This window comes from Cryptosporangium aurantiacum (assembly GCF_900143005.1).
Taxonomy (GTDB): Bacteria; Actinomycetota; Actinomycetes; order Mycobacteriales; family Cryptosporangiaceae; genus Cryptosporangium; species Cryptosporangium aurantiacum.
Genome location: NZ_FRCS01000001.1, coordinates 345,578 through 460,920 on the forward strand (window position 1 = coordinate 345,578; position 115,343 = coordinate 460,920).

Consider the following 115,343-nt stretch of genomic DNA (forward strand, 5'->3'; position numbering starts at 1 on the left):
GAGCGTTCCACCAGCACGGGCGCTGTCCGTTCCGCCTTCGGTGGCCTCGCGCTCGGCGTCCGAAGCGGTACGTTTTGGCTGTTGGTGGGCGGGTTCGCGATCTGCGGAGCGTCGTCCAACGGGTTGATCGGAACCCACCTCGTGCCGGCGGCGCACGACCACGGCCTGCCCACGACGGCGGCGGCGAGCCTGCTCGCGATGATCGGGATCTTCGACATCGTCGGGACGATCGCGTCCGGCTGGCTTACCGACCGCTACGACCCGCGGCTGCTGCTGCTCGTGTACTACGGGCTGCGTGGTGCGTCGCTGCTGTTGCTCCCGGCGCTGATGCCGTCGCTGGGGCACGGCGTGGGGCCGACGATGCTGCTGTTCATCGTGTTCTACGGGTTGGACTGGGTGGCCACCGTGCCGCCGACGGTGGCGCTCTGCCGGCAGGCGTTCGGCGATCGCGCGCCGGTCGTTTTCGGGTGGGTGTTCGCGTCCCACCAGCTCGGCGCGGCGCTGATGGCGACCGGTGCCGGGTGGATTCGGGACACGTTCGGCACGTACACGCCCGCCTGGTACGCCGCCGGTGCGCTGTGCCTTCTCGCCGCCACTCTCTCGGTCGGCGTCGGCCGGGGTCGAGGGGCGGCTACGCTCAAGGGGAAGGATTTGAGCCCAGTAGTGGCCACAGCCAGCTGACCCCGTGAGGACCGATGTTCGACACGCTCTCCGACCGGCTCTCCGCCGTCTTCACTTCGCTCCGTGCGAAGGGTCGCCTGACCGACGCCGACATCGACAAGTCCACGCGGGAGATCCGGGTGGCGTTGCTCGAGGCTGACGTCGCGCTGCCGGTCGTCAAGGCGTTCGTCCAGTCGGTCAAGCACCGGGCGCGCGGCGCGGAGGTCCACCAGGCCCTCAACCCGGCGCAGCAGGTCGTCAAGATCGTCAACGAGGAGCTGATCGGCATCCTCGGCGGCGAGACCCGTCGGCTGCAGTACGCGAAGAACCCGCCGACCGTGATCCTGCTGGCCGGTCTGCAGGGTGCCGGTAAGACGACGCTCGCCGGCAAGCTGGCGCTCTGGCTGCGCAAGCAGGGGCACGCGCCGCTGCTGGTCGCGGCCGACCTCCAGCGTCCGAACGCGGTGCAGCAGCTGCAGGTCGTCGGTGGCCGGGCCGAGGTCGAGGTGTTCGCGCCCGAGCCCGGTAGCGGCGTCGGCGACCCGGTGGACGTCGCCCGGCGCTCGATCGACTTCGCCCAGCGTCAGCAGCACGACATCGTGATCGTCGACACCGCGGGTCGCCTCGGTATCGACGCCGACATGATGGCGCAGGCCGCGGCGATCCGGGACGCGGTCAACCCGGACGAGATCCTGTTCGTGGTCGACGCGATGATCGGTCAGGACGCGGTGACCACCGCCCAGGCGTTCAAGGACGGCGTCGGCTTCAGCGGCGTCGTGCTGACCAAGCTGGACGGTGACGCCCGCGGTGGTGCCGCGCTGTCGGTGCGGCACGTCACCGGCGAGCCGATCATGTTCGCGTCCTCCGGCGAGAAGCTGGACGACTTCGACGTCTTCCACCCCGACCGGATGGCCTCGCGCATCCTCGGGATGGGCGACATGCTGACGCTGATCGAGCAGGCCGAGCAGGTCTTCGACGCCGAGCAGCAGCAACGCATGAGCGAGAAGATGCTCGGCGAGGGTGACTTCACGCTCGACGACTTCCTCGAGCAGATGGTCGCGGTCAAGAAGATGGGCCCGATCAGCAACGTGCTCGGGATGCTGCCCGGCATGAACCAGATGAAGGGCCAGCTCGACAACCTCGACGACAAGCACTTCGACCGGGTCGCCGCGGTGATCCGGTCGATGACGCCGGCCGAGCGGAACGACCCGAAGATCATCAACGGGTCGCGGCGCCTGCGCATCGCGAACGGTTCCGGTACCACGGTCACCGACGTGAACCAGCTGGTCGAGCGGTTCTTCGAGGCGCGCAAGATGATGCGGCAGATGACCAGCCAGATGGGCTTCGGCGGGATGCGCCGTGGCGGCTCGTCGAAGAAGGGCAAGGGAAAGAAGGGTCGCAAGGGCGGTGGCGGCGGTCGTCCGCGGCAGCAGCTGCCCGGCGGCTTCCCGGCTGGGTTCCCCGGCGCGCTGCCCGCTGAGCCGCCGCCGGCGGCGGCCCCGGAGGCCCTGCCGGGTGGGTTCGAGATGCCGAAGATCGACTTCTCGAAGCTGCCGAAGAAGTAGTCCTTGGCTCCGGTGCTGGTCGTCGACGGCGCGAACGTCGTCGGGTCGGTGCCGGACGGGTGGTGGCGCGATCGTGCCGGAGCCGCGGTGCGGTTGCGGGACGCGCTGGTGCCGGTAGCGGATGCCGGGCTGGATGGTGTTCCTGGGCCCGTGCGCGTCGTACTGGTCGTCGAGGGCGCGGCGCGCGGGGTCACCGGCGTGGACGGCGTCGAGGTCGTGTCGGCGCCGGGCAGCGGCGACGACACGATCGTCGAGGTGGCCGCTTCGGCGGACGGCCCGGTATGGGTGGTGACCGCCGACCGAGCGTTGCGCGAGCGCGTACGCGCCGTCGGCGCTCACGTCGTCGGCCCGCGCGCGGTCCCGCGGCGCTGAGCGATGCACATTTTGTGCCCCCGGGGCGGCACGGAATGTGCAGCGCTCGAGAGCGGTGGGCCAGAATCACGTGGGTGACGGCACTTCATCTGCGGGGCGTGGTACTTCCGGACGACGTCGAGCGTGACGTCTGGATCGTCGGTGACCGGTTGACGTTCGAACCGGTGCCGGGCGCGTCCACGGTCGCGTCGGGCGGTTTTCTGCTGCCGGGGCTGGTCGACGCGCACTGCCACCCGGGCATCGTGCCCGGCGGCCCGGTGACCGAGATCGCCGAGGCCAAGCGGCTCGCGCTGATCGACAGGGACGCCGGGGTCCTGACGATCCGGGACGCCGGCTCGCCGCTGGACTACCGCGAACTCGACGACGATCCGGACATGCCCCGGCTGATCAGGGCCGGACGGCACCTCGCGCCGCACCGCCGGTACATCCCCGGCCTCGCCGTCGAGTGCGAGCCGTCGGAGCTCGCGGCCGCCGCTGTCACGCAGGCAAAACTGGGCAACGGTTGGGTGAAGCTGGTCGGCGACTGGATCGACCGCGGCGCGGGCGACCTCGGCCCGACCTACGACGACGCGACGTTCGCCGCGGCGGTGACGGCGGCCCACGACGCGGGGGCGCGGGTCGCGGTGCACACGTTCAGTGAGGCGGCGCTGCCGGGCCTGATCGCGGCCGGGGTCGACTCGATCGAACACGGCACGGGGCTCTCGCTCGATCTGATCGACGCGATGGCCGCGCAGCGCACCGCGCTGGTGCCGACGATGACGAACATCGCGACGTTCGATTCGATCGCCGATCGCGCCGAGGGGAAGTTCCCCGGGTACGCCGATCACATGCGGCGGTTGCGGGCCGGCTTTCCGGCGGTGGTCCGGGCCGCATACGAGGCCGGCGTCCCGATCTACGTGGGCACCGACGCGGGCGGCGGGGTCGAGCACGGGCTCGCCGCGGGGGAGATGCTGCGGCTGGCCGACGCGGGGATGGCGCCGATCGACGTGCTGGCGGCCGGGTCGTGGGGAGCGCGGGCGTGGCTCGGGCTGCCGGCGATCGAGGAGGGTGCGCTCGCGGACGTCGTCGTCTATCCCGAGGACCCGCGCACCGATCTGCGCGTGCTGGAAGCGCCCGCCCGCATCATCCTGCGGGGCCGCGTGGTCGCCTGACGGTTACTCGGTCACGGAGTGTTCGTGACACGCCCTAAGATCAACCGTCATGGCAAAGGCTCCCGTTCTCACGCCGCAGGCTGAGGACTTTCCCCGCTGGTACCAGGACGTGATCGCGAAGGCCGAACTGGCCGACAACGGGCCGGTCCGCGGCACGATGGTGATCCGACCGACCGGGTACGCGCTGTGGGAGCGGATGCAGCGCGAGGTCGACGACCGGATCAAGGCCGCCGGGGCGCAGAACGCGTACTTCCCGCTGTTCATCCCCGAGTCGTACCTGCGCAAGGAAGCCGAGCACGTCGAGGGTTTCAGCCCCGAGCTCGCGGTGGTCACCCACGCCGGCGGCAAGCAGCTCGAGGAGCCGGTCGTCGTTCGCCCCACGTCCGAGACGATCATCAACGCCTCGTTCTCCAAGTGGGTGCAGTCGTACCGTGACCTGCCGCTGCGCGTGAACGCCTGGGCGAACGTCGTCCGGTGGGAGATGCGCCCCCGGGTGTTCCTCCGCACCACCGAGTTCCTCTGGCAGGAGGGGCACACCTGCCACGCGACCCAGGACGACGCCCGCGCGTACGCCCGGCAGATCCTGCACGAGGTCTACCAGGACTTCATGGTCAACGTGCTGGCCGTTCCGGTCGTCGTCGGCCGGAAGACCGCCAAGGAGCGGTTCGCCGGCGCGATCAACACGCTGACCTGCGAAGGCATGATGCGCGACGGCAAAGCGCTGCAGATGGGCACCAGCCACGAGCTGGGCCAGAACTTCGCGAAGGCGTTCGACGTCCAGTACCTGTCGGCCGAGGGCCAGCGTGAGTACGTCTGGCAGACGTCCTGGGGCGTCTCCACCCGGATGGTCGGCGGCCTGATCATGGGCCACGGCGACGACAACGGGCTGCGGCTGCCGCCCCGGTTGGCGCCGACTCAGGTCGTCGTCATGGTCGTGAAGGACGGTCCGGGAGTCGGGGAGTCGGCCGCGAAGCTCGTCGCCGAGTTGCGCGGCGCGGGCGTCCGGGTCGAGCTGGACGACCGCACCGACACCCCGTTCGGACGCCGTGCGATCGACGCCGAGCTCAAGGGCGTGCCGGTCCGGATCGAGGTCGGTCCGCGCGACCTTGCCGAGGGAAACGTCACGCTCGTCCGCCGCATCCCCGGCACGAAGACCCCGACGGCGCTGGGCGGCGTCACCGCGGCGGTCGGCACCGCGCTCACCGAGGACCAGCAGGCGCTCTACGACGAGGCGTTGGCTCGCCGCGAGGAGAAGACGGCCGACGTCACCACGATCGAGGACGCGGCCGCGGCGGCCGCCACCGGCTGGGCGCGGATCCCGTGGTCCGTGCTGTCCGACGGGGGCGAGGCGCGGCTGGCGCAGGACGCGATCACGGTGCGCTGCCTGCTCCGTCCGGACGGATCGGTGCCGGAGTCGGACACCGAACCCGACGTGATCGCTGTGGTGGGCCGGTCGTACTGACCGTGAGCTACTTCACGCCCGGCCGGACCGCGCTGGTCCGGCACTGCCGGGGTGGTGTGGTGCAGGCGGTCCGCCCGTGCGTCGTGGTCTCCGACGACGCCGACGGCACGCTGCTCTGGCTGCCCAAGGACACGCCGACCCGGACGTCGTTGTTCGCCGACGGGCGTCCGGTGCGGGACGTGCCGCTCGCGGAACGGTTCACCCGTGAGTGGCACACCGGGCCGGGCGTCTGGACCGGCACCAGCGCGCTGGAGTGGATCCCGCCGGGTGCTCCGTGGCACACCGTGTACTGGTTCTTCGACGGTGACGGCCGGTTCCGCAACTGGTACGTCAACGTCGAGACGCCGCCGGTTCGCTGGGCCGACGCTGATTCAACTGCGGCCGGCTTCGACTCCGACGATCTGGAGCTGGACGTCGTCATCGCGCCGGACCGTTCGTGCGTGCTCAAGGACGAAGACGAGTTGGACGCCGCCGTGCGCGCCGGTGACTTATCGGCGCGCGTCGGCGACCGGACCAGGCTGGAAGCGTCCGCTGCGATCGACGCCGCCACCGCGGGCCGGCCGCCGTTCGACGGATGGCTCACCGACTTCCGGCCCGACCCCGGCTGGACGCCTCCGGGGCTGCTCGCCGGGTGGGACCGGCCGGTCGTCTCCCGCACCGCCGAGGACCTGCTGAGCCGCTCGCTCTGACCGGGCCGGAGCCGATTCGGAGCATCCGCGGCGGATCTGGCAGAATAGGCGGCTGAACTGACCACCGTGTGGGCCCTCTATCCCACCCACGGTGTTCGGTCCGCCGGGTCGGCGCACCATCATCCCCACGTGGCGTCGGCGGCCCAACCCGTACCGAAACCCAGGAGCATCCACACCAGTGGCCACCAAGATCAAGTTGCTGCGTCTCGGCAAGATTCGCGCGCCGCACTACCGCATCGTCGTCGCCGACGCCCGCACCAAGCGTGACGGCCGGGTCATCGAGACGATCGGCAAGTACCACCCCAAGGAGGACCCGAGCTTCATCGAGGTCGACTCCGACCGGGCGCAGTACTGGCTCGGCGTCGGCGCCCAGCCGACCGAGGCCGTCGCGGCGATCCTCCGGGTCACCGGCGACTGGCAGAAGCACAAGGGCGAGCCGGCCCCGCCGCCGATGAAGGTCGCCGCGCCGAAGGCTGACAAGAAGGAGATCTTCAACCAGGCGGCCCGTGCCGCGGCCGACGGTGCGCCGGTGGCCGACGCCACCACGCCGAAGAAGAAGGCTGCGAAGAAGGCCGAGTCCGACAGCGCTGAAACCCCCGCTGCTTCGGAGTCCTGACGTGGTCTTGCCCGCAGCGCTGGAACACCTCGTCCGCGGCATCGTCGACAACCCGGACGACGTCCGGGTCGACCTGGTGCACAGCCGTCGCGGCAAGGTGCTCGAGGTTCGGGTTCACCCGGAAGATCTCGGCAAGGTGATCGGCCGGGGTGGCCGCACCGCGAAGGCCCTGCGCCAGGTGGTCGCCGGTATCGGCGGCCGCGGCGTGCGGGTCGACGTGGTCGAGACCGATCTGCGCTGAATCATGCTCCTCGTAGTGGGGCGGATCGGACGTGCCCACGGCATCCGTGGTGACGTCCTGGTCGAGGTGCGTACGGACGAGCCGGACGAACGGTTCGCCGCGGGGTCGGTGCTGGTCACCGACCCCGCGGACGCCGGTCCGCTGACCGTCGCCGATGCACGCTGGCACTCCGGCAAGCTCGTCGTCCGCTTCGAGGGCGTGCAGGACCGGAACGGCGCGGAGAAGATCCGGGGTCTGAACCTCGTGGTCGACTCGGAGGACCTTCCGCCGTCGGACGACCCGGACGAGTTCCACGACTACGAGTTGGTCGGCCTCACCGCGGTCGGCACCGACGGCGCCGAGTTCGGTTCGGTGGTGGACGTCATCCACAGTGCCGCGGGCGAAATCCTGGTGCTGTCGTTCGACGGCTCGGAACGGCTCGTCCCGTTCGTGCGGGAGATCGTGCCGACCGTCGACGTGCCAGGCGGCCGCGTCGTGATCGTTCCGCCGGAAGGGCTGTTCGACCTGTGAAGATCGACGTGCTCTCGATCTTCCCGGGGTACCTGGCGCCGCTGCGCGAGTCGCTGATCGGCAAGGCCGTCGACCGCGGCGTCATCGAGCTGGGCGTCCACGACCTCCGGCAGTGGACGCACGACGTGCACCGCACCGTGGACGACTCGCCGTACGGCGGGGGTCCGGGGATGCTCATGCGGCCGGAGCCGTGGGGTCAGGCGCTGGATTCGGTGGCGCCGGAAGGCGGGCCGCAGCCGCGGCTGGTCGTGCCGACGCCGGCCGGGCGTCCGTTCACCCAGGCGCTCGCGCACGAGCTGGCTGCCGAACCCTGGCTGCTGTTCGCGTGCGGGCGGTACGAGGGGATCGACGCGCGGGTGGTCGAGTACGCCGCCGACCGCATGGTGGTCGACGAGGTGAGCCTCGGCGACTACGTGCTGGCCGGCGGTGAGGTCGCGGTGCTGGTGATCGTGGAAGCCGTGGGCCGGCTGCTCCCCGGCGTGCTGGGGAACGTCGCGTCGCACGAGCAGGACTCGTTCTCCGACGGTCTGCTGGAGGGTCCGGCCTATACCCGGCCGGAAGTCTGGCGTGGCCGGCCGGTGCCGGACGTCCTGCTCTCCGGACACCACGCGGCGATCGCGCGCTGGCGGCGGGACGAGGCGCTGCGCCGCACCGCGGCCCGGCGACCCGACCTGCTGCCGGGTGTGACGCTCGACAAGTCCGATCGCAAGATACTGATCTCCGCCGGGTTTCCGGTTCCGGATCAGGATGTGGCACAGTAGGAGAGTTGCCGCTGACGCCTGAGCTGGCGCAGCGTGCCTGCATTCTCACCGTCTTCAGCTCCGCCTGGCGGACGCACGAAGACGGCCCGACGACGAGGAAAGCGAAGCCGCGATGAACACCCTGGATGCACTGGACGCCGAGACGCTGCGTTCCGACATCCCGGCCTTCCGGCCCGGCGACACCCTGAAGGTGCACGTGCGGGTCGTCGAGGGCAACCGGTCCCGCATCCAGGTCTTCCAGGGCGCGGTCATCCGCCGCCAGGGCACCGGCGCCCGTGAGACCTTCACGGTCCGCAAGGTCAGCTTCGGCGTCGGTGTGGAGCGCACCTTCCCGGTGCACACCCCGGTCATCGAGAAGATCGAGGTCGTGACCCGCGGTGACGTCCGCCGCGCCAAGCTGTACTACCTCCGTGGTCTGCGCGGCAAGGCCGCCAAGATCAAGGAGAAGCGCGAGACCACGGCCGGCTGAGTCGGCTGACACCGCGCGTTCTCGCGTGACGGCGCCCGATCGGTTCGGCCGCTCCGAGCAGGGAGCGGCCGACCAAACGGGTTTCGACGAGTTGGCGCGCCGCCTGGGGCGCCATCCGCGCGCCGACCCGGCGCGACCGCCTTCGGCTCAACTGGACGGCTCGGGATCACTCGCGTGGCCCGGCCGTCCGTTGCCGTCTGCCCGTCGCCCGCTCCCCGACGACCCGCGTGTTACCGGGAGTACCGAACTCAACGCGCCGCCCGGCCGTGATCCCGGTGTGGGACGAATGGGTGGCGTTGAGTACGTTCCGGTCGACCGCTACGGCGAGCCCTACCGGGACGACCGGTATGGGGCTGACCGGTACGCGGATGAGCGGGACGGATACCGGGATCCCTACGGCCGCCCGTCTCGTCGCGTCGAAGCCGATCCGTACCGGTCGTCTGATCGGTACCGGTCGCCTGATCCGTACCAGTCTCCGGACCCGTATCGATCGCCGGATCCGTACCGGTCGTCCGATCCGTATCGGGAGCCGGATCCGTACGCCGAGCGCTACGCCGCCGAGGACGACTCGGCCTACTACCGCCAGACGCGTGGCACCGATCGCCGCTCTGCGAGCGCTGACCGCTCCGGCGCCGATCGGTCCGGCGCCGGGCGTCACCGTGCCGGCGCTCGCCCCTACGCGGGCCGCGGCCGGCGTCGCACGCTGCCGCTCTGGCAGGAGATCCCGCTCCTGCTGATCATCGCGTTCGTCCTCGCGACCGTCATCAAGACGTTCGTCGTGCAGGCGTTCTACATCCCGTCCGGCTCGATGGAGCAGACGCTCCTGGTCAGCGACCGGGTGTTGGTCAACAAGTTCGTCTACGACATGCGGGATCCGCAGCGCGGCGAGGTCGTGGTGTTCCGCGGCACCGACTCGTGGGCGCCGGAGTCCGGCATCACGCAGGACACCGGGACGCTGGCCACCGTCGGGCGGATGCTCGGCGGCCTGATCGGCGCCGCACCGCCCGACGAGAAGGACTTCGTCAAGCGGGTGATCGGGGTGGGCGGCGACACAGTCCAGTGCTGCGACGCCAACGGCCGGGTCGAGGTGAACGGCTCGCCGCTGGTCGAGCCATACGTGTTCGAGGACACGCCGATCGCGCAGCGTCCGTTCGGCCCGGTCACGGTCCCGGAGGGCCGGCTGTTCATGATGGGTGACCACCGCGCGGCCTCGGCCGACTCGCGGGTCTACCTCAACGACCAGTGGCGGGGGACGATTCCGGTCGAAGCGGTTATCGGACAGGCTTATGCGACCGCTTGGCCCGCGTCGCGGTGGGGTTTGCTGCAGGCGCCAGATACATTCGGCAACGTGCCGACAGCCTTGGGTAAGGAGCCGCGAAGCGCGGCCAGCCCGACCGGTGCAGCCGCTCTGCTGGTTCTGCCCATCCTGTTCGGCCCCTTCGGTGGGGTCTGCGCCGGACGTGCCCCCAGGTGGCTGTTGCGCCCAGATTCGCTCCGACGCCGTAGGCTGCGCTGGTGATGCCCGAGACCTCCCGTCGGAAACAGCGGTCCTTCTGGGTCGAGCTCCCGATCCTTCTCCTCGTCGCCGTGATCGTGGCCGTGCTGGTTCGCACGTTCCTGGTGCAGACCTTCTACATCCCGTCCGGGTCGATGGAGACAACGCTCCTGATCAACGACCGGGTGCTGGTGAACAAGATGGTCTATCGCTTCCGGGAGCCACGCCGGGGCGAAGTCGTCGTGTTCGTTCCTCCCAAGCAGTGGGACGCCGGCCCGAGCAAGGACGACTACATCAAGCGTGTCGTCGCGGTCGGTGGCGACAAGATCGTCTGCTGCGATTCCGCAGGCAAGATCACGATCAACGGACGTCCGTTGACCGAGGACTACCTGTTCGAGGACGACGTCCCGTCCTCGCAGCCGTTCGACGTCACGGTGCCCACCGGCCGCCTGTTCGTCCTCGGTGACCACCGGTCGTCGTCGGCGGACTCCCGGTTCCACACCGACTACCAGTACGGCACGATCCCGGTGGACGCGGTGGTCGGGCGTGCGTTCGTGATCTTCTGGCCGCTGAACCGGGTGGGGACGCTGTCGGTGCCGAAGGCCTACGAAGCGATTCCCGCGCCCTCGGGTGGCTGACGCCGCCTGGGAACTCCCGCTCCCCGCGGGAGACGTGGAGCCGCCCGGTGCGCCACCGCGCCCGTGGCGGCTCTCCGGCCGGTTGCTCGTCCTCGATCCGGCCGAGCGGCTGCTTCTGGTCCGCTCCCGTGATCCGGAGTACCCGGATCTGGGGGAGTGGTGGGAGGTGCCCGGCGGCGGCGTCGATGCCGGCGAGGACACCGTCGACGCCGCGTTACGCGAGGTGCGGGAGGAGACCGGCGTCGCGCTGGAACGCACCACCGTCGTTCCGGCCGCCGTGTGGACGCAGGAGCTGAGCTATCTCTGGCTCGGGCGGCGACGCTGGTCCCGGCAGGCGATCCACCTCGCGTGCCCGCCGGTGACGCCGGAGCCGGTCGCGGACCTGCGGTACACGCCCGAGGAGCAGGCGACGTTCCTGGCCGCGGAGTGGGTGCCGCTCGCCGAGGTCGGCGGGTTGCCGCGGACGTTCCCGGACGGCGTGGCGGCGATCGTGCCCCGCTTACGGGCCGGGGACGTGATCGACGCCGGGTTCGCGGTCTGGTGTTGAGCGGCGTCAGCCGTCCAACCGGGCGAAGCTGAGTAGCGTCACCGCGATGCAGATGACCAGCATGCCGGTCGCGTTGAGGAAGAGGTTCCGTCCGAAGTCCTCGGCGCGGACGTGCATCGCGATCGCGGCGATGAAGTACGCGACCAGCCCCAGGCTGACCAGCAGCGCGAGGTACGGGACCCAGATCCCGGCGATCAGCCCCGCGGCGGCGGCGAACTTGAGCACCGGCATGAGGCGCCAGAATCGGCGGGGCCATCCGACGTCGTCGAAACACGCGGCGATGAACGGGAGCGGCCGGAGGCAGAACAACCCGTCGCCGAATTGGATGACCGCGAGGACGACGACCGGCCAGACCGGCCCCGGCAGCGTAGACAGGGTAACCATGAGTCACCGTACCATACGGTATGGTATGCCGCCAGGAGAGTGAGGCGCCGTGGCTACACGAGACGACTGGATCGAGCGCGGCCTCGAGGTGCTGGCGCAGGACGGGCTCCCCGGCGTCCGGATCGACCGGATCGCCGCCCAGCTGGGCGTGAGCAAGGGGTCGTTCCACCACCACTTCGCCGGGGCCGCGGGATACCGGCAGGCGCTCGCGCAGCGCTACGAGGAGCGGGTGCTGGCCGAGCTGAGCCGGGTGGCGGGATCGGCGCAGGGACTCGGTTTCGGTCTGTTCGACCGGCTCGTGGAGGCGCTCGACGACCTCTACGACGCCCGCCTGGAGACCGCGATGCGGGCCTGGGCGCTGCACGACGACGTCGCCCGCGACGTGATGTCGAAGGTCGACGACGCCCGGCTGCGGGTGCTCCAGGACGGGTGGAGTGCGGTGCTGCCGCACGAGGACGCGGCGCGGATCGCCGCGCTCGTGCCGCACCTGGTGGTCGTCGGAGCGAGCGCCGCCGCGCTACCGGCCGCGGATCTGCGGTCGGTGCTCCAGCTGCTGGGCGGGCTCGCCCCGAGCGTTCCGGGAGTCCTGGGCGGCGACGGCCGGGATTCCGCGGCGGGCCGGGCGGGGGATTCCGCGCCGGGCCCGGGGGGCGAATCCGCGGCGGGCCGGGGTGCGCGGTCCTCGTGATCGACGGCCGGGCCCGGCCGCGCGCGGACAACGGATAGGCTCGTCTTCCGATGGACGAAGCGATTCCGCGGCGAGCGGCTCGAATCCTCGTGATTGACGGCGAACGGGTCCTGCTGTTCCGCTGCACCAGCGCAAACCGGCCGCAAGACGGCCCGTGGTGGATCACCCCCGGCGGTGGCCTGGAAGGCACCGAGGACGCTCGTTGGGGTGCGGTCCGTGAGCTCACCGAGGAGACCGGCCTGGTCGTCGAACCGACGGAGTTCCGCGGCCCGGTCTTCGAAGAAGAGATCGAGTACCCCACCTCGACCGGCCCGCAGCGCCAGCGCCAGCAGTACTTCGTGCTCTTCCACCCGGCGTTCGAGGTCGACCGGCAGTTCCAGACCGACTGGGAACGCCGGTTCATGGGCGAGGCGCGCTGGTGGAACAGTGCGGAACTGCGGGAGAGCGGCGAAACCGTCTACCCTCCGAACCTTGCCGATCTACTCGATCAGGTGATCGTCCCGACCGACGGCCTTCTCGCGAAGGAGGACTGACGTGTTCGTCCCCCCGCGTGCGGTGGTTCGCCGCGACGGCGGCCTCTACGCCCTCGAGCGGACGCTACGCCGGCGCGGATTCACCCGCGTCGCCGGCGCCGACGAGGCCGGACGCGGTGCCTGCGCGGGCCCACTCGTCGTCGCGGCGGCGATACTCCCGGCCGGGCCCCGTGGCGAGGTGCCGGGGCTCGCGGATTCGAAGCTACTGACCGCGGCCGTCCGCGAACGCGTCTACGACGAGGTGGTCAAGCGGGCCGAGGCGTACTCGGTGGTGGTGGTTCCGGCGGCGGAGGTAGATGCCCGCGGCCTGCACCGCAGCAACATCGACGCGATGCGCCGCGCGCTGGAGCGGCTGACGATCCGGCCGGACTACATGCTGACCGACGGCTTCGGTGTTGCCGGGCTCGGGCTGCCCGGGCTGGCCGTCTGGAAGGGCGATCGGGTGGCGGCGTGCATCGCGGCCGCCTCGATCTTGGCGAAGGTCACCAGGGACCGGATCATGACGGCCCTGCACGAAACCTACCCGTGCTATGACTTCGCCCAGCACAAGGGATACGTGACCGCAGCGCACACGGAGGCCCTGGCGATCCACGGTCCGTGTCCGGAGCACCGCATGTCGTACGCGAACGTCGCGGCGGCGGATCTCGGTCGACTGTCGGCCGAGCCCGGGGCTGACGCGCTCGTGCCGGTGGCGGTGAGCCACAATGGTTTGGTGGAGGACGAGGTATGAGCGCTGAGGATCTCGAGAAGTACGAGACCGAGATGGAGCTACAGCTCTATCGCGAGTACCGCGACATCGTCCGTCAGTTCTCGTACGTCGTGGAGACCGAGCGACGCTTCTACCTGGCGAACTCGGTCGATCTGCAGGTGCGCAACGCGGACGGCGAGGTGTACTTCGAGGTCGCGATGTCGGACGCCTGGGTCTGGGACATGTACCGCCCGGCGCGGTTCGTGAAGAACGTTCGGGTCGTGACGTTCAAGGACGTGAACGTCGAGGAGCTCGACAAGCCCGACATCTCGTTGCCGGGGAACCCGTCGTTCGGATCGTGACCCGAGTTTTGCGAGGGCACCCTGCCGGGTAGGCCAGGGCGATGGACGAGACTCAGGACCGCGAGCCGGCCGTCGAGCCGGTGGACCCCGTGACCCGTCTGCATGCGGACGGACCGCCGCCGACGATGCCCGACGAGGCGCGGACCGGGTACCCCGACGCGCCGTCGCCCGAGGACTACCCGGCGCCGGCTGCGAAGGCGGGAGGAGTGCCGCACGGCACCGCACCCGAAGTCACCACCGCACCGGGGACCTCGGAGACGATGCTTCCGGTGGACGGTGTTCACACGCCGGACGTCGGGCCCGGCGGACAAGAGTTCGACACCGACGCGACACCGCTGCCCGGCCGCACCGATCACGCCCGTTAGTCGGCGGGCATTTCCAGCGGTGTCGCCAGGTCGGCGTGCGCGTACGTCGCGAACGACTCGTAGAGCTCCTCGAACTTGAGCAGCGCGGAGACGAACTCCTGCTCGCGGTCGGCGTCCCGGGGAGCGCGGGACAGCCTCGCCGCGTAGTAGTTGACGGTCGGCACGTGCATGAGCAGGTCTGAGAGCCGCCGGGAGGCCTCGGGGCCGCCGTGCGCGGATACCGCGGCCAGCAGCGGCGCCGACCGCTCGATGTCCGGCGGCAAGAACTCGGCGTTCTCCCCGCGGCCCACCTTGCCGTACTCCAGCCGAGCCGCGTCGGCGTACTCCAGCGCGGAGGTGTACGCGTCCCGCCGTTCGTCCTCGCGGGCCATCAGCACCGCTTGCCGGTGGCCTGCGGTGATCACCTCCGAGATCTGACGATGGCCTCGGCGGGCGATCCCGATCGCGGTCGCCGCACCGAGCACTGCCACCAGGAGGCACACTCCGGCGACGGTGCCGAGTGAGACCCATTCGTCCGTCATAGTCCGTAAGAGTAATAAGTCTGGTCTGACGAGCGGCGCTGTACCACCGCGCGGCGGGCCGTGCCGTTGTCCACAGCCTCCGGCGTTGTCCCCAGATGCGTCTTCCTGGTCGGGCGCGTCGGCCGCTCCGGCGCCACCGTGGAGCCACCACGAGGCGATCGGGAGGCGGCACATGGGGGCAGCGGCGAGGGGCGCCGTGGGCGCGTACGGCGAGCGGGTGGCGGCCCGTCACCTCGAGCAGGCCGGGCTGGTCGTGCTCGACCGTAACTGGCGCTGCGCGGACGGGGAGCTCGACATCGTGGCGCGGGACGGTACCGCGCTCGTCATCTGCGAGGTCAAGACCAGGCGGAGCGAGCGGTACGGAACCCCGGCCGAGGCGGTGGTGGCCGCGAAAGCGACCCGGTTGCGCCGTCTCGCCGCGCAGTGGATCCGGGCCGCGGGCGTCCACCCGGAGACCGTCCGGTTCGACGTGGTGAGCGTCCGCCCGCAGCGGTCCGGCGCGGCGCACGTCGAGCACCTCCGGGGAGCGTTCTGATGGCGGGCTTCGCGCGTGCGCTGGCGGTGGGGTTGCACGGCGTCCACGGCTGGGTGGTGGAGGTCGAGGCCCACCTCGCCCAGGGGCTGCCGGGCCTGGTGATCACCGGCCTTCCCGACGCCGCCGTGTCTCAGGCGCGCGACCGGGTCCGTGCGGCGGTGCTCAACTCCGGCCAGCGCTGGCCCGACCAGCGGATCACGGTCGGCCTCGGTCCGGCCTGGCTCCCCAAGCACGGAACGAACTTCGACCTGGCGGTAGCAGCCGCAATTCTGGTGGCGTCCGGGGCGGCGCCCGCAGTGGCCCTGGACGGGCTGGGGTTCCTCGGGGAACTCGGGCTCGACGGCCGGATCCGTCCGGTCCGCGGCGTGTTCCCGGCGGTCGCCGCGGGCGCGAAGGTGGGGCTGCTCCGGTACGTCGTCCCGGCGGGCAACTGGTCGGAGGCGGCGCTGGTGCCCGGTGCGGACGTCGTCGGACGCCGCACGCTGCGCGGTGTGCTCGCGCTGCTTCGGGGCGAGGAGCCGCCGCTGGACGACGCGGCGTCCGCGCCGCAGGCGAGGGCGTTCCCGGACTCGCTGCTCGCGCCGGGCGGAGACCTGGCCGACGTCGTCGGGCAGGAACTCGGGCGACGCGCGGTGGAGGTCGCCGCGGCCGGTGGGCACCATCTCGCGCTGTTCGGGCCGCCCGGCGCGGGCAAGACGATGCTCGCCGAGCGGCTGCCCGGCATCCTGCCGACGTTGGACGACGAGGCCGCAGTCGAGGTGACCGCCGTGCACTCGGTGGCGGGCGTGCTGCCCGCCGGGGGCGGCCTCGTCCGGCAGCCCCCGTACCAGGCACCCCACCACACGGCGACGGTGGCTGCGCTCGTCGGCGGTGGCTCCGGGCTGGCCCGGCCGGGTGCGGTCACGCTGGCCCACCGGGGCGTGCTGTTCCTGGACGAGACCCCTGAGTTCTCGCCCCGTGCCCTGGACGCGCTGCGGCAACCGGTGGAGCGCGGCGAGGTCGTCCTGGCCCGCACCGGGGGCGCGGTCCGATATCCGGCGTGCGTCCAGCTGGTGCTCGCCGCGAATCCGTGCCCGTGCGCCACCGCAGCCGGTGACCGGGCCTGCACCTGCACGCCCACCGCCCGCCGCCGCTACCTGGGCCGCATCTCCGGTCCGTTGCTCGACCGGATCGACGTGCGGGTGCTGCTGCTGCCGGTCGCGTCGGCGGCGTTGTTCGCGGGCTTCGACCGGCCGGATCCCACGTCGGTGGTGGCCGCACGGGTGCGTGACGCCAGGGCCGCCGCGCGGGAGCGGTGGGAAGAGTTCGGGTGGGTGTCGAACGCGGCCGTGCCGGGGCCCGCGTTGCGCGCCGAGTGGCGTCTGCCGCGGTCGGTGACCACCGCCGCCGCGCGGGCGGTCGACACGGGGGAGCTGTCCGCGCGCGGATATGACAGGGTTTTACGCATTGCGTGGACGATTTCCGATCTGTCCGGTCGGATGGCTCCCGACCAGGGTGACGTCAACGAGGCGTTGGAACTGCGACGCGGGCTGGTGGCGGCGTGAGCACCGACACCGAGTGGATGGCCACCGAGCGGCTGGCCTGGGTCGCGCTGAGCCGTCTCGTGGAGCCCGGGAAGCGGAACATCGTGGCCGCTACCGCCGGAGGTGCCCGCGCCCTGCTGGACGGGGTGCTGACGGGCGCGCGCGACCGCGTGAGCCGGAGCTTGCGCACCCGGTTGCGGGGCGTCGACCCCTGGGAACGGGCCGAGGCCGATCTGGCGGCGGCGGCGCGGGCCGGTGCGCGGGCAATCACGCCGGTGGACGCCGAGTGGCCGGTCGAGGCGTTCGCCGCACTGGCACCGCTGGCCGAAGCGGAAAAAATCGACGTCGCGCCGCCACCGTGCCTGTGGGTGCGCGGCCCGCTCGGGTTGAACCGCGTCACCGGGCGGACGGTGTCGATCGTCGGGGCGCGGGCCGCCACCGCGTACGGCAAGCACGTCGCGGGCGAGATCGCGTACGGGCTGGCCGAGCGAGGCTGGATCGTCGTATCGGGCGGCGCGTACGGCATCGACGGCGCCGCTCACCGTGGTGCGCTCGCCGGGGGCGGCGTCACGGTGGCGGTGCTGGCCGGGGGCGTCGACGTGCCGTACCCGCTGGCCCACGCCGGGCTGCTCGACCGGATCGCGGAGGAGGGTCTGCTGATCAGCGAGGTGCCGCTCGGCGAGTCGCCGCAGCGCCACCGGTTCCTCTCCCGGAACCGGCTGGTGGCGGCACTCGGGGCGGGTCTGGTCGTGGTGGAGGCCGGGTCGCGTTCCGGCACCACCGTGACCGCCGAGCGTGCGCATCAGCTGGAGCGGGTGCTGATGGCCGTGCCGGGATCGGTGACGTCCGCGCTCTCGGTGGGCACCCACCGGCTGATCCGCGACTACGGGGCGACGCTCGTCACGAGCGCGGCGGAGGTCGTGGAGGAAGTCGGCCCGATCGGCACCGCCGGATGGGGCACGGATCCGGACCCGGCGGAGTGGGATGCGAGCATCCCCGGTGGGCCCCGCGGCGGGGAGCCGGACCGTGCGACGCTGCCGGCGTCGCTGCACAGGGTGCTCGAGGCGGTGCCCGCCGGCCGGATCGTCACCGTGGAGGCCGTGGCGCTCGCCGGGCGTCTGTCGCTGACCGAGGTCTGTCGGGCGTTACCGGAGCTGCGGGTGCGGGGATTCCTGCGCGCGGTCGAGGACGGGTACCGGCTGACCGAGGCGGGTCTCGGACCGCCCACGTTCGCACTCGGCCGGCAGCCCTCCGGCCCCGATCCGGACGACTGGCCCGACCCACCCCCGGACGACCCACCACCCCCGGACTGATCCGCTGCGCCCGGCCCGCCGCGCGGGCACCCGAGCGGCAGCGCGGCGCACCCGAGCCGCCGCGCGGGCATCCGGATGGTCGTGCGGGCATCCGGATGGTCGTGCGGGCATCCGGAGGTCGTGCGGAGCGCTCGGCGGCTGTGCGGCGCACCCGAGCCGCCGTGTGGGGCGCCCGAGCCGCCGTGTGGGGCGCCCGAGCCGCCGTGCGGCGCATCCGGGCAGCCATGCGGCATCCGCGGCCGTGCGGGCATGGGCTGCTGTGGGGGTGGAGTGCGGCGGGTCGGCTTGCCCGGCGGCACCGGAGCGGGCACGGTCGGGGGATGGCAGGGCCTCGACCGCGGGTGGCGCAGCTCCGTGCGGCGCTCCCTCCGCCGCTCGCCGAGGCGGTCGACGCGTTCGAGGCCTATCTCGAGCACGAGCGGAGCCACCCGCCCACCACGCTGCGCGCGTACGTGGCGGACGCCGTGCTACTACTCGACCACGCCACGCGCGCCGGCCACGATCGGCTCGACGCCGTCGACCTCTCGTTACTCCGAAGTTGGCTGGCGCGGCAACGCAGCATGGGCGCCGCGCCGCGCACGCTGGCCCGGCGCGCGGCCGCCGCCCGGGCGTTCACGGCCTGGGCCCAACGCACCGGACGCCGTCCGGACGACCCGGGGCGCGAGCTGGCCAGCCCGAAGCTCCCCGCCCACCTGCCCCGCGTCCTCGACGTCAGCCAGGCCGCGGCCCTGCTCGACGGCCCCCGCACCGCCGCGGCACGCCGCCCAGCCGACCCAGCCGCCACCCCTCCGCCGCCCGCCGAAACCGCCCCGCCCGACGGCACCCCGGCCCGCACCGTGTCCGGCCCCGCCCCGGGTCGCGCCGCTCTCAGCGGCGCCGCGTCCGGTGGCGCCCCGACCGGCACCGCTCCGGACGGCACCAGGTCACGCAGCGCCGCAGGCCAGGTCGCGTCCGGTGGCGCCCCAGGCCAGGTCGCGTCCGGTGGCGCCCCAGGCCGCGCCGCGTCCGGTGGCGCCCCAGGCCGCGCCGCGTCCGGTGGCGCCCCGCCCGGCACCGCTCCGGACGGCACCGTGTCCGGCGGCACCGCGGGCCGCGCCGGGTCGGGCAGTGTCTTGGACCGCGCCGCTTTCGGTGGCGCCCCGGGCGGTGCCGGGTCGGGGGGCGCTCCGTTGGACGGTGCCTCGGCTGACGAGCGGGCTGGTGCGGGCGATACGGGGGCGGAGGCGGCCCTGCTCCGAGACGCGGCCGTCCTCGAGCTGCTCTACGCGACCGGCGTCCGCGTCAGCGAACTCTGCGGCCTCGACATCGACGACGTCGACCGCGAACGCCGGCTCCTGCGGGTCCTCGGCAAGGGCGGCCGGGAACGCAGCGTCCCGTACGGTGTCCCGGCCGAGCACGCGGTGGCGGCCTGGCTGGAGCGTGGCCGCCCTATCTTCGCCACCCCCCGGAGCGGTCCGGCGTTACTGCTCGGCGTCCGCGGGGGACGGCTCGATCCCCGCACCGCGCGGCAGATCGTTCACGACCGGCTCCGCGACGTGCCGGGCGCTCCCGACCTCGGCCCGCACGGCCTGCGCCACACGGCGGCGACCCACCTTCTCGCCGGCGGCGCTGATTTGCGAACGGTCCAGGAACTGCTCGGCCACGCGACGCTCGCTACCACGCAGATCTATACGCACGTCACCGTCGATCGGCTCCGCACCGCGTACCGCCAGGCCCACCCCCGCGCCTAGCGCAGTGCCCACGAACGTCCTCCGGTTCGCGGGCAGATTGCATTTGGAAGACCTATGACCCTTCCAAATGCAATCCGCTCACCGGCACGCGGGCTGCCAACCGTCGGATCGCCGGGGCCGCAGCGAATGGTTGACCCGCGGCGGGTGTGTACGCACCTGCCGCGGGACAACCACGCACGAGCCGGGAGCCGGGAGCGGGGAGTCGGAGCCGGAACGCCAGAGCTGGGGCGCGGTCGGTGGAATCTGCTGGACGTGCTGATCGGCGAACTCGAACGATGCGGCATTGGGCGCTATGACGAGCCCTCGGCCACATCGTTCCGCGCGAAGGAGGCGGGATAGCGTGGCAGGAGTGGCGGATGACATGGTGCTTCTCAGCGATCCGGTGATCGCGGCGGTGACGACTGCCGACAGCGGCGAGCCGGTGGTCGATGCCACCGACGGCACCGGGCTGCGCCTCGACACCCGCGAAGTGCAGCACAACCCGCTCCTGCAGTTCGTCCGGTCCGGGTTGCGAGACCGGCTGCTCCGCGCCGAGGCGAGTCTCCCGCAGGGTGTGCACTTGCTGCTCATCGAGGGGTACCGCCCGCCCGCCGTCCAGCTCCAGCAGTTCACCGCCTACGCCGATCTGTTGCGGCAGCGCAACCCGGAGTGGACGGCCGAACGCATCCGGCGCGAGGCGTCTCGGTTCATCTCGCCGCCGGAGGTGGCTCCGCACTGCACCGGCGGCGCGATCGACGTGACGCTCTGCTCGGAGGACGGCGTCGAGCTCGACATGGGTACGGACGTGAACGCCAGCCCGGTCGCGAGCGCGAACCGCTGCTACACGGCGGCGCCGGACATCCCGCTAGCGGCCGCGGCGAACCGGCGCCTGCTCGTCACCGCGCTGCGGGAGGCCGGTTTGGTCAACTATCCCACCGAATGGTGGCACTGGTCCTACGGCGACCGGTACTGGGCGTACTCGACCGGCACCAGCGCTCGGTACGCGCCGCTGAGCACCGATCAGGTCGTCACCGGGTAGAGCCGCACCGCGCCCGGACCGAGCAGCGTCAGCGGATCGCGGTAGACGCCGTCCACGATCAGCCCCCAGTGCAGGCATGCGGCCTGCGCGCAGCCGAGGTGCCCGGCCTCCAGCCGCCCGAGTGGTGTGCCGGCGACCACCCGATCGCCGGCCCGTACCACTGCCCGCACCGGCTCGTACGTCGTGCGGACGCCGTCGGAGTGCGTGACGCTGACGACGCCGCGGCCACCGACCGGCCCCGCGAACCGGACCACACCGGCGCCCGCCGCGCGGACCGTCGCGCCCGGAGCTGCGGCCAGATCGACGCCGCGATGGCCAGGTCCGTACGGATCGGCGGGCAGGTCGAACCGCCGGACAACCCGAGGCGCACCCTCCAGCGGCCACCGCCACCCACCCCGCCCCGACTCCGGCACACCCGGCACGCGCGGCCCCGCACCCGGCCCGGTCGCCACGGTGCCCGGCCCGGCCGCCACGGTGCCTGGCCCGGTCGCCACGGTGCCCGGCCCGGCCGCCAGGGCGGCTGGTTCGCTCGGCTTCGCTGCTGGCCCGGCGCCGAGCACCCCGGTGGGAACCGCCACGGCTCCCGCCGGCACCGCGGCCCCCACGGCGACCGCTAGCGCTACCCCTGCCAGCGCCCGACGCAGCGCTCGCCCGGCGTCCCCATTGCAGTGCATGAACGCGAGCGTGCCCACCACGGTCCGCCGACACCAGCGGCCATCGGGCCGCTGTGGATAACTCAGCGCGCCCAGGCGCCCGGCTGCTCCACGGTGCCCGGAATGCGGCGCGGCGCGGGCTCGACCACCGGACCGCCGTCCCGCAGACCCTCCAACCGCCGCACCGCCTCCTGCAGGACGTTGTCCTGCTTGCAGAACGCGAACCGCACCAGCGACGCGCCCGGCACGACGTCGTGCGCCTCCTGGTCGTAGAACACGCCGACCGGCACCGCCACCACGCCCGCCCGCTCGGGCAGCGCGCGGCAGAACGCGATGCCGTCCTCGCCGCCGAGGGGGGCGGCGTCCGCGGTGACGAAGTACGTCCCGGCCGGGATGTGGACGTCGAAACCGGCCGCGACCAGCCCCTGGCAGAGCAGGTCACGCTTGGCGCGCAGGTCGGAGGCTAGCGAGGTGAAGTAGTCGCGCGGCAGTCCGAGCGCGGCGGCGACGGCAGGCTGGAACGGCGCCGCGTTGGTGAACGTGAGGAACTGTTTCACCCGCGCGACGGCGGCGACCAGGTCGGGTGCGGCGCAGATCCAGCCGACCTTCCAGCCGGTGGCGCTGAACGTCTTGCCGGCCGACGAGATCGTGACCGTGCGGTCGCGCATCCCCGGCAGCGTCGCCAGCGGGACGTGCTCGCCGTGGAAGACGATGTGCTCGTACACCTCGTCGGTGACCGCGATCAGGTCGTGCTGAACGCACAGCCGGGCGACCTCGGCGAGTTCGTGCCGGTCGAAGACCGCGCCGGTCGGGTTGTGCGGCGAGTTGATCAGGATGACGCGGGTGCGCGGGGTGATCGACGCGGCGAGCGCGGCGGTGTCGAGGCGGTAGTCCGGAGGTCGCAGCGTCACCGGACGGCGCACCGCACCGGCCAGCGCGATCACCGCCGCGTACGAGTCGTAGTACGGCTCGACGCAGAGCACCTCGTCACCGGGTTCGCACAGCCCGAGCAGCGTCGCGGCGATCGCTTCGGTGGCGCCGGCGGTGACCAGGATCTCGGTGTCCGGGTCGAAGTCGAGGCCGTACCAGTCGCCCTGGTGGCGCGCGATCGCAGTGCGCAGGTCGGGCGTGCCGGGGCCGGGCGCGTACTGGTTCTGCCCGGACTGGATCGCGTTCACCGCGGTCCGCAGCATCAGGCCGGGGCCGTCGGTGTCCGGGAAGCCCTGCCCGAGGTTGATCGCGCCGGTGCGAGTCGCCAGCGCGGTCATCTCGCTGAAGATCGTGGTGCCGAAGCCGCGCATTCGGGTGATGCCGCGGCGGGTCTCGTTGCCGGCAGGGGTCATGACCCCAGACCGTAACCGGTGTCTTTCCTGCTCAGAAAAGAGGGCGGGGTTTTTGGCCCACCATATCTTGACTTAAGGTCCGGATAAATCGTGGGTCGAATAGGGTCAAAGTTGGCTAACTTGGTACATCTGTGCGACGAGTGACGCCGGGTCGGGCGCCGGGCGTCGAAGGAGAACTCGGTAACGTCTGCTGCGGCGTGCGGCACGCGCCACAGCGGGAGGAGCGCCGATGGTCGAGAATCCGTCGTCAACGGACGAGCCGGGCGACGCAGCGGCCGTCCCGAAGAAGTCGACGCGTCCTCGGACGTCGGCCGCGAGGAAGGCTCCTGCGGTGCGCTCCCGAAGCACTGGTGGTCGGGCGTCCGGCGCGCGCAAGCCAACTGCTCAGGTGGACGCCCCGGTCGCGGACCAAACCCCGACGCCGACCACCGCAGCGGTCTTACCCGCGGCAGAGCCGTCCGGGGAGGCCACGACGCTTTCGCTGACGCCGATCGAGGTGGAGGTCCCGACGGCGGCGCCGGAGCCGGTGGCCCCCATGGCACCGATCGAGGCCGCCGCGACGCCGGCCGAGGTGGCCGGGACTGGGGTGGCCGGGACTGGGGTGGCCGGGACTGGGGTGGCCGGGACTGGGGTGGCCGGGACTGGGGTGGCCGGGACTGGGGTGGCCGGGACTGTGCCGCCCGCGGCCGAGGCGGCCGGGACTGGGGTGGCCGGGACTGTGCCGCCCGCGGCCGAGGCGGCCGGGACAGGGGCGGCCGCGACTGTGAGGCCGGCGGCCGAGGCGGCCCGGCCAGCCTCGAGTGCGCCCGAGCCGATCGCGGCTGAGGTTGCGTCGGCCGGGGCAGCGGCGGCCGGGGCGGCGGAGGCCAGGACCTCGGCGGCTGGGACGGCGGCGGAGGGCGCGGAGACTGCGGGTGGGCCAGCTGGCGGGCGGGGGGCTGAGGATGGGGTGAACGGGGCGTCGCACTGGTCGGACACCGAGTCGGTGCTGGTCCGCCTAGGGCTGGTGGATCCGGACGGCCGCCCGCTGGGTACCTCCGCCGACGCCGACGCTCCCAACGGCGCGGTACCCGACCCAGCGACGGACGGGGAGCGCCCTGCGGTGTTCCCGATCGGCGCTGTACCGCACCAGATCACGATCGCCGAGCCGGTGCCGACGTTCGACGCGCTGGTCGCCCGCACACGTGCCCGGGCACGCGACGACGACGAGGCTCCGCGCCGTGTGCTCTCCGGCCCGTTCGGCCCCGCGCCAGAGCCTCCCGGAGAGCCCGCCGAGCACCCACTTGCCCCGCGCCTGGCTCGCGTCCTCCCCGGGCGGCTCGTGCAGCGCCTGCTGCCCGGGCGTCCCCCGGCGCTGGAAGGCGTGCCCACGGCGACGGACAGTCCGACGCCGACCGGACCCGGGGCGACGGGCTCGGTTCCCGGCGGTGCCGCATCCCCGTCCGGTGCGACGGCCAAGGGTGCCTCCGGGCCCGTGCCCGTCGACATCGTCACCCCGCGGCCGATCCCGAGCAGGTCCGCACCGGCGCCGTTCGAACCGCCGCCCTCGTCCGAGGCCTCCGGCCCCCGGCGTCGACCGCGGCGCGGACCGACTCCGGCGCAGTGGCGGTCCGGCGGACTGATCGCCGCGGTCGTCGCGGTGCTGCTGGTCGTCGCGGTGCCTGCGGCCGTGGCGAGCTGGCGTTCCGCGCTGGCGGAGGCGCCCAGCGCCGCCGCTGCGCTCGGCGGCGGACTCGGCGTGGCGGGGTTCGTGCTGTTCGCGGTCGGTGTGCTGACGGCGGCGCGGGCCGGTGCGGGCGAGGACAGCGCCCGCTCGCTGCCCGCGCTGCTGGCCCGGCCGGGTGCGCTCCCGATCGTCCTCGGTCTCGCACTCCTGTTCTGCGCCGCGATCGCAGTCGGCTGACCGACTGCCCGGCCGACCAGAGCGCCGCGGCGCCCCCAGCGGCGTCACGGCACCGGCAGCGGTGGCTCGGATTGAGCGGCGGGCCGGGGCCGGGCGGTGACCCGCGGCGTTGGGCGGGTTCGGCATCCGGGCCCCGGTCCGCGTAGACTCCATCCCGGCGACCCGCTCCAGCGGGTCGACTTCGCGTGCCCACCGTGCGCAAGCGCCTCCGCTCCGGCGGACGGCCCACAGCACGGCGGTCTCCTCGGTCCCCTGCAGGGGGCCAATGACCGTGGGGCACCAGGGCGACGGGCCGGCCGACGTGTCGAGCCCGGACGCGACAACCGAGGAAACGCGGCGCGCCGAAAGGCCGCCGCCCGAAAAACGGAAGGACGCGCCACAGACATGGCCGTCGTCGGAATGCGCCAGCTCCTCGAGAGCGGCGTGCACTTCGGGCACCAGACCCGACGCTGGAACCCGAAGATGAAGCGCTTCATCCTGACCGAGCGCAATGGCATCTACATCATCGACCTGCAGCAGACGCTCACGTACATCGACAACGCGTACGAGTTCGTCAAGCAGACCGTCGCGCACGGTGGGTCGATCCTGTTCGTCGGCACCAAGAAGCAGGCCCAGGAGGCCATCGCCGAGCAGGCTCGCCGGGTCGGGATGCCGTATGTCAACCAGCGCTGGCTGGGCGGCATGCTCACCAACTTCCAGACCGTGTACAAGCGGCTGCAGCGCCTCAAGGAGCTCGAGGTCATCGAGCAGACCGGTGGCGAGAACGTGCTGACCAAGAAGGAAGCACTCGTTCTCAAGCGCGAGAAGGACAAGCTCGAGCGCACGCTCGGCGGTCTCCGCGACATGCAGAAGGTGCCCTCCGCGGTGTGGATCGTCGACACCAAGAAGGAGCACATCGCGGTCGACGAGGCGCGCAAGCTGAACATCCCGGTCGTCGCGATCCTCGACACCAACTGCGACCCGGACGAGGTCGACTACAAGATCCCGGGCAACGACGACGCGATCCGTAGCGCCGCGCTGCTGACCCGGGTCGTCGCCGACGCCGTCGCCGAGGGCCTGATCGCCCGCGCCGGTGGTAGCAAGGCCGACGCCAAGCCGGACGCGCCCGCCGAGAGCGAGCCGCTGCCCGAGTGGGAGCGCGAGCTGCTCGAGTCGAAGACCGACGAGCCGACGACGGCCGAGGCGGCCCCGGCTGCGGCTCCCGCGACGGCTCCGGCCGCGGCCGAGGCGACTCCGGCTCCGGCCAGCACCGAGTCCTGATCAGGTCCCGGGCGTGGGCGGCGCGAGCCGTCCGCGCCCGGGAAATCGCGTTTACTTTCCGGCCCGACGATGGGCCACTGGGAATTGTTCAGCTTCCCGCGTGTGTCCGGCTCAGGACGCCGCACCAGGGCCGGTTGAACGACCCTCACTCTGACTACAGGATCTGAGAGAACGGACAATGGCGAACATTTCCGCCGCTGACGTGAAGAAGCTCCGCGACCTGACCGGCGCGGGCATGATGGACGCCAAGAAGGCGCTCACCGAGGCCGAAGGCGACTTCGACAAGGCCGTCGAGGTGCTGCGCATCAAGGGCGCGGCGAAGGCCGCCAAGCGCGGTGGCGAGCGGACGGCGGCCAACGGCCTCGTCGCCGCCGCCGAGGGCGCGATCATCGAGCTCAACGCCGAAACCGACTTCGTGGCGAAGAACGACGAGTTCCAGAGCCTCGCCGCCGACATCGTGGCGCACGCCGCCGCGGCCAAGGTCGGCGACCTGGAGGCGCTGCTCGCCGAGAAGCTGAAGGACGGCAAGACCGTCGCCGAGAACATCGAGGCCGCCTCGGTGAAGATCGGCGAGAAGCTGGAGCTGCGCCGCGTCGCGCTGCTCGACGGCCAGGTCGCCACCTACATGCACCGCAAGGACCCGTCGCTGCCGCCGCAGGTCGGCGTGCTGGTCGAGTTCACCGGTGACGACGTCGAGGTCGCCCGCGGCGCGGCCATGCAGGTCGCCGCGATGCGTCCGCAGTACGTGACGCGTGACGAGGTGCCGTCCGACGTCGTCGACAACGAGCGCCGCATCGCCGAGGCCACCGCCCGCGAGGAGGGCAAGCCGGAGCAGGCGCTGCCGCGGATCGTCGAGGGCCGGGTGAACGGCTTCTTCAAGGAGAACGTGCTGCTCGAGCAGTCCTCGGTGCAGGACAGCAAGAAGACCGTGAAGGCGCTGCTCGACGGCGCTGGTGTCTCGGTGAGCCGGTTCGTCCGGTTCGAGGTCGGACAGGCCTGACGGTCGGCCCACCGGGCCGGCCTGTGTGTCCCGACGACGCGCGAAGGCCGCCGGTGGCTCACCTGCCACCGGCGGCTTTTTTGTGCCGCACGTCGGCCGAAGGCTTTGCCACGAAGAGCCCCGCATAGCAAACGAACTCGATCCGGCCGGATGCTTCACCGCCGGCCAGTCCTAGGAGGCCCGCGATGACCCTGGAGACCCGCCCGGCACCGGATACCAAGCCGGTGGGCCGGGACCGCCCGTGGACTCGGGTGCTGCTCAAGCTGTCCGGCGAGGTGTTCGGCGGCGGCCGCTTCGGCGTCGACCCGGACGTCGTCCAGGCGATTGCCGTACAGATCGCTGACGTCGTTCGGCAGGGACTGCAGGTCGCGATCGTGGTCGGCGGCGGGAACTTCTTCCGCGGGGCCGAGCTGCAGCAGCGCGGCATGGACCGGGCTCGGTCGGACTACATGGGGATACTGGGCACGGTCATGAACTGCCTGGCGCTCCAGGACTTCCTGGAGAAGCAGGGCATCGACACCCGGGTCCAGACCGCGATCAACATGGCGCAGGTCGCCGAGCCGTACATCCCTCGGCGCGCGATCCGGCACCTGGAGAAGGGCCGGGTCGTGATCTTCGGCGCCGGCGCGGGCATGCCGTACTTCACCACCGACACGGTTGCGGCCCAGCGCGCGTTGGAGATCGGCGCCGACGTCCTGCTGAAGGCCACCCAGGTGGACGGCGTGTACGACGACGACCCGAAGAAGAACCCCGCAGCGGTCCGCTTCGACCGGATCAGCTACACCGAGGTCCTCACCCGCGGCCTCGGCGTCGCGGACGCGGCCGCGATCAGCCTGTGCATGGAGAACGACCTCCCGCTGGTGGTTTTTGACCTCCTGGTCCCCGGCAACATCGCGCGAGCGGTCCGCGGTGACCGGATCGGAACCTTGGTCACCACGGAGCTGGTCACCACGACTTCCTCGGACTGAAATAATCTGCACGCCGGTAAGAGACCGAGCCCAGGAGGCGACACCGTGATCGACGAAACTCTCTTCGAAGCCGAAGAGAAGATGGAGAAAGCCGTCGAGGTCGCCAAGGAGGACTTCGGCTCGGTGCGTACCGGCCGGGCTGCCCCGGCGATGTTCGGGAAGATCTTCGTCGACTACTACGGTGCGATGACGCCGTTGCCGCAGCTGGCCTCCATCACGATCCCGGAGGCCCGGATGGCGGTGATCAAGCCCTACGACAGCTCTCAGCTCGGCACGTTGGAGCGGGCCATCCGTGATTCGGACCTCGGCGTCAACCCGAGCAACGACGGCTCGATCATCCGCGTGATCTTCCCGCAGCTGACCGAGGAGCGCCGCCGCGAGCTGGTGAAGGTGGCCCGCTCGAAGGGCGAGGACGCCAAGGTCTCGATCCGGAACATCCGGCGTCGGGCCAAGGAAGCGCTCGACAAGATCGGCAAGGACGGCGAGGCGGGCGAGGACGACGTGCGTCGCGCCGAGAAGGAGCTGGACGACACGACCGGTCGGTACGTCCACCAGGTCGACGAGTTGATGAAGCACAAGGAGGCCGAGCTCCTCGAGGTCTAAAGCCCCCCGAGAAGCTCGGTGTCGGAGCTACCGTCCGAGACGCCACCGCCCCGGCCGGCGAGCCGGGGCGGGCGTCACCGGCCACCCCGCAACCGCGGGGGAGCGCACAACCCAGGCATGAGTGAGGTCGCACCCGTGGACGCGCCGCCGGCCCAGAGCGGGCCTTCCACCCCGGCTGCCGCCGACGGCGACCCCACGCCGGCTTCGACCGGCTCCGGCGTGCAGCCGGATGCCCCGGAGATCGACGACGCGGACGCCGTTCAGGTGGGTCCGCCGCTCGGTGCGGCGGTCGCCACCGCGAGCCGCGCAGGCCGGAACCTTCCGGCGGCGATCGGCGTCGGGGCCGGCCTCGCCGCACTCGTCCTGGTGACGCTCTTCACGTCGAAGATCGCGTTCGCCGCGGTGATCGCGGGTGCGGTCGGCGTCGGGATCTGGGAGCTGGTGCGGGCGATCCGGCCGGTGGAGGCGCGTCCTCCGATGGTGCCGCTGATCATCGGCGGCGTCGGCACCACCGTAATGACGTACAACGGCGGCACCGAGTCGCTGCTGCTCGGCCTGCTGCTGACCGTCGTCGCCGTGGTGATCTGGCGGATCCCGGACGGGCCGGTCGGCTTCCAACGGGACGTCACCGCCGCGGTGCTGGTCGCCGCGTACGTCCCGTTCCTCGCCGGGTTCGCGGTGCTGCTGGAGGTCGAGGACGACGGCGTGATGCGGATCGTCGCGTTCATCGCGACGGTCGCCTGCAGCGACATCGGGGGATACGTCGCGGGGGTCCTGGCCGGGCGTCACCCGATGGCGCCGACCGTGAGCCCGAAGAAGTCCTGGGAGGGCATGGCCGGCTCCTTGATCGCCTGCGCGGTCGCCGGTGCGGCATTCCTGGAGCTGGGCTTCGACAACGGAGCGTGGTGGGAGGGCGTGATCTACGGCCTCGCGATCGCGGTCGCGGCCACCCTCGGGGATCTCACCGAATCGATGATCAAGCGTGATCTCGGCGTCAAGGACATGAGCTCGCTGCTGCCCGGTCACGGCGGTCTGATGGACCGGCTGGATTCGCTGTTGTTCGCGGCGCCGGTGGCGTATCTGCTGTTGACGGCGTTCGCGCCCGCGACGTGAGCGGCGGAGAGGTAACCGCGGAAACGTGATCGCGAAAATGTGCGAACCAGTAGCTCGCAGCAATCGTGGAACTACTGAGGGCTTCGAAACCGTAGTAAGTCACTGTGAGAGACGCCTTCGTGGCGCATGCCTCTGTCCGAGACCGGCCGCAGGCCCGCTGCGGCGTGTGACAATGAACAAGCGATGACGACGACACTCCCTCTGGTGCTTGACGCGCCCCGCCGAACCGCCCCGCCCCGCCATCTGGCGGATCTCGACCCAGCGGAGCGTCGTGAGGCCGTGTCCGCCCTCGGTCGTCCCGCCTATCGGGCCAAGCAGCTGTCCGCCCATTACTTCGGGCGGCTGACCACCGATCCGGCTGCGATGACCGATCTCCCGGCCGCCGACCGTGAGTCACTCGCCGAGGCGTTCCTGCCCCGGCTGCTGACGTCGGTGCGGTCGGTCGCGTGCGACGACGGCTCGACCCGCAAATGGCTCTGGCGCACGTTCGACGGAGCGCTGGTCGAGAGCGTGTTGATGCGGTACCCCGACCGGGCGACCGTGTGCATCTCCAGCCAGGCCGGCTGCGGCATGGCGTGCCCGTTCTGCGCCACCGGCCAGAACGGCCTCACCCGGAACCTCTCGACCGGCGAGATCGTCGAGCAGGTGATGGTGGCGGCGCGAGAGATGGCGAAGACGGGCGACCGACTGTCCAACGTGGTCTTCATGGGCATGGGCGAGCCGCTGGCGAACTACAAGCGTGTGCTCGCGGCGTTCCACCGGATCACCGACGCGGCACCGGACGGACTGGGTCTCTCCCAACGTTCGGTCACCATTTCCACGGTAGGCCTGGTGCCTGCGATCAAGCGGTTGACAGCCGAGGGTATTAACGCCACTCTCGCGGTGTCCCTGCACGCACCTGACGACGAACTACGAGACACGCTGGTGCCGGTGAACTCCCGATGGAAGGTCGCTGAGGTGCTCGGGGCCGCTTGGGAATACGCCGAGCGAACCGGGCGACGGGTTTCGATCGAGTACGCCATGATCAAAGACGTGAACGACCAGCCGTGGCGAGCTGACCTCCTGGGCCGGCTGCTGGCAGGACGGCTAGCGCACGTGAACCTGATTCCGCTCAACCCGACGCCGGGCAGTGACTGGGACGCCAGCCCGAAGGCGGTCGAGCGGGAGTTCGTGCACCGGTTGCGGGCCGCTGGCGTCCCGACGACGGTCCGGGACACACGCGGTCGAGAGATCGACGGCGCATGTGGCCAGCTCGCGGCAGCGGAGGTATGAGGACGATGGCGCAGGGCGACAGGTTCCGCCGGAAGGCACTCAAGCGGGGGTACAAGGTCGACGAGGTCGACGAGTTCCTCGACCGGGCCGAGGCGACGCTGGCGCGACGACCCATTGGCGATCCGCTGACCGCGGCGGACATCCGGGACGTCGTGTTCCGGACGCGCTTCGGTGGTTACGACGAATGGCAGGTGGACCTCCACCTCGACCGGCTCGAGAAGGAGCTGGACGAGCTCGCGTCCGGCCTGCCGCCGCGCGGCTCCAACGGCTTCCGGGCGCTGGAAGCGGGTCCGTCGGCGTACCAGGACCGCGAGGAAGTGCCGGCCTACGGCGCGGTCGGGTCCCCGGTGCTCCCGCCGGAGCCCGCGACGTACGGCGGCGGCGGTGGGTTCCGCAACGAGCCGTCGGGTGCGTACGGCCGTCCCGGGTTCCGCGAGGAAGCCCCGGGCGTGTACGGCCAGAGCCCGTACCGCGACGAGCCGGACGACCGCGCGGGCTTCCGTGACGAGCCAGGTGTGTACGGCGGCGGTGGCTACCGCGAGGAGCCGTCCTACGGCGGCGGGTACCGCGGTGCTGAGCCTGGCTTCGCCGCCGGGTACGACCGCGGCGGGCCCGCTCCGATGCGCGAACCCGCGGAGTACCGCGGCGCGCCGGTGAGCGGCGGTGGCTGGAACGAGCAGCCTGAGCCCTACCGTGACGACCGGTACCGCGACAACGCGCCCTACCCGGAGCAGGTGCCGTACGGCGGCGACCGCTACCGGGAGGAGCCGTCCTACGGCGGTGGCGCCGGGTACCGCGGTGGCGAGCGGTACGACAACGCGCCGCCCTACGTCGAGCAGCCGTCGTACGGCGAGGCTGCGCCCTACGCCGATCAGGTCGCCTACGCCGACCGGGGGATGGGCGACCGCGGTGGCGCCGGGCGCTACCAGGAGGGCCCCTCCTACAACGATCAGCCGCAGTACCTCGACCAGACCGCGTACGCGGAGGTGCCGCCGTACGGCTCGGCCGGCGGGTACCGCGAGAGCCCCTCGTACTCCGAGGGGACGCCGTACCGCGAGGGCCCGTCCTACTCCGAGGGCCAGCCGTACTCGGGCGCGCCGTACTCGGGTGCCCCGCAGGGCGGTGGGCGGCCGCGCAGCGGTGGTTACCCCGAGCCGGGGGCCTACCAGGAGAGCCCGTCCTACGGTGACGTGCCGTACCGCACCGGGGAATACCGCACCGGTGGGCGCTACCCCGAGCCGGAGCCGACCGGCCCGCAGCCCGTGGTCTCCGGCGTGCCGATCTCCGGGGCCGTACCGCCGCCCCGCGGTGGTCGCCAGTACGGTGGCGAGTCGTCGTTCCGCGAGCTCCCGGCCGGCCGCGGCGCGGCCGAACCGGAGTACGCCGGCCGGTACGGCAAGGAGATGACGATGGAGATGGGTGCCGTTCCCGGCCTCGTCTCCCCGTTCACCAACGAGGACAAGGCCGTCGTCGCCGAGCTGCGGTCGAGCTTCCGTCCGCGTCGCTTCGGCTCCGGGTACGACCCGGGTCAGGTCGAGCGGCTGTTCGACGCGATCCAGGCGATGATGGAGGGCCGCAGCGGCGGCCAGGTCTCCGACAGCGACCTGATGCCCGGCCAGTTCGGCCTGGTGCAGGGCGGGTACTTCGAAGACGACGTGGACGAGGCGCTGCGCCAGGTCCGCGGGCTCTACAGCCGCCGCGTCGGCTGAGCAACAGTCCTACGCAACGGGCCCCGGGGGTAACCCCGGGGCCCGTTGGCGTTCGACGCGATCGATCAGCGCTTGACGCCGTACCGCCGCTGCACTGCGTCCCACACCAGGGCGAGGGCGATAAAGGCCGCGGAGCCGAACAGGAACAGGTCCTCGACGTGCCCCTCGTGGTTGCCGATCGCCATCAGCAGCAGGGAGACGGCCGAAACGACGGCAAGCCAGCGCCACAGCTTCGGGTGTCCCTCCCTCAGCTGGTCGGGTGCGATAACCGGCTCGTCCTCAGCCACGGTTCCCTCCTCGTCCACGGGCCAGACTGTGGCATCTTCCCACGCGCCGGTGCCCCGGTTTCGCCGGGGCGCCGACACGCCGTAGAAGGGTGCTAGATCTTCGTCCAGGCCTCGGTGAGAACGCCGCGGAGGATCTGCTCCATCTCGTCGAAGTGCGCCTGGTCGGCGATCAGCGGCGGCGACAGCTGGATCACCGGGTCGCCCCGGTCGTCGGCACGGCAGTACAAGCCGGCCTCGAACAGCGCCTTGGAGAGGAACCCGCGCAGGAGCCGCTCGCTCTCGTCGGCGCTGAACGTCTCCCTGGTGGTCTTGTCCTTGACCATCTCGATGCCGTAGAAGTACCCGTTCCCGCGCACGTCACCGACGATCGGCAGGTCGTACAGCTTCTCCAGCGTCGACCGGAACGCGTCCTCGTTCGCGAGCACGTGGTCGTTCAGGCCCTCGCGCTCGAACAGGTCGAGGTTGGCCAGCGCGACCCGCGCCGAGACCGGGTGGCCGCCGAACGTGTAGCCGTGCGGGAAGTACGTGTCGCCATCGAGGAACGGCTCCATGATCCGGTCCGAGAAGATCGCCGCTCCGATCGGCGAGTACCCCGAGGTCATGCCCTTCGCGCAGGTGATGATATCCGGCACGTAGTCGAACTTGTCGCACGCGAACATCGTCCCCAGCCGGCCGAACGCGCAGATGACCTCGTCGGAGACGAGCAGCACGTCGTGGCGGTCGCAGATCTCGCGAAGACGCTGGAAGTACCCGGGCGGCGGCGGGAAGCACCCGCCGGAGTTCTGCACCGGCTCGACGAACACCGCCGCGACCGTGTCCGGCCCCTCCATCACGATCGCCTGCTCGACCTGATCGGCGGCCCAGCGTCCGAAGGCCTCGAGGTCGTGGCCGTACTCCGGCGCGCGGTAGAAGTTCGTGTTCGGCACCTTGTGCGCGCCCGGCACCAGCGGCTCGAAGTACTTCTTCGCGTCCGGGATGCCGGTGATCGACAGCGCGCCCTGCGGCGTGCCGTGGTAGGCGATCGAACGGCTGATCACCTTGTGCTTTAACGGCCGGCCGGTCAGCTTGAAGTACTGCTTGGCGGCCTTCCACGCGGTCTCGACGGCCTCGCCGCCGCCGGTCGTGAAGAACACCCGGTTGAGGTCGCCGGGCGCGTAGTGGGCGAGCCGCTCGGCCAGCTCGATCGCGCCCGGGTGCGCGTAGGACCAGAGCGGGAAGAACGCGAGCTCCTGCGCCTGCTTGTAGGCCGCCTCGGCGAGCTCCACGCGGCCGTGACCGGCCTGGACGACGAACAGACCGGCGAGCCCGTCGAGGTACCTCCGGCCGGTGCTGTCGTAGATGTACACGCCGTCGCCACGGACGATCGTGGGAACGGGCTCGTCGGCGTACGACGACATCCGGGTGAAGTGCATCCACAGGTGGTCGTACGCGGTACGGGAGAGCTTGTCCCCTCCTGCCCCGGCTGACTCGATCGGGGTGGTGGTCATCTGGTCCCCCAGGAGTAGGTCTGCTTCACCAGGCGCAGGTACATGAAGATCTCGGTGCTTCGCACACCCGGTACCTGCCGGATCAGCTCGTTGACGACGCGCAGCAGATGGTCGTCGTCTTCGGCGACCACCTCGAGCAGGACGTCGTACGAACCGGCGGTCAGTACGACGTAGTCGATCTCGTCCAGCTTGCCGAGACGCTCGGCCACCTCGCGGAGATCACCCTCCGCGCGGACGCCGACCATCGCCTGACGCCGGAAACCCAGCATCAGCGGATCGGTGACCGCGACGATCTGCATCACCCCCGCCTCGAGGAGGCGCTGGATCCGCTGGCGGACGGCCGCCTCGGAAAGTCCGACGTCCTTCGCGATCGCCGCGTAGGAACGCCGGCCGTCCCGCTGTAGCTGCTCGATGATCCGTTTCGCGATGTCGTCGAGGACGACGGGCGGGCCAGCGGAGCGACCTGAGGAGGTGGGCTGCACTCGATCATGGTCGCGGAGGATGGCCCGGTTCTGCAAGTGATTCCGTTGCTCGGGCTCCAACTTCTTGCGGATTCCGTTACAGATGGCGTGAGATAGGGAGTGCTCCGCGCGTCCCCCGGGTGTTGCCACGACACTGGTTGCCTTCCGGGACTCCGGACCCGGAGTGCTCTGTGCAGGTCAGGCGAGGTTACGGAGAGACGATGACGCTGCAGAACTTCGTCGGTGGGGCGCACACGGACGCCACCGACGGTCGGACGCTCGATGTGGTGGACCCGAGTACCGGAGACGTGTACACGAGCGCTCCGCTCTCCGGTGCCGAGGACGTGGATCGGGCGGTGAGGACGGCGCGGGCGGCGTTCGAGTCGTGGCGGGACTCGACGCCGTCGGAGCGGCAGAAGGCGCTGCTGAAGATCGCCGACGCGATCGAGGCCCGCGCCGAGGAGATCGTGAAGGTTGAGTCGGAGAACACCGGGAAGCCGATCCAGCTGACGCTGGAAGAGGAGATCCCGCCGATGGTCGACCAGATCCGGTTCTTCGCCGGCGCGGCGCGGGTGCTGGAGGGCAAGTCGGCCGGCGAGTACATGGCCGGGCACACGTCGTTCATCCGGCGGGAGCCGGTGGGCGTCTGCGGCCAGGTGGCGCCGTGGAACTACCCGATGATGATGGCGGTGTGGAAGTTCGCACCGGCGATCGCGGCGGGGAACTCGGTGGTGCTCAAGCCGTCGGACACCACGCCGGCTTCCACGCTGCTGCTGGCGGAGATCGCGGCGGAGTTCCTGCCCGAGGGTGTGTTCAACGTGATCACCGGTGACCGGGACACCGGCCGGGCGCTGGTGGACCACCCGGACGTGGACATGGTGTCGATCACCGGGTCGGTGCGGGCGGGTATGGAGGTCGCCGGTGCGGCGGCGCGTGACCTGAAGCGTGTGCACCTGGAGCTGGGTGGTAAGGCGCCGGTGATCGTGTTCGACGACGCCGACCTCGAGGCCGCGGCCGAGGCGATCGCGGTGGCCGGGTACTTCAACGCCGGCCAGGACTGCACCGCCGCGACGCGGGTGCTGGTCGCGCCCGGCCTGCACAACGAGTTCGTGGCGGCGCTGGCCGAGCAGGCCCGCGGCACCCGCACCGCACCGCCGTCGGACACCGACGCGCTGTACGGGCCGGTGAACTCGGCGGCGCAGCTGGAGAAGGTCACCGGGTTCATCAACCGGCTGCCCGACCACGCGTCGCTGGACGCCGGTGGCGCGCGGGTCGGGGACCGCGGGTTCTTCTACGCCCCGACGGTGGTCTCGGGCCTCAACCAGGACGACGAGATCGTGCAGAACGAGGTGTTCGGGCCGGTCATCACCGTGCAGAAGTTCTCCGACGAGGCCGAGGCGCTGCGCTGGGCCAACGGGGTGCAGTACGGGCTGGCGTCGTCGGTGTGGACGAAGGATCACGGCCGGGCGATGCGGATGGCCAAGAAGCTGGACTTCGGGTGCGTGTGGATCAACACCCACATCCCGCTGGTCGCCGAAATGCCGCACGGTGGCTTCAAGCACTCCGGCTACGGCAAGGACCTGTCGATGTACGGCCTGGAGGACTACACCCGCATCAAGCACGTGATGTCTTCGTGGGCGGCCAGCTGAGAACGACGCTGACAGACGAGCGCGAGGCCTTGAGTATGACCAATACGAGGCGGCCTCGCGCTCGACTGTCACCGCCGCCCTCAGCTGGCTCCAGGTCAGAACTCACGGCGGCTGCGCCGCCTTAGCCGCCGAGGAGGCCCTGCATCAGGGACGCGCGGCGGGCGGGGTGGCCGGTGCGGGCTTCGACGCGATCCGCGCTGGTCATCGCCCAGAGCCCGCCGGACATCCCGATCCACCGCAGCGGCTCGGGCTCCCACCGCGGCGAGCGGTGACCCACCCACGGCAGCCGCACCAGCTCGGTGTCCCGCCGCAGCACCAGGTCGGCCAGCGTCCGCCCGGCGAGGTTGGTGGTGGCCACCCCGTCGCCGACGTACCCGCCGGCCCAGCCGAGGCCGGTGGCAGGGTCGAGCCCGACCGACGCGTGCCAGTCGCGCGGCACCCCCAGCGGACCACCCCACGTGTGCGTCACCGCCGCCCCGGTCGCACCGGGGAACATCTCCAGCAGCGTCCGGTGCAGGGCGTCGAACACGGCCTGATCGCGTTCGGCCTCCGGACGCAGCTTCGAGCCGTACGGATACGGCGCGCCCCGGCCGCCCAGCGCGATCCGGTCGTCGGCCGTGCGCTGGGCGTAGATGATCAGGTGACGACCGTCGGTGAGCGTCTCGCGCGCCCCCCACCCGACGCTGTCGAAGAACCACGCGGGCAGTGGCTCGGTGGCGATCATCAGCGAGTACAGCGGCGCGATCGTGCGCCGATAGCCCGGCAGCGACGGCGTATATCCCTCGGTCGCCCGGATCACGACGTCAGCGGTGACGGTGCCGGCCTCGGTGACCGCGCGGCCGGGCTCCAGCCGCACCACCCTGGTCTGCTCGAACAGCCGCACACCCCGCGCCTCCACCAGGTCGGCCAGGCCACGGGCGAGCTTGGCCGGGTGCAGCGCCGCGCAGTGCGGTGTGTAGAGCGCTCCGCGTACCTCGGTCGCGACGTCGATGCGGGCGCGCGCCTCGTCGGGGCCGAGCCACCGGTAGTCGTCCTCGCCGAAGCCCCACTGCCGCTCGTCCGCCAGTTCGGCGCGGAGCCGCTGCTCCTGGGCCGCGCCCGCCGCCAGCGTCAGCGTCCCGCCCTTGGCCCAGTCGACGTCGAGGTCCTCCGCCGCGGCGACGCGGCCCACCTCGTCGACGGTGTCGAACAGCGCGCGGCGCAGCGCCAGCGCCGCGTCGCGGCCGTGTTCCTCGGCGATCCGCTCGGTGGACGCCGGGAACAGCGCCGAGCACCACCCGCCGTTCCGCCCGGACGCGCCGAAGCCGGCGAACTCCGCTTCGAGCACCGCGATGCGTAGCCCGGGGTCGGCGGCCGCGAGGTAGTACGCCGTCCACAGCCCGGTGAAGCCCGCACCGACGATCGCGACGTCCACCGCGAGGTCGCCGTCCAGACCCGCGCGCCGAGCCTCCGGCGCAGGCGTCCGGCCGTCGAGCCAGAGGCTGAGAACTGATTCCGGCATGCGTCACTCCTAGGAACGAATGCAACACCGTCGGCGTCCGAGCGACGGGTCGAAATGCGGGCCGAAGGGATCCATGGGAAAGCGTCGCGAACCATAGTTACCAATATGTTTCGGATGCTCCACAACGGATTCATCATCTGAGACCTGATTGTTTCACGGATTCCTTGCCCAGCAGCCGTCTCGCCTGTCATTCTCAGCCCATCCGGCCGGTCCCGGGCCCGGACGGCGGTCCGCAGCGACCGGACGCCGTTCCGGCGCCGACATCGGCATGACGTAATCTCGCGGCGCGAACAGAGGACGGACATCGGGTGCACCAGTACATCGCCGGGCAGCGGTCGCGTGGCTCCAGCGGGAATCCGTATGACGTGATCGATCCGTCCACCGGGGAGACCGTCGAGACGGTGGAACTCGCCGACGCGGACGACGTCGATCGGGCCGTCGCCGCGGCGAGCACCGCGTTCGGTGAGTGGTCGCGGGCCACGCCGGGGGAGCGGTCAGCGGTGCTGACCAAGCTGGCCGGGCTGATCGAGGCCGAAGCCGAGTCGATCGCCGAGCTGGAGAGCAAGCAGACCGGTAAGCCGATCCGGCTGTCCGGCGAGTTCGACGTCCCGGGGACGATCGACAACACCGCGTTCTTCGCCGGTGCCGCCCGTGAGCTGGCCGGTAAGGCCGCCGCGGAGTACTCGCCCGACCACACGTCGATGGTGCGGCGCGAGCCGATCGGCGTCGTGGGCTCGATCGCGCCCTGGAACTACCCGCTGCAGATGGCCGCGTGGAAGGTCCTCCCGGCGATCGCCGCGGGCAACACGATCGTCCTGAAGCCGGCCGAGAACACGCCGCTCACCTCGCTGCGACTGGCCGAGCTGGTCACCGAGGCGGGCGCGCCGGCCGGCGTCGTCAACGTGATCACCGGTACCGGGCCGGTCGCGGGTGAGGCGCTGATCTCCCACCGGGACGTCGCGATGGTGTCGTTCACCGGCTCGAGCCCGGTCGGACGCCGGGTGATGGAGCTGGCCAGCGGCGGCCCCAAGCGGATCCACCTCGAGCTGGGTGGCAAGGCGCCGTTCGTCGTTCTCGACGACGCCGACCTGGAGGCCGCCGCACACGGCGCGGTCGCCGGCGCCCTGATCAACACCGGCCAGGACTGCACCGCGGCGACCCGCGCGTACGTCCACCGCTCCCGGTTCTCCGAGTTCGTCGACCGGGTGGCCGAGCTGATGGCCGCCGTCCGGCTCGGTGCGCCGCTCGACCCCGCCACCGACCAGGGACCGCTGATCCACCGCGCCCAGCAGGAGCGGGTGGCGGGCTTCGTCGACCGCGCGCGCGGGTACGGCGCACGGGTCGTCGTCGGTGGCGAAATCCCCAAGACGGATGAGCTGATCAGAGGTTCGTACTATGCGCCGACGCTGATCGTCGACGTTCCGCAGGACGCGGAGATCGTCCAGAGGGAGATTTTCGGTCCGGTGTTGGTTGCGTTGCCGTTCGGCAGTGGCGCCGCGCACCAGGGTGGGAATGACCCCGACCTGGATGAGGCGATCGCGCTGGCCAACGACACGCCGTTCGGCCTGGCGGCTTCGGTCTGGACGCGCGACGTCCACCGTGCGATGCACGCGACCCGCGCGATCCGGTCCGGGTGCGTCTGGGTCAACGACCACATCCCGATCATCAGCGAGATGCCGCACGGTGGCGTCAAGGCATCCGGCTTCGGCAAGGACATGTCGAGCTATTCGTTCGAGGAGTACACCGCGGTCAAGCACGTGATGTACGACTTGACCGCTACGGCCGCCAAGCCCTGGCACCGAACTGTGTTCCGTGACGCCCCGCCCAATGAACCTCATCCGTTGGCCGGCGCTTAATTCATTGAACCGTTGGCCTCAGCCGCACCGTAGCGGAAGTATTACCCCGACACATTCTCACAATCACGGTCCGCTATCGCGGCCCAATCTCAGGTTCGAAGGAGCAGCCCCGATGACGGATGTCGACCCGGACGTGATCCGGTCGCTGCGCCAGCTGCTGTCGCGTCGGTCGGTGCTCCGAAGCGCCGGTGCGGCGGGCTTACTGGCTGCCGGCGGGCCGCTGTTGGCGGCGTGTGGGACGGAAGGTGCCTCGAAGACCGAGGCGGAGCAGGCCGCGACTGACCTTTCCGACAAGGACAAGGTCATCAACTTCTCCAACTGGCCGTTGTACATCGACGTGGACGAGAACGACGAAAAGGTCCACCCGACGCTCGCCGAGTTCACCAAGCAGACCCAGATCAAGGTGAACTACGTCGAGGACATCAACGACAACGACCAGTTCTTCGGAAAGGTCCGCGCCGACCTCGCGGCAGGCAACGACATCAAGCGCGACGTCATGGTGCTCACCGACTGGATGGCCGCCCGGCTGATCCGGCTGAAGTGGGTCCAGAGGCTCGACCCCAAGAACGTGCCCAACAGGAAGAACATCGAGCCCTCGCTGACCGAGGTCGAGTTCGACGCGAAGCGGGAGTACTCGCTGCCCTGGGCCGGGATCATGGCGGGCATCGCCTACAACGAGGACGTCACCGGCCCGGTCAACTCGATCACCGACCTGCTGACGCGCAACGAGCTCAGGGGCAAGGTCACCGCGCTGACCGAGATGCGCGACACGATGGGCCTGATCCTGCTGGAGAACGGCAACGACCCGGCGTCGGTGACCGACGCCCAGTTCGACGAGGCGCTCGCGACGCTCGAGTCCGCGGTCAAGAGCGGGCAGATCCGCCGCTTCACCGGTAACGACTACACGCAGGACCTGGCCGCCGGAAACGTCGCCGCCTGCATCGCGTGGTCTGGCGACATCGTCCAGCTGCAGGCCGAGAACAACAAGATCAAGTTCGTGACGCCGGAGGCCGGCGCCACCCGGGCGAACGACAACATGCTGATCCCGAACAAGGCCGCTCACAAGAAGAACGCCGAGCTGCTGATGAACTACTACTACGAGCCCGCGGTCGCCGCCGAGCTCGCCGCGTACGTCAACTACATCTGCCCGGTCGTCGGGGCGAAGGAGATCCTCGAGAAGTCGGCGCCGGACGTCGCGAAGAACGAGCTGATCTTCCCCAGCGACGCCACGCTGGCGAAGCTCCACACGTTCAAGCCGCTGGACGACGCGAGCGAGCGCTCCTACGCGGACAAGTTCGCGAAGGTCATCGGCGCGTGACCGGGCCGGGCACGGGGCGGGACCTCCGGCTGATCGAGGTCTCCAAGCGTTTCGGGCCGATGACGGCCGTCGACAACCTGTCGCTCACGATTCCGGAGGGGTCGTTCTTCGCGCTGCTGGGCCCGTCGGGCTGCGGCAAGACGACGACGCTGCGGATGGTCGGTGGGCTGGAGGAGCCCACCGCGGGTCGGATCCTGCTCGGACAGGACGACATCACGACCAAGAAGCCGTACCAGCGGCCGGTCAACACGGTGTTCCAGAGCTACGCGCTCTTCCCGCACCTGACGATCTTCGAGAACGTCGCGTTCGGCCTCCGCCGCCGGCGTCAGTCGGAGGTCAAGACCAAGGTCCACGAGGCGCTGGAGATGGTGGAGCTGGGCGACCTCGCCCAGCGGAAGCCCGCGCAGCTCTCGGGCGGTCAGCAGCAGCGGGTCGCGCTGGCCCGCGCGCTGGTCAACCGCCCGCAGGTGCTCCTGCTGGACGAGCCGCTCGGCGCGCTCGACCTCAAGCTGCGCCGCCAGATGCAGCTGGAGCTCAAGCAGATCCAGACCGGTGTCCGGTCCACGTTCGTGCACGTCACGCACGACCAGGAAGAGGCCATGTCGATGGCCGACACGATCGCGGTGATGAACCAGGGCCGGGTCGAGCAACTGGGCGGCCCGGTCGAGCTGTACGAGACGCCGGCGACGGTGTTCGTCGCGAACTTCCTCGGTCAGTCGAACCTGCTCCCGGGCACGGTGACCGGCCGGTCGGGTGGCGACCTCCTGCTCGACGTCTCGGGGCACCGGGTCGCGCTGCCCGCCTCGCGGTCGGCGTCCCAGTCGAACCGGCTCTACATCGGCGTCCGACCGGAGAAGCTGCACCTGAGCCCGAACGGGGCACCGGTCCCCGAGCGGCACAACCGGCTAGACGTGCAGGTCCTCGACTCCAGCTTCATCGGCGTGAGCACGCAGTACCAGGTGCGGACGCGCTGGGGCCAGGTGCTGTCGGTCTTCGCCCAGAACCTCTCCTCGGACCTGGGCCCGCGGCCCGGCCACGAGGTGCAGATCCACTGGGATCCGGCTTCCGCGTTCGGGCTGGACGGGAGCCAGGACGCCCACGCCGGGGAGATCTTCGACCCGGAGCTGGGCGGGGTGCCGGCAGGAACGGTCTCATGAGTGCTCGCAAGTCGACGGCCTACCTGCTGGTCCTGCCGGGCCTCGCGTGGCTGGCCGTCTTCTTCATCGTCCCGACGATCACGCTGGTCAGCCAGTCGCTGCAGGAAGGCTCGCTGGAGACCGGCTACGTCATGACCTGGAACTTCGGCATCTACGCCGACGTGTTCCAGGACTACGCGCCGACGATGTTGCGTTCGCTGGTCTACGCCGGTCTGGCCACGCTGGCGGCGCTGATCATCGCGTACCCGCTCGCGTACACGATCGCGTTCAAGGCCGGCCGGTGGCGGAACGTCCTGCTGATCCTCGTCGTGGCGCCGTTCTTCACCAGCTTCCTGGTGCGGACGCTGGCCTGGAAGATCATTCTCGCCGACGAGGGGTGGGTCGCGGACGTGCTGCGGGCGGTAGGCCTGCTCTCGTTCACCGACGACCGCCTGCTGGCGACGCCGATCGCCGTGGTCTGCGGTCTGACCTACAACTTCCTGCCGTTCATGACGCTGCCGCTCTACACGAGCCTGGAGCGCCTCGACGGCCGGTTGCTGGAGGCCGCCACCGACCTCTACGCGAGCCCGTTCACGACGTTCCGCAAAGTGACGTTCCCGCTGTCGCTGCCGGGCGTCGTGGGCGGCACGCTGCTGACGTTCATCCCGGCTGCGGGTGACTACGTCAACGCGGAGTTCCTCGGCACGCCGCAGACCTGGATGATCGGCAACGTCGTCCAGCAGAAGTTCCTGGTCTCACTGGATTACCCGGGCGCGGCCGCGCTGTCGGTGATCCTGATGGTCGTGATCATCTCGATGGTGCTCGTGTACGTCCGCCGGGCCGGGACGGAGGAACTGGTCTGATGGCGACGGTTACGCAGAATCGTCAGGGTGACTGGACCGGCGGTGGCCACCGGGCCCCGCGGTCCTCGGCGTCCGCGGCGTTGGCCTGGATCCGTGAGCACCTGGTGACGTTCGCCGGGCTCGCGGCGCTGGGCTACCTGCTGCTCCCGGTCGTGGTCGTCTTCATCTTCTCGTTCAACAAGCCGGTCGGGCGGTTCAACTTCGCCTGGCACGAGTTCTCGCTCGACGCCTGGACCGACGTCTGCGGTATCGGCGGGATGTGCGAGAGCCTCGGGCTCTCGATCCGGCTGGCGCTGCTGGCGACGCTGGGCGCCACGGTGCTCGGGACGATGCTGGCGTTCGCGCTGGTCCGACACCGGTTCCGCGGGCGGCAGCCGACGAACCTGCTGGTGTTCCTCCCGATGGCGACGCCCGAGGTGGTCATGGGGTCGTCGCTGCTGGCGCTGTTCGTTCAGGGCGGCGTCGACCGGGGCTTCACCACGCTGTTCATCTCGCACGTGCTGTTCTGCATGAGCTTCGTCGTCGTCACGGTGAAGGCGCGGTTGCAGGGCATGGATCCGCGGCTGGAGCAGGCCGCGGCCGACCTCTATGCCACGCCGTACCAGACGTTCCGCCGGGTGACGCTGCCGCTCGTGCTGCCGGGCATCGTGGCGGCCGCGCTGCTGTCGTTCTCGCTGAGCTTCGACGACTTCATCGTCACGAACTTCAACTCGGGCAGCCAGGTGACGTTCCCGATGTTCGTGTTCGGTGCGAACCAGCGGGGAGTTCCGCCACAGATCAACGTCATCGGTTCGATCATGTTCTTCCTGGCGCTGTTCCTGGTGTTGGCGGCGCAGTACCGCAGCAAGTTCGCCCTCCGCCGGTCCGCCCGCCGCGCGGCGAAGTAGGACTGTTCGTTCGTACCGACGCCCGGCCACCGCGAGCGGTGGCCGGGCGTCGCCGCGTGGTGAGGCAGCTCAGAACGCGGTCGGTCCGTAGAGCGGATAGGTGCCGGGATCCGGGACCGGGAGGCCTGCACGACGCAGGATCTCGCCGGCCCAGCGCCATCGTCGGCACGGCCAGTCCTGCGCGAGCGGCCCGATCGCACACGTCAACGTGGTGCATTGCCGCAGATGATCAGGCCGATGCTGTTCGAGATACAGCTGGGCCGTTTCGATCTGCTCGGCATCCGGGTTCGCAGGCAGGATGAACCCGCCTTCTGGATGAGGAGTGTCCGACACGGACTTTCCTCCCATAGCTCGTGAAGCCACGTGAATGGCTGGGAAATGGAGGGGTTGCCCGGCTGCTCTTGAGGTTAGACAGGATATTCCAACGTGTCAACGAGCTATCGTGAGAATGACCCTCTGTAGCCTCCGCCGCATGATCGATCCGCACGGTGACCGGGCTGTTTACCGGCAGCTGGCCGACCAACTGCGCGCAGATATCGCTTCGGGTGAGTACGGACCCGGCTCGGCGATTCCGTCCGAGATGACGCTCATGCAGCGCTACGGCGTCGCTCGCAACACCGTGCGTCTCGCGATGACGATGCTTCGGGAGGAGGGTCTGGTCGTCACCCACCACGGCCGCGGCACGTTCGTCCGCGACTCGCTGCCGATCCGGCGCATCGCGTCGAGCCGGTACCGCCAGGCTCTCGACGCCGCCACGACCGGCGGGCCGCTGGACTGGGCGGAGTACCGCGCCGAAGCCTCCTTCCAGGAGGTGCCGGCCACCGAGCAGATCGCCGGTCTCCTGGGTGTCGAGGCGGGCACCGCGGTGCTGGAGCGGCGCATCCTGTTCTTCGACGGCAGCCTGCCGCAGCAGCTGAGCATGTCGTACCTGCCGCTCGACCTGGTTGCGGGCACTCCGGTGGCCGAGCCGCGGAACGAGCCGTGGGCCGGCGGCACGGTCGCCGCGCTGGCGAGCATCGGCGTCGTCGTCACGCGGGTGGACGAGGTCGTGCGGGCGCGCATGCCGCAGCCCGACGAGACCCGTGCGCTCTCGGTCGCGGTCGGCACGCCGATGCTCACGATCACTCGGACGATGTTCGCGGGCGACCGTGCGGTCGAGGCGGCTGTCGACATCGTGGTGCCCGGCGACCGGGCCGAGTTGGAGTACCGCATCGACCTCGCGTGAACGGCACATGGACCAGGATTGAACAGCCGCAGAACCGGGGAACGACCGTGCCATGAGCACCGATGAGCACCCGGTACGAGCGGCGGACTACGGAGACCACCTGCGGCGCGACGAGACGCCTGCGGAGCGGCTCGACCGCAACATGAGCGAGCTGCTCCAGGAACTCCGCGTCGCGCAGACCGGGGTCCAGATCCTGTTCGCGTTCTTATTGACGCTGGCGTTCCAGCAGCGCTTCACAGAGGTCGACTCGTTCGGCCGGGCCATGTACATCGGTGCTCTGATCTGTGCCTTGCTTTCTAGCGGCTTCCTGATCGCGCCGGTCGGGTATCACCGCTTGGTGTTCCGCCGCGCGATGAAGGACGAAGTGGTCAAGACCGCGAACATCTTCGCGCTGATCGGTCTGGTCTGGCTCTCGCTCGCGCTCGGTGGCGCGCTGACCGTCATCCTCGACGTCATGTTCAGCAAGGACGTCGCGGCGACCGGCGGCCTGATCGCGCTGGTGTTCCTCGTCGTCCTCTGGTTCCTGATCCCGTGGGTCCGGCTGCGCACCAAGCGGGGCGACTTCGGCGCCGACGAGGAGTAGGAAGCGCAGGCGGCTCAGCCTTCGTCCGGGTCGTCGATCTCGCCCCGTTCGTCCGCGGCCAGCACCGCGATCGCCCAGCGGTGGCGGGCGCACGGCCAGAGGGCAGGCGTGTAGTGGGTGGCGCTGGCGCAGTACGACCGGTCCTGGGCGTCCGGGGCCGTGGGCTGGTGCATCGTGAGCAGCCGGTGAGCCGTCTCGACGTCTTCCTGCATCAGCGGCCGGTGGTACTGCACTGGCTCCCCTCTCGGTCCGCGGACTTCCTGGGTTGTCATCACCCTGTCACCGAACGCGCGGACGATGCCACAGATACCCGTATCTGGGAATTGCATTCGCGGGGTCCGTCCTCCCTTTGGGGCCGGGCCCCGCTCCGCTGTGAGCGAACGGACGGCCGCCCGGGAATGGGAGCAACGCTGTAAGCATTGAGTCGGTCGGACTCAACTTCCGACTGCTGTGAGGTACGGCGATGGATCGATCCCCCGGCGGGCCGCGCGGGCCCGTCACCACTCTCACCCTGCCGGTGCTGCCGCTGACCGACGCAGTCGTGCTGCCCGGAATGGTGATCCCGGTCGAGCTCGACGGCGAAGCGCGGGCTGCAGTCGACTCGGCGAAGGCCAAGGCCACCAATGACGACGACGCGCAGCTGCTGATCGTCCCCCGCATCGAGGGCAAGTACCACGAGGTCGGCGTCCTGGCCACGATCGACCAGGTCGGCCGCCTCCCCAACGGCCGCCCGGCCGCCGTGCTGCGTGCCGTGTCCCGGGCCAAGGTGGGCCAGGGCGTGAACGGGCCCGGCGCCGCACTGTGGGTCGAGGCGACCACCCTGCCCGACCGGATCAGCGCCACCGACCAGGAGAAGGTCGACAAGCTGGCGGCCGAGTACCGCGAGGTCGTGCAGGAGATCCTCGGCCACCGCGAGGAGAACGACGGCGGCTGGCAGGTCGTCGAGATGATCCGGCGGATCACCGAGCCCGGTGAGCTGGCCGACATCGCCGGCTGGGCCCCGTACCTGGAGACCGAGCAGAAGCTTCGGCTGCTGGAGACCGCCGAGGTCGCGGTCCGGCTCGAGCTGGTGCTGGAGTGGGGCAAGCAGCAGCTGGCCGAACTGCAGGTCGCGGCGACGATCCGGGACGACGTCCGGGAGTCGATGGAGAAGACTCAGCGGGAGTTCTTACTCCGTCAACAGCTGGCCGCGATCCGCAAGGAGCTCGGCGAGATCTCCGGCGACGACGACAACCCCGAGGCGGACCCGCGGGCCCGCGTCGAGGCCGCCGACCTGCCGGAGAAGGTGCGCACGGCCGCGCTGCGCGAGGTCGACAAGCTGGAGCGCACCGGCGACCAGTCGCCGGAGGCGTCCTGGATCCGCACCTGGCTCGACACGGTGCTGGAGCTGCCCTGGAACGTCCGCACGGACGACCGCACCGATGTCGGCGACGCACGGACGGTGCTGGACGCCGACCACGCGGGCCTCGACGACGTCAAGGACCGGATCGTGGAGTACCTGGCGGTCCGCAACCGCCGGGCGGCCCGCGGGCTGGAGATCGTCGGCGGCCGGGGGAGCGGCGCGGTGCTCGCGCTCGTCGGTCCTCCCGGCGTCGGCAAGACCTCGCTCGGCGAGTCGGTCGCGCGGGCGCTCGGACGAAAGTTCGTCCGGGTGGCGCTCGGCGGCGTCCGGGACGAGGCCGAGATCCGCGGTCACCGGCGCACCTACGTCGGCGCGCAGGCGGGCCGCATCGTCCGGGCGATCAAGGAGGCCGGCGCGATGAACCCGGTCGTCCTGCTCGACGAGGTGGACAAGATCGGTGCCGACTACCGGGGTGACCCGGCGGCGGCGCTGCTCGAGGTGCTCGACCCGGCGCAGAACCACACGTTCCGCGACCACTACCTGGAGGTGGAGCTCGACCTGTCGGACGTGCTCTTCCTCGCCACCGCCAACGTCGCCGAGGCGATCCCGGAGGCGCTGATCGACCGGATGGAGGTCGTCCGGCTGGACGGCTACACCGAGCTCGAGAAGGTCGCGATCGCGCGCGACCACCTCTGGCGGCGGCAGCTGGAGCGGGCCGGGCTCGAGAGCACCGACGTCACGATCGACGAGGACGCGCTGCGGCTGATCGCGGGCGAGTACACCCACGAGGCCGGCGTGCGCCAGCTGGAGCGCTCGCTCGCGCGGGTGCTGCGGAAGGTCGCGACGAAGCTGGCCGGGGAGAACCCGCCGGAGACGCCGATCGACGTCACGGTCGAGACGCTCAAGGACTACCTGGGGCGGCCCCGGTTCACGCCGGAGTCCGCCGAGCGCACGGCGGTGCCGGGCGTGGCGACCGGCCTGGCCGTCACCGGCGCGGGTGGCGACGTCCTGTTCATCGAGGCGAACGCCGCGCCGGGGGCGCAGGGAAACGGTGAGCCGGAGCTGGTGCTCACCGGTCAGCTGGGCGACGTCATGAAGGAGTCGGCGCACATCGCCCTCTCCTACCTGCGGAGCCAGGGTGACCGCTTCGGGGCCGACCCCGAGGAGCTGCGGGGTCGCCGGCTGCACGTGCACGTGCCCGCCGGTGCGGTGCCGAAGGACGGCCCGTCCGCGGGCGTCACGATGGTCACCGCGCTCGCGTCGCTGCTGACCGGTCGGCTGGTCCGGGCGGAGGTCGGCATGACCGGTGAGGTGTCGCTGACTGGCCGGGTGTTGCCGATCGGTGGCGTCAAGCAGAAGCTGCTCGCCGCGCACCGCGCCGGGCTGACCGAGGTGCTGCTGCCCGCGCGCAACGCCGCCGACCTGGACGACGTCCCGGCCAGCGTGCGAGAGGCGCTCACCGTCCACCTGATGGAGGACGTGGCGGACGTCGTCGCGCTCGCGCTGGAGCCGGCCACCACGGCGCAGGTTCAGCACGCAGCCTGACGAACGGGCACCAGGAGGCGCCGGGGGAGACCCCGGCGCCTCCTGTCGCTATTTGTAGCTGGGAGTGAACAAGGTATAGCTAAGAGCGTGCCGAGAACGCTGGGCGGTCTGGGGCCACCGTTGCTGGGTGGGTTGCCGCCGCTCTGTGCCCTTCCCCTTCTGCCGACGGCGGCCGCCGTAGCGGTCTACACGGTCACCGTGGTCTGGCTGATCGCCACCGTCGTCTCCGATCAGGCGCCGCGTCTGCGATACGCCACCCCCGGCGCGCCGATGGTGCTGGTCGGGATCGGGCTGACGCTGGTCAGCGACGGGTTCGTGGCGTCGCTGCTGGCCGACGGGGAGCGTCCGGACCCGCTGCTGGTGATGGCGGGCCAGGTCGTGGGCCTGCTCGTCGTCAACGCGGGCCTGATCCGGGTGGTCCGGCGGACGCACGGTGGCACCGGTCGCGGCGGGTTGATCGACGCGACCGTGGTCGTCTTCGGGATCGGCACCAGCATCGCGACGATCGCCGGCTCGCGGGTCGTCGACTACCCGACCGAAGGCTGGGCGCAGGCCGCGGCCGCGCTGCTCGCCGTGGCGTCACTGCTCGGCTGGGGCCTGATACTGCGCCTGCTGCTGGCCTCGGAGAGCCGGACCGAGACCGGCCTCCTGGTCGGCGCGGTCGGCCTGCTGCTCCTGTCCGGTCTCGTCTGGTGGGGACCGCTGTTCGGCGGCACCGACCCGCGGTGGGCGCTGGCCGTCGTGCTGGGCGCGGGGACGATGGCCGCGGCCGCGTCTCGGTGGTGGGCCCTGCACACCGCGGGGCAGCCCACGCCGGCCGCGGTGGGCTGGAACACCCGGATGCCGCTCTTCCTGCTCGCGGTCGTCGCGCCGCCGACCGCGCTCACGGTCACCGCGCTGCGCGCCGAGGAGCTGGGGCGCTGGAGCGGGGTCGTCCTGCCGGTGGCCGGAATGGCCGTGCTCTCGATCGCGCTGCTGCTGCGCGTCCATCAACAGGCCAGGGACTCCGAGCGCCGGGCGCTCCGGGACACGCTGACCGGGCTGGCCAACCGGGCTGCGCTGACCGACGCGCTCGACGCTCTCGCGCCGAGCGGCAGGCCCGCGCTGCTCCTGCTCGACCTCGACGGGTTCAAGGCGGTCAACGACGGTTTCGGTCACCCGGCCGGGGACGCGCTGCTCCGGCAGGTCGCAGCCCGGGTGTCGGGCACCGTCGCCGCGGTCACCGGGGCCGGGGTCGAGGCGGTCGCGGCCCGGCTCGGCGGCGACGAGTTCGCGGTCCTGCTGCACCCCGCCGACACCGAGACCACCGCGGAACTCGGCCGTCGGCTCGTCGACGCGGTCGCCGCGCCGTATCCGATCGACGGCCGCGAGCTGTGCGTCACGGTGAGCGTCGGGATCCGGGCGGAGGCCGGGGAGATCGCGGTCCTGCTCCGCGACGCAGACCTGGCGCTCTACGCCGCCAAACAGAATGGCAAGAACCAGGTGGCGGTCTTCTCCGCGGCGCTGCGGGCGGCGCACGCCGAGCGCGCCACGCTCGCCGCCGGGCTGCACCAGGCGGTGGCGAGGAACGAGTTCGTGCTGCACTACCAGCCGGTCGTCGACGTGGTCACCGGCCGGGCCGAGATGATCGAGGCGCTGATCCGCTGGGCACCACCCGGCGGTGACCTCGTGCTCTCCCGCGACTTCTTCGCGGTGGCCGAGGCGGCCGGGCTGAGCGTCCCGATCGGTGCCTGGGTGCTGCCGACTGCGTGCGCCGAGGCGCGGCGGTGGCACGAGCGGTACGGCGTCTCGCTCGCGGTGAACGTCTCCGAGCGGCAGCTGCGCGACCCGGCCCTGCCCGCGCTCGTCGCCGACGCGCTCGCCGAGAGCGGCCTGCCCGCCGAGGCGCTGATCCTGGAGATGACCGAGTCCACGATGAGCGGGATGAGCGGGCGGACGGCCACGCTCGCCGCCCGGGTCGCCGAGCTGCGCGCGTGCGGCGTCCGGGTTGCGGTGGACGACTTCGGGACCGGGCAGTCGTCACTGGCGTTGCTCCGGCAGTTGCCGGTCGACGCGCTCAAGCTCGATCCGGCGCTCGGTGGCGCCGCCGACCTCTCCGCCGCGCCCGACGCCGCCGCGCCGGACGCCGCCGCGGCCACGCTCGTGGACGCGGCGCTGACCAGGGCCGTGCTGCAGATCTGCTCGACGCTGAACCTGCGGGCCATCGCCGAGCGGGTGGAGTCCGCTGATCGCGTCGAGTGGCTCCGCGCGCTGGGCTGCCGCTACATGCAGGGCAACTACTTCTCCCCGCCGCTTCCCGCCGAGCGAGTCGACGAGTACCTGGCCACGCGACCGGCGCGCGTTATGCCAGAAGTCACCCGAACGTCCTAGTTATTGGTCCGAGTCAAACCTCAGGTCGGGTGCTCGACGTCCGTACAGACAACCGTGCAGACCGACATGGCCGCGCCGGTACCGGCAGCGGCCGCTCCCTCGACCGACGGCCTGGTGGTGCGCACCAGGTCGGGCGAGGCCACGCCGATGGACGGCGGCTCCGCGACCAGTGCGCTGGCGCGCGCCGCCGCTCGTCGTGCCACCCGCGAACGCACGGTCTGGCTGGTCGGTTCCGCCGCGATGCTCCTGGTGCCGTGGCTGATGTTCGCGCTGCCCGGTCCGCTGTCGCCGCTGTTCTACCTGACGATCATGGTCTGGGCGGTCGGCTGGTTCGTGTACGGCGTCGCCACCCATCGGCCGACGCCGATCTGGCCGTGGTGGCTGATCGCCGCCGGCCTCGTCGCCCGGTTCTGCGGGCTGATCGTGGCCGAACTGGACCCCGAGGTACTCCTGGTTCCCGGCTTTCCGCTGACGCTGGCGCTGGCCATCCGGCTGGTGTCGTTCCCGCTGCTGGTCGCCGGGCTGGTCGGGATCGTGAAGCGCAGCGGCTCGTACCGTTCCCAGCGGATCGTCGACGGGCTGGCGGTCACCTACGGCATCGGGATGATCGGGTGGCTGCTGGTGCTGGCCCCCTACCTGCGCAAGCAGACCGGCGACGACCAGGCGATCGCGTTCGTCTTCGTGATCGGCGACATCACGCTGCTCACGATGGCCGTGATCCTGCTCGTCGTGGGGATCCGGCACACCGCCCACGCGCTGACCGGGCTGGCGGCGCTGCTGCTCGTCGCCGGTGATCTCCTCTGGGGTGTGGACGGTGCCCACCCGTCGGGCGGAGTGCCCACGGCCGGGCCCGGCGTCGTCGTGCTGACCGGTTACCTGTTCCTGGCGATCGCGGCCGGGCACCGGTCGGTCGCCGTCCGCAGGCAGGACGGCGACGGTGACCAGCCGGCCGGCCGGGCGAAGATCGGCCTGTTCGGGATCGCGACGCTCGCCTACCCGGGCTTCGTCGCGGTCGCGGCGGTCGACCACCGGCCGATCGACCCGCTGATCGACGTCGCGTATCCGGCGGCGATGACCACCGGCTTCTGCTTCTACCTCGCGATCCGCAGCGCCGGTCTGGCGCGCGAGGCGTACCGCCGGGAGCAGGAGCAGGCTGCCCAGGCGGCCGCGCTCGGCGCGGCGCTCGCCGAGCAGCAGGCGTTGCAGGGCCAGCTCACCTACCGGGCGCTGCACGACCCGCTGACCGGTCTGCCGAACCGCTCGAAGCTGACCGACACGTTGGACCGGATGCTGGCCGACGCGCGGGATCCGGAGCAGGCCGGCCAGCGGTACGGGCTGCTGCTGCTCGACCTGGACGGGTTCAAGGACGTCAACGACAGCCACGGGCATCCGGTGGGTGACGAGCTGCTGATCCAGGTCGCGGCCCGGTTCACCGCCGCGGTGCCTCCCGGCGCGCTGCTGGCGCGCCTCGGCGGTGACGAGTTCGCGGTCCTGCTCACCGAGACCGACGACGAGCAGGTGTCGGCGATCGGGCGACGGCTGACCGAGGCGCTCCGCGGCCCGTTCCGCGTCGCCGCCCACGATCTGTACCTCACGACCAGCCTCGGCCTCTACGTCGGCGCCGGCCCGGCCACCCCGAGCGACGTGCTGCGCAACGCCGACCTGGCGCTCTACGCGGCCAAGGGCGCGGGCAAGAACCAGATGGTCGCGTACCGGCCGGACCTGCGCACCGCCCACCTGGAGCAGGTCGAACTGCTCGCCGGGCTGCGGCGCGCGGTCGCGATGGGAGAGTTCGTCCTCGAGTACCAGCCGGTGGTCGACCTGGTCACCGAGCGGATCAGCTCGGTGGAGGCACTGCTGCGCTGGGACGCCCCCGGAGCGGACCGCGTGTCGCCTGCGGACTTCGTACCGATCGCCGAGGAGAGCGGACTGATCGTCCCGATCGGCGCCTGGGTGCTCGGGCAGGCCTGCGTCGACGCCACCGATTGGTACGCCCGGTTCGGCATCTCGGTGGCGGTCAACGTCGCCACCGCCCAGCTGCACGACCCGGAGTTCGTGACGACCGTGCTCGGCGCGCTGCGGTTCAGCGGGCTGCCCCCGCAAGCACTCGTCCTGGAGATCACCGAGTCGACGATGATCGCGGCCACGGCCGCGGAGACCGAGACCGTGGTCGCCCGGCTCCAGCAGCTCCGCGGGCGAGGGATCCGGATCGCGATCGACGATTTCGGGACCGGCTACTCGTCGCTGTCCTATCTGCGCCGGCTGCCGGTCGACATCCTCAAGATCGACCGGGCGTTCAGCATGGAGGGCCCGGAGGGTGCGGACAGCGAGGACACCGCGCTGACCAAGGCGATCCTCCAGCTGTCGCACTCGCTCGGACTGTCCACGGTGGCCGAGGGGGTCGAGACCAGCGAGCGTGCGGACGTGCTCCGCGAGCTGCGGTGCGACCGGGCGCAGGGATTCCTGTACTCCAAGCCGGTGAACGCGCGGGCGCTGGACGCGTTGCTCGCCGAGGAGACCAATTCCCTATCTTCTCGATAGGGTATAGCGAAATCAGGGCTCCTGTGCCAGGGTGAAAACGAGCCGGGGGTGGGCTTTCCGCTGCGCCACGCCGGTATTCGCCACGTGCCGCACCGAGGAGACCCCCGTGTCAGAACTGTCGCCCGACCCCGCGCCCGAGGCCACGCTCGACGCTCCGCACGAGCGGGACACCAGCGCCTGGTCGTTCGAGACCCGCCAGATCCACGCGGGCGCCGCACCGGACCCGGCCACCGGCGCGCGGGCGACACCGATCTACCAGACCACGTCGTACGTGTTCCGCGACACCGATCACGCGGCCGCGCTGTTCAGCCTCGCCGAGCCCGGCCACATCTACACCCGGATCAACAACCCGACCCAGGACGTGCTGGAGCAGCGGATCGCCGCGCTCGAGGGCGGCATCTCCGCGATCGCGCTGGCCTCCGGTCAGGCCGCCGAGACCGCCGCGATCCTCACGCTGGCGAAGAGCGGCGACCACTTCGTCTCCAGCGCCTCGCTCTACGGCGGCACGTACAACCTGTTCCACTACACGCTGCCGAAGCTCGGCATCGAGGTCTCGTTCGTCGAAGACCCGGACAACCTGGACGAGTGGCGCGCCGCGTCGCGTCCCAATACGAAGTTGTTCTTCGCCGAGACGCTGGGGAACCCGCGCAGCAACGTGCTGGACGTCCGGGCGGTGGCCGACGTGGCCCACGAAGTGGGCGTCCCGCTGGTGGTCGACAACACCGTGCCGACGCCGTACCTGCTGCGGCCGATCGAGCACGGCGCCGACATCGTGATCCACTCCGCGACCAAGTACCTCGGCGGGCACGGCACCGCGATCGCGGGCGTCGTGGTGGACGGTGGCACGTTCGACTTCGGTGCCCACGCGGACCGGTTCCCCGACTTCCATGAGCCGGACCCGAGCTACCACGGCCTGCGGTACTGGGAAGCGCTCGGCCACGGCGCGTTCGGCGCCAAGCTGCGGGTTCAGCAGCTGCGCGACACCGGCGCGGCGATCGCGCCGCTGACCAGCTTCCTGATCCTGCAGGGCATCGAGACGCTGTCGCTGCGGATCGAGCGGCACGTCCGCAACGCCCAGGCGATCGCCGAGTGGCTGACCGAGCGCGACGAGGTCGAGGCCGTGCACTACGCGGGCCTGCCCAGCAGCCCGTGGTACTCCGCGGCGCAGAAGTACCTGCCCGGTGGCGCGGGCGCGGTGGTCTCGTTCGAGCTGCGCGGCGGTGTGGAGGCCGGCAAGCGGTTCGTCGACTCGCTGGAGCTGTTCAGCCACCTGGCGAACATCGGCGACGTGCGGAGCCTGGTGATCCACCCGGCCAGCACGACGCACAGCCAGCTGACGCCGGAGGAGCAGCTGTCCACCGGCGTGACGCCGGGGCTGGTCCGGTTGGCGGTCGGGCTCGAAGGGCTGGAGGACCTGCTCGCGGACCTGGATGCGGGGTTCCGGGCAGCGAAGTCCTGATGCTTTTGGAGTGCGGTGTTGCGCTTCCGGACGTGCATCTCGCGTACGAAACCTGGGGCACGCCGGCGCCGGACCGCTCCAACGCGGTGCTGATCCTGCACGCGCTCACCGGGGACAGCCACGTCGCGGCCGGACCCGAGCAGCCTACGCCGGGATGGTGGGACGGGCTGATCGGGCCGGGCCGCGCGGTCGACACCGACCGGTGGTGGGTCGTGGCACCGAATGTCCTCGGCGGGTGCCGCGGCAGCACCGGACCGTCGTCACCCGCACCGGACGGGCGCCCCTGGGGGAGCCGCTGGCCGAAGGTGACGATCCGGGACCAGGTCGCGGCCGAGATCGCGCTCGCCGACGCGCTCGGCGTGCGGTCCTGGGCCGCGGTGCTCGGCGGCTCGATGGGTGGGATGCGCGCGCTGGAGTGGGCGGTGTCGGCGCCCTCCCGGGTCGAGCGTCTGCTGCTGCTCGCGACGACCGCCGCCGCGTCGGCCGATCAGATCGCGTGGGCGTCGCCCCAGCTGCACGCGATCCGGTCGGACCCGGGGTGGGAGGGCGGCGACTACTACCCGGGGCCCGGCCCGGTCGCCGGGCTGGGCATCGCCCGGCGGATCGCCCACGTCACGTACCGGTCGGAGGCCGAGCTGGCCACCCGGTTCGGCCGCAACAGGCAGGACTCCGACCGCTTCGCGGTCGAGTCCTATCTCGATCATCATGCGGCGAAGCTGGTGCGTCGGTTCGACGCGGGCAGCTACGTGACGCTGACCGAAGGCATGAATGGCCACGACGTCGGTCGTGGCCGTAACGGCATTGCGGACGCTCTGCGGCGGATCACCGCACGGACGGTGGTGGCGGGGGTGGACAGCGATCGGCTGTATCCGCTCGCGCAGCAGCGGGAGCTGGCCACGCACATCGCGGGCGCCGGGGAGCTACGGGTGATCCGGTCGCCGTACGGCCACGACGGCTTCCTGATCGAGGTCGACCAGGTCGGAGCGATCGTCGCCGACCTCCTCGCGGATCAGGCGGCGCGGCCGATGTCTAACGACCGGGCCGGGGCCACGCGCGCGGCGACGTGACGCGCGACGACCGTGAGCGCCGCGTTCCAGCCGATCGTCACCTCGTTCGTCGCCCACGAGCCGACGTCGTCGATCCAGCACCGCTGCGGCGGCGCGGTGCTCAGCGCGGCGGCGGCCACCGGGTCGTCGAGGCCGGAGTTCGGACCGCCGACCACGACGCCGGGCGGTGGCTGCGGGTACGACGGGTCCACCGAGTGCGCGAAGAATCGGTGGTGCGGCCGGGACGCCGCCCGCACGCCGTACCCGGTCACCTGGCTCACCCCGGACGCGTTCCGGCCGAGCAGGTGATCCAGGCAGGCCAGCTCACCGGCGAAGTACCGGCGGTCGCCGGTGTGGTCGGCGGCCGCACCGAGCGTCAGCGCGTGCGCCAGCACCCGCGAGTTCGATCCCCAGCAATACCGGCCGTCCGGCGGCGCGTAGGGCGTCCCGTGGCCCTCGGCGTCGATCGTCGCGAGCAGCGTCTCCGCGGCGGCAGCCAGCGCCGCCCTGGCCGCGGTGGCCGCCGACGCCGCGACCCACCCGGTGCCCAGCGCCAGCGTCAGCTGCGCGAGCGGCAGCACCGAGCGCCAGTCGAACCCCTCGCGCAGCGCCGCGAGCGGGTCGAGCCCGGAGTGCACCATCGCGTAGCGGTACTCCTCGGCGCCGGTGAGCACGGCCAGCTCGGCGGCCGCCCAGTACCGCTCGTCCCGGACGTCCGTGTCGTCGTACGGGCCGCCGCCCTCGGCGACGTCCGCGTACACCACCGGCAGGCTCGACGCGGCGGTCCAGGCCCGGTCGGCGGCCGTCGTGCACCGGGCCGCGAACACCGGATCGTGGACCTCCCAGACCCGGGCCGCCTGCGCGGCGACGGCCGCGAGCCCGTACGTCGCCGCGGTGCTCGGCGCCCGGACGGTCCGCGGCTCGGGGTCCTGGTCCGGACGCAGCGGCAGCCCGGTCCAGCGGACGTCGTGCACCGCGTGGAAGACCATGCCCGCCTGCGGGTCGCCGGTCGGCAACTGCGCGGCGAACAGGAACTCCAGCCCCCAGCGGGCCTCGTCGAGCAGCGCGGGGTCGCCGGACCGGGTGCGCTCCTCGGCGTGCTGCAGCAGCCAGATCGACACCGCGGTGGTCACCGCGTACTTGCCGTGGTCGCCGGCGTCGTACCAGCCGCCGCGCAGGTCGTGGCCGCGGCAGCCGAACAGCCACCGGCGCCGCGGGCAGTCCGGCCGCCGGCACGCGACCGCCGAGTCGCCCCGGTTCGGTGGCGCGTCCACGTGCCCGGCCGGGCGTCCGTACTCGGCGTCGTCGATCGTGGTGCCGCTGCGCTGCAGGTAGAGGAAGCGGGCCGCGTCACCGGCCAGGTCGCGATAGCGGGCAGCGGCGTGGGCGCCGACCGCGAACGGCGGGCTCTCCACGCCCTCGACGACGAGCGTCCAGCCGTCACCCTCACCGGCGACCGTCGGCACCGTGATCGTGTGCACTGACTCGCCCGCGGCCCGGTCGAGGCCGTGGACGGTGGTCTCACCGGCGACGGCGGTGCCGCTCGTGGCGTCCCGGAGGTGCCAGCGCAGCGGGGTGGTCGCGTCGGTCGCCACGGTGGCGCGCAGTGGCCACCCGGCGGGGTAGCCGAGCTGGTTGACGCGCACCGCCCGGACGGTCATCCGACGTCGTCGCCCTCTTCGTCGGCATAACCGTGGCCGTCGTCGGCGGCCCAGCCTTGACGCCGCACCTCGTAGCAGGCGATCGCGGCAGCGGTCGCGACGTTGAGCGAGCCGACCCGCCCGATCAGCGGGACGTAACCGATCGTGTCGCACTCGGTCAGACCGGTCGCGGAGATGCCCCGCTCCTCGTGGCCGAGGACGAGGCAGACGTCCGCGGCCAGGTCGAGATCGGCCAGCGGCACGGCCGGGTCGGCGAGCTCGACACCCACCACGCGGTACCCGTCGCCGCGGGCGGCCGCGATCGCGTCGGTGATCGTCGGGTGCTCGGACCAGCGCAGGTACCGCTCGGTGCCGAGCGCGGTCTTGGCCGCCTTCGGCGCCCGCGGTGACACCGACGACCCCGACAGGTAGACGTGGTCGACGCCGAACGCCGCTGCCGACCGGGTGATCGACCCGACGTTGTACGGGTTGCCGACGTCGTCCAGCAGGAGCGCGAGCCGACTGTCGCTGCGGCGGCGCCAGGTGCGGTGCAGCCGCTTGAGCTCGGTTCCCCGGAGCTGATGGATCACGTCGTGTCTTCCGTTCGTACCGCCAGAATTCGATACCCCTTGCGAGAGGCTAGTCGCTCGGTCGGGAAACCCTCGGACTCCAGCCAGCGCTGCAGCGAGTCCGCGCCGAGGTGCCGCTGGACGACGAGGTGCGCGACGCCGCCTGGGGCGAGGCGGGGCAGCCAGCGCTGCAGCATGCCGTGCAGGGTCGCCTTGCCCACCTTGATCGGCGGGTTGGACCAGATCGCCGCGAACCGGACATCGTCCGGGACGTCGTCCGGTGCCTCGATGCGGACGCCGTCGCAGCCGGCGTTCGCGGCGTTGACCCGGGCCAGCTCGCGGGCCCGCTCGTTGACGTCGACACCCCAGACCGTCGCGCCGGGCGCGCGGCGGGCCAGCGTGATCGTGATCGGGCCGTAGCCGCAGCCGAGGTCGAGCAGGTCGCCGGTGGCCGGCGGTGGCGGCACGCTCTCGAGCAGGACGAGCGTGCCCGCGTCGACGGCGGTGGGGGAGAAGACCCCCGCGTCGGTGGTGAGGCCGACCTGTACGTCACGGAGCGCCAACCGCACCTGCCGCGGCGCGCTGGTCGCCGATGGCCGGGCGGTGAAGTAGTGGTCGCTCACAGTGTGTAAAGGGTACGGGGCGGGCTCGGCCGGGGTTACTTCGGTCGGCCCGCTACGGTAAGAAGCCGAATCGGTGTAGTGACGTCGTCGGTGGTGGGTGCGGCCCGCCGCGGGAGGGTCGGAGAGCTGTGCGAGTGACGGGCCTGGGCCACGCGAGTGCCCTGATCGAGACCGCTCACGGCAGTGTGCTCTGCGATCCGTGGGTGAACCCGGCGTACTTCGGGTCCTGGTTCCCGTTCCCGGACAACTCCGAGCTCGACTGGGACGAGATCGGCAAGGTCGACTACCTCTACGTGTCGCACTTGCACCGTGACCACTACGACCCGGAGAACCTGAAGCGGATCTCCAAGTCCGCCACCGTGCTGCTGCCGGAGTACCCCACCGACGAGCTGCACGACGCGCTGCGCGACCTCGGCTTCACGAAGATCTTCCGGACGAAGAACGGCGAGGTGCACGACCTCGACGGCCTGAAGGTGCTGATCCAGGCCCTGATCTCGCCGACCGACGGGCCGATCGGCGACTCGTCGCTCTGGCTGGACGACGGCGTCACCACGCTGCTGAACCAGAACGACGCCCGGCCGACCGAGCTGTCCGCGTTCGCCGAACTGGGGCACGTGGACATCCACATGCTCCAGTACTCCGGGGCCATCTGGTACCCGATGGTGTACGAGCTCACCGACCACGCCAAGCAGGTCTTCGGCGAGCAGAAGCGGGCGCGTCAGTTCGACCGGACGATCCGGTACATCGACGACCTCAAGGCGACCTGGGTCGTACCGATCGCCGGTCCGCCGTGCTTCCTCGACGACGAGCTCTGGCAGTTCAACGACCTCGGCAACGACCCCGGCAACATCTTCCCCGACCAGCAGGTCTTCCTCGACCACATGGAGGAGAAGGGCTACGACAACGGGCGGCTGCTGCTGCCCGGGTCGGTCTGCGACTTCGGCGCCGAGGGTGCTCCGGTGACCCACCCGTACGACCCGGCGACCGTGTTCGGTGAGAACAAGGAGCCCTACCTGCGGGCCTACGCCGAGCGGAAGAAGGCCGTTCTCGAGGCGGAGAAGGCCGGCTGGGCGCACCCGGAGATCGACCTGCTGCCCGCGCTCAAGGAGTGGATCGAGCCGCTGATGCAGCAGGCCGAGCGGATGGCCAGTGGCATCAACGGCCCGGTGCGGCTCACCGCGGTCGACGCCGAGCGCGGCGACATCGACATGGTGCTCGACTTCGTGGCGCGGGAGTTCCGTGCCTGGGACGGCGAGCGGGCGCGCTACCGCTTCACGGCCCCTCGTGAGCTGCTGGAGCACCTGGTCGCGATCCACGAGATCGACTGGGTGAACAGCCTGTTCCTGTCGTGCCGGTTCTCGGCGGCGCGGGTCGGTCCGTACAACGAGTTCGTCTACGCGTTCTTCAAGTGCCTCGGCGAGGAGCGGCTGAACTACGCCGAGGGCTGGTACGCCGAGCAGAGCACCGACGACGAGGACATCGACCTCGAGGGCTGGACCGTGCAGCGGCGGTGCCCGCACCTGAAGGCCGACCTGACGAAGTTCGGCAAGGTGGAGGACGGCGTCCTGACCTGCCAGATGCACGGGTGGAAGTGGCGGCTGAAGGACGGCTCGTGCCTGACGTCGGTCGGACATCCGCTGCGGAGCAGCCCGGCTAGCTCTAGTCGGAGCGCACTGGCCGGGTCCTAGGTGGTGGTCCTTGCCGTCACAGTCCGGCCGGTCCGCCGGGGTGGGCTGGCCGGTCTGTTCCGGCGTAAGCCCGCGGAGCCGTCCGCGCCCGCTCTGACGCTCGGGCCGGCCTTCTTCGCCGTACTGGCGCGCGTCCCCGAAGGCTGGACCCGGACGCTGGACGCGTTGCCGTCGGCGGACGGCGAGGTGGTGTTCGGGCCGCTGGAGATCCGGATGGCCGTGACCGAGCTGAGCCGGATCTCGCCGTACGCGGAGAGCGCGGAGGAACAGGCCGAGTTCGGCGCGTTCCGAACCCTGGTCGGCACCGTACCTCCTGACCATGAGCTCGTCCTCACCCCGGAAATCGTGTGATTCTCGCGGGTTGACCGCTCAAAAGATGGCGTCGTGGGCATCTGGCCGTGGTTATCGTGGCGCCATGCGTGTCTTAGTGGTCGGCGCGGGTGGAGTGGGCAGCGCGGTCGCGGTGATCGCCGCCCGCCGGGAGTTCTTCGAGGCGATCGTCGTCGCCGACTACGACCCGGGGCGGGCCGCGCGTGCGCTCCCGGCCGGTGACCCTCGGTTCGTCGCCGCCGGGGTCGACGCCTCGGATCAGCACGCGATCGAGGCGCTGATCACCGAGCACCGGATCACCCACGTGCTCAACGCCGTCGATCCGCGGTTCGTGCTCCCGATCTTCGCCGCGGCCCAGAGCGCGGGCGTCGACTACCTGGACATGGCGATGTCGCTCTCCGCGCCGCACTCCACCGAGCCGTATCGGCAGGTCGGGGTCCCCCTCGGTGAGGCCCAGTTCGCCGCAGAACCCGCGTGGAAGGACGCCGGGCGGCTCGCGCTCGTCGGGATGGGAGTCGAACCCGGGCTCTCGGACGTGTTCGCGCGGTACGCCGCCGACCACCTGTTCACCGAGATCGACGAGATCGGGATTCGGGACGGCGCGAACCTCGTCGTGACCGGCGACAACGGCGAGCCGATCTTCGCGCCGTCGTTCTCGATCTGGACGACGATCGAGGAGTGCCTGAACCCGCCGGTGGTCTACGAGGAAGCAAAAGGCTGGTTCACCACCGAGCCGTTCAGCGAGCCGGAGGTCTTCGACTTCCCGGCCGGCATCGGCCCGGTGGAGTGCGTGAACGTCGAGCACGAAGAGGTCCTGCTGATCCCGCGGTGGGTGCGGGCGAAGCGGGTGACGTTCAAGTACGGCCTCGGCGCGGAGTTCATCGGCGTCCTGCAGACACTGCACCGGCTCGGGCTCGACCGGACGACGCCGGTGCGCGTCGGCGGCGTCGAGGTCTCGCCGCGCGACGTGGTCGCGGCCTGCCTGCCCGACCCGGCGACGCTCGGTGACCGGATGAGCGGGAAGACCTGCGCCGGGACGTGGGTGACCGGCACCGGCGTCGACGGGCGTCCGCGCGAGGTGTACCTGCACCACGTCGTCGACAACGACTGGTCGATGGCCGAGTACGGCGCGCAGGCCGTGGTCTGGCAGACCGCGGTCAACCCGGTGGTGGCGCTGGAACTGCTGGCGGCGGGTGTCTGGTCCGGCAGCGGCGTCCTCGGGCCCGAGGCGTTCGACGCGGTGCCGTTCCTCGACCTGCTCACCGCGTACGGGTCGCCGTGGGGAATCCGGGAGGCGTGAGTGCGGCGATGACCGCGCCGGCGGCGGCCGCCACGGTCCGCGCCGGACGCAGCTCCGCCCGGCTCCACAGGTGCTCGTGACGTCGTCCGCAGACCAGCAGACCCACCGCACGTCCCGCGGACACCAGCGGGAACAGCACCATCGACCGGCTTCCGGTCGCGGTCAGCCAGGTCCGCTCGACGGTATCCGGCGCGACCGAACCGGCGAGCACCTGACCGACCGACCGTTCGTCCACCACCTGGCGGGCGATCGGTGCTCGACACAGCGGCCACGGCCACCCCGGCCCACCCGGACGCTCGGCGGCGCCGCCGAGCGCGCCCTCGGGCGTCAGCAGGCGCAACACGGACTGCCCGGCCGCGGTCGAGGCCTGCTCCACCACCGCCAGCCCGATCGCCTGGCAGCCGAGCAACTCGGTGGAACCCGCGAGGACGGCGGCGGCCGCGTCCAGCGTCCGGACCTCGGAGAGGCTCTCCAGCACCTCGGCGAGGTCGTGTAGTTGCCGCGGCCCGATCCCGCCCGGCCGGCTCGGTAGGCCCGGCACCCCCGGGCAGCGGGGTGCACCCGGCTGACCCGCTTGCCAGGCCTGCCTGGCGACCGGGTCGACCGCGGCGAACTCCGCGGTGGGCCGTCCGATCAGCCAGCCCTGTCCGAGCCCGACCGCGAGATCGGTCACCGCGGCCAGGTCCTCGACGGTCTCCAGGCCCTCCGCGCACACCCGCGCGCCGGTCCGCGCCCCGAAGTGCACGATCGCCTCGACCAGCGCGACCTTCCGCGGCTCGCGGCTGACCCCGGTGACGAGGGCCCGGTCGAGCTTGAGGACGTCCGGTGCCACCGTGACCAGCCGTTTGAAGCCGGCGAAGCCCGCGCCGACGTCGTCCACCGCGATTCGCGCACCACGACGGCGCAGGCGCTCCAGCGCGGCGACCAACGCGGCACCGTCGTCGGCCAACTCGTGTTCGGTGACCTCGAACTGCAGCCCGGTCAGGTCGTGCGGTAGCACGGCCTGCAGTTCGGGTGAGTCGATGACGCTCGGGCTCACGTTCACCGACAGCACGGTCCCCGCGGGACGCGTCGCTCCCAGTTCGAGTGCCTTGGCGACGGCGTAGGCCTCCAACTGGGCGCCGACGCCGCCCCGGTGGGCGGCCGCGAACCAGTCGTCCGGTGTCGCCGCCGGGAATCGCCGGAACCGCGCGAGCGCCTCGTAGCCGCTCAGCGTTCCCGACACCAGGTCGAGGATGGGTTGTGCGTAGACCTGGGGACCTTTGTCGTCGTCGGTGTCACCCGGCGTCAGCAGCCGCCGGACGTCCGCGGGACCGGGCCGCCGACCGCTCCGCCGCCGCGGCGCCGGCGTGTGAGGCGGGGAGTTCGTTCGGCTGACGGCCGCGTGGCCACGTCCGAGGTCCGTGGCGCGCAGGTTCACCGGTGTGCGCTCCCCTCCGGGCTGGGGCGGCTGAGGGCAGGACGGCCCGGTGCGGCCCGGTCCGCACCGGCACGCGGGGAGCGTGGACCGTGTCCTGCTGTTGGAAAGGGGTCAGTGTAGAGCCGGCTCGACATCGGTGATGCCCAGCCGCGCCGCGATCTCCGCCAACTCGCCCTCGAAGAACGGCTCCGGGTCGGGCAACGCGAAGCTCATGTGGTTGAACACCTCGAGGCTGACCAGCCCATAGAGCCGCATCCAGCAGCCGAACACGACCGCCAGCGCACCGAGCGGAAGCGTGCTGCCCAGCCGCTGACGATAGGCCGCCAGCTGCTCGGTGAGCCGCTGCGGCAGCTGATCGGCGTCCGGAGTCGGGAAGCGACGTTCCCGCCAGACGTCCGCGAACGCGGACAGGAACAGCCGCCCGAATCGCGCACCACCGTTGTCCAGCCGCTCGGCGGCCGGTGTGCTCTCGTCACCGTGCCCGTCCGACCCGACCGAATCGCTCGCAGCCGCCCGGCTGGTCTGCGTCGGCGTCAGGCCGCTCGGGCCGGCACCGTAGGCCGGGGTGCCGTACCCCGGCGTCGGTGCGCCGAAGATCAGCCCGAACTCGGCCGGGTGACCGACCGACCAGGCGCGGAACGCCCGGCACACCGCCAGCAGCCGCGCACCGGCGTCGTCCGGCGACGCCAGATCACGGGCGTGCTCGACGGCCGCGCACAGTTCCGTTGACAAATCGGTCACCAACGACTGCACAAGATGGTCAAAACTTGGGAAGTACCGGTACAAAGCCGGTGCGGTCATTCCCATTTCGCGGGCGATGGCCCGCAGCGAGACCGCTGATGGCCCCTCGCCGACCAGCTGCCTCCGCGCCACGTCCTTGATTTCCTGGACCGTCGCCGCCCGGACGCGCTCCCGACGGTTCACCATCACAGTCACGACTCCAAGACCCCCTCGCGAACTTCCGCTGCGGCGGTCACGCGCTTGTCTGCCGAGAGGCCGCCCGGTGCCTCGTCAGCCGGCGTGACCGCCCTGCCATTCCGCACAACGAGCCCGACGGCTTTCGGTAACCGCCCGAGTGCGAACTGTTCATCGTTGGTGTCATTGACCGAGATCTGCCTAGCCGTTCGGATGATTTGTAGTTGGACGTCCTGTCTGTCCGGACGGGTTGGCGCAAATCCCTCAGATGTGGACGAAGCGTGACTGTGTGCTGCTCGTCCCGGTACGGGACAATGGGCGTCATGAGTTCACGCGAGGTGGTCATCCTCGGTAGCACCGGTTCGGTCGGCACCCAGGCCCTCGACGTGATCCGCCGGAACTCCGACCGGTTCCGGGTGGTCGGTCTGGCCGGCGGGGGCGCCCAAGTCGAATTGCTCGCCGCCCAGGCACTGGAATTCGGGGTGGACGCCGTCGCGGTCGCGCGGGCGAGCACCGCCCAAGACCTGCAGCTCGCGTTCTACGCCGAGGCGCAGCGTCGTGGTTGGAGCGAGGGGCGGTTCTCGCTGCCGAAGATCCTCGCCGGTCCGGACGCCGCGACCGACCTCGCGGCGTGGCCGCTCGGCGAGAACGGTCTGGTGCTCAACGCGATCACCGGGTCGATCGGTCTGGCCCCGACGCTCGCGGCGCTGACCGCCGGGCGGACGCTCGCGCTGGCCAACAAGGAATCGCTGGTCGCGGGCGGCCCGCTGGTTCGGGCCATCGCCAAGCCCGGGCAGATCGTCCCGGTCGACAGCGAGCATTCCGCGCTCGCCCAGTGCCTGCGCGGTGGAGCCGCGGCCGAGGTGCGGAAGCTGATCCTGACCGCCAGTGGTGGCCCCTTCCGTGGCCGGAAGCGCGCCGACTTGGCGAACGTCACTCCCGAGGACGCGCTGGCGCACCCCACCTGGTCGATGGGGCCGGTCGTCACGATCAACTCCGCGACGATGGTGAACAAGGCGCTCGAGGTGATCGAGGCGCACGAGCTGTTCGGGCTGCCGTACGACCGGCTGGACGTCGTCGTCCATCCGCAGTCGCTCGTCCACTCGATGGTCGAGTTCTACGACGGGTCGACTCTCGCCCAGGTCAGTCCACCCGACATGCGGCTGCCGATCGCGCTCGGCCTCGCCTGGCCGGACCGGGTTCCGGACGCCGCCGCCGCGGTCGACTGGACGAAGGCCGCCACCTGGACGTTCGAACCACTGGACGACGACGTGTTCCCGGCCGTGCGGCTCGCCCGTGAGGCCGGCGAGGCAGGCGGGTGCCTGCCCGCGATCTACAACGCTGCCAACGAAGAATGTGTCGCTGCGTTCCTCGCCGGCTCGCTCCCGTTCACGGGGATCGTTGACACTGTACGTTCTGTGGTCGAATCGGCTGAAACCGCCGACAGCCGACTACTGGACGAGCCAGGTAGCGTCGAGGACGTTCTCTCCGCCGAGCGCTGGGCACGGTCGGAGGCGAATCGCCGTGCGTTCGGGCTCGGCGCTGGGTCATCCGCGGAAGTGTCTTCAGCTGTAGAAGGGTCGAGGTAAGCGCCGATGGCGTACACGGGTGGAATTCTTCTCTTCGCCCTCGGCATCCTGATTTCGGTCGCGCTCCACGAAGCCGGCCACATGTTCAGTGCCAGGGCGTTCGGGATGAAGGTCACGAGGTTCTTCATCGGCTTCGGGCCGACGTTGTTCTCGTTCCGCCGCAAGGAGACCGAGTACGGGCTCAAGGCCATCCCGGCCGGCGCGTTCGTCAGCATCGTCGGTATGACCCCGCTGGACGAGGTCGCCCCGGAGGACGAGTCGCGGGTGTTCTGGAAGCGGCCGGTCTGGAAGCGGACGATCGTCCTGGCGGCCGGTTCGCTGACCCACTTCGTCCTCGGCGTGGTGCTGCTCTACATCACCGCCGTGTTCGTCGGGCTGCCGAACCCGGAACGGGCCAGCTACGACGCGAGCAAGGAGCCGGCCGTCCTCGGCACGGTGAACGAGTGCGTCCCGGCCAACCCCGACTCGGTCAACTGCTCGCTGGCCAACGGTGACCCGAAGTCGCCCGCCGCGGCCGCGGGGCTCGAGCCCGGCGACCGGATCATCACGTTCGCCGGCCAGAACACGCCGACGTACGGCGAGCTGGTGACGCAGGTGCGCAAGTCGCCCGCAGGCCCGACCGAGGTCACGTACGTCCGCGACGGCGTCACCACGACCGCGACGATCACGGTCGTCCGCCGCAACCTGGACATCAGCACGACCGACACGCCGAAGGTGCAGGAGGTCGGATTCCTCGGCGTCGCGCCCAAGGGTTCGGACGCCCCGCTGACCGTCACCTACGGTCCGGTCGACGGCGTCGGCCAGGCGTTCGACTACACCGGGCAGATCTTCGCGGGCACGTTCCGGGCCATCGCCAACTTCCCGGAGAAGATCCCGAAGCTCTGGGACGCCCTCATGGGCCAGGAGCGTGACCCGGAGACGCCGGTCAGCGTCGTCGGGGCGAGCCGGATCGGCGGCGAGGTCGTCGAGCGCGGCATCTGGCCGATCTTCTTCCTGCTGCTGGCGAACCTGAACTTCTTCATCGGTGTGTTCAACCTGTTCCCGCTGCTGCCGCTGGACGGCGGGCACATCGCGATCGCCTGGTTCGAGAAGGTCCGGTCGTGGTGGGCGGCCAAGCGCGGAAAGCCCGACCCGGGACGCGTCGACTACACGAAGCTGCTGCCGATCACCTATGCGGTCGTGCTGATCTTCGGTGGCATCACGCTGCTCACAGTGGCGACCGACATCATCAACCCGATCACGCTCACGCGATAAAAGGACCTGCTGTGACCGCCGTCTCCCTCGGCCTGCCCCGCCCGCCCGCTCCCAAGCTCACCGAACGCCGGGTCTCCCGGCAGATCATGGTCGGCAACGTGCCGGTGGGCGGTGACGCGCCGGTCAGCGTCCAGTCGATGACGACCACGCCGACGTCGGACGTCAACCGGACCCTCCAGCAGATCGCCGAGCTGACCGCGTCCGGGTGTCAGATCGTGCGGGTCGCCGTCCCCAGCCAGGACGACGCGGAAGCGCTGCCGGCGATCGCGAAGAAGAGCCCGATCCCGGTCATCGCGGACATCCACTTCCAGCCGAAGTACGTCTTCGCGGCGATCGACGCGGGCTGCGCGGCGGTCCGGGTCAACCCCGGCAACATCAAGCAGTTCGACGACAAGGTCAAGGAGATCGCCAAGGCGGCCTCCGACGCCGGCGTGCCGATCCGGATCGGCGTGAACGCGGGCTCGCTCGACAAGCGGCTCCTGCAGAAGTACGGCCGCCCGACGCCCGAGGCGCTGGTCGAGAGCGCGCTCTGGGAGTGCTCGCTGTTCGAGGAGCACGGGTTCCGCGACATCAAGATCTCGGTCAAGCACAACGACCCGGTCGTGATGATCAACGCGTACCGCCAGCTGGCCCGAGCCTGCGACTACCCGCTGCACCTCGGCGTCACCGAGGCAGGCCCGGCGTTCCAGGGCACGATCAAGTCGGCGGTGGCGTTCGGCGCGCTGCTCGCCGAGGGCATCGGCGACACGATCCGCGTCTCGCTGTCGGCCCCTCCGGTGGAGGAGGTCAAGGTCGGCAACCAGATCCTGGAGTCGCTGGGCCTGCGCGAGCGCGGCCTGGAGATCGTCTCGTGCCCGTCCTGCGGCCGCGCCCAGGTGGACGTCTACACGCTGGCCGAGGAGGTCACGGCCGGCCTCGAGGGGCTGCCGGTGCCGCTCCGCGTCGCGGTGATGGGCTGTGTCGTCAACGGTCCGGGTGAGGCGCGGGAGGCCGACCTCGGCGTCGCCAGCGGCAACGGCAAGGGCCAGATCTTCGTCAAGGGGCAGGTCATCAAGACCGTGCCGGAGTCGCAGATCGTCGAGACGCTGATCGAGGAGGCGCTCCGGCTCGCCGAGGAGATGGGCGCGGAGCTCCCCGAGGAGCTGCGCGGCCTGGCTCCCACCGTCGAGGTGCACTAGGTCGCGTCGGCCGACGGGGCAGTGGGCCGGGACCCCCTGTTCATGGCAGGCTGGGGGAGTGAGTTCCGAACGCGGGTGGAGCCCCTCGTGTTGACGACCAGGCCGGTCCGTGTTCTGCGGGACGCCGACCGTGGCGCGGTCGAGGAGCTGTTGGACGCCGATCCGGTCGCCGGTGTGTTCGTCGCCGCCAGAGTCGGGTCGCACGGCATCTCGCGCTGGCGGCTGGGTGCGCAGCTCTGGGGCTACACGCTGGACGGGGTCGTCTGCGGTCTGTGTTACTCCGGGGCGAACCTGGTGCCGCTGACCACCGAGCCCGAGGCGGTGCGGGCGTTCGCCGACGTGGCGCGGGAGCAGGGGCGGGTCTGCTCGTCGATCGTCGGGCCGGACAAGGCGGTGCTGCCGCTCTGGGACGACCTGATGAGGGACTGGGGGCCGCCCCGCGAGGTGCGGGCCTCGCAACCGCTGCTGGCCACCGCGGTGATGCCCGACGTGGCGCCCGACCCGTGGGTGCGCCGCGCGGACATGCGTGATTTCGACGCGCTGCTGCCGGCGTGCATCGCGATGTATACCGAGGAGATCGGGGTCTCGCCGGTCGAGTGGGACGGGGGCATCGCGTACCGGGCGCGGGTCGCCGAGCTGGTGCGCGCCGGACGGTCGTACCTGCGGATGGAGAACGGCCAGGTCGTCTTCAAGGCGGAGCTCGGGGCGGTCAGCTCCCGGGTCGCCCAGGTGCAGGGCGTCTGGGTGCACCCGGACCGGCGCGGCACCGGGGTGGCGACGGCGGCGATGGCGGCGGTGGTCGCGGACACGCTGCGGACGGTGGCGCCGATCGTCAGCCTGTACGTGAACGACTTCAACCACGCCGCCCGCACGGTCTACCAGCGCTGCGGCTTCGCCCAGGTCGGCACGTTCGCGACGGTCCTGTTCTAGGTCGGCAGCAGGACCGTGTCGATCAGGTAGATCGTGGCGTTCTTGGTCGGGATGTTTCCGCAGATCACGTGGGCATTCTGGACGCCGAGCCGGAGGCTCTCGCCGAAGCCGCGGACGCGCAGCTCACTGCCTTCCAGCGTCGTGAACGGGCCGTCCAAGTTCAGCTGCTTCGGGTTCAGCGGTTTCTCGATGACGTGGTAGGTCAGGATGTCGGTGAGCATCTGCCGGTTCGACAGCGCCAGCTTCAGCTGCCATCCCGGCACCTTGTCGAACGCCGCGTCGGTGGGCAGCAGCATGGTCAGCCCGGTGCGGTCGTCGAACGTGCGCAGCATGCCGGCCTTCTCCACGGCGTCGCGCAGCGTGGTGAGCTGGGGATGATGTTCGACGATCTCCCGGACCGGCCGCCCGCGCATGCCCGCCGGGGCAGCGGGGTCGGACGAGCCGTCCGGGAGCGCGTCGCAGCCGGCGCCGAACAGCGCCGTCGGATCGGTCGGCACCGAGGTTGACATCGCCTGGGTGGTGACCGGGGCTTCCTCGCCCTGTCCGGCGACGGCCCAGGTCACCCCCAGCCCGACCGCGACGACGAGGCCGAGGGTCACCAGGAGCCACCGCCGCCGGGGAAGCACTGATCGCAGTGACGGCACGATCTCTCCCTCCAGCTGGGATGGATGGGTGAGATGTGACGGTAGCTACTGGCGAGCCGTTCCGTGCCACTTTCCGATGGAATGGTTACCCGACGAGTTCGGCGATCGCGGCGTCGAGGACCTCGAGGTGGGCGTCGACGTCGTCCCGGGTGGTGGCCGGGCACACCAGCGCCATGTTGTGGAACGGGGTCAGCAGCACGCCCCGGTTCGCCGCGTAGACGTGCAGGTAGTCGTCCAGTTCGGGGTCGCCGGCGGCGTGCGACTCACCACCGTTGCGCGGCGCCGGATCGGCGAACCGGAACTCGGCCCTGGCGCCGAGCTGGGCCACCGACCAGGGAACCCCGTGCTTCTGGATCAGTGCGGCGGTGCCGTCGGCCAGGTGCGTCCCGAGCGCGGTCATGCCGGCGAACGCCTCGTCGGTGAGGACGTGCTCGAGCGTCGCCTTCGTGGCCGCGACCGAGAGCGCGTTGCCCGCGAGCGTCCCGCCGACCCCGCCCATGTCGATCAGGTCCAGGTCGTCCCGCGCCTCGACCCGTGCCGTCACCTCGTCGGACAGCCCGTACGCGCCGACCGGTACGCCGCCGCCGATGGCTTTGCCGATCGTCAGGATGTCCGGCTCCAGGCCCCACGCCTGCGTGCACCCGCCGGGGCCGGCCGAGAACGTGTGCGTCTCGTCGTTGATCAGCAGGACGCCGTGCTCCCGGGTGAGCCGCCGGACGCCCTCCAGGTAGCCGGGCTCGGGCAGCACGATGCCGATGTTCGTCAGCGCGGGCTCCATCAGCACCGCGGCGACGTCGCCGTTCGCCAGTTCGGCGGCCAGGCGAGTGAGGTCGTTGAACTCGGCGACCCGGCTGGTGACCCGGGTGTCGACCGGTGCGCCGACGTTGCCCTCCCGGACCTCCGCCGTCCCGCCCGGGCCCACCACGATCAGCGACTCGTCGACGCTGCCGTGGTAGCAGTAGCTGTTGACCAGGATCTTCTGCTTGCCGGTGACCGCGCGGGCCAGCCGGATCGCCCAGCGGTTCGCGTCGGTGGCGGTCAGCGACAGGCTCCACTGCGGTAGCCCGAACCGGCGGGTCAGCTCCTCGCCGACCCAGGCGGCGTCCTCGGTGGGCATCATCGCGGTGGCGCCGCCGAGGACGCCGAGGCGCTGGTTGACGGCCTCGACGACCGGCTCGGGTGAGTGGCCTGCCATCGCGCCGGTGTCACCCAGGCAGAGGTCGATGTACGTGTGCCCGTCGAGGTCGGTGACCCGCGCCCCGCGGGCGGTCGCGAGGTAGAGCGGGAACCCGCCGGCCTGCTTGGCCATCCAGGTCATCGGGGTGCGGCCGAACAGGTGGCGGGCGTTCGAATACGCGGACGCCGAACGCGGGTGCTGTTCGGCGTACCGGGCGCGTTCGCGGCTGATCAGATCGGCGAGGCGGCGGCGGTCCACGTTGTCGGTGCTCCTTGCAATGGTCTTCATATTCCGGCTTCGGGTGGCTGGGTGGGGGCGTAGGGGAAGGTGAATCGGTTGCCCACCACTCTGCCGTCGCAGGAATCCGTGGCGTAGGGGTTTCCCAGGATCGTTATCCGTCGGGTTCAAACATGGCAGCTGAACAGCGCGGTGTCGGCGTTGCGCCGGTTCCGGGGCGGCGTTACTGTAGAAGAGGTTCGAACACTCGTTCGAACCATTCCGGGGGCGGGTGTCGCGACCCGCTACCGGATTCCCTCACCGCCGGTTGGTCCGACCCTACCGACCGGCGGTGGGGGCTGCTGCCGGCTCGGGTAAGGCGAGGGGAAGCGCCTTGCCCGAGCTGGTGGCGCCGCTCTGCCTTCCCCTCGAGCGGCGCCGGGTGTCCGTCCGGACGCTCGGCAGTACGGCGTGGAGGGGAAACGGTGACCGAGGAGACCGAGGTCCGGCGCGGTGGTGGCGCGGACGCTCCGGTGGAGTTCCGCTGGAACGGTCAGATCCACCGGGTGCGAGAAGTTCTCACGCATCACCGCATCCGCAACTCGCCCAGGTCGGCCCCCTCCACGCGCCCCGACCTCCCACCTTCCCCAGCCGTGGTGGACGAGCTCGAAGCACGCCGGGCCGCGCGTGCAGCCGGTCCGGTGGGGCCGGTCGAGCCCGTCGCCGAACCGCCTGCCGCGACCCGTCCACCCGACGAGGAGATCTGGCGGGTTCGTGCGAGCCCGTCGGCATTGCAGCCGGCCCCCGCACTTGCCGGTGTCTTCGACCTGCGCTTCGACTGGGCGGTCGGGCGCTGGACCGTCACCAGGATCGACATCCTCGAGGAGGAACTGTGACTCCATGCCCCGCTTTGTCCCCTTGCTCCGCTCCTCGCTCGCTAGCGCTCGCTGCGATGCTCACGGCGGGAGCGGGGCAATGACCTATCCGGTCCCCGTTTCGGTCCGGCCGTCCACGGCCGTCGGCGACACGTCCAGGGGGACGCCGGTCTCGGTGCCCGCCTCGGCGCTGCCGCACCGCACCCCGCGTGAGCTGCTCGCGCTGGCCCGGCACGGGCTCGGGGAGGCCGCGGTCACCCGGCAGCCCGGTCCGCGTTACGCCACCGCGCACCTGGCCGCGCTGCGGGCCGCTGCGGCGGTGCTGGCGGTCCGGGCGCGCCCGCTCCCGCCGGGCGTCCGTCGTCCCCGGTCGCGGCCGACCAGCGTCTGGGTGCTGCTCACCCAGGTGGCTCCCGAGATGGGGGAGTGGGCGGCGTTCTTCGCCACCGCCGCGGTGAAGCGGGCCGCCGCCGAAGCCGGGTTGCCCCGTGCGGTGACCGCGCGCGAGGCCGACGACCTGCTCCGGGACTCCGAGCGGTTCTGCACGTTGATCGAGACCACGCTCGGCTTTCCCGCCCAGTTGCCGGAGAGCGCGCCCCGCGCGGGCTGATTCGGTCGCAGTCGTGTGCCGCGGGTCCGCAGACCCGCCGGATGGTCATTCGCCGGTTCCGGGCGAAGCAGGGCGGAGAGGTCAGGGGGCGTTCGCGCGATGAATGCGCAACGGGGGAGAGGGCCGGCAGCCGCATGTTGCTGTTTGCCCGCCGGGGGAACAGCACTATGCGGTTGCGCGGCGGCCGTGGGTGGGTGGTCGCGATGAGCGCCAAGGCGGCCACCCGGGCCGCGCTGGCCGAGAAGATCGCGGCGGCGTCGACGCTGGCGCAGAAGCACCAGGTCACCGACCTGCTGCCGGTGCCGGAGCCGCTGGCGCCGCTGTTCCCCGCCGGAGGGCTGCAGCGTGGCTCGTCGCTCGCGGTCGGGGGCTCGACCAGCCTGCTGGTCGCGCTGCTCGCCGCGGTCTCGCAGGCCGGGTCCTGGTGCGCGGTCGTCGGGCTGCCTGCGCTCGGCGTGGTCGCTGCCGCCGAGGCCGGTGTCTCGGTGGACCGGCTGGCGCTGGTGCGGGATCCGGGTTCGGATCCGGCCGGAGTGGTGGGTGCGCTGCTCGACGGCGTCGACCTGGTCGCGGTGGGAGATCCCGGCGTGCTCGGGCTCGCGGAGGTCCGCCGGCTGGCGGCCCGCGCGCGGCAACGCGGAGCGGTGCTGGTCGGGGTCGGGGCGTGGCCCGGTGCCGACCTGCGCCTGTCGCTCACCGACGCGGTCTGGCACGGCGTCGGGCACGGGGACGGACGGCTCCGGCAGCGTCGGGTCACGGTGGTGGCCGAGGGGCGGGGTAGCGCGGCGCGCCCCCGGCGCGTGAGCGTGCTGCTCCCCACCCCCGACGGCCGAATCGCCCCCTTCGTCACTCCCGCCCGCCCGGAGCCCCTCACGCGCACCCCGGCTGTTCGCATTCGGCAGGTTGTGCCCACCCTCGTCCCGGTGTCGTCCGCCGCCGAGCCACTGCGCGCCGCCGCGGAGGCGGGATGAGCGGCCCTGTCGTGCTGGTGCGGTCACCGCGGGGGAGGCACGATGGCTAGCCCTGCGCGACCCGTCGTGCTGGTGCGGTCACCGCGGGGGAGGCACGATGGCTAGCCCTGCGCGCGTTGCTGCGGTGTGGGCGCCGGACTGGCCGGTGGTCGCCGCGGCGGCCGCCGCCGACGTTCCGCTGCACCTCCCGGTCGCGGTGCTGGCGGCCAACCGGGTGGTGGCCTGCTCCGAGGTGGCCAGGGCCGACGGCGTCCGCCGTGGTCTGCGCCGCCGCGAGGCGCAGGCGCTCTGCCCCGAGCTGGTCCTGCTCGACGCCGACCCCGACCGCGACGCGCGGGCGTTCGAGCCGGTCGTCGCGGCGGTCGAGGAGCTGGCGCCGGGCGTCGAGATCGTCCGGCCCGGGCTGTGCGCGTTCCGGGTCCGCGGTCCCGCCCGCTACTTCGGGTCGGAGCCCGCGGTCGCCGAGCGGGTGGTGGACGCGGTCGCCGACCGCACCGGCGTCGAGGTGCTGGTCGGCGTCGCCGAGGGGGTGTTCGCGGCCGCGCTGGCCGCCCGCAGCGGCGGGATCGTCCCGCCCGGGGAGTCCCCGGCCTTCCTGGCCCCGTTCGACCTCGCGGTCGTCGACCACCCCGACCTGGTGAGCCTGATGCGACGGCTGGGCGTCCGCAGCGTGGGTGAGTTCGCCGCGCTCCCGGCCCCGGACGTCCTGGCCCGCTTCGGCCCCGACGGCGCCGCCGCCCACCGCCTGGCCCGCGGGCTGGAGCCCCGCCCGCTGGTGGCGCGACTCCCACCGGTGGACCTGTCGGCCCGCCGGGAACTCGACCCGCCTGCTGAGCGCGTCGACACGGTCGCGTTCGTGGCCCGCACGCTCGCCGAGGAGTTCGCCCAGCGGCTCGCCGACTACGGGCTGGCCTGCACCCGGCTGATCATCGAGGCGGCGACCGCGAACGGTGAGGAACTGAGCCGCACCTGGCGCCACGACGGGGTGCTCACCGTCGGCGACATCGCCGATCGTGTCCGCTGGCAGCTCGACGGCTGGCTGACCGGGCGGTCGCGCGAGGACCGGCCGACCGCAGGCGTCACCGTGGTCCGGCTGGCGCCGGAGGACGTCGTCGAGCACGGCGGCGCGCAGCTGGGGCTCTGGGGCGACACCGGCGCCGACGACGAGCGGGCGCACCGGGCGCTGACCCGGGTGCAGGGCCTGCTCGGTCCGGACGCCGTGGTGACGCCGGTCCTCGGCGGTGGCCGCGACCCGGAGAGCCGGGTCCGGTACGTCGCCTGGCGTGACGCCCGGGAACCGGCGTTGCCCCTCGAACCACCGTGGCCGGGGCGACTCCCCCCGCCCGCCCCGGCCACGGTGCCCCCCGGTCCGCCGCCGGTCAGCGTCCTCGGCGCCGACGGCGAGCCGGTCGGGGTGACCGGCAGACACGTGCTCACCGCCCTGCCCACCCAGGTGCGGCTCGGCAGCGGACCGGGCCGGGACGTGCTGGCCTGGGCCGGTCCGTGGCCGGCCGACGAGCGCTGGTGGAGCCCGGTGCAGGCCCGTCGGCGCGCCTGGCTCCAGGTGGTGCTGGACGGGACGGAGCCGTCCGCGTACCTGCTGGCGCTGGAGGGCGGCGCCTGGCAGCTCGCCGGGATCTACGACTGATGGGCTGGGACAATCCACCGCTGCCGTGGAAGGAGCTGGAGCGGGCGCTCTCCGGCGAGATCCCGGACGGCGGTGACGCGCCCGGCTGGTCCCGCAAACGCGAGGCCTACGTGGCGCCGGCAGCCCCGAAGCCGCAGCACACGACCCCGTACGCCGAGCTGCACTGCCACTCGAACTTCAGCTTCCTCGACGGTGCCAGCCACCCCGAGGAACTGGTCGAGGAGGCGGTGCGGCTGGGGCTGACCGGGCTCGCGCTCACCGACCACGACGGGATGTACGGGGTGGTCCGGTTCGCCGAGGCGGCCGCCGCCCACGGCCTGGCCACGGTGTTCGGTGCCGAGCTGAGCCTGGGGCTGTCCGGGCCGCAGAACGGGGTGGCCGACCCGGAGGGTGAGCACCTGCTCGTGCTCGCCCGCGACCCGGAGGGCTACCACCGGCTCTGCTCGGTGATGAGCGAAGCTCATCTGCGCGGGAAGGAGAAGGGCAAGCCGGTCTACCGGCTCGACGAGCTGGCCGACGCCGCCGACGGCCACTGGCTGATCCTCACCGGCTGCCGCAAGGGGGCGGTACGGCGTGCGCTCGATCCCACCGGCGGCGGCCCGAGCGGCCCGAGCGGCCCGAGCGGCGTTGATCAGGCGTTGCGCGGCCTGATCGACCGCTTCGGCCGGGACAACGTCGTCGTCGAGCTCACCGACCACGGCGACCCACTGGACTCCGAGCGCAACGACGTGTTGTTCGCGCTGGCGGCCGAGCACCGCCTGCGGTGCGTCGCGACGAACAACGTGCACTACGCGGCACCGGCCCGGCGCAAGCTGGCCACCGCGCTGGCCGCGGTCCGGGCCCGCCGCAGCCTGGACGAGATCGAGGGCTGGCTGCCCGCTGCCGCCACCGCCCACCTGCGGTCCGGTGCCGAGATGGCCCAGAAGTTCGCCCGCTACCCCGGTGCGGTGGCGACCGCCGCGGCGATAGCGGCCGAGTGCGCGTTCGACCTGCAGCTGATCGCCCCGAACCTGCCCGACTGCGAGGTCGGTCCTGGTCATACCGAGATGAGCTGGCTGCGTCATCTGACGATGCGAGGCGCCGAAGACCGGTACGGCACTCGGGAGGAACGTCCGGACGCCTACGCCCAGATCGACCACGAGCTGGACGTGATCGAGCGACTCGGGTTCCCCGGCTACTTCCTGATCGTCGAGTCGATCACCGCCTGGTGCAAACAGAACGACATCTTCTGCCAGGGCCGGGGGTCGGCCGCCAACTCCGCGGTCTGTTACGCGCTGGGCATCACGAACGTCGACGCGGTGGGGTACGGGCTGCTGTTCGAACGGTTCCTGGCGCCGGAGCGCGACGGCCCACCCGACATCGATCTCGACATCGAATCCGGCCGGCGCGAGGAGGTCATCCAGCACGTCTACGAGACGTACGGACGCCGCCGGGCCGCTCAGGTCGCGAACGTGATCAGCTATCGACCGAAATCGGCCATCCGTGACGTCGCCAAGGCTTTTGGTTTTTCACCGGGTCAGCAGGACGCCTGGAGCAAGCAGCTGGAGCACTGGGGGAAGATCGGCGAAGCCGAGGTTCCCGCGCCGGTGGCCGAGATGGCCGAGCAGTTGCTGACGTTCCCCCGGCACCTGGGCATCCACTCCGGCGGCATGGTGCTCTGCGACCGGCCGGTGACCGAGGTGTGCCCGGTCGAGTGGGCCCGGATGGAGAACCGCACGGTCCTGCAGTGGGACAAGGACGACTGCGCGGCCGCCGGACTGGTCAAGTTCGATCTGCTGGGGCTGGGCATGCTCACCGCGCTGCACTACTGCCGTGACCTGGTGCGCGACCACCACGGCCTGCTCGTCGACCTGCACCGGATCCCGCTGGACGACAAGGCGGTCTACGCGATGCTCTGCGAGGCCGACTCGGTCGGGGTGTTCCAGGTCGAGAGCCGCGCCCAGATGGCGACGCTGCCCCGGCTGCGGCCGCGGAAGTTCTACGACCTGGTCGTCGAGGTCGCGCTGATCCGGCCGGGGCCGATCCAGGGCGGCTCGGTGCACCCGTACATCCGGCGGCGCAACGGGCTGGAGAAGGCGCGGTACGCGCACCCCCTGCTGGAGAACGCGCTGGAGAAGACGCTCGGCGTCCCGCTGTTCCAGGAGCAGCTGATGCAGATGGCGGTCGACGTGGCCGGGTTCAGCGCGGCCGAGGCCGATCAACTGCGCCGGGCGATCGGCTCGAAACGCTCGCCGGAGCGGATGGACGCGCTGAAGGACCGGTTCTACGCGGGGATGGCCGCGAACGGCATCACCGGTGAGCTGGCCGACCAGATCTTCAGCCAGCTCGCCGCGTTCGCGAACTTCGGGTTTCCGGAGAGCCACGCGATGAGCTTCGCGGCGCTGGTGCTCTACAGCTCGTGGTTCAAGCGGTACTTCCCGGCCGCGTTCTGCGCCGCGCTGCTGGCGGCCCAGCCGATGGGGTTCTACTCGCCGCAGTCGCTGGTCGCGGACGCCCGGCGGCACGGCGTCACGGTGCGCGGGCCGGACCTGAACGCGAGCCTGGCGAAGGCCACGCTGGAGCGTGTTTCCGACGGTCCGCACGCATGGCCGCAGCCCGGGGCCGCGCCGCGGCTCGACCACGCCGTGCGGCTGGGGCTCGCGTCGGTGCGCACGATCAGCGACGACCTGGCCGACCGGCTGGTGGCCGAGCGGGAGGCGAACGGACCGTTCAGCGACATGACGAACCTGACCCAGCGGATCGCGCTCACCACCGCGCAGGTCGAGGCGCTGGCCACGGCCGGGGCGTTCGACTGCTTCGGGCTCTCCCGGCGGGCCGCGCTCTGGGCTGCGGGCGCGGTGGCGCAGGGGCGGCCGGACCGGCTGGCCGGGGTCGTGGTCGGGGTGGAGGCGCCGATGCTGCCCGGGATGTCGGACGTGGAGGAGGCGATCGCGGACGTCTGGGCGACCGGCGTCTCGCCGGACAGCTACCCGACGCAGTTCGTCCGTCCGCAGCTGGACGCCCGGGGAGTGGTGCCGATCAGCGGGCTGCGCGACCTGCCGGACGGGACCCGTGTGCTGGTCGGCGGGGTGGTCACGCACCGGCAGCGGCCGGCGACCGCGGGCGGCGTCACGTTCGTCAACCTGGAGGACGAGACCGGCATGCTCAACGTCGTCTGCACGCAGGGGGTCTGGACCCGGTACCGGCGGGTCGCCCGCGGCTCGGCGGCGCTGCTGGTGCGGGGGCGGCTGCAGAGCGTCGAGGGGGTGATCGGCGTGAACGCGGAGGTGCTGGAGCCGTTGTCGCTGCGGGTAGCGTCCTCGTCCCGGGACTTCCGGTGAGCTACTAGGGTTGCCCCAGAATCACGACGAGAGGTGGACCCGTGCCCCGCACCCGCACGCAGGCCAACCCGCGCTACGCCGTGGTCTGGGCCGTGCTGAACGCGGAGCTCGACGGCCGCACCGGCCCCGCGCACGTCGTCGACGCCGGTGGCGGCACCGGCGGGTTCGCGGTACCGCTGGCGCAGGCCGGTCACCAGGTCACGGTGGTGGATCCGAGCCCCGACGCGCTCGCGGCGCTGGCCCGGCGGGCTGCCGAGCGTGGCGTCGCCGACCGGATCATCGCGTACCAGGGTGACGCCGACGACCTGTCCACGCTGGTCGAGCCCGGCACCGCGGACGTCGTCCTCTGTCACAGCGTCCTGGAGGTCGTCGACGACCCGGACCGGACGCTCACCGCGGTGGCGGCAGCGCTGCGTCCCGGTGGGTGCGCGAGCGTGCTGGTGGCCAACCGGGTCGCGACCGTGCTCGCGCGGGCGCTGGCCGGCCACTTCCACCAGGCGCAGGACGCACTGGCCGGTGACCTGGAGCCCCGCCGCTACGACCTCGACGGGCTGGCCACGCTCGTGACCAAGGCCGGGCTGGTACCGGAACGGTGGCACGGCGTCCGGGTGCTGGCCGATCTGGTGCCCGGCGCCGTCGTCGACGTCGAACCGGACGCGCTGGAGGCACTCGTCGCGCTGGAGCTGGCGCTGTCCGAGCGTCCGCCGTACCGGGACATCGCCACCCAGCTGCACGTGCTGGCCCGTCGGTGAAAACCCTGCCGGCCGCTCCGGCCTACGGCCGGCGCTCCGCGGCCGAACTGCTGCCCGCGGCCGTCCGTGCGCTCGGTGGCCCGTTCGAACAGGCTCCGGACGACGTCCTGCGGCTGCCCGCGGCGAACCGGGTCTGCATCCTGATCCTGGACGGGCTGGGGGCGGCCCTGCTGCGGCAGCACACCGCGGACGCGCCGTTTCTCGCGTCGCTCGACGGCGAACCACCGCTGACGGTCGGGTTCCCGTCCACGACCGCGACCAGCATGGCCGGGTTCGGCACCGGTCTCGCGCCGGGCGAGCACGGCATGCTCGGCTACCAGGTGCGCGACCCCGAGCGAGGGGTGCTGCTCAACCTCCTGCGCTGGGACCGGACGGCCGTGCCCGAGGTGTGGCAGCCGCAGCCGACGGTGTTCGAGCGGGTGGCCGCGACCGGCCTGCCGGTGTTCCACGTCGGCCCGGCCGCGTTCGCGCAGTCCCCGCTGACCAGGGCGGTCTGGCGGGGCGCGGAGTACCGGGCGGCCGACAGCCCCGGCTCGCTGGTCGCCCGCACCGCGGCGACGGTCGCGGCCGAACCGCGTTCGCTGACCGTCGCGTACTACTCCACGGTCGACGGCACCGGGCACGTCTACGGGTCGCGCTCGGCCGCCTGGCGGCACGAGCTGGCGATCGTCGACCGGTTGGTGGAGCGCCTGGCCGCTGCGCTGCCCCCGGACGCGCTGCTGGTCGTCACCGGGGACCACGGGATGGTCGACCCGTCCGAGCGGATCGACCTGGACGCGATCCCGGAGCTGCGCGAGGGTGTGGCGCTGCTGGGCGGCGAGGCGCGGGCCCGGCACGTGTACACCGTCCCCGGCGCCGCGGAGGACGCCCTCGCGGCCTGGGCGGAGAAGCTCGACGGCTCGGCCTGGGTGCTCTCCAGGGAGGCCGCGGTAGAGGCCGGTTGGTTCGGCCCGGTGGTGCGGCCCGAGTTGCTCGGACGACTCGGTGACGTGGTCGTCGCGGCCGGGCCGGACACCGCGCTGATCGCGACCGAGCAGGAGCCGCGCGAGTCCCGCCTGGTCGGCCTCCACGGCTCGATCACCCCCGCAGACCTCGAGGTGCCCGTGCTCCTCGCCCGCGAGGGCGGAAATGTCGTAGCCGAGCCATAGGCTCGAAGCCATGATTACGGACCTGGAGCCCGCTCAGGGCGGGGCTGGCAGTCGAGCGCGAGGCCACCGCGACCTGGCTGTTGTCTCAAGGCCTCGCGCTCGCCTGTCAGCGTCGGCCTGAGCGGGCCGCGCGGTGGGCCGGAGTCAGTCGTTGCCTCGTGGGTCGAGCGGCTCCGACGGGCAGGTCGACGACAGTGGGTGTCGCATCCTGCACGTCGATATGGACGCGTTCTTCGTCTCGGTCGAGGTGCGGCGTGATCCCTCGCTGCGGGGGCGCCCCGTGGTGGTCGGCGGCACCGGGCCGCGCGGCGTCGTCTCGTCGGCCAGCTACGAGGCTCGGGCGTTCGGGGTCCGCAGCGCGATGCCGACCGCCAGGGCCCGGCGGTTGTGCCCGCAGGCCGTCTACATCCAGCCGGTGCACGGCGCGTACTCGGAAGTATCCGCCGCCGTGATGAACATTTTCCGCGACGTCACCCCGCTGGTCGAGCCGCTCAGCCTGGACGAGGCGTTCCTCGACGTCGGCGGCGCCCAGCGGCTGCTCGGCTCGCCGTCCCGGATCGGGCAGCTGATCCGCGAGCGCGTCCGGGACGAGCAGCAGATCACGTGTTCGGTGGGCGTCGCGACGACGAAGTTCGTGGCCAAGCTCGCGTCGACCCTGTGCAAGCCCGACGGCCTCCAGGTGGTCCCGGCCAACGGCGTGCTCGAGTTCCTCCACCCGCTGCCGGTCAGCGCGCTCTGGGGGGTCGGCGACCGCACCCAGGAGCAGCTCACCCGGCTCGGGCTGTCGACCGTCGGCGACCTCGCCCGGCTGCCGCTGGCGGTGCTCCGCCGTTCGGTGGGGGAGGCGCTGTCCGCGCACCTGCACGCGTTGGCCTGGGGCCGCGACCCCCGTGCGGTGGTTCCCGACACCGCCGACAAGTCGATCGGGGCAGAGGAGACGTTCGACGTCGATCAGACGGATTCGGAGACGATCCATCGGGAACTACTTCGATTGTCGGAGAAGACGGCGGCCCGTCTGCGGTCGACCGGGCAAATGGGGAGAACGGTCGTGATCAAGGTGCGATTCGCCGATTTCTCCACCGTCAACCGGTCCCGGACGCTGCAGTCTCCGACGGATGGAACCCAAGAGATCTACGACACAGCGCGGCGATTGTATGTTGGGTTGTCGGCCACCATGCCGATCCGTCTGGTCGGTGTGAGAGTCGAAGGGATCGGTCCGGCGTCGGCCGTCGCACGGCAGCCGACGCTCGGCGAGCCCGACCGCGGGTGGGCGGAAGCCGACCGTGCGGTCGACGCAGCGATCCGGAAGTTCGGCAGCGGCGCAGTTCGTCCCGCGGCGTTGGTGCGGCCGACGGATCGCGGGGAAAGAAATGGTCAGAAGGGCCCTAAAGGGGCCTATGGGGAGGGAAGCGGACAGTTGTGATCGGGTATCGGAGTAGTAAACGCCGGCTCGTGACCGTGGCCTGTCCGGTCCCCGACTACGAGCGTGGCCGTCTGTCTTTCCGACATCGCAGACCGCTCGTAAACTCATGGTCGGAAAGCCGCAACGGCCGTTCCACGGCGGTCGCCCATGTCCGGGCCTCCGGCTCGGGTGGAGCGGCCCTGAAGAGCGGGGAGGAGTGCCGTGCCGCTCTCTGAGAACGAGCAAAGGCTGCTCGAGCAGATCGAGCGCGGCTTGCTCGCGGACGATCCCAAGTTCGCGGACAAAGTTCGCTCGACTGACCCCCGGCATCGCGCGGTCCGGCGCGGTGCGCTCGCGGTCGCTCTGTTCCTCGCTGGTGTTGCGATCATGGTCTTCGGCCTGGTCAGCAAGATCGCCCCTGGTGGAGTGCCGCTGCTGGGGATCCTCGGGTTCGTGGTGATGTTCGGTGCCGCGGTGCTGGGAGTCCAGTCCTACCTGTACACCGGTCGCGGTGAGCAGAGGCCTCTCCACGCCGTCGGTAGTGAGCCCAAGACCCGCGGGCGAAGCCGGGGACACCGGTCGTCGCTTCTCGATCGGCTCGAGGAGCGCTGGCGCCGGCGGGCCGACGAGGATCGCTGACCGCAGCGAGCGGGGGAGCGCCGGCCGACGGCACTCCCCCGGGGGAACCATCGCGCTGACCGGATCTGCCGGTCAGCGCACGCGTCTCACCTGACGCTGCCGTTCGTCCGTTTCACGATGGCCGCAGCCCTTCCCGGGCCGCGGCCATCGTGTTTCTGCTCACGGTCGGCAGCCCCCGACAGTGCTCACCGTCGGCCGCCGTCGCTCACGGCCGCCGCCGCCGAGGGCGCTCACTGTCGGACGCGGCCGATGGTGCTTACGCGGGACGCCGCGCCAACCATGAGCACCCTCGGGCGCGGCCGAGCTCCTACGGGCGGTGGCGGAGGGAGCGGACGGCGGAGCCGGCCCGCTCGATCGTCGAGGCCGGAACGATCTCGGCCATGATCCGGCGCCGCCGCGGCGTCCGCTGGTGCAGCGCCGCCCGCACCGTCACGACGGCCTCGGCCAAGCCGGGCACCGCCGTCACGCGCGGCGCGTAGCGCGCCTGCTCCTCGGCCTGAGCGAGCAGCGTCAGCGCGCCCTGCGCCGAACCGTCGAGCCCGTCGGCCCGCAGCCGATGGGACAGCCCTCGCGGGGTATCTGCTCCGGAGTCGGCGCCGCCGTCCAGGTCGACGAGCGTGTCGATCACCTCGTCCCACGCCGCGTGAGCGGCCGCCGCCGGGTCTCGTCCCTGGCCGACGGCCGCCAGCCGCTGAGCGCGCACCCTGCGCCGCACCAGCGCAGGCGCGATCAACAGCGCGAGCACCACGAGGACACCGAGCGCCCACCACAGGATCGTGCGGACCGTGGACAGTATCGATCGCAGATCCGGGACGCCGGTCGCCTGGTCCGCTGCGCCCGGGTTGATCGACTTGCTCGGCGTCGGCTTGGGGGCCTCGGGAGACGCCCCGATCGCGGCCCGCTCCTGCTCGGCCGGCGTCCGTTCGGTCACGTCGCCGGCCTCGGTGACCTCGGCATCGACCCAGGCTAGGTCCTCGCCCGACCCGGCGCCGTCCGACGGCGTCGGGTCGAACGGCACCCAGCCGATGCCGGTGAAGTAGATCTCGACCCAGGCGTGGGCGTCGTGGCTGGTGATCTTCCTGGAGTTGCCCTCCTGGGTGCCGAACCCGAAGCCGATCGCCACCCGGGCGGGCAGCTTCGCGAGCCGGGCCATGTACGCCATCGCTGACGCGTACTGCTCGCAGTAGCCCCGCCGGTTCTCCAGGAACGAGACGATCGCGCTCTCGCTGGTCCCCGCGGCGGTCTTCAGGTCGTACTGGAACCCGTTCTCCTCGGAGAAGAAACTGTTGAGCGCTACCGCCTTCTCGTACTGCGTCGTCAGGCCCGCGGTGATCTCGTCGACCTGCTGCTGGACGCTCGGCACCGGGTCGTCGAGCTCGGTGTACCGGCGGAACGTGCTGCTGCCCTCCTGCGGCTCCGGCGCGGAGCGCAGCATCTCGGCGCTGTAGAGCACGCGGCGGGAGTCGAACGAGTACTTCAGGCCTTCGGTGGTGTCGACGGTGCTGAAGACGGCTTCCGAACCGCGGTCGAACCGCCAGTCCCCGTCGACGTCGACCGACGAGGGGTTCGAGTAGAGCGGCAGGTACCGCGACTGGCTTAGCCCACTGATCTCGATCGTCGTCTTCTGCTTGCGGGTCGGGGTCTTCGCGTCGACGCCGGAGACGTTCGGCACCCCGTTACGGACCCTGGCGTCCTGCTTCGCGGTCATGTCGCGGAGCGTCCAGCCGCTGCCGTTGAATCTTTCCAGCGTGGCCAGCCGCAGGTAGAACGGGTCGGCGTCGTCGGTGTTGATCCGGAGCAGCTCGACCGGGCTCTCCTGGGTGAGCTGTCCCCGCAGCTCGGTGACCGGGTTGATCGCGGTGACGGTCCGGCCGCCCCCAGTGCCCGGCAACCCGCCCTCGAACAGCGAGTGCAGGCCCTCCGCCGAGAGCGCCGGGACGCCGGCGGGCAGCAGCACGGCCAGGATGATGCCGAACACCCCGAGCCGGCCGGCGACCAGCGAGCCGGCACCGACTGGACGCACGTCCGAGTCGGCCCCGGTGGACCCGGCCCGGAACGGTCGGCCCCAGCTGTGCAGCGTCGTGCCGTGCTGTGCGGCGAGCAGCCAGCAGAAGCCGGCGGCGCCGAGCGCGAAGGGGATCCAGCCGATGCCGTCGCGGTCGACCGCGACCGGCACCGTGTAGAGGCCGAGCAGCGGCAGACCCGCCAGCGCGGCGCGACCGAGTACGGAGGCGAGGAGGTCGACGACGATCGCGACCAGGCCGACCCCGCAGACCGTGAGCAGCAGGATGCCGGGCCGGGGCGGGACCGGAGCGGCCAGTTCGGCGATGTCCGCGAACGCGGTCGACACGTCGGTGCGGAGACCGCTGATCGTGTTCGGCGTCGGGATGATGCCGAGGAAGCGGTCGTGCCCGAACACCACGGTCGTGTAGAGCAGCACGGCGACGGCGCCGACCACGGGCTGGAGCCAGGCCGGGGTGCGCAGCGCGCGGGCGCCGACGCCGGCCAGCGTCACGACGATGACGCTGCCGACGACCACCGGCAACCACGACCACCCTTCCAGGACGCCGGAGAGCGACGTCGTGGAGAGCAGCGTCGCGACACCGGCGACGATCGAGACGTAGGTCCGTCGGTTCATCGAGGAACTCCTGGGCGTGCGCCGTTGCCGTTCGTGGAGCCGTAGCCGTTGGTGGTTCCGTAGCCGTTCGTCGAGGCGTGCCCGTTCGTCGCGTCGTACGCGGGGCCGGTGGCCTCGGCGCTCGCCGCGTCGTACGCGGGGCCGGACGCCGCGGCGCTGGTCGCGTCGTACGTGGGGCCGGCGGGGGTCCCGAGAGGCGCGCCGTACGCGGTTCCGGCGGGCGGGGCGGTCGGGGCGCCCGCCGCGACGCCGCTGCCGCCTGCCAGCGTCCACAAGCTGCTGATCCGGGCCCCTGGCCGAGCCGGAAGCACTCGCCATCCGGCGGCTGCGAGCCGGCCGACGCTCTCCTGGTAGCGGCGGTCGGCTTCGGCCTTCGCTCCGGCCGGTAGCGACGCCCAGGCAGTGGAGTCGATCAGAACGGCGATCGAGGTGCCACCGGTCCGCGCCGCGGCCAGCCGGGTGCACTCCTCCGGCGTGAGCAGGCCGACGATCGCGACCAGCAGCTGGTCACGCTCGTGCCGCAACCGGTCGAGGGCCACTCCGAGCGACTGGATCCGGCTCGCCTCGACCTCGGCCAGCAGCCCGAGCGCGATGTTCTCGCCGGTGGGTGGGGTGATCGCCTGGTCGGTGCCCGCGTCGGTGACCAGGTGTAGATCGAACCCGGCGCGCAGCAGGTGGCAGGTGACGCTCGCGGCCGTGCTCACCGCCCACTCCAGGCTTGACGCCGGACCGGTGCCCCGGTGGGAGCTGAATCGGGTGTCGAGCAGGACGGTGCCGGTGGACTCCCGTGGCTGCTCCTCACGCCGCACCATCAGCTCGCCGGTGCGGGCGGTGGATCGCCAGTGCACGCGGCGGTAGTCGTCGCCGTGGCGGTACTCGCGGGTGCTGGCAGCGTCCTCCCCGCGCGCCACCGTCGACCGCGGCTGGCTCCGGGTATTGCCGGACCGGTCACCCTCCAGCGTGATCGGCGCCAGCGGCGCGACCTGCGGCGTGACGACGATCCGCTCGGTGCGGGTGAACGACCGGGTGAGCTCGCAGAGGCCGAACGGATCGGACAGGCGGACGGTCAGCGGGCCGATCTCGTAGCGGCCCCGGACGTCCACCCGGATGGGGTACTCGACGCTGCCGGACTGCCGGCTGGACAGCCGGTCGAGGACGAACCGCGGCGATTCGCCGAGCGCGGCGGGCAACTGCTCCTCGAGTAGCAGGACGCCGGTCGGGACGCGGGACAGGTTCTCCAGCCGCAGCGTCACGGCAGCGGGGGAGCCGGCCTGGATGCGGCCCGGACGAACCGAGCGCGTGCACGACAGCCGGTAGCGGGTCCGGGCCACCGCGATGACGGCCAGCACCGGGAGCGCGGCGAGAAGACCGGAGACCTGGAGCAGTTCACGTTCGCCGAGTACGAAGGCGGAGACCGCTGCTGCCACCGCGGCCGCGAGGAAGCTGCGGCCGCGGGTCGTCAACCCTCGTAGGGCGGCCCGGATCACCGGGGACGACGCCCGCCCCTGGCGTCCGGCACCGGGACCCGGGCGACGAGGTCAGCCAGGATGACGTCGGCGGTCCGCCGGTTGAAGACGGCCTCTTCGGTCGGGATCAGCCGGTGGGTCAGGACCGGAGCCGCGAGCCGCTGGATGTCGTCGGGGAGGACGTAGTCGCGGCCCTCGATCGCCGCGAAGGCGCGCGCGGTGCGCAGCAGCTGCAGGCTGGCTCGCGGGCTGGCGCCCAGCCGCAGGTCCGGGTTGGTCCGGGTGGCGCTGACCAGGTCGATGACGTACCACTTGACCGGCTCGGCCACGTGGACCCGGCGGACCGTGTCGATCAGCATCCGGATCTCGTTGCCGTCGCACACCGCCCGCAGCGCGTTGAGCGGGTCCTCCTCGCCGTGGCCGTCGAGCATCGCCAGCTCGGACCGGCGGTCGGGGTAACCCATCGCCAGCCGGGCGGTGAACCGGTCGCGCTGCGCCTCGGGCAGCGGGTAGGTGCCCGCCATCTGCGTCGGGTTCTGGGTCGCCACGACCATGAACGGGTTCTGCAGCGGGTAGGTGATGCCGTCGACCGTGACCTGACGCTCCTCCATACACTCCAGCAGCGCCGACTGCGCGTGCGGCGAGGCACGGTTGATCTCGTCGCCGACGACCAGGTTCGCGAACACCGGGCCCGGCTTGAACTCGAACGAGCGGTTCTCCGGGTTGTAGATGCTCACCCCGGTGACGTCGGAGGGCAGCAGGTCCGGGGTGAACTGGATCCGGCGGACCGTGCCGTCGATCGACCGCGCGAGTGCTTTCGCCAGCTTCGTCTTACCGACCCCGGGCACGTCCTCGATGAGGAGGTGACCCTCGGCAAGGAGAACGGCGACCGCGAGCGTGATCGTCGCGGTCTTTCCCTCGATCACCCGCTCGACGTTGGCCACGATCCGGTCGGTGACGAGCCGGACGCCGCCGAGATCGGCCGGCGGGCCGTAGTTCTCCAGAGTGCCGTGCGTCGTCACCGACTGCCCTCTTCCTCGGGCCGCTGCGCCGAGCGGCTCGGACGGTACTGCGCGCGCGGATCCGCGGTGCGGCGCAGGATCTGCCTGGGGATGACCAGGGCCGTGACGCTTCCTGGTTTCGGTGCGTTCCCGGGGGAGCGCAGCGGCCAGTAATCGTCCGGACCCGACGCCATTCTTCCAGGATCCAGCCCGACCGCCAGGCGATCCGCACTCCCCAGCACTTCCGTACCCTTGTGCACTGTTTTGTCGCTGCGTTTATTGTCGCCGGCGCGCGCAATGGCGGAGCGCTATGATGCCTTCATGGTGAGCGCCGAGGTTCGCATCCCCGTGGCAGACACCTCAGTCGACGGGCTGCTCCTTATCGTGCCGTGCTGACGCGCGGCGCCCCGTCAAATACTGACGGTGGAGCCCCGAACGCGTTCGGTCAGCACGGCTACCCCTCCTCCGTGAGGGGTTTTTTCGTGTCTCGAGCCCTCCCTTATCCAGTCTTTTCAGTCCAAGGAACCCCACGATGAGCGAGCAGAACACCGGCTCCGGTGCCCCGAGCGCCGACGCGCCGGCCCACCGCTACACGGCAACGCTGGCCGCAGCGATCGAGAAGCGCTGGCAGGATCGCTGGGAGGCCGAAGGCACGTTCCACTCGCCGAATCCCTCCGGCCCGCTGGCCGCCCCGACGCCCGGCTGGCACAACGACGGCGGCCGGCCGATGTTCGTGATGGACATGTTCCCGTACCCGTCCGGCGCCGGGCTGCACGTCGGGCACCCGCTGGGATACATCGGCACCGACGTCTACGCCCGGTTCCACCGGATGCTGGGGTTCAACGTCCTGCACCCGATGGGCTTCGACGCGTTCGGCCTGCCCGCGGAGCAGTACGCGGTGCAGACCGGGACGCATCCGCGCAAGACCACCGAGGAGAACATCCAGCGGTATCGGGCGCAGCTGCGTCGGCTGGGCTTCGGCCACGACAGCCGCAGGCAGCTGGCCACGACCGACGTCACCTACTACCGGTGGACGCAGTGGATCTTCCTGCAGATCTACAACTCCTGGTACGACGTCGAGGCCGGCAAGGCCCGTCCGATCGAGGAGCTGGAGGCCGAGTTCGAGGCCGGAACGCGACCGGCTCCGACGCCGTGGGCGGAAATGTCCCGGATCGAGCAGCGCAAGCTGATCGACAGCCACCGGCTGGCCTACCTGTCCGAGGCACCGGTGAACTGGTGCCCCGGCCTGGGCACGGTGCTGGCCAACGAGGAGGTCACCGCCGACGGCCGCTCGGAGCGCGGGAACTTCCCGGTCTTCAAGCGGCGGCTGCGTCAGTGGATGATGCGCATCACCGCGTACGCCGACCGCCTGACCGACGACCTGGACCAGATCGACTGGCCGGAGTCGATCAAGGCCATGCAGCGCAACTGGATCGGACGCTCGACCGGCGCCTACATCGACTTCCGAGTCGAGAACACCGCTCCGCACAACGGTCGGCACTCCGCCCCGGCCGCGCCGATCCGGGTGTTCACGACCCGTCCCGACACCGTCTTCGGCGCGACCTACCTGGTGCTGGCTCCGGAGCACCCGCTGCTGGACGCGATCGTTCCCGACGAGTGGCCGGCCGAGATCCCGTCGTCGTGGACCGGCGGTGCCGCCGATCCGTCCACCGCGATCGCGGCGTACCAGGCCGCGGCGGCCCAGAAGTCCGATATCGAGCGGTCCGCGGACGCGCGGAAGAAGACCGGCGTGTTCACCGGCGCCTACGCGATCAACCCGGTCAACGGCGAGCGCGTCCCGGTGTTCGTCGCCGACTACGTGCTGACCGGGTACGGCACCGGCGCGATCATGGCGGTGCCCGGCCAGGACGAGCGCGACTGGGAGTTCGCCGAGGTCTTCGAGCTGCCGATCATCCGTACCGTGCAGCCGACCGAGGGCTTCGAGGGCAAGGCGTTCACCGGCGAGGGGCCGGCGATCAACTCCGGGTTCCTGGACGGGCTGGGCGTCGCCGACGCCAAGAAGCGGATCATCGACTGGCTGGTCGACAACGGGCACGGCGAGGCCACCACCACGTACAAGCTGCGTGACTGGCTGTTCAGCAGGCAGCGGTACTGGGGCGAGCCGTTCCCGGTCCTGTACGACGAGGACGGTCTGCCGGTCGCGCTGCCGGAGTCGATGCTGCCGGTGGAACTGCCGGAGATCGACGACTACTCGCCGCGGACGTTCGACCCGGACGACGCGGACACCGACCCGGAGCCGCCGCTGGCCCGCGCCGACGAGTGGGTGGCGGTCACGCTGGACCTGGGCGACGGTCCGAAGCAGTACCGGCGGGAGACCAACACGATGCCGCAGTGGGCCGGCTCGTGCTGGTACGAGCTGCGCTACCTGGACCCGACCGACGAGCAGGCGTTCGTCGACCCGGCGAACGAGCAGTACTGGATGGGCCCGAACGAGACGAAGCCGGCGGGCGGCGTCGACTTGTACATCGGCGGCGTCGAGCACGCCGTCCTGCACCTGCTGTACGCGCGGTTCTGGCACAAGGTGCTGTTCGACCGCGGGTACCTGCGCTCGTCCGAGCCGTTCGGCCGGCTGTACAACCAGGGCTACATCCAGGCCTACGCCTACACCGACGCCCGCGGCGCCTACGTCCAGGCCGACGAGGTGGTGGAGGAGGACGGCGCCTACACCTGGCACGGCCAGCCGGTGAACCGCGAGTACGGCAAGATGGGCAAGTCGCTGAAGAACGTCGTCACCCCGGACGATATGTGCGCTGAGTACGGTGCCGACACGTTCCGGGTGTACGAGATGTCGATGGGCCCGCTGGATGTCTCACGTCCGTGGGAGACCCGGGCGGTCGTCGGCTCGATGCGGTTCCTGCAGCGGCTGTGGCGGACCGCGGTCGACGAGGAGTCCGGCGCGCTGCGGGTCACCGACGAGCCGGCCGACGACAAGACCCGGCGGCTGCTGCACCAGACGATCGAGGGTGTCCGGGGCGACCTGGCCGCACTGCGTACGAACACCGCGGTGTCGAAGCTGATCGAGCTGACCAACCACGTCACCGCGGCGTACGGCAGCGCGGCCGGGACGCCCCGCGAGGTCGTGGAGCCGATGACGCTGATGGTCGCGCCGTTCGCTCCGCACCTGGCCGAGGAGCTGTGGGAGAAGCTGGGTCACTCCGAATCGCTGACCTACCACCCGTTCCCGGTCGCCGACCCGGCGCTGCTGAGCGCGGCCGAGGTCGAGTACCCGGTTCAGGTCAACGGCAAGGTGCGGGCCCGGATCACGGTCCCGGCCGACTTCGACCAGGCCGCGGTCGGCGCCGCGGCGCTGGCCGAGCCGAAGGTCGCCGCGATGCTGGGCGGCGCCGAGCCGCGCAAGCTGATCGTGGTGCCGGGCCGGATCGTGACGATCGTGGTCTGACGCGCACCACCCGCTTCGGCGGGTGACGTACTTCACCGGGCCGGTGGCCCCCGAATGGTCGGGGCTGCCGGCCCGGTCTGTGTCCTCCGCACCCACCGTTGCGCACGGTGCTGGAGTGCACCCCGGGTGTGCCAACCTGCTCCACCTTCGCTCCACCGCGCTGACCTGCAAAGACATCAGCCCGATACCTGAGCGCTACGGGTTTGAGTCGTTGACGGTGGGGGGAAGTGGAGTACAGTGGGGCGTGATGGAGCATCTGGGATGCTCCAATCCAGGGGGTGGCGGGTGCGATGTTCCTCGGCACGCACACGCCCCGGCTGGACGAAAAAGGTCGGCTCTTCCTGCCGGCGAAGTTCCGCGACGAGCTGGCAGGAGGATTGGTGGTGACGAAAGGGCAGGAACGATGCCTCTTCGTCTTCCCGATGGCCGAGTTCAGCCGCGTCGCCGAGCAACTTCGTGCGGCGCCGATGACGCACAAGGCAGCCCGGGCTTACAGCCGGGTCTTCTTCGCCAGTGCACACGACGAGGTCCCTGACCGTCAGGGGCGCATCACGATCCCCGCCCATCTGCGCGAGTACGCCGGTCTCGACCGGGACTGCGTGGTGATCGGGGCCAGCACGAGGGTCGAGATCTGGGACCGGCAGGCCTGGGACAACTACCTGGTCGAGTCGGAGGAAGCGTTCGCAGAGGTAGAGGAGGAGGTGCTGCCCGGGGTGTTCTGACCCGCGGCGACAAGGGGGGCCCGGATATCGCAGGGTCGCACTTTCTCAGGGCCGGACGACCGTGACGTGAGGTCTCCAGCCGCTTGGCGGTTTCTCCTGGCGCACCTTCCCCGGCGCCAGGCCACGCGAAGCGGATGGGGACCTGGCGACACGGTCAGCCACCCGGCCGTCTGTACCGGGATCCTGCTGTACCGGGCGCGGGAGTCACCGGAGGCGAAAACCGGGAGCCAAGGGGGCGGCATGGCGGCGGACGATGAGACGTGTGCGCACGTCCCGGTCCCCGGTGATGCCGCTCCCCACTCGGACGTCCACGTGCCGGTTCTGCTCGACCGGTGTCTCGAACTGCTCGCCCCGGTGGCCAGCGCCCCTGGGGCGGTCGTCGTCGACGGCACGCTGGGCCTCGGCGGTCACACGGCCGCGCTGCTCGCCGCGCACCCCGACCTGACGGTCGTCGGGATCGATCGCGACCCGGACGCTCTGCGCCGCGCCGCCGAACGGCTCGGCCCCGCAGCGGATCGGGTGCGGTTCGTGCACGCGGTCTACGACCAGATCCCGGACGCGCTGGCCCAGGCGGGCGTCGAGTCGGCGGACGGCTTCCTCTTCGACCTCGGCGTCTCGTCGCTGCAGTTGGACGAGGACGACCGGGGGTTCTCGTACGCCAGGGACGCGCCGCTGGACATGCGGATGGACACCACCCGTGGTCCGACCGCCGCCGAGATCCTCAACACGTACTCGCAGGGCGACCTGGCACGAATCCTGCGGACGTTCGGCGAGGAACGGTTCGCGCCACGGATCGCCGCCGCGATCGTCCGGGAGCGCACGCGCTCCCCGCTGAACTCCAGCGCCCGCCTGGTCGAACTCGTCCGGGACGCGATCCCGGCCGCGGCCAGACGAACCGGCGGCAACCCCGCGAAGCGCACGTTCCAGGCGCTGCGGATCGAGGTCAACGGCGAGCTGGACGCGCTGCGCGACGCGCTGCCCGCCGCCCTGGACGCGGTCCGGACCGGCGGGCGGGTGGTCGTGATGTCGTACCAGTCGCTGGAGGACCGGCTGGTCAAGCACGCGTTCGCCGCGGTGACGCAGGACCGGACACCACCCGGGCTGCCGGTGCCACTGCCCGAATACGGGCCGCAGTTCCGGGCGCTGACCCGGGGCGCCGAGGTCGCGGGCCCGGACGAGATCGCGGCGAACCCGCGGGCCGCCTCGGTCCGCCTCCGCGCGGTGGAGCGACTTGGCGACCGAATGAACGAACTGAGGGCGAGGTGACATTTTGTCGAGCTCACGTGCCGGCCTGCGGTCGCGTCCCGGTGCTGTCCGGGAAGGACGACCACTCACACCGAAGGCGGCCCGGTCGTCCGCGGCGAGCCAGCCCTCGGGCGGCAGGCGACGCCAGGCGGCGCCGATCAGCGTGCCACCGTCGCCCACCGTCCCGTCTCGTCGTTCCGCCGCGTCGTCCCGGGCTCCGTTCATCATGCTCGTGCTGGTACTGGCGATCGGTGGCCTGGTCGGGCTGGTCCTGCTGAACACCGCCGTGAACGAGAACGCGTTCCGCCTCCACGACCTCGACACCCGCCAGGCGCAGTTGGACGAGGAAGAGCAGCGGCTGCGGCAGGCGCTGGAGAACCAGAAGGCCCCGGACAAGCTGGACACGCGGGCCCGTGGGCTAGGCCTGGTCCCCGCGGGTGACCCGGGCTTCGTACTGCCCGAGGGCAAGGTCGTGGGGACGCCTGTGCCGGCGACCCCGCCGCCGTCCCCCACCCCGTCCCCGTCGAAGTCGGCCACACCGTCACCGTCGGCGGGTCGTTGATGGCGGCTCAGCCCCCGCGCGACGGGCGGCGGGCCGCCGGCCGCCGATCCGGTGCCTCCGGCCGAAAGGCCGGAGACGCCGAGAACGTGGTGCCGCTCCGGCCGCGCCGCTCGCGTCTGGCCGAGTCACAGCAGTACCACCCGCGCGGGCGCACGGTCCGGGAGAGCGCGGAGCACCGGGGGCGGGAGAGCGCGGAGCGCAGAGGCCGGGAGAGCGCGGAGCGCCGGACGCGGGGCCGCGCGGAGCAGCAGCCCCGCAAGCCCCGTCCGCCGGCCGCGACCCGGGTGCGGCACGCCGACCGGGCGCGGCGGGCGGCCGGCTCGCCGCCACCGCGCCGGCGACCCCGGGTCCACGTCCCGCCGCCACGGCCGCCCCGGAAGCGGAACATCGCCCGGCTGGGCAACCCCAGCGCGCGGCTACGCGTGTCGCTGGCCGTGCTGCTCGCGCTGTTCCTCGTGGTCGGTGGCCGGCTCGTCCAGATCCAGACGACCGAGGGGTCGCAGTACGCGACGATGGCGGCCACCGACCGCCGGGTCAGCGAGGAGCTGTACGCGCCGCGCGGCGCGATCCTCGACCGGGACGGCAACGTGCTGGCCCACGACGTCCAGGGCGCGACGATCGCGGCCGACCCCGGTTACATCAAGGACGAGGCCGAGGTCGCCGCGGCGGTCGCGCCGCTGCTCGGCATGACCCCCGCCGAGGTGGAGAAAAAGCTCGCCCGCCGTACCCACGCCGACGGCACGCTCAACCGGTACGTGGTGCTGAAGAAGAAGGTGCCGCTGGCGGTCGGAGACGCGGTCAACCGGCTCCGGACGAAGATCCCCGGCCTGATCGTCCAGGACGACCAGGTCCGCGAGGTGCCGGGCGGCGACCTGGCCGCGAACGTCGTCGGTCGCACCGGCACCGAGGGCACCGGCCTGGCCGGTCTGGAAGCCGGGTACAACACCGTGCTGCAGGGCGTCAACGGCGAGCGGGTGTACGACAAGGGCACCGGCGGCCAGGAGATCCCGGACGGCTACCACCGGACGACGGCTGCCAAGGCCGGCTCCGACCTGGTCCTGACGCTCGACCGCGACCTGCAGTACCAAGCCAACAAGCTGCTCAAGGAGCGGCTCGCGGCGACCAAGGCGTGGAACGGCTCGGCGATCGTGATGGACGTCGAGACCGGCGAGATCCTCGCGATGGTCAGCGCCGACACGACCGACGCGAAGAAGAAGGGCACGTCGCTCGACCTCGCGACCGCGGCCGTCGTCGAGCCCGGTTCGGTCCACAAGGCACTGACGATCGCCGGCGGGCTCGACAGCGGCGTGATCGAGCCGAACTCGGTGCTCACGCTGCCGGAGACGATCGAGAAGGGCGGCGTCACCTACCGGGACACCCACGACCACGGCTCGCCCCGCTACACGCTGATGGGGATCCTGGCCCAGTCGAGCAACATCGGCACGATCATGGTCGCCGACAAGCTCGGCCCGCAGCGGCTGTACGACTACCAGCGCGCGTTCGGTCTCGGCACGAGGACCGGTATCGGGCTGCCCGGCGAGTCGCGGGGCATCGTCCAGCCGCCGCAGAACTGGAGCGGGCCGTCGGCCGGGTCGATCCCGATCGGGCTCGGCGTCGCGGCGACGCCACTGCAGATGACCGCGCTCTACGCGACGCTCGCCAACGGCGGGATGAAGGTGCAGCCACTGCTGGTCAAGAGCGTGGTCGGCGCGGACGGCACGGTCCGGGCGACCGAGCGCGCGGAGCCGGAACGGGTGGTGAGCGAGGAAGCCGCGAAGACCGTCGTCCGCGACATGACCGCGATCGCGACCGCGGAGGGCACCGCCCCGCTGGCCGCGGTTCCGGGGTATCTGGTCGCCGGCAAGACGGGAACCGGCAAGCGGGCCGAGGGCAACAAGTACATGGACGGCAACGTGACGTCGTTCATCGGCATCGTCCCGGCCGACAACCCGCGCTACGTCATCAGCGTGTTCATTCACACTCCGGAAGGGGTCGGAGGTGCGATCGCCGGCCCGATGTTCTCCGACCTGGCCGGATTCACGCTGCGTCGTTACGGCGTGTCACCGTCGGGCGCCGCAGCCCCACCGATCACCTTGTACGGGTAGGTCGGCGGTAGGGTCTGTGCCCGTGTCCTACGCCAGCGTCCCGCGGCCTGCCCTCCCGGTCGGCGTTCCCTTGACGGAACTCGCCGGGCTCGTCGGCGGCCGCGCGACCGGGACCGTCGAAGTGACCGGCGTCACGCACGACAGCTCCGCGATCCGGCCCGGTGACCTGTTCGCCGGGCTGCCCGGAGCCCGCACTCACGGCGCGCGGTTCGCGGCCCGCGCCGCCGAGGCCGGCGCCGCCGCCGTGCTCACCGATGCCGCCGGAGCGGACCTCGCGCGGGACGCCGGGCTCCCGGTGCTCGTCGTCGAGCACCCCCGTGTGGCGCTCGGCACGATCAGCGCCCGGGTGTACGGCGACCCCAGCGCCACGCTGGCGGTTGTCGGCATCACCGGGACGAACGGCAAGACGACGACGGCCTACCTGGTGGAGGCCGGTCTCCGGGCGGCCGGCCACACCACCGCGCTGCTGGGCACCGTGGAGACCCGGATCGCCGGCGAGCGGCTCCAGTCGGTGCGGACCACCCCCGAAGCCCCCGACCTGCAGGCGCTGCTCGCGGTCGCGAAGGAGCGCGGCGTCACCGCGGTGGTGATGGAGGTCTCCAGCCACGCGCTCGCGCTCGACCGGGTGGCCGCGGTGCGGTTCGCGGTCGGCGCGTTCACCAACCTCGGCGTCGACCACCTCGACTTCCATGCCGACCTGGAGGACTACTTCCAGGCGAAGGCCCGGCTGTTCGACGGCCGGTCGGCGGCCGAGGTGGTCAACGTGGACGACGCGGCCGGTCGGCGCCTGGCGCGGCCGGACACGGTCACGGTCTCCGCCGCCGGCGCGCCGGACGCCCGCTGGCGCGTCGTCGAGCGCGGCCCGGACGGGTTCGTCCAGGACTTCACGGTCGTCGGGCCGGACGGCGTGCGGACGGCGGCCCAGGTGGCGATGCCCGGCGCGTACAGCGTCGAAAACGCGGTGCTGGCCGTGGCGATCCTCGAGACGGTCGGCGTGCCGCTGCCGACCGCGGTGGAGGCGGTTGCGCACGCCGACCAGGTACCGGGTCGGATGGAGCGGGTTCCGGCGCCTGAGACCGGTCGAACCGGCAAAGTGGCCGATGCGAGCCCGGTCGGGGTCGTCGACTACGCGCACGACCCGGGGTCGGTCGCCGCTGCGCTGGCCGCGCTGCGTCCGGTCACGCCCGGTCGGCTGATCTGCGTTCTCGGGTGCGGCGGTGATCGGGACGCCGGAAAGCGTCCGCTGATGGGTGAAGCCGCCGCCCGCGGCGCGGATGTGTTCGTCGCCACCGACGACAACCCGCGCTCCGAACAGCCGGCGATGATCCGGGCGGCCATGCTGGCCGGTGTCGCCCGCGTGCCGACCGAGGAACGGGCCGAGGTCATCGAGGTCGGCGACCGGGCCGCCGCGATCGCCGCGGCGGTCGAACGCGCGGACGCAGGCGACTGCGTCGCGGTGCTGGGCAAGGGACACGAGCAGGGCCAGGAGGTCGCAGGAGTGGTGCACCCGTTCGACGACCGGGACGTGCTGGCCGCCGCGCTGGCCGCACGGACCCGTGGAGCACGGGCATGATCCCGCTCACGCTGGCGGAGGTCGCGGCCGCGACCGGCGGCGACCTCCGGAACTGCGACCCGGCGACGGTGGTCACCGGAACCGTCGAGTACGACTCCCGCAGCGTGACCCGGGGCGGCCTGTTCGTCGCGCTGGCCGGCGAGCGGGTGGACGGCCACGACTTCGCGGCCGGAGCGGTCGAGGCCGGGGCCGTGGCGGTGCTGGCGACCCGGCCGGTCGGCGACGTGCCCACCGTGCTGGTGGACGACGCGCTGGTCGCGCTCGGCAAGCTGGCCAGGGCGGTGGTCGACCGGCTGCCGGAGCTGACGATCGTCGGCGTCACCGGGTCCAGCGGAAAGACCTCGACGAAGGACCTGCTGGCCGCGGTCGTGAGCCGGCTCGGCCCGACGGTGGCGCCACCCGGGTCGTTCAACAACGAGCTCGGGCACCCCTGGACCGTGCTCCGCGCCGACGAGCACACCCGGTACCTGGTGCTGGAGAAGAGCGCGCGCGGCGTCGGTCACATCCACTGGCTGACCGAGATCGCGCCGCCGCGGATCGGCGTCGTCCTCAACGTCGGCGCCGCGCACGTCGGTGAGTTCGGCTCGGTCGAGGTGACCGCGCAGGCCAAGGGTGAGCTCGTCGAGGCGCTCTCGACCGAGGGGGTCGCGGTCCTCAACGCGGACGACCCGCGGGTGCGCGCGATGGCCTCCCGGACGAAGGCCCGCGTCGTGCTGGTCGGGCTCGCGCCCGACGCCGGCGTACGGGCGACCGACGTCACGCTGGACGCTCTGGGGCGACCCGGCTTCACGATCCGCGCCGGTGAGGACTCGGCCCACGTGCAGATGTTGTTGCACGGTGAGCACCACGTCGGGAACGCGCTGGCGGCGGCCGCGGTCGGGCTCGAGCTGGGCCTGTCGCTGGACGACGTCGCCGCCGAGCTGGCCGCCGCGGTCCCGGTGAGCCGCCGTCGGATGGAGGTCACCGAGCGGGCTGACGGCGTCACGATCGTCGACGACAGTTACAACGCGAACCCGGACTCGGTGCGCGCAGCGCTGAAAGCGCTGCGCGCCATGGCCACTCCCGCGCCGAACGTGGGCGAGGAGCCCCGGGGCCGCCGCCGCGTGTGGGCAGTGCTGGGTGTGATGGCCGAGCTGGGGGAGTCCAGCCGCGAGCAGCACGACGCGATCGGCAGGCTGGCCGTTCGGTTGGACATCGACCGGCTGGTCGTCGTGGGCACGGAAGCCGGCGCGATCCACGCCGGTGCGGTGCTGGAAGGTTCCTGGGGAGAGGAGTCGGTGCACGTGCCCGACGTGGACGCCGCAGTACGGCTGCTCACCGAGCAGCTCGCACCCGGCGACGTGGTGCTGGTCAAGGCGTCTCGCTCCGCGCGGCTGGACCGCGTGGTGGACGCCCTGCTGGCCGCGCCGGTGGCCGCTGCGCCGGGCGCCGGGGGTGGCCACGCGTGAGGAGTGTTCTGGCCGCGGCGTTCGTGGCCTTCGTCGTCTCGATCTTCGGTACCCCGGTCGCGATCCGCTATCTTCACCGGCTGAAGTTCGGCCAGGAGATCCGGGAAGAGGGTCCGAAGCACCACCAGTCCAAGCGCGGTACGCCCACGATGGGCGGCATCGTGTTCATCCTGGCGACGGTGATCGCGTACGTGGTCGCCCAGATCGTCATCGGTGACCACCGGATCAGCCCGACCGCGGTGACGCTGCTCGGCCTGTTCGTCGGCATGGGCGCGGTCGGCTTCGTCGACGACTACATCAAGATCCGGAAGAAGCGCAGCCTCGGCCTGAACAAGCGGGGCAAGCTGATCGGCCAGGCCGTGGTCGCGGCGGCGTTCGCGTTCCTCGCGCTGAACCTGCCGGACGAGAACGGCTACACGATCGCGTCGGAAAAGCTGTCGTTCGTCCGGGACATGCAGTGGGCGCACCTGACCCAGGTCGGCGCGGCGCTGTTCTTCGCGTTCGTCGTCATCGCGGCCGCCAACGGCGTCAACCTCACCGACGGTCTGGACGGCCTGGCCACCGGTCCGTCGATCATGGTGCTCTCCGGCTACATCCTGATCGGGTTCTGGCAGTACCGGCACATCTGCGGTGTGGTCGAGGGCCCTGGCGGCTACTGCTACACGGTCCGCGACCCGCTGGACACCGCGCTGATCGCGGCCGCGGCCGCCGGTGCGCTCGCCGGCTTCCTGTGGTGGAACGCGCCACCGGCCCGGCTGTTCATGGGTGACACCGGTGCCCTGGGCATCGGTGGCCTGATCGCCGGCCTGGCGCTGACCACCCGGACGACGCTGCTCCTGCTGATTCTCGGCGGGCTGTTCGTGATCGTCACGATGTCGGTCGTCATCCAGATCATCTCGTTCCGCAGCACCGGCCGCCGGGTCTTCCGGATGGCCCCGCTGCAGCACCACTTCGAGCTGGCGGGCTGGCAAGAGACCACGATCGTCGTGCGGTTCTGGATCATCGCCGGGTTCTTCGTCGCCGCGGGCCTCGGGATCTTCTTCGCCGACTACCTCGACGTGCTCTCGCAATGACCTCCCGCAGGTGGTATGCCGGGCGGCACGTCGTTGTCGGCGGCACCGGCGTGACCGGTGCGGCCGTCACCCGAGCGCTGCAGAGCTTCGGTGCCCGGGTCACGGTGTTCGACCGGGTCGACTCGCCGGCGCTGGCCGCGCTGGCCGAGACCGGCGCCGACGTGCTCGTCGATCCGGCGGAACTGCCCGGTGACCTGGAGCAGATCGTGGTCTCGCCCGGTTTCCGGCCGGACCATCCGCTGCTGGCGGGCCCGATCGCGGCCGGCATCGAGGTGTTCAGCGAGCCGGAGCTGGCGTGGCGGTTGCGCCCTGGCCCCCGGCCCACCCCGTGGCTCACGGTCACCGGGACCAACGGCAAGACGACGACCGTCACGATGCTCGCGACGATCCTGCGGAGCGCGGGGCTCCGGACGACCGCGGTCGGCAACATCGGCGTGCCGCTGATCGACGCGGTGCTTGACCCAGAGCCGTACGACGTCCTGGCCGTCGAGCTGTCCAGCTACCAGCTGCACTGGTCGTCGACGCTGGCCCCGGCCGCGGCGGCACTGCTCAACCTCGCCGACGACCACCTGTCCTGGCACGGCGACTTCGCCTCGTACGCGGAGGCCAAGGCCAAGCTCTGGTACTCGCCGGAGACCGTGGCGATCGGCAACGTCTCGGACTCGCGGGTCGCCGAGCTGCTGGCGGCCGCCCCGGGCAGGCGGGTGGGCTTCAGCCTGCACACCCCGGCTCCCGGCCAGTTCGGCGTGGTCGAGGACCTGCTGGTGGACCGGGCGTTCACCGACGACCCGGCGCAGGCCACCGCGGTCGGGACGCTCGGCGAGGTGCGGCCGCCCGGTCCGCACAACGTCGCGAACGCGCTCGCCGCCGCCGCGCTGGCCCGCTCGCACGGCGTCGAGCCGGACGCCGTCGCGGCGGGGCTGGCCGCGTACGAGCCGGAGCCGCACCGCAACGCGCTGGTACGGGTCACCCGGGGCGGGGTGACCTGGGTGGACGACAGCAAGGCCACCAACCCGCACGCGGCGGAGGCGTCGCTGCGCGCCTACCCGCGGGTGGTGTGGGTGGCCGGTGGTGAGCTCAAGGGCGTCGACATCGGGCCACTGGTGGCGTCCGTGGCCGACCGGCTGGTGGGCGCCGTGCTGCTCGGCGTCGACCGGGCCGAGGTCGCGGAGGCGTTGCGCCGACACGCGCCGCACGTCCCCGTGCGCGAGGTGTCGAGGGCCGATGATGGAGCCATGACCGAGGTCGTCGCAGCCGCCGCCGAGCTGGCCCACCCCGGCGACACGATCCTGCTGGCGCCGGCCGCGGCGTCGCGGGACATGTTCCCGAGTTACGCCGCACGCGGGCACGCGTTCGCCGACGCGGTCGAGAAACTGGCGGCAGCGTCCCCTCTGGACCGGTAGTGGCGGCGCCTGCGGGCGTGGAGACCCACGTTCGTTACGTCGGCGCGGTGACCGGGCTCCTGCGCCGCCCGATGGCGTCCTACTACGCGCTGCTGGCCAGCACGGGCCTGCTGCTGGGCCTGGGCCTGATCATGGTGCTCTCGGCGTCCAGCATCGACTCGTACGCCAACTCCGGCAGCGCGTTCACGGTCTTCACCAAACAGCTGACGTTCGCGCTGATCGGCATCCCGGCGTTCTGGCTGGCGTTGCGGCTCCCGATGCGGGTCTGGCCGCTGCTGGGCTGGCCGCTGGTCGTGCTGGCCACGATCCTGCTGATGCTGCTGCCGTTCCTCGGCAAGGAGGTCAACGGCGCGACGCTGTGGCTGGACTTCGGGTTCATCCAGATCCAGCCGGTCGAGGTGGCCAAGCTCGCGCTGGTGCTGTGGGGTGCGGCCGTCCTGGTGCGCAAGCGTCCGCTGCTGACCGAGTGGCGGCACCTGGCGGTGCCGCTGCTGGCCGGTTCGGTCGTGCTGTTCGGCCTGGTCGGTCTCGAGGACTTCGGCGGCATGATCCTGCTGCTGTTCATCCTGATCGCGCTGCTCTGGACGGCCGGGGTGCGGTTCCGGGTGTTCGCGACGCTCGGCGCGATCGGCGTCGTCGGGCTGGTGCCGTTGATCGCGGGGAACCCGGAGCGGATCTCCCGGCTGACGACGTTCACCGATCCGTTCGCCCACCAGGACGACGACGCCTATCAGCTGGTGCGTGGCTTCTACTCGCTCGGCAGCGGCGGCTGGTGGGGGCTGGGGCTGGGGCAGAGCCGGGAGAAGTGGGGCAACCTGCCGGAAGCCCACAACGACTTCATCTTCGCGGTCATCGGCGAGGAGCTCGGCGTCCTCGGCTGCCTGGTCGTGGTCGGGCTGTTCGCGGTGCTCACCTGGGCCGGGATGCGGATCGCCAGCCGGGTCGACGACCCGTTCCGCCGCCTGGTTGCGTCCGCCGGTACGGTCTGGCTGGCCGGGCAGGCGCTGGTGAACATGGGGGGCGTGGTGGGGCTGTTGCCGATCACCGGCGTCCCGCTGCCGTTGATCTCGGCCGGTGGCAGTTCGCTGGTCCTCACGATGTTCGTGATCGGCATGCTCGCCAGCTTCGCCAGGCACGAGCCCGAGGCCGTGCTCGCGCTGCACGCGCGCGGGCGCGCCTGGTGGGTCCGCTGGGCGGGCATCCCGCTGCCCGAGCTGCCCGGGCGACCCGGACGGGCCCGGCAGGCGTTACGGTCTGGCAGGACGGGCCGCCCGTTAGGCCGGTCGACCCACCATCGGGCACGAACAGGAGGTCGCCGGTGACCGCGTTGCGATCGGTCGTCCTCGCCGGGGGCGGGACGGGCGGGCACATCGAACCGGCACTGGCGCTGGCCGAGTGCATCCGGCGGTACCACCCGGATGCGCGGATCACCTGCCTCGGGACGCCGAAGGGCCTGGAGGCCGAGATCATCCCGGCCCGCGGCTGGGACCTCGAGCTGGTTCCGGCGTATCCGCTGCCGCGGCGCCCCAACGCCGACCTCGCGCGGACCCCGGGCCGGATCCGGCGCAGCGTGGCCGCGGTCGCCGAGATCCTCGACCGGGTGGACGCCGAGGTCGTCGTCGGTTTCGGCGGGTACGTCGCGCTCCCCGCCTACCTGGCGGCCCGGCGCGCGAAGCTGCCGCTCGTCGTCCACGAGGTGAACGACCCGGCAGGCATCGCGAACAAGGTCGGTTCCCGGCTCACGCCGTTCGTCGGGCTCGGTGGCGACCACGTGACGCTGCGGCACGGCACGGTCGTCGGTGTTCCGCTGCGTTCGCGGATCGCCGGGCTCGACCGGGCGGCGGCGCGGGCGGCGGCCCGCGAACACTTCGGCCTGGACCCGGACAAGCCGGTGCTCTTCGTCTCCGGCGGGTCGCAGGGCGCGCGCTCGATCAACCTCGCGGTGACCGCGGCGGCCGGTGCGCTCGGCGCGGCGGGCATCCAGGTGCTGCACGTGGTCGGGGCCCGCAACACGCTCGACATCATGCCCGAGCGGACCACGTCGAAGTACGTGACGCTGCCGTTCCTCGATCGGATGGACCTCGGGTACGCCGCGGCGGATCTCATGCTCTGCCGCGGTGGCGCGCTGACCTGTGCCGAGGTGGCCGCGGTGGGGCTGCCGGCCGTCTACGTCCCGTATCCGCACGGGAACGGCGAGCAGCGGCGCAACGCGCTGCCGGTGACGCGCGCCGGCGGCGGACTGTTGGTGGAGGACGCGGATCTGTCCGCGTCGTGGCTGGAGGAGAACGTGATACCGCTGTTGGGTGAACCCGACCGGATTACCGCGATGGGCCGGGCAGCTGCCGGGTACGGTCGCCGGGACGGTGACGAGGCCCTGCTCGCGCTGGTGTACCAGGCGGTCCGGGAGAACCGACGGGCGGAGGAGCGGGCGTGACCCAGGACCTGTCGAAGCTGTCGGCCGAAGACCTGGGCCGCGTGCACGTCATCGGCATCGGTGGCGTCGGCATGCTCGGTGTGGCGCGGTTGCTGCTCACCCGGGGCATCCCGGTCAGCGGTAGCGACATCAAGGAGTGGCCGGCGCTGGAGACGCTGCGCGCCCTCGGCGCGACGATCCACCTCGGCCAGGCCGCCGAAAACATCGCGAACGTCGACACCGTGGTCTACTCGACCGCGATCCCGGCCGACAACGTCGAGCTCGCCGAGGCGCGCCGGCGCGGCCTGCGGGTGCTGCACCGTGCGGAAGCCCTGGTCACCGCGATGAACGGCCGCCAGGTGATCGCGATCGCCGGCACGAACGGCAAGACCACGACGACGTCGATGGTCACCACCGTCCTGCAGCACTGCGGCGTCGACCCGTCGTTCTTCATCGGTGGGGAGTTCGCCGACGCCGGGGTGGGCGCGCACCACGGCAGCGGGCAGCACTTCGTCGTCGAGGCCGACGAGAGCGACCGGTCGTTCCTGCTCTACTCGCCGTACGTGGCGATCATCACGAACCTCGAGGCCGACCACCTCAACACCTACGGCGACATGGCCGGCCTGGAGGCCGCGTTCCGGCAGTTCGTCGACCGCGTCGACCGGAAGGGGTTCGTCGTCGTCTGCGGCGACGACGCCGGTGCGGTCCGGCTCGGGGAGTACGCCCGGTCGACCGGGCGGCGGGTGTTCACCTACGGACGCGCGGAGAACGCCGACCTCCGGCTCACCGAGGAGGCCAGCGACGTCGCCGGGACCTCGTACGTCGCGGTGCTCGGCGGGACCAAGCTCGGCGCGGTGAGCGTGGCGGTGCCGGGCGGTTTCCTGGCGCTGAACTCGGCCGCCGCGCTGCTCACCGCCGTGAAGCTGGAGCTGGACCCGGCCAAGGCCGTGGAGTCGCTGGGCCAGTTCCGTGGCGTCCGCCGGCGGTTCGAGCTCAAGGGCGTCGCGGCCGGCGTCCGGGTCTACGACGAGTACGCATACCACCCGACGTCGATGACCGGCGCGCTGACGACGCTGCGGGCGCTCGCCGGCACCGGTCGGCTGATCGTCGCGTTCCAGCCGTACCGGATGTACCGCACGGTCGCGTTCCAGGACGAGATCGCGGCCTCGCTGGCGCTCGCCGACGAGGTCATCGTCATGGAGGTCTTCGGGCCGGGCGAGGAGCGGCTGCCCGGTCAGGGCGGCGCGCCACTGGCCCGCGCGGTGCCGCTGCCGCGCGAGCAGGTGGTGTTCGAGCCGTCCTGGTCGGCGGTGTCCGCGGAGGTGGTTCGCCGGGCTCGTCCGGGCGATCTCGTCGTCACGATGGGCGCCCCGCCGATCTCGATGCTCGGCACCGAGATCCTCACCGCGCTCGAGGAGCAGGCGGGCCTCGTCAGCTGACCTCGCGACACTCCGTGTGACCTAGGCATCGGGTGTCGCTACCGACGCCGCCGGAGGCGGCGTCGGTAGGCTCGGCCCTTCTGACGGGCGGGAGGGAGACCGTGGCGCGCACACCGACGAGCGGCAAGACCGATCGTCCGGCGCGGCGCTGGCGGCTCCGGCGGGACGCGGTCAACGCCTCGGCGCGGGCAGGCGGACGGCGGGCGCTCCGGAAGGGACGCCGTGGCCTGCGAGCCGTCGCGCCGTACGCGTTGGTGGCTGGAGTCGTCGTGGTCTCCTCGGTGGCGGTGTGGGCGTTGCTCGGTTCGGCGCTGCTCGGCGTCCGGACGATCTCGGTGCGTGGCGAGCGAACCGTCACCACCGAACAGGTCGCGCGGGCGGCGGCGATCCCGGTCGGGACGCCGCTGGCGCGCCTGGACACCGCGGCGGCCGCGGACCGGATCGGCAAACTGCCTTCGGTGGCTTCGGTTCATGTCCGGCGGGCCTGGCCGAACACGGTGGTCGTGACGATCGCCGAGCGGGAAGCGGTCGCGGTGGCCGCGCGCGGTGTCGGGTACGTCCTGGTCGACGCCGAGGGCTACCCGTTCCGCGCGGTTCCGTCCCGTCCGGCGGGCCTGCCGCTGATCCGGGTGCCCGATCCGGAGGCCGGTGACCCCGCGACCCGCGCGGCGCTGACCGTCGCGAGTGCCCTCACGCCGCAGCTACGCGAGCTGGTCTCGGTGGTGGTGGCCGCGACCCCGCAGCGGATCGAGGTCCGGCTGACCGACCGCAGGGTGGTGTTCTGGGGCGCGCCGGAGGACAGTCCGCGCAAGGCGAGGATCGCGACGGCTCTGCTCGGCGAGTCCGGTACGCGGATCGACGTCAGCTCACCGGACGTCGTGACCGTGCGCTGAGCGGCCGTTCTTTTCGAGAACGGCTATAACAGAGGTCTGCCTGCGGACCTCAGGCTCAGGGTGAGGGTGGCGCGGGAAGCCATGGTTACGGAAGGGTGGGACCGCTCGGTCGCTTGAGACCGGTCAACGGCGATCACTTTGGACATTTACCTCTTATAGGGAACAATGTGGCATTGACGGTCGATGCCGGGCGTGCGCCGCGATCCTCGCGAGACACGCCCGCGTGGCAGCTTGAATCACGCCCGCGCAGACGCCTACCGTCCGATCACAGCAATACTTGACATAACAGTAACGCTCTACTAGAGGGTGAGAGTTCGGCCACGTGAGCTGTGTCGCCGGTTCAAATAGGCGTCGGGCCACCCTCGACCGGGCTCCGACGCCTATGGGTTCTCCATCGCTCACGGGACCATTGCTCACTAGGAAGGCACACCGATGACACCTCCGCACAACTACCTGGCGGTCATCAAGGTCGTCGGCATCGGCGGTGGCGGTGTCAACGCCGTCAACCGGATGATCGAGGTGGGCCTCAAAGGGGTCGAGTTCATCGCGATCAACACCGATGCCCAAGCGCTGTTGATGAGCGACGCCGACGTCAAACTGGACGTCGGGCGGGAACTCACCCGGGGTCTCGGAGCCGGGGCGAACCCGGACGTGGGCCGGAAGGCCGCCGAGGATCACAAGGACGAGATCGAAGAGGTCCTCAAGGGTGCGGACATGGTGTTCGTCACCGCGGGCGAGGGCGGCGGAACCGGCACCGGTGGTGCACCGGTCGTCGCGTCGATCGCCCGGAAGCTGGGCGCGCTGACGATCGGAGTCGTCACCCGGCCGTTCGCGTTCGAGGGCCGGCGTCGTGCGGTCCAGGCCGAGTCGGGCATAGACGATCTGCGCAACGAGTGCGACACGCTGATCGTGATCCCGAACGACCGGCTGCTGTCGCTCGGCGACCGCGACATCAGCATGATGGACGCGTTCAAGATGGCCGACCAGGTGCTGCTGCAGGGTGTTCAGGGCATCACCGACCTGATCACCACGCCGGGTCTGATCAACCTGGACTTCGCCGACGTGAAGAGCGTCATGAGCGGCGCGGGCTCGGCCCTGATGGGTATCGGTTCCGCGCGCGGCGAGAACCGGGCGGTCGAGGCGGCCGAGGCGGCGATCTCCAGCCCGCTGCTGGAGGCCAGCATGGAGGGTGCGCACGGCGTGCTGCTCTCCATCGCCGGCGGTTCCGACCTGGGCCTGTTCGAGATCAACGAGGCTGCCTCGCTGGTCGCGGACGCTGCTCACCAGGACGCGAACATCATCTTCGGTACGGTCATCGACGACGCCCTGGGCGACGAGGTGCGGGTCACGGTCATCGCGGCCGGCTTCGACAGCGGCGCGCCCGCCTACCGGGCGGCCAGCACCCGGCCGAGCTACGCGGAGCAGCACCAGCAGCGCTACAGCGACCAGTCCGGTGGCTACGCGCCGCGGCAGTCGAACAGCCAGCCGGTCTCGGCTGCGCCGGCACCGCAGCCGCCGGCACCGCAGCCGCCTGCTCCGGCGCCGAAGCGCGTCATCTTCGACGACGTCGACGTCCCCGACTTCCTCAAGAACGGGGCGTGACACCCGGTTCGCCGGCCGGGATCGGCCGGACCGGGTCCGCCGACCACGGGTCGGCCGGTCCTGCGCCGTCGGCGGCCTCCCCGGAGCGGGTGGCTGAGCTGACCGCAGGCCTGGCCGACGTCGAGCGTCGGCTCTCCTCGGCCTGCGAGGACGCCGGACGGCAACGCGCCGAGGTGACGCTGATCGCAGTCACCAAGACGTGGCCGGCGAGCGACGTGGCGGCGCTGGCGGCGCTCGGCGTCCGGGACGTGGCGGAGAACAAGGATCAGGAAGCGAAGGCCAAACACGCGGAACTGACCTCCGTGGACCTGCGCTGGCACTTCGTCGGGCAGCTCCAGCGCAACAAGGCGCGCTCGGTGGTCCGGTACGCCGACGTCGTTCACAGCGTCGACCGCCCGGAGCTGGCGGCCGCGCTGGCGGGCGCGTCCGAACGGCATCGTGAGCGGCCGCTCGACGTGCTGCTGCAAGTGGACCTGGAAGAGGGCGCCTCGGCGGGCCGGGGCGGCGTGACGCCGTCCGCGGTGGCGGCGCTGGCCGCCGACGTCGTGGCGAGTCCCACACTGCGGTTGCTCGGGCTGATGGCGGTCGCCCCGTTAGGCGGTGACCCCGACCGTGCGTTCGCGCGACTTGCCGAGCTGAGTGCCGCGCTGCGGGAAGACCATCCCGAAGCGCGGTGGATCTCCGCCGGGATGAGCAGCGACCTGGAGTCGGCAGTCCGACACGGCGCGACACATGTGCGTGTCGGATCCGCTTTGCTCGGGAAACGGGTGTCGGGACACGGTAGTGTGTGGCCTTGAAAATGCAGAATCACATGCGTGTCATTTAGCATCGGTTGTGTCGATCGCCGACGAGGAGGAGGGGGCGCTCCATGGGTGCATGGCGGAAGGCAGGCGTCTGGCTCGGTCTCGTCGAGGACGACCCGCGCTACGAGGACGGTCCGTACGAGGACGGTCGGTACGACGACAAGCGCTACGAGTCCCGGCGGTTCGACGACCGTCGGTACGCCGACGACGAGCTCGACACCTATGAGGACGAGTTCGAGGAGCCGGTGTCCCGGCCCACGCGTCTGGAGCGCAGTCCGAGCCGGCCGGTCAGTCGCATGCCCGCCACACCGTCGCCGCCGACCCACGACAACCTGGCGCTCGCGCCGCAGCTGTCACTTCGCGAGAGGGCGGTGGTGAGCGACGTGAGCGAGCCTGAAGAGACGTCGTATCGGATCACCACGCTTCATCCGACGAATTACAACGAAGCGCGGATGATCGGAGAGCAGTTCCGTAATCACATTCCGGTGATCTTGAACCTCACCGAAATGGACGAGGCGGATGCAAAGCGACTGGTTGACTTCGCGGCCGGACTCACCTTCGGCTTGCGCGGTAGCATCGAGCGCGTGACCAACAGGGTCTTCCTGCTCTCGCCGGCCAACGTCACCGTCACCGCGGAGGACAAGGCTCGGATCGCCGAGGGCGGCTTCTTCAACCAGAGCTAAGGACGACGTACTCCGTGTTGCTCGTGTGGCAGCTCGCCTACTTGCTGCTCTATTTGTTCCTTTTGGTACTTCTTGGGCGACTAGTAGCGGAGTACGTGCTTGTCTTCGCACGGCGCTGGAGGCCGGGCCGTGCGGCGTCCGCCGCGCTCGAGGTCGTTTACAGCACTACCGATCCGCCGCTCAAGGCGCTGCGCCGGGTGATCCCCCCGCTGAGGATCGGGAGCGTTAGCCTCGACCTCGGTTTCCTGTTGCTGCTCATGATCGTCACCATCCTCATGAGCGTGGTCCGACGGCTGTCCGAGACGTCATACTGACCGCACGCCGTCCGCCCACCCAGACGTGTCCGGAGGAGTTTCGATGCCGCTGACCCCCGCCGACGTTCATAACGTCGTCTTCAAGAAACCGCCGATCGGCAAGCGCGGTTACGACGAGGACGATGTCGACGCCTTCCTCGACGAGGTGGAGCGGGAGCTCGCCCGGCTGATCGAGGAGAACAACGACCTCAAGGCTCAGGTGGAGCGCGGCCGTACCGGTGGCCCGGCAGCTGCGCCCGCGGCTGCGACGGCGAACGAGCCCGAGGTCCGCCGGATGCAGGCGGAGAACCACGAGCTCAAGCAGCAGGTCGAGCGTCTTCGCCAGGAGACGCAGCAGGCCAAGCAGGCCGCTGCCGCCGCGCAGCAGCAGGCACAGAGCGCGCAGAGCCAGGTCTCCGGCTCGGCCCTGCCCGCCGTGCCCGGCGACGACCAGGGCGAGAAGGCGCTGCGAGTGCTCATGCTCGCACAGCGGACCGCGGACGACCACGTGGCGGACGCCCGGCGCGAGGCCGACAAGCTGCTGTCCGAGGCGCGTGCCAACGCCGAGGAGCTCACCCGGGACGCCCGGGCGAAGGCCGAGGCGCTGGAGCGGGACGCCCGCCAGCGTCACCAGGAAGCCATGGGTGGCCTGGAGGCCAAGCGCACCGCTCTGCAGAAGCACATCGAGCAGCTGAAGGCGTTCGAGCGCGAGTACCGCACCCGGCTCAAGGCGTACCTGGAGAGCCAGCTGCGTGACCTCGAAGCCCGCGGCCAGGCCACCGAGGCCGAGATCAACCGTGAAGGTGTCGGCACGTCGAGCCTTTCCGGGGCGTTCGGCGGGCCGCACAGCGGCCTACCGCGGTCCGGCGACGTCGCCGACTCGCACGGTCGCTGACCTGGGCCGGGCCATGGGCCGGGTTCTCACCACGCCGTGATCGTCGTCAGCCTTCTCTTCGTCTGCGCGTCTGCCGCCCTACTGGGCGCGGGAGTCGTGCAGACGAACGACGGCTTCGTCCTGGCCTCCATCGCAACCTGTCTGCTCGCGGGCGCGTTTCTGGCGTTCGGCATCCGCCGGCAACGCGCCCTCGCAGCGGCGGCCGCTGCGGCGGGGGACCAGGAGGAGCTCGGGCCGCCCGCACTCTTACGGGTGAAGGCGGAACGGCTGATCGCCGTGGAGGAACCGGCCCGGCGCTCGCAGCCGGCGGACCAGCCCGCCGAGCCCGTCCCGGCGCATCCGCGCGAGCGGCAGTACGCGCACGACGAGCGTTTCCCGCATCAGCGAGAGGGCTCAGCGCAGCAGCGGGAGGGTTCCGCCCGCCAGCGGGAGGATTTTCCGCACCAGCGGGAGGGCCAGCGCCGGTCGGAGCCGTCGTACCGCTCGGAGCCTTCGCACCAGCCGGAGCCTTCGTACCGGTCGGAACCCTCGTATCAGCCGGAGCCTTCGTACCGGTCGGAGCCTGAGTACCGGCAGGAGCCGTACCGGCGCGCTGATCAACCGGTTCCGTCCCGCCCGACCGGGTCTCCGGCCCAGTCGCGGCCCGCCGCGGCGCACACCAGCCCGGCGGCGCATCCCAGTTCCGCGGGTCACGCCGGTTCGGCGGGTCACGCCGGTTCGGCGGGTCACGCCGGTTCGGCGGGTCACGCCGGTTCGGCGGGGCAGCCGCGGCCGGCCGCCGCGCAGTGGGCGGAGCCGGGCCACGCCCGACCGAGCTCTCAGCCCCGGCCGATGGGGCACCCGCAGTCGACGCAGCACCCCGCGGCGGCACAGCGCCAGCCCGGTCCGCGCGAGGCCGATGCCCGCGACCGGGTGGTACCGCTCGCCGAGAGTTACCCGTCCGGTGGCCGCCCGACCGATCGCCGATACGGTGCCGAGTCGGACCGGGCCACCGGATATACCGGTCAGCCCCCGTCGTCGGGGCGGCCCACCCAGGCGCCACCGCCCGCCGACCGGACGCCGCACCCGGCGCAGCCCTACCCCGGCCCGTCCCACGCCGGGCAGGGGCCGTCGCACGCCGGCCAATCCCACGCGGGTCAGTCCCACGCCGGCCAGTCGCACGCCGGTCAGTCGCAGGCTGGCCCATCCCACGCCGGGCAGGCGGGGCAGGGGCCGTCGCACGCCGGCCAGTCGCAGGCTGGCCCGTCCCACGCCGGGCAGTCGTATGCGGGCCAGTCGCACCGTCCGGGGTCGAGCCGTCCGCAGGCCCAGCCGGGCCAGGGCTTCCCGGGTCAGGGATCCCCGGGTTCGGGAGCGCCGGGCTCCGGCGCTCCGGGCTCACCGGGGTCGAGGCGGCCGGACGAGGACCGGCGGCTGTACTTCGCTCCCGGCGAGCGGGTGGACGATAGCGCGGAGACAATCGTGGTCGCCGACGTCGTGGCAGAGGTCGTCGACTCATCCCCGCGGGCGTCCGAGACGGTCCGCGACGAGCCGGCCGACGTCGTGGACGTGGCCGACGAGGCGGGACCGACCGACACGATCAAACTCGACGGTCCGCCGGTGCTCGTCGTCGAGTCCACTCGCGTGGAGCCGAACCAGCCGCCGCGTTCCACGCCCACCGACCGCCCGCGCGACGCGGCCCGCCCGGCAGAGCAGCCCCGCCCCACCAGCCCGGCCCGCCCCGCGGAGCCTTCCCGCGCGGCGGAGTTCGCTCGGCCCGCGGAGCAGCGCCCGACCAGCCCGGCCCGCCCCGCGGAGCCTTCCCGCGCGGCGGAGTTCGCTCGGCCCGCGGAGCAGCGCCCGACCAGCCCGGCCCGCCCCGCAGAGCCTTCCCGCGCGGCGGACCAGTCGCGTCCGACGAGTCCGGCCCGTCCGGCGGAGTTCTCGCGCCCCGCGGAGCAGTCGCGTCCCGCGGAGCCCTCGCGCTCGGCGGAGTTCTCGCGTCCGGGCGAGCAGCCGCGTCCGGCGCGTCCTGCGGAGCCATCCGGCGCGGCGGAGCAGTCGCGTCCGGCGCGTTCGGCGGAGCCGTCGTACTCGGAGGCGGAGCCGGAGACCGAGGCGATCACGCTGCCGCTCGGCGGCGCGGCGCCGGTGTCACCCGCTGCGGCCGAGCGGGACGACCCGTCGCGTCCGGCGAATGCGGACGCCGCGCCCGGTCCGGCGCCGACCGGGGACGCGGGGAACTCGGGCGGGCCGCTGCCGAGCCCGACCGGGGACGACAGCGATCCTGAGCCGGCCGCCGAACTCCTCCTCTCCTCCGAGAAGAAGAAGCTCGCCCACGCCGACGAGCCGGTTCTCGTCGTCGACGGCCGCCCGCGCTACCACCTGGACGCGTGCCCGCAGCTCGACGGGCGCACGACCGTGACGCTCTCGGCCGAACAGGCGATCGAACTGGGCTTCACCCCCTGTAGCCGCTGTGCGGCGGCGACGCGGCTTCTGGTCGCTCTGCGGCGGTGACGCAGCGTCACGACGCTACGGGATCGACCGACCGCTTCGTCGTCCCCGTGCGCGTCAAGCCGGGAGCATCCCGGCCTCGCGTCGGTGGCAGCCACCACGGGCCACACGGACCCGCCCTGGTCGTCGCGGTGGCGGCTCGCGCGGTCGAGGGCCGCGCGACCGACGCCGTGATCCAGGCGGTGGCCGCCGCGTTCGGCGTCCGGGCCGCGGGCGTCACGCTGCTCGCCGGCCGGACGAGCCGAGACAAGCTACTCGCGCTGATCCCCGCCCCGCCGGACGCCGAGGCGCGGCTGACCGCACTGCGTGACGGTTGAGGCAGCCGCTGACTCCCGCCGGAAAAGGCACGTTTGAACTACCTGGTCGAGACGGTATGTGAGAGAAGACTCACAGGCCGCGCAGCCCCTGGCAACGTGCGGCTGTGGGGGACACGAGCGTGTACGGCGTCAGCATTGGTGCGCGTCGCATTGTCGCGACGGGCATCGGCTACGTATCCTGAGCGCTCTGACCAACCGCCGGGCTCAGCACGGCGAACCGGGCGGAGGTGGCCGCGATGGCGGAGCAGGCGAAGGCCACGAAAGACACCCCTCGTCGGGTGGCGGCGAAGACCGGCACCCGCCGGACGACCCGCACCGCGGCGACGGGATCGGGCGGCGCGGCAGAGGCCCCGCGCACGAAGTCGAAAGCGGGCGGTGCCGCGGTGGCACCGGACGACGGTCGGAGCGAGGAACTGCGCAGCGTGCTCGAAGCGCGGCTGCAGGAACTCACGACCGAGTACGACGAGGCCGTGGTCACCCTGACCGACCTGCAGCGGAGCCGAGTGGCCGACGGTGCGGGCGACGATCAGGCCGACACCGGCACGAAGACGTTCGAGCGGGAGCAGGAGCTCTCCCTCGTCCATGGGCTGCGGGAACGGGTGCAGCAGGTCGAGCATGCGCTGGCGCGGCTCGCGGAGGGGAAGTACGGCTCCTGCGAGCGGTGCGGGAACCCCATCCCGACCGCGCGCCTCGAGGCATTCCCTAGTGTGACCCTGTGCGTGAGTTGCAAGCAGATCGAGGAGCGCCGCTGACGCGGCCCGCTGACAGTGACCCCCGGGGCGCGGCGCCGGTCGACGGGCAGCAGCCCGTCGATCCCGACGCCCCCGACCCGGGGACAGCCGATCACCCGGCGGACGCGGACCCGGCGGCCACCCGTGCCGATGCGGCCGCCCCCAACGGGACGGGCGCAGACCCGGCCATCCCGGCCCCGGCCGACGCGGCTGCGCCGAACGGGGCGGGCGCAGGCCCCGCCACCTCGACCCCGGCCGACGCGGACGCCACTCGGGCCGCCGCGGACGCGGCCGAGGGTGCGAGCCCGGGCCCGGCTGCGGCCGAGGGTTCGCCCGGCGGTGTGGACTCTGACCCGGCCGCGCACGAGCGTGACGGGGGCCTGTCCGAGGACGCTCAGGAGACGGTCGCCGGGCCCCGGACGCGGCGAGGTCGGTGGCTGTTCGCGCTGGTCGCGCTCCTCACGCTCGCCGCCGACGTGATCAGCAAGCTCGTCGTCGTAGCGAAGCTGGAGGATACCAACCGCCCTCCGGTCGAGGTCCTCGCGAACGTCCTGTACCTGGTCCACACCCGCAACACCGGCGCGGCGTTCTCGCTCGGCTCCGGCTACACGTACGTGCTCACCGCGATCGCGGTCGGCGTCATCGTCGTGATCATCCGGACCGCCCGCAAGCTCGCCTCGACCCCCTGGGCCCTGGCCCTCGGGCTGGTGCTCGGCGGCGCCTGCGGCAACGTCGTCGACCGGCTGTTCCGCGAAGGCGGCGGGGTCGTCGACTTCCTCGCGGTGGTCGATCCGTTCGACCCACCGTGGCCGGTGTTCAACCTCGCCGACTCCGCGCTGTGCGTCGGCGTCGCGCTCATCGTCGTCCTCGAACTGACCGGTCGCCGGATCGACGGGTCGCGAGCGACCAAGGCCGGCCGGGCACAATCGAAGGATGACTGAAGTCGTCCGCGGTGAGCATCGTTCCCTCCCCATCCCGGACGGGCTGGAGGGCATGCGCCTGGACGCCGCGCTGGCCCGCCTCTTCGGGCTCTCCCGCACTGCGGCCGCCGGCGTGATCGAGGCCGGGGA

Annotated in this window: 103 protein-coding genes and 4 pseudogenes (2 of these 107 running past the window's edge); 85 read left to right on the forward strand and 22 right to left on the reverse strand. The window is 71.6% G+C overall.

What is annotated here, in order from left to right:
• The 14 genes from BUB75_RS01455 to BUB75_RS01520 all read left to right on the forward strand — a co-directional run.
• Positions 1–681 carry the 3' portion of an MFS transporter gene (locus BUB75_RS01455; RefSeq protein WP_073252576.1) on the forward strand. The gene continues 615 nt to the left of window position 1, outside the view, so only the last 681 of its 1,296 coding nucleotides appear in the window; its start codon lies off the left edge, out of view; it ends in the stop codon at positions 679–681.
• 14 nt (positions 682–695) lie between these two features.
• Positions 696–2,225: a signal recognition particle protein gene (gene ffh / locus BUB75_RS01460; RefSeq protein ID WP_073250633.1), complete on the forward strand. Its 1,530-nt coding sequence runs from the start codon at positions 696–698 to the stop codon at positions 2,223–2,225.
• A 3-nt stretch (positions 2,226–2,228) separates the two neighbouring features.
• On the forward strand, positions 2,229–2,597 hold the full coding sequence (locus BUB75_RS01465) for an NYN domain-containing protein (RefSeq protein ID WP_073250634.1): 369 nt from the start codon (positions 2,229–2,231) through the stop codon (positions 2,595–2,597).
• 74 nt (positions 2,598–2,671) lie between these two features.
• Positions 2,672–3,748: an amidohydrolase family protein gene (locus BUB75_RS01470; protein WP_245806201.1), complete on the forward strand. Its 1,077-nt coding sequence runs from the start codon at positions 2,672–2,674 to the stop codon at positions 3,746–3,748.
• Positions 3,749–3,797: 49 nt separating this feature from the next.
• Positions 3,798–5,210, forward strand: a complete 1,413-nt coding sequence (gene proS / locus BUB75_RS01475; RefSeq protein WP_073250636.1) for a proline--tRNA ligase — start codon at positions 3,798–3,800, stop codon at positions 5,208–5,210.
• A 2-nt stretch (positions 5,211–5,212) separates the two neighbouring features.
• Positions 5,213–5,899, forward strand: coding sequence for a ribonuclease FAU-1 family protein (locus BUB75_RS01480; RefSeq protein ID WP_218617225.1), 687 nt, complete (start codon positions 5,213–5,215; stop codon positions 5,897–5,899).
• Positions 5,900–6,077: 178 nt separating this feature from the next.
• The gene (gene rpsP / locus BUB75_RS01485; RefSeq protein ID WP_073250637.1) at positions 6,078–6,515 is read left to right on the forward strand and encodes a 30S ribosomal protein S16; all 438 of its coding nucleotides are present in this window, start codon (positions 6,078–6,080) and stop codon (positions 6,513–6,515) included.
• A gap of 1 nt (position 6,516) precedes the next feature.
• Positions 6,517–6,756: an RNA-binding protein gene (locus BUB75_RS01490; protein ID WP_073250638.1), complete on the forward strand. Its 240-nt coding sequence runs from the start codon at positions 6,517–6,519 to the stop codon at positions 6,754–6,756.
• A 3-nt stretch (positions 6,757–6,759) separates the two neighbouring features.
• Complete coding sequence (gene rimM, locus BUB75_RS01495; RefSeq protein ID WP_073250639.1) at positions 6,760–7,266, forward strand: ribosome maturation factor RimM; 507 nt, start codon at positions 6,760–6,762, stop codon at positions 7,264–7,266.
• The gene (trmD, locus tag BUB75_RS01500; protein WP_073250640.1) at positions 7,263–8,027 is read left to right on the forward strand and encodes a tRNA (guanosine(37)-N1)-methyltransferase TrmD; all 765 of its coding nucleotides are present in this window, start codon (positions 7,263–7,265) and stop codon (positions 8,025–8,027) included. Before rimM ends, trmD begins: the two co-directional genes overlap by 4 nt.
• A 112-nt stretch (positions 8,028–8,139) precedes the next feature.
• A complete protein-coding gene (rplS, locus tag BUB75_RS01505; protein WP_073250641.1) occupies positions 8,140–8,496 on the forward strand; it encodes a 50S ribosomal protein L19 in 357 nt (118 codons plus the stop codon).
• Positions 8,497–8,782: 286 nt separating this feature from the next.
• Positions 8,783–10,015, forward strand: coding sequence for a signal peptidase I (gene lepB, locus BUB75_RS01510; RefSeq protein ID WP_143174981.1), 1,233 nt, complete (start codon positions 8,783–8,785; stop codon positions 10,013–10,015).
• Positions 10,012–10,629, forward strand: coding sequence for a signal peptidase I (lepB, locus tag BUB75_RS01515; RefSeq protein WP_073250642.1), 618 nt, complete (start codon positions 10,012–10,014; stop codon positions 10,627–10,629). Before lepB (BUB75_RS01510) ends, lepB (BUB75_RS01515) begins: the two co-directional genes overlap by 4 nt.
• Complete coding sequence (locus BUB75_RS01520; RefSeq protein WP_073250643.1) at positions 10,622–11,176, forward strand: NUDIX domain-containing protein; 555 nt, start codon at positions 10,622–10,624, stop codon at positions 11,174–11,176. Before lepB (BUB75_RS01515) ends, BUB75_RS01520 begins: the two co-directional genes overlap by 8 nt.
• 6 nt (positions 11,177–11,182) lie before the next feature.
• On the opposite strand, the gene BUB75_RS01525 is transcribed toward BUB75_RS01520, so the two are convergent.
• Positions 11,183–11,560: a DoxX family protein gene (locus BUB75_RS01525; RefSeq protein WP_073250645.1), complete on the reverse strand. Its 378-nt coding sequence runs from the start codon at positions 11,558–11,560 to the stop codon at positions 11,183–11,185.
• Positions 11,561–11,609: 49 nt separating this feature from the next.
• On the opposite strand from BUB75_RS01525, the gene BUB75_RS01530 reads away from it, so the two are divergent.
• Genes BUB75_RS01530 through BUB75_RS01550 form a run of 5 tightly spaced genes read left to right on the forward strand, consistent with a single transcriptional unit; the run spans position 11,610 to position 14,196 of the window.
• Positions 11,610–12,248: a TetR/AcrR family transcriptional regulator gene (locus BUB75_RS01530; protein ID WP_073250647.1), complete on the forward strand. Its 639-nt coding sequence runs from the start codon at positions 11,610–11,612 to the stop codon at positions 12,246–12,248.
• A 50-nt stretch (positions 12,249–12,298) separates the two neighbouring features.
• Positions 12,299–12,781, forward strand: a complete 483-nt coding sequence (locus BUB75_RS01535) for an NUDIX hydrolase (protein WP_073250649.1) — start codon at positions 12,299–12,301, stop codon at positions 12,779–12,781.
• Between the two features lies 1 nt (position 12,782).
• Positions 12,783–13,511, forward strand: a complete 729-nt coding sequence (locus BUB75_RS01540) for a ribonuclease HII (RefSeq protein WP_143174982.1) — start codon at positions 12,783–12,785, stop codon at positions 13,509–13,511.
• Complete coding sequence (locus BUB75_RS01545) at positions 13,508–13,831, forward strand: DUF2469 domain-containing protein (protein WP_073250651.1); 324 nt, start codon at positions 13,508–13,510, stop codon at positions 13,829–13,831. Before BUB75_RS01540 ends, BUB75_RS01545 begins: the two co-directional genes overlap by 4 nt.
• Positions 13,832–13,872: 41 nt before the next feature.
• Positions 13,873–14,196 carry a hypothetical protein gene (locus tag BUB75_RS01550; protein ID WP_073250653.1) on the forward strand — a complete coding sequence of 108 codons (324 nt, stop codon included), beginning with the start codon at positions 13,873–13,875 and terminating at the stop codon, positions 14,194–14,196.
• On the opposite strand, the gene BUB75_RS01555 is transcribed toward BUB75_RS01550, so the two are convergent.
• Positions 14,193–14,717, reverse strand: coding sequence for a hypothetical protein (locus BUB75_RS01555; protein WP_073250655.1), 525 nt, complete (start codon positions 14,715–14,717; stop codon positions 14,193–14,195). The two genes, BUB75_RS01550 and BUB75_RS01555, sit on opposite strands and share 4 nt — an antisense overlap.
• A gap of 172 nt (positions 14,718–14,889) precedes the next feature.
• Here BUB75_RS01555 and BUB75_RS01560 point away from each other — a divergent pair, with 172 nt between their 5' ends.
• The 6 genes and pseudogenes from BUB75_RS01560 to BUB75_RS01585 all read left to right on the forward strand — a co-directional run bounded on the left by BUB75_RS01560 (position 14,890) and on the right by BUB75_RS01585 (position 20,836).
• A complete protein-coding gene (locus BUB75_RS01560; protein ID WP_073250657.1) occupies positions 14,890–15,252 on the forward strand; it encodes a YraN family protein in 363 nt (120 codons plus the stop codon).
• Entirely contained in the window at positions 15,252–16,796 is a 1,545-nt protein-coding gene (locus tag BUB75_RS01565; RefSeq protein ID WP_073250659.1) for a YifB family Mg chelatase-like AAA ATPase, read from the forward strand. The genes BUB75_RS01560 and BUB75_RS01565 overlap by 1 nt, the downstream gene beginning before the upstream one ends.
• Complete coding sequence (dprA, locus tag BUB75_RS01570; RefSeq protein WP_073250661.1) at positions 16,793–18,088, forward strand: DNA-processing protein DprA; 1,296 nt, start codon at positions 16,793–16,795, stop codon at positions 18,086–18,088. The genes BUB75_RS01565 and dprA overlap by 4 nt, the downstream gene beginning before the upstream one ends.
• 320 nt (positions 18,089–18,408) lie before the next feature.
• A pseudogene (locus tag BUB75_RS48385) lies at positions 18,409–18,711 on the forward strand (site-specific integrase); the annotation flags it as partial.
• A 603-nt stretch (positions 18,712–19,314) separates the two neighbouring features.
• Positions 19,315–19,818 (forward strand): annotated as a pseudogene (locus BUB75_RS48390) (tyrosine-type recombinase/integrase); the annotation flags it as partial.
• Between the two features lie 361 nt (positions 19,819–20,179).
• The gene (locus BUB75_RS01585; protein WP_073250663.1) at positions 20,180–20,836 is read left to right on the forward strand and encodes a M15 family metallopeptidase; all 657 of its coding nucleotides are present in this window, start codon (positions 20,180–20,182) and stop codon (positions 20,834–20,836) included.
• On the opposite strand, the gene BUB75_RS01590 is transcribed toward BUB75_RS01585, so the two are convergent.
• From BUB75_RS01590 to BUB75_RS46015, 3 genes are all read right to left on the reverse strand, one after another.
• The gene (locus BUB75_RS01590) at positions 20,818–21,510 is read right to left on the reverse strand and encodes a murein hydrolase activator EnvC family protein (RefSeq protein WP_084740282.1); all 693 of its coding nucleotides are present in this window, start codon (positions 21,508–21,510) and stop codon (positions 20,818–20,820) included. The genes BUB75_RS01585 and BUB75_RS01590 overlap by 19 nt on opposite strands.
• Positions 21,511–21,572: 62 nt before the next feature.
• Positions 21,573–22,832 (reverse strand): pyridoxal phosphate-dependent aminotransferase, encoded by a 1,260-nt coding sequence (locus BUB75_RS01595; protein WP_073250665.1) that lies wholly within the window; start codon positions 22,830–22,832, stop codon positions 21,573–21,575.
• A gap of 384 nt (positions 22,833–23,216) precedes the next feature.
• The gene (locus BUB75_RS46015) at positions 23,217–23,369 is read right to left on the reverse strand and encodes a hypothetical protein (protein WP_178379732.1); all 153 of its coding nucleotides are present in this window, start codon (positions 23,367–23,369) and stop codon (positions 23,217–23,219) included.
• A 412-nt stretch (positions 23,370–23,781) separates the two neighbouring features.
• Here BUB75_RS46015 and BUB75_RS01600 point away from each other — a divergent pair, with 412 nt between their 5' ends.
• From BUB75_RS01600 to BUB75_RS44780, 8 genes are all read left to right on the forward strand, one after another.
• Positions 23,782–24,735: a hypothetical protein gene (locus tag BUB75_RS01600; protein WP_073250667.1), complete on the forward strand. Its 954-nt coding sequence runs from the start codon at positions 23,782–23,784 to the stop codon at positions 24,733–24,735.
• Positions 24,736–25,119: 384 nt separating this feature from the next.
• Entirely contained in the window at positions 25,120–25,995 is an 876-nt protein-coding gene (gene rpsB, locus BUB75_RS01605; protein WP_073250669.1) for a 30S ribosomal protein S2, read from the forward strand.
• A 178-nt stretch (positions 25,996–26,173) separates the two neighbouring features.
• Positions 26,174–26,995: a translation elongation factor Ts gene (gene tsf / locus BUB75_RS01610; protein WP_073250671.1), complete on the forward strand. Its 822-nt coding sequence runs from the start codon at positions 26,174–26,176 to the stop codon at positions 26,993–26,995.
• A gap of 185 nt (positions 26,996–27,180) precedes the next feature.
• Positions 27,181–27,963 carry a UMP kinase gene (gene pyrH / locus BUB75_RS01615; RefSeq protein WP_073250673.1) on the forward strand — a complete coding sequence of 261 codons (783 nt, stop codon included), beginning with the start codon at positions 27,181–27,183 and terminating at the stop codon, positions 27,961–27,963.
• Positions 27,964–28,008: 45 nt separating this feature from the next.
• Positions 28,009–28,566 carry a ribosome recycling factor gene (frr, locus tag BUB75_RS01620; RefSeq protein WP_073250675.1) on the forward strand — a complete coding sequence of 186 codons (558 nt, stop codon included), beginning with the start codon at positions 28,009–28,011 and terminating at the stop codon, positions 28,564–28,566.
• Positions 28,567–28,683: 117 nt separating this feature from the next.
• A complete protein-coding gene (locus BUB75_RS01625) occupies positions 28,684–29,679 on the forward strand; it encodes a phosphatidate cytidylyltransferase (protein ID WP_084740123.1) in 996 nt (331 codons plus the stop codon).
• Between the two features lie 183 nt (positions 29,680–29,862).
• Positions 29,863–30,951 (forward strand): dual-specificity RNA methyltransferase RlmN, encoded by a 1,089-nt coding sequence (rlmN, locus tag BUB75_RS01630; protein WP_073250679.1) that lies wholly within the window; start codon positions 29,863–29,865, stop codon positions 30,949–30,951.
• 5 nt (positions 30,952–30,956) lie between these two features.
• Positions 30,957–32,660 carry a DivIVA domain-containing protein gene (locus BUB75_RS44780; protein WP_073250681.1) on the forward strand — a complete coding sequence of 568 codons (1,704 nt, stop codon included), beginning with the start codon at positions 30,957–30,959 and terminating at the stop codon, positions 32,658–32,660.
• Positions 32,661–32,725: 65 nt separating this feature from the next.
• Here the strand turns inward: BUB75_RS44780 and BUB75_RS01640 are convergent, their stop codons facing one another.
• From BUB75_RS01640 to BUB75_RS01650, 3 genes are all read right to left on the reverse strand, one after another.
• The gene (locus tag BUB75_RS01640) at positions 32,726–32,947 is read right to left on the reverse strand and encodes a DUF2631 domain-containing protein (protein WP_073252583.1); all 222 of its coding nucleotides are present in this window, start codon (positions 32,945–32,947) and stop codon (positions 32,726–32,728) included.
• A 92-nt stretch (positions 32,948–33,039) separates the two neighbouring features.
• Positions 33,040–34,434 (reverse strand): aspartate aminotransferase family protein, encoded by a 1,395-nt coding sequence (locus BUB75_RS01645; protein WP_073250683.1) that lies wholly within the window; start codon positions 34,432–34,434, stop codon positions 33,040–33,042.
• Complete coding sequence (locus BUB75_RS01650; protein ID WP_073250684.1) at positions 34,431–34,916, reverse strand: Lrp/AsnC family transcriptional regulator; 486 nt, start codon at positions 34,914–34,916, stop codon at positions 34,431–34,433. Before BUB75_RS01650 ends, BUB75_RS01645 begins: the two co-directional genes overlap by 4 nt.
• 200 nt (positions 34,917–35,116) lie before the next feature.
• Here BUB75_RS01650 and BUB75_RS01655 point away from each other — a divergent pair, with 200 nt between their 5' ends.
• Positions 35,117–36,544 (forward strand): gamma-aminobutyraldehyde dehydrogenase, encoded by a 1,428-nt coding sequence (locus BUB75_RS01655; RefSeq protein ID WP_073250686.1) that lies wholly within the window; start codon positions 35,117–35,119, stop codon positions 36,542–36,544.
• A 121-nt stretch (positions 36,545–36,665) separates the two neighbouring features.
• Here the strand turns inward: BUB75_RS01655 and BUB75_RS01660 are convergent, their stop codons facing one another.
• Positions 36,666–38,045: an NAD(P)/FAD-dependent oxidoreductase gene (locus BUB75_RS01660; protein ID WP_073250688.1), complete on the reverse strand. Its 1,380-nt coding sequence runs from the start codon at positions 38,043–38,045 to the stop codon at positions 36,666–36,668.
• A 308-nt stretch (positions 38,046–38,353) separates the two neighbouring features.
• On the opposite strand from BUB75_RS01660, the gene BUB75_RS01665 reads away from it, so the two are divergent.
• The 5 genes from BUB75_RS01665 to BUB75_RS01685 all read left to right on the forward strand — a co-directional run bounded on the left by BUB75_RS01665 (position 38,354) and on the right by BUB75_RS01685 (position 44,105).
• Positions 38,354–39,901: a gamma-aminobutyraldehyde dehydrogenase gene (locus BUB75_RS01665; protein ID WP_073250691.1), complete on the forward strand. Its 1,548-nt coding sequence runs from the start codon at positions 38,354–38,356 to the stop codon at positions 39,899–39,901.
• 112 nt (positions 39,902–40,013) lie between these two features.
• Complete coding sequence (locus BUB75_RS01670; RefSeq protein ID WP_073250693.1) at positions 40,014–41,219, forward strand: polyamine ABC transporter substrate-binding protein; 1,206 nt, start codon at positions 40,014–40,016, stop codon at positions 41,217–41,219.
• Entirely contained in the window at positions 41,216–42,376 is a 1,161-nt protein-coding gene (locus BUB75_RS01675; protein ID WP_073250695.1) for an ABC transporter ATP-binding protein, read from the forward strand. The genes BUB75_RS01670 and BUB75_RS01675 overlap by 4 nt, the downstream gene beginning before the upstream one ends.
• Positions 42,373–43,218: an ABC transporter permease gene (locus tag BUB75_RS01680; protein ID WP_073250697.1), complete on the forward strand. Its 846-nt coding sequence runs from the start codon at positions 42,373–42,375 to the stop codon at positions 43,216–43,218. Before BUB75_RS01675 ends, BUB75_RS01680 begins: the two co-directional genes overlap by 4 nt.
• The gene (locus BUB75_RS01685) at positions 43,218–44,105 is read left to right on the forward strand and encodes an ABC transporter permease (protein WP_084740124.1); all 888 of its coding nucleotides are present in this window, start codon (positions 43,218–43,220) and stop codon (positions 44,103–44,105) included. Before BUB75_RS01680 ends, BUB75_RS01685 begins: the two co-directional genes overlap by 1 nt.
• A 69-nt stretch (positions 44,106–44,174) precedes the next feature.
• Here the strand turns inward: BUB75_RS01685 and BUB75_RS01690 are convergent, their stop codons facing one another.
• Positions 44,175–44,438, reverse strand: coding sequence for a hypothetical protein (locus BUB75_RS01690; protein ID WP_073250699.1), 264 nt, complete (start codon positions 44,436–44,438; stop codon positions 44,175–44,177).
• Positions 44,439–44,577: 139 nt separating this feature from the next.
• Here BUB75_RS01690 and BUB75_RS01695 point away from each other — a divergent pair, with 139 nt between their 5' ends.
• A complete protein-coding gene (locus BUB75_RS01695; protein ID WP_178379733.1) occupies positions 44,578–45,330 on the forward strand; it encodes a GntR family transcriptional regulator in 753 nt (250 codons plus the stop codon).
• Positions 45,331–45,382: 52 nt separating this feature from the next.
• Positions 45,383–45,913 carry a DUF6328 family protein gene (locus BUB75_RS01700; RefSeq protein ID WP_073250703.1) on the forward strand — a complete coding sequence of 177 codons (531 nt, stop codon included), beginning with the start codon at positions 45,383–45,385 and terminating at the stop codon, positions 45,911–45,913.
• A 14-nt stretch (positions 45,914–45,927) separates the two neighbouring features.
• On the opposite strand, the gene BUB75_RS01705 is transcribed toward BUB75_RS01700, so the two are convergent.
• Positions 45,928–46,146 carry a hypothetical protein gene (locus BUB75_RS01705; protein WP_073250706.1) on the reverse strand — a complete coding sequence of 73 codons (219 nt, stop codon included), beginning with the start codon at positions 46,144–46,146 and terminating at the stop codon, positions 45,928–45,930.
• Positions 46,147–46,376: 230 nt separating this feature from the next.
• Between BUB75_RS01705 and lon the strand changes: the two genes are divergently transcribed.
• From lon to metX, 5 genes are all read left to right on the forward strand, one after another.
• On the forward strand, positions 46,377–48,800 hold the full coding sequence (lon, locus tag BUB75_RS01710; protein ID WP_073250708.1) for an endopeptidase La: 2,424 nt from the start codon (positions 46,377–46,379) through the stop codon (positions 48,798–48,800).
• Positions 48,801–48,887: 87 nt separating this feature from the next.
• On the forward strand, positions 48,888–51,170 hold the full coding sequence (locus BUB75_RS01715) for a putative bifunctional diguanylate cyclase/phosphodiesterase (RefSeq protein ID WP_143174983.1): 2,283 nt from the start codon (positions 48,888–48,890) through the stop codon (positions 51,168–51,170).
• A 54-nt stretch (positions 51,171–51,224) separates the two neighbouring features.
• Positions 51,225–53,711 (forward strand): putative bifunctional diguanylate cyclase/phosphodiesterase, encoded by a 2,487-nt coding sequence (locus BUB75_RS01720; protein WP_073250712.1) that lies wholly within the window; start codon positions 51,225–51,227, stop codon positions 53,709–53,711.
• Between the two features lie 115 nt (positions 53,712–53,826).
• Positions 53,827–55,170 carry a bifunctional o-acetylhomoserine/o-acetylserine sulfhydrylase gene (locus BUB75_RS01725; RefSeq protein WP_073252587.1) on the forward strand — a complete coding sequence of 448 codons (1,344 nt, stop codon included), beginning with the start codon at positions 53,827–53,829 and terminating at the stop codon, positions 55,168–55,170.
• The gene (metX, locus tag BUB75_RS01730) at positions 55,170–56,237 is read left to right on the forward strand and encodes a homoserine O-acetyltransferase MetX (protein ID WP_084740126.1); all 1,068 of its coding nucleotides are present in this window, start codon (positions 55,170–55,172) and stop codon (positions 56,235–56,237) included. The genes BUB75_RS01725 and metX overlap by 1 nt, the downstream gene beginning before the upstream one ends.
• Here the strand turns inward: metX and BUB75_RS01735 are convergent.
• From BUB75_RS01735 to BUB75_RS01745, 3 genes are read right to left on the reverse strand one after another with little or no spacing between them, the layout of a single operon-like run.
• Entirely contained in the window at positions 56,180–57,877 is a 1,698-nt protein-coding gene (locus BUB75_RS01735; RefSeq protein ID WP_073250715.1) for a glycoside hydrolase family 9 protein, read from the reverse strand. The two genes, metX and BUB75_RS01735, sit on opposite strands and share 58 nt — an antisense overlap.
• Positions 57,874–58,446, reverse strand: a complete 573-nt coding sequence (locus tag BUB75_RS01740; RefSeq protein ID WP_218617228.1) for a TrmH family RNA methyltransferase — start codon at positions 58,444–58,446, stop codon at positions 57,874–57,876. Before BUB75_RS01740 ends, BUB75_RS01735 begins: the two co-directional genes overlap by 4 nt.
• Positions 58,443–59,048 carry a class I SAM-dependent methyltransferase gene (locus BUB75_RS01745; protein ID WP_073250717.1) on the reverse strand — a complete coding sequence of 202 codons (606 nt, stop codon included), beginning with the start codon at positions 59,046–59,048 and terminating at the stop codon, positions 58,443–58,445. The genes BUB75_RS01740 and BUB75_RS01745 overlap by 4 nt, the downstream gene beginning before the upstream one ends.
• A gap of 134 nt (positions 59,049–59,182) precedes the next feature.
• Between BUB75_RS01745 and BUB75_RS01750 the strand changes: the two genes are divergently transcribed.
• The 3 genes from BUB75_RS01750 to BUB75_RS01760 all read left to right on the forward strand — a co-directional run bounded on the left by BUB75_RS01750 (position 59,183) and on the right by BUB75_RS01760 (position 62,366).
• Positions 59,183–60,736 (forward strand): Rieske 2Fe-2S domain-containing protein, encoded by a 1,554-nt coding sequence (locus tag BUB75_RS01750; RefSeq protein ID WP_178379735.1) that lies wholly within the window; start codon positions 59,183–59,185, stop codon positions 60,734–60,736.
• A 3-nt stretch (positions 60,737–60,739) separates the two neighbouring features.
• Positions 60,740–61,087, forward strand: a complete 348-nt coding sequence (locus BUB75_RS01755; protein WP_143174984.1) for a hypothetical protein — start codon at positions 60,740–60,742, stop codon at positions 61,085–61,087.
• 64 nt (positions 61,088–61,151) lie between these two features.
• On the forward strand, positions 61,152–62,366 hold the full coding sequence (locus tag BUB75_RS01760; protein WP_073250723.1) for a saccharopine dehydrogenase family protein: 1,215 nt from the start codon (positions 61,152–61,154) through the stop codon (positions 62,364–62,366).
• On the opposite strand, the gene BUB75_RS01765 is transcribed toward BUB75_RS01760, so the two are convergent.
• From BUB75_RS01765 to BUB75_RS48395, 3 genes and pseudogenes are all read right to left on the reverse strand, one after another.
• Positions 62,326–63,786 carry an EAL domain-containing protein gene (locus tag BUB75_RS01765; RefSeq protein ID WP_073250725.1) on the reverse strand — a complete coding sequence of 487 codons (1,461 nt, stop codon included), beginning with the start codon at positions 63,784–63,786 and terminating at the stop codon, positions 62,326–62,328. The two genes, BUB75_RS01760 and BUB75_RS01765, sit on opposite strands and share 41 nt — an antisense overlap.
• Before the next feature lie 111 nt (positions 63,787–63,897).
• A complete protein-coding gene (locus tag BUB75_RS01770; protein WP_245806204.1) occupies positions 63,898–64,518 on the reverse strand; it encodes a TetR-like C-terminal domain-containing protein in 621 nt (206 codons plus the stop codon).
• Positions 64,519–64,545: 27 nt separating this feature from the next.
• A pseudogene (locus BUB75_RS48395) lies at positions 64,546–64,713 on the reverse strand (helix-turn-helix domain-containing protein); the annotation flags it as partial.
• 311 nt (positions 64,714–65,024) lie between these two features.
• Between BUB75_RS48395 and dxr the strand changes: the two are divergent.
• The 4 genes from dxr to BUB75_RS01790 all read left to right on the forward strand — a co-directional run bounded on the left by dxr (position 65,025) and on the right by BUB75_RS01790 (position 69,652).
• Complete coding sequence (gene dxr / locus BUB75_RS01775; protein WP_084740285.1) at positions 65,025–66,290, forward strand: 1-deoxy-D-xylulose-5-phosphate reductoisomerase; 1,266 nt, start codon at positions 65,025–65,027, stop codon at positions 66,288–66,290.
• A 6-nt stretch (positions 66,291–66,296) separates the two neighbouring features.
• Positions 66,297–67,544 (forward strand): M50 family metallopeptidase, encoded by a 1,248-nt coding sequence (locus BUB75_RS01780; protein ID WP_073250731.1) that lies wholly within the window; start codon positions 66,297–66,299, stop codon positions 67,542–67,544.
• A gap of 11 nt (positions 67,545–67,555) precedes the next feature.
• Positions 67,556–68,722, forward strand: coding sequence for a flavodoxin-dependent (E)-4-hydroxy-3-methylbut-2-enyl-diphosphate synthase (gene ispG, locus BUB75_RS01785; protein WP_073250733.1), 1,167 nt, complete (start codon positions 67,556–67,558; stop codon positions 68,720–68,722).
• Between the two features lie 87 nt (positions 68,723–68,809).
• On the forward strand, positions 68,810–69,652 hold the full coding sequence (locus tag BUB75_RS01790; RefSeq protein WP_218617230.1) for a GNAT family N-acetyltransferase: 843 nt from the start codon (positions 68,810–68,812) through the stop codon (positions 69,650–69,652).
• Here BUB75_RS01790 and BUB75_RS01795 read toward each other — a convergent pair.
• On the reverse strand, positions 69,649–70,296 hold the full coding sequence (locus BUB75_RS01795; RefSeq protein WP_143174985.1) for a fasciclin domain-containing protein: 648 nt from the start codon (positions 70,294–70,296) through the stop codon (positions 69,649–69,651). The genes BUB75_RS01790 and BUB75_RS01795 overlap by 4 nt on opposite strands.
• 85 nt (positions 70,297–70,381) lie before the next feature.
• Positions 70,382–71,761, reverse strand: coding sequence for a transaminase (locus BUB75_RS01800; RefSeq protein WP_073250737.1), 1,380 nt, complete (start codon positions 71,759–71,761; stop codon positions 70,382–70,384).
• Positions 71,762–72,174: 413 nt separating this feature from the next.
• Here BUB75_RS01800 and BUB75_RS01805 point away from each other — a divergent pair, with 413 nt between their 5' ends.
• From BUB75_RS01805 to BUB75_RS01845, 9 genes are all read left to right on the forward strand, one after another.
• Positions 72,175–72,585, forward strand: a complete 411-nt coding sequence (locus BUB75_RS01805) for a DUF6504 family protein (protein ID WP_073250739.1) — start codon at positions 72,175–72,177, stop codon at positions 72,583–72,585.
• A gap of 79 nt (positions 72,586–72,664) precedes the next feature.
• Positions 72,665–73,174 (forward strand): SAV_6107 family HEPN domain-containing protein, encoded by a 510-nt coding sequence (locus tag BUB75_RS01810; RefSeq protein ID WP_178379737.1) that lies wholly within the window; start codon positions 72,665–72,667, stop codon positions 73,172–73,174.
• A gap of 203 nt (positions 73,175–73,377) precedes the next feature.
• Positions 73,378–74,145, forward strand: a complete 768-nt coding sequence (locus BUB75_RS01815; RefSeq protein ID WP_073252595.1) for a hypothetical protein — start codon at positions 73,378–73,380, stop codon at positions 74,143–74,145.
• A gap of 97 nt (positions 74,146–74,242) precedes the next feature.
• The gene (locus tag BUB75_RS01820; protein WP_073250741.1) at positions 74,243–75,793 is read left to right on the forward strand and encodes a DNA polymerase Y family protein; all 1,551 of its coding nucleotides are present in this window, start codon (positions 74,243–74,245) and stop codon (positions 75,791–75,793) included.
• A complete protein-coding gene (locus tag BUB75_RS01825; RefSeq protein ID WP_073250743.1) occupies positions 75,793–79,113 on the forward strand; it encodes an error-prone DNA polymerase in 3,321 nt (1,106 codons plus the stop codon). The genes BUB75_RS01820 and BUB75_RS01825 overlap by 1 nt, the downstream gene beginning before the upstream one ends.
• 41 nt (positions 79,114–79,154) lie before the next feature.
• A complete protein-coding gene (locus tag BUB75_RS01830) occupies positions 79,155–79,865 on the forward strand; it encodes a methyltransferase domain-containing protein (RefSeq protein WP_073250745.1) in 711 nt (236 codons plus the stop codon).
• Positions 79,862–81,013: an alkaline phosphatase family protein gene (locus BUB75_RS01835; RefSeq protein ID WP_073250747.1), complete on the forward strand. Its 1,152-nt coding sequence runs from the start codon at positions 79,862–79,864 to the stop codon at positions 81,011–81,013. The genes BUB75_RS01830 and BUB75_RS01835 overlap by 4 nt, the downstream gene beginning before the upstream one ends.
• A gap of 133 nt (positions 81,014–81,146) precedes the next feature.
• Positions 81,147–82,436, forward strand: a complete 1,290-nt coding sequence (locus tag BUB75_RS01840; RefSeq protein ID WP_073250749.1) for a DNA polymerase IV — start codon at positions 81,147–81,149, stop codon at positions 82,434–82,436.
• 201 nt (positions 82,437–82,637) lie between these two features.
• Positions 82,638–83,054, forward strand: coding sequence for a DUF3040 domain-containing protein (locus BUB75_RS01845; protein ID WP_073250751.1), 417 nt, complete (start codon positions 82,638–82,640; stop codon positions 83,052–83,054).
• A gap of 307 nt (positions 83,055–83,361) precedes the next feature.
• On the opposite strand, the gene BUB75_RS01850 is transcribed toward BUB75_RS01845, so the two are convergent.
• The 3 genes from BUB75_RS01850 to BUB75_RS01860 are packed head-to-tail and all read right to left on the reverse strand — an operon-like array spanning position 83,362 to position 88,162.
• The gene (locus BUB75_RS01850) at positions 83,362–85,692 is read right to left on the reverse strand and encodes a transglutaminase TgpA family protein (RefSeq protein WP_073250753.1); all 2,331 of its coding nucleotides are present in this window, start codon (positions 85,690–85,692) and stop codon (positions 83,362–83,364) included.
• The gene (locus BUB75_RS01855) at positions 85,689–87,155 is read right to left on the reverse strand and encodes a DUF58 domain-containing protein (protein ID WP_073250755.1); all 1,467 of its coding nucleotides are present in this window, start codon (positions 87,153–87,155) and stop codon (positions 85,689–85,691) included. Before BUB75_RS01855 ends, BUB75_RS01850 begins: the two co-directional genes overlap by 4 nt.
• Before the next feature lie 20 nt (positions 87,156–87,175).
• Positions 87,176–88,162 (reverse strand): AAA family ATPase, encoded by a 987-nt coding sequence (locus BUB75_RS01860; RefSeq protein WP_073252597.1) that lies wholly within the window; start codon positions 88,160–88,162, stop codon positions 87,176–87,178.
• A 529-nt stretch (positions 88,163–88,691) separates the two neighbouring features.
• Between BUB75_RS01860 and leuS the strand changes: the two genes are divergently transcribed.
• The 23 genes and pseudogenes from leuS to BUB75_RS01975 form a co-directional block, all read left to right on the forward strand.
• Entirely contained in the window at positions 88,692–91,580 is a 2,889-nt protein-coding gene (gene leuS / locus BUB75_RS01865; protein ID WP_073250758.1) for a leucine--tRNA ligase, read from the forward strand.
• Positions 91,581–91,870: 290 nt separating this feature from the next.
• The gene (mraZ, locus tag BUB75_RS01870; protein WP_073252599.1) at positions 91,871–92,302 is read left to right on the forward strand and encodes a division/cell wall cluster transcriptional repressor MraZ; all 432 of its coding nucleotides are present in this window, start codon (positions 91,871–91,873) and stop codon (positions 92,300–92,302) included.
• Between the two features lie 240 nt (positions 92,303–92,542).
• Entirely contained in the window at positions 92,543–93,568 is a 1,026-nt protein-coding gene (gene rsmH, locus BUB75_RS01875) for a 16S rRNA (cytosine(1402)-N(4))-methyltransferase RsmH (protein ID WP_073250761.1), read from the forward strand.
• A gap of 205 nt (positions 93,569–93,773) precedes the next feature.
• A complete protein-coding gene (ftsL, locus tag BUB75_RS01880; protein ID WP_073250763.1) occupies positions 93,774–94,109 on the forward strand; it encodes a cell division protein FtsL in 336 nt (111 codons plus the stop codon).
• The gene (locus tag BUB75_RS01885; RefSeq protein ID WP_073250765.1) at positions 94,109–96,214 is read left to right on the forward strand and encodes a peptidoglycan D,D-transpeptidase FtsI family protein; all 2,106 of its coding nucleotides are present in this window, start codon (positions 94,109–94,111) and stop codon (positions 96,212–96,214) included. Before ftsL ends, BUB75_RS01885 begins: the two co-directional genes overlap by 1 nt.
• A 22-nt stretch (positions 96,215–96,236) precedes the next feature.
• Complete coding sequence (locus tag BUB75_RS01890; protein ID WP_084740127.1) at positions 96,237–97,787, forward strand: UDP-N-acetylmuramoyl-L-alanyl-D-glutamate--2,6-diaminopimelate ligase; 1,551 nt, start codon at positions 96,237–96,239, stop codon at positions 97,785–97,787.
• Positions 97,784–99,235, forward strand: coding sequence for a UDP-N-acetylmuramoyl-tripeptide--D-alanyl-D-alanine ligase (locus BUB75_RS01895; RefSeq protein ID WP_073250769.1), 1,452 nt, complete (start codon positions 97,784–97,786; stop codon positions 99,233–99,235). The genes BUB75_RS01890 and BUB75_RS01895 overlap by 4 nt, the downstream gene beginning before the upstream one ends.
• A complete protein-coding gene (gene mraY, locus BUB75_RS01900; protein ID WP_073250771.1) occupies positions 99,232–100,308 on the forward strand; it encodes a phospho-N-acetylmuramoyl-pentapeptide-transferase in 1,077 nt (358 codons plus the stop codon). The genes BUB75_RS01895 and mraY overlap by 4 nt, the downstream gene beginning before the upstream one ends.
• Positions 100,305–101,711: a UDP-N-acetylmuramoyl-L-alanine--D-glutamate ligase gene (gene murD / locus BUB75_RS01905; RefSeq protein WP_073250773.1), complete on the forward strand. Its 1,407-nt coding sequence runs from the start codon at positions 100,305–100,307 to the stop codon at positions 101,709–101,711. Before mraY ends, murD begins: the two co-directional genes overlap by 4 nt.
• A 17-nt stretch (positions 101,712–101,728) precedes the next feature.
• A complete protein-coding gene (ftsW, locus tag BUB75_RS01910) occupies positions 101,729–103,033 on the forward strand; it encodes a putative lipid II flippase FtsW (protein WP_073252601.1) in 1,305 nt (434 codons plus the stop codon).
• Positions 103,030–104,145: a UDP-N-acetylglucosamine--N-acetylmuramyl-(pentapeptide) pyrophosphoryl-undecaprenol N-acetylglucosamine transferase gene (locus BUB75_RS01915; RefSeq protein WP_073250775.1), complete on the forward strand. Its 1,116-nt coding sequence runs from the start codon at positions 103,030–103,032 to the stop codon at positions 104,143–104,145. The genes ftsW and BUB75_RS01915 overlap by 4 nt, the downstream gene beginning before the upstream one ends.
• On the forward strand, positions 104,142–105,563 hold the full coding sequence (gene murC, locus BUB75_RS01920) for a UDP-N-acetylmuramate--L-alanine ligase (protein WP_073250787.1): 1,422 nt from the start codon (positions 104,142–104,144) through the stop codon (positions 105,561–105,563). The genes BUB75_RS01915 and murC overlap by 4 nt, the downstream gene beginning before the upstream one ends.
• A gap of 101 nt (positions 105,564–105,664) precedes the next feature.
• Positions 105,665–106,456: a cell division protein FtsQ/DivIB gene (locus tag BUB75_RS01925; protein WP_073250789.1), complete on the forward strand. Its 792-nt coding sequence runs from the start codon at positions 105,665–105,667 to the stop codon at positions 106,454–106,456.
• A gap of 432 nt (positions 106,457–106,888) precedes the next feature.
• A pseudogene (gene ftsZ / locus BUB75_RS01930) lies at positions 106,889–107,855 on the forward strand (cell division protein FtsZ); the annotation flags it as partial.
• Positions 107,856–108,078: 223 nt separating this feature from the next.
• Positions 108,079–108,855 (forward strand): YggS family pyridoxal phosphate-dependent enzyme, encoded by a 777-nt coding sequence (locus BUB75_RS01935; protein WP_073252603.1) that lies wholly within the window; start codon positions 108,079–108,081, stop codon positions 108,853–108,855.
• Between the two features lie 71 nt (positions 108,856–108,926).
• Positions 108,927–109,544 (forward strand): cell division protein SepF, encoded by a 618-nt coding sequence (locus BUB75_RS01940; protein ID WP_073250793.1) that lies wholly within the window; start codon positions 108,927–108,929, stop codon positions 109,542–109,544.
• Between the two features lie 14 nt (positions 109,545–109,558).
• Positions 109,559–109,858 (forward strand): YggT family protein, encoded by a 300-nt coding sequence (locus BUB75_RS01945; protein ID WP_073250795.1) that lies wholly within the window; start codon positions 109,559–109,561, stop codon positions 109,856–109,858.
• Between the two features lie 43 nt (positions 109,859–109,901).
• Positions 109,902–110,732, forward strand: a complete 831-nt coding sequence (locus BUB75_RS01950) for a DivIVA domain-containing protein (protein ID WP_073250797.1) — start codon at positions 109,902–109,904, stop codon at positions 110,730–110,732.
• 96 nt (positions 110,733–110,828) lie between these two features.
• Positions 110,829–113,228, forward strand: a complete 2,400-nt coding sequence (locus tag BUB75_RS01955) for a hypothetical protein (protein WP_143174987.1) — start codon at positions 110,829–110,831, stop codon at positions 113,226–113,228.
• Positions 113,225–113,542, forward strand: coding sequence for a DUF167 domain-containing protein (locus BUB75_RS01960; RefSeq protein ID WP_073250802.1), 318 nt, complete (start codon positions 113,225–113,227; stop codon positions 113,540–113,542). Before BUB75_RS01955 ends, BUB75_RS01960 begins: the two co-directional genes overlap by 4 nt.
• Positions 113,543–113,778: 236 nt before the next feature.
• Positions 113,779–114,294 (forward strand): TraR/DksA family transcriptional regulator, encoded by a 516-nt coding sequence (locus tag BUB75_RS01965; protein WP_084740128.1) that lies wholly within the window; start codon positions 113,779–113,781, stop codon positions 114,292–114,294.
• On the forward strand, positions 114,258–115,214 hold the full coding sequence (gene lspA / locus BUB75_RS46020) for a signal peptidase II (RefSeq protein ID WP_178379738.1): 957 nt from the start codon (positions 114,258–114,260) through the stop codon (positions 115,212–115,214). The genes BUB75_RS01965 and lspA overlap by 37 nt, the downstream gene beginning before the upstream one ends.
• On the forward strand, positions 115,207–115,343 hold the beginning of the coding sequence (locus BUB75_RS01975) for an RluA family pseudouridine synthase (protein WP_073250804.1). The gene runs 808 nt beyond the window's last position; the window shows 137 of its 945 coding nt (coding positions 1–137); its start codon is at positions 115,207–115,209; the stop codon falls past the right edge of the window. The genes lspA and BUB75_RS01975 overlap by 8 nt, the downstream gene beginning before the upstream one ends.

Excerpts from the sequence above, each read along its gene's own strand:
- proS (WP_073250636.1), top strand. The coding sequence starts at position 3,798 with ATGGCAAAGGCTCCCGTTCTCACGCCGCAGGCTGAGGACTTTCCCCGC.
- BUB75_RS01760 (WP_073250723.1), top strand. The coding sequence starts at position 61,152 with ATGCGTGTCTTAGTGGTCGGCGCGGGTGGAGTGGGCAGCGCGGTCGCG.
- pyrH (WP_073250673.1), top strand. The coding sequence starts at position 27,181 with ATGACCCTGGAGACCCGCCCGGCACCGGATACCAAGCCGGTGGGCCGG.
- BUB75_RS01555 (WP_073250655.1), bottom strand. The coding sequence starts at position 14,717 with ATGACGGACGAATGGGTCTCACTCGGCACCGTCGCCGGAGTGTGCCTC.
- BUB75_RS01550 (WP_073250653.1), top strand. The coding sequence starts at position 13,873 with ATGGACGAGACTCAGGACCGCGAGCCGGCCGTCGAGCCGGTGGACCCC.
- BUB75_RS01700 (WP_073250703.1), top strand. The coding sequence starts at position 45,383 with ATGAGCACCGATGAGCACCCGGTACGAGCGGCGGACTACGGAGACCAC.
- BUB75_RS01850 (WP_073250753.1), bottom strand. The coding sequence starts at position 85,692 with ATGAACCGACGGACCTACGTCTCGATCGTCGCCGGTGTCGCGACGCTG.
- BUB75_RS44780 (WP_073250681.1), top strand. The coding sequence starts at position 30,957 with ATGGCGCAGGGCGACAGGTTCCGCCGGAAGGCACTCAAGCGGGGGTAC.
- BUB75_RS01560 (WP_073250657.1), top strand. The coding sequence starts at position 14,890 with ATGGGGGCAGCGGCGAGGGGCGCCGTGGGCGCGTACGGCGAGCGGGTG.
- rplS (WP_073250641.1), top strand. The coding sequence starts at position 8,140 with ATGAACACCCTGGATGCACTGGACGCCGAGACGCTGCGTTCCGACATC.
- BUB75_RS01680 (WP_073250697.1), top strand. The coding sequence starts at position 42,373 with ATGAGTGCTCGCAAGTCGACGGCCTACCTGCTGGTCCTGCCGGGCCTC.
- BUB75_RS01780 (WP_073250731.1), top strand. The coding sequence starts at position 66,297 with ATGGCGTACACGGGTGGAATTCTTCTCTTCGCCCTCGGCATCCTGATT.
- BUB75_RS01965 (WP_084740128.1), top strand. The coding sequence starts at position 113,779 with ATGGCGGAGCAGGCGAAGGCCACGAAAGACACCCCTCGTCGGGTGGCG.
- BUB75_RS01625 (WP_084740123.1), top strand. The coding sequence starts at position 28,684 with ATGAGTGAGGTCGCACCCGTGGACGCGCCGCCGGCCCAGAGCGGGCCT.
- leuS (WP_073250758.1), top strand. The coding sequence starts at position 88,692 with ATGAGCGAGCAGAACACCGGCTCCGGTGCCCCGAGCGCCGACGCGCCG.
- BUB75_RS01565 (WP_073250659.1), top strand. The coding sequence starts at position 15,252 with ATGGCGGGCTTCGCGCGTGCGCTGGCGGTGGGGTTGCACGGCGTCCAC.
- metX (WP_084740126.1), top strand. The coding sequence starts at position 55,170 with ATGCTTTTGGAGTGCGGTGTTGCGCTTCCGGACGTGCATCTCGCGTAC.
- ffh (WP_073250633.1), top strand. The coding sequence starts at position 696 with ATGTTCGACACGCTCTCCGACCGGCTCTCCGCCGTCTTCACTTCGCTC.
- rpsB (WP_073250669.1), top strand. The coding sequence starts at position 25,120 with ATGGCCGTCGTCGGAATGCGCCAGCTCCTCGAGAGCGGCGTGCACTTC.
- BUB75_RS01525 (WP_073250645.1), bottom strand. The coding sequence starts at position 11,560 with ATGGTTACCCTGTCTACGCTGCCGGGGCCGGTCTGGCCGGTCGTCGTC.
- rimM (WP_073250639.1), top strand. The coding sequence starts at position 6,760 with ATGCTCCTCGTAGTGGGGCGGATCGGACGTGCCCACGGCATCCGTGGT.
- BUB75_RS01670 (WP_073250693.1), top strand. The coding sequence starts at position 40,014 with ATGACGGATGTCGACCCGGACGTGATCCGGTCGCTGCGCCAGCTGCTG.
- BUB75_RS01825 (WP_073250743.1), top strand. The coding sequence starts at position 75,793 with ATGGGCTGGGACAATCCACCGCTGCCGTGGAAGGAGCTGGAGCGGGCG.
- BUB75_RS01895 (WP_073250769.1), top strand. The coding sequence starts at position 97,784 with ATGATCCCGCTCACGCTGGCGGAGGTCGCGGCCGCGACCGGCGGCGAC.
- BUB75_RS01800 (WP_073250737.1), bottom strand. The coding sequence starts at position 71,761 with ATGAAGACCATTGCAAGGAGCACCGACAACGTGGACCGCCGCCGCCTC.
- BUB75_RS01810 (WP_178379737.1), top strand. The coding sequence starts at position 72,665 with ATGACCTATCCGGTCCCCGTTTCGGTCCGGCCGTCCACGGCCGTCGGC.
- BUB75_RS01735 (WP_073250715.1), bottom strand. The coding sequence starts at position 57,877 with ATGACCGTCCGGGCGGTGCGCGTCAACCAGCTCGGCTACCCCGCCGGG.
- BUB75_RS01950 (WP_073250797.1), top strand. The coding sequence starts at position 109,902 with ATGCCGCTGACCCCCGCCGACGTTCATAACGTCGTCTTCAAGAAACCG.
- tsf (WP_073250671.1), top strand. The coding sequence starts at position 26,174 with ATGGCGAACATTTCCGCCGCTGACGTGAAGAAGCTCCGCGACCTGACC.
- BUB75_RS01885 (WP_073250765.1), top strand. The coding sequence starts at position 94,109 with ATGGCGGCTCAGCCCCCGCGCGACGGGCGGCGGGCCGCCGGCCGCCGA.
- BUB75_RS01545 (WP_073250651.1), top strand. The coding sequence starts at position 13,508 with ATGAGCGCTGAGGATCTCGAGAAGTACGAGACCGAGATGGAGCTACAG.
- ftsL (WP_073250763.1), top strand. The coding sequence starts at position 93,774 with ATGCTCGTGCTGGTACTGGCGATCGGTGGCCTGGTCGGGCTGGTCCTG.
- lon (WP_073250708.1), top strand. The coding sequence starts at position 46,377 with ATGGATCGATCCCCCGGCGGGCCGCGCGGGCCCGTCACCACTCTCACC.
- murD (WP_073250773.1), top strand. The coding sequence starts at position 100,305 with ATGACCTCCCGCAGGTGGTATGCCGGGCGGCACGTCGTTGTCGGCGGC.
- BUB75_RS01695 (WP_178379733.1), top strand. The coding sequence starts at position 44,578 with ATGATCGATCCGCACGGTGACCGGGCTGTTTACCGGCAGCTGGCCGAC.
- BUB75_RS01820 (WP_073250741.1), top strand. The coding sequence starts at position 74,243 with ATGGCTAGCCCTGCGCGCGTTGCTGCGGTGTGGGCGCCGGACTGGCCG.
- BUB75_RS01940 (WP_073250793.1), top strand. The coding sequence starts at position 108,927 with ATGGGTGCATGGCGGAAGGCAGGCGTCTGGCTCGGTCTCGTCGAGGAC.
- BUB75_RS01645 (WP_073250683.1), bottom strand. The coding sequence starts at position 34,434 with ATGACCACCACCCCGATCGAGTCAGCCGGGGCAGGAGGGGACAAGCTC.
- BUB75_RS01660 (WP_073250688.1), bottom strand. The coding sequence starts at position 38,045 with ATGCCGGAATCAGTTCTCAGCCTCTGGCTCGACGGCCGGACGCCTGCG.
- BUB75_RS01590 (WP_084740282.1), bottom strand. The coding sequence starts at position 21,510 with ATGCACTGCAATGGGGACGCCGGGCGAGCGCTGCGTCGGGCGCTGGCA.
- BUB75_RS01655 (WP_073250686.1), top strand. The coding sequence starts at position 35,117 with ATGACGCTGCAGAACTTCGTCGGTGGGGCGCACACGGACGCCACCGAC.
- BUB75_RS01585 (WP_073250663.1), top strand. The coding sequence starts at position 20,180 with ATGGTGCTTCTCAGCGATCCGGTGATCGCGGCGGTGACGACTGCCGAC.
- BUB75_RS01685 (WP_084740124.1), top strand. The coding sequence starts at position 43,218 with ATGGCGACGGTTACGCAGAATCGTCAGGGTGACTGGACCGGCGGTGGC.
- BUB75_RS01595 (WP_073250665.1), bottom strand. The coding sequence starts at position 22,832 with ATGACCCCTGCCGGCAACGAGACCCGCCGCGGCATCACCCGAATGCGC.
- rsmH (WP_073250761.1), top strand. The coding sequence starts at position 92,543 with ATGGCGGCGGACGATGAGACGTGTGCGCACGTCCCGGTCCCCGGTGAT.
- rlmN (WP_073250679.1), top strand. The coding sequence starts at position 29,863 with ATGACGACGACACTCCCTCTGGTGCTTGACGCGCCCCGCCGAACCGCC.
- BUB75_RS46015 (WP_178379732.1), bottom strand. The coding sequence starts at position 23,369 with ATGGGGGCCACCGGCTCCGGCGCCGCCGTCGGGACCTCCACCTCGATC.
- lepB (WP_143174981.1), top strand. The coding sequence starts at position 8,783 with ATGGGTGGCGTTGAGTACGTTCCGGTCGACCGCTACGGCGAGCCCTAC.
- mraZ (WP_073252599.1), top strand. The coding sequence starts at position 91,871 with ATGTTCCTCGGCACGCACACGCCCCGGCTGGACGAAAAAGGTCGGCTC.
- BUB75_RS01815 (WP_073252595.1), top strand. The coding sequence starts at position 73,378 with ATGAGCGCCAAGGCGGCCACCCGGGCCGCGCTGGCCGAGAAGATCGCG.
- dxr (WP_084740285.1), top strand. The coding sequence starts at position 65,025 with ATGAGTTCACGCGAGGTGGTCATCCTCGGTAGCACCGGTTCGGTCGGC.
- BUB75_RS01535 (WP_073250649.1), top strand. The coding sequence starts at position 12,299 with ATGGACGAAGCGATTCCGCGGCGAGCGGCTCGAATCCTCGTGATTGAC.